A 112,500-nucleotide genomic window follows, 5' to 3' on the forward strand; every position below is an offset into this window, starting at 1 on the left:
CCAGCCACTGCTTCTGCCCGTGGGCGAGGGTGCCGGCGAGCTGGTCGGCGCGACTCGCCAGGCCGATCACGTCGAGAGCCTCGGCCACCTCGTCGGGTACGCCGTGGCGACGCCGTAGCAGCGTCGCCCAGCTCCGCCGGGCGCCAGCGGCGATGTCGAGGTTCTGCAACACCGTCAGCTCCTCGAACACCGTCGAGGTCTGGAAGGTGCGGCCGACGCCGAGCCGGCTGATCCGGTGCACCGGCCGGCCGAGCAGTTCCCGGTCACCGAAGCGCACCGAGCCGGTGGCCCGGACCAACCCGGTGACCGCGTCGACCAGAGTGGTCTTGCCGGCCCCGTTGGGTCCGATCAGGAACCGGATGTCGCCGGGCGCGACGTCGAGGGACACCCCGTCAACGGCGGTGAAGCCGTCGAAGCTGACCCGCAGGTCACGCACGTAGAGCCCGTGCAACTGCCCGGTCATGCCGACCCCTCCCGCCGCCGTAGCCGAAGTCGGCCGAATCGACCCGGGCGCGGTTCACCGTCGTCGCGGCGGCGAACCAGGCCGATCAGCGACGCCAGGCCGCCGGGCAGGAACGCCACCACCACCACGAACAGCAGGCCCTGAAGGTACGTCCAGGTGCCCGGGAAACGCTCCGACAGGGCGGTACGCGCCCACACCACGGCAACCGCGCCGAGCACCGGACCGAGCAGCGTGGCCCGGCCGCCGACGGCGACGCCGATGACGAACTCGATCGACGGCACGATCCCGATCAGCGCCGGGGAGATGATGCCCACCGCAGGAACGAACAGTGCGCCGGCCAGCCCGGCCATGCCGGCGGCGACCACGTACGCGACAAGTTTGACGGTGGCCGGGTCGTACCCGAGGAAACGGACCCGTTCCTCCGAGTCGCGGACCGCCACCAGCAGTTCGCCGTAGCGGCTCTGCATCAGGTGCCGGGCCAGGGCCAGCAGCGCCAGCAGGGTGCCGGCGATGATGAAGTAGACCATCCGCTGGTTGACCGGGTCGTCCAGGTCGTAGCCGAAGAAGCCCTGGATGTCGGTGAGTCCGTTGGTGCCGCCGGTGGTGCCCTGCTGGCCGATCAGCAGGATCACCATGGCGGCGGCGAGGGCCTGGCTGAGGATGGCGAAGTAGGCACCCCGCACCCGACGCCGGAACACAAGCGACCCGAGCACGAAGGCGACAGCCATCGGCAGCAGCACCGTGGCGGGCAGGGCGAACCAGGGGCTGGCGAACGGTCGCCACCACAGTGGCAGCTCGTCGAGTTGCCCGTACAGCAGCATGAAGTCGGGCATGTTGCCCGGACCCGCGTCGGCGAGCTTGAGGTGCATGGCCATCGCGTAGCCACCGAGGCCGAAGAAGACGCCCTGGCCCAGGGTGAGCATGCCGCCGCGCCCCCAGGCCAGGCCGATGCCGACCGCGACCATGGCCACGCAGAGGTACTTGGCCAGCAGGGAGAGCCGGAAGTCCGACAGCAGCAGCGGCGCGACGGCGAAGAGCAGGGCCGCACCGAAGGCGAACCCGGCGGCGGCCCGGTAGCGGTGCCGGGACGGTCCGGCCGCCGGCCTGGTCGGTGGTGCCGGCGCGGGGTCGGTGGCGGCGACGGGATCTCGGGCGACGGTGGTCATGCCAGGCTCCTGGTGCGCAGGGTGAACAGGCCCTGGGGTCGCCACTGGAGAAACGCGACGATGGCGATGAAGACCATCACCTTGGCGACACTGAGGGTGGTGAGGTATTCGCCGGTCGCCTGGAGCACGCCCAGGGCGAAGGCGACGATGACGGTGCCCTTGAGCTGGCCGATTCCGCCGACCACGACGACCAGGAAGGCGTCGATGATCAGGTTGGTGCCCATGGTGGGACCGATCGGACCGAGCAGGGTGAGGGCCACGCCGGCGATGCCGGCCAGGCCGGAGCCGATGAAGAAGGTCATCCGGTCGACCCGGGCGGTGGCGATGCCGGAGACTGCGGCAAGGTCCCGGTTCTGCACGACGGCCCGGATCCGGCGGCCGAGCGGGGTGACCCGCAGGGCGACTGTCAACGCGAGGACCGCGCTGCCGGCCAGGGCGAGGATGAACAGCCGGTTGTTGGCCACGGTGATGCCGCCGGGCAGCCCGATGTTGCCGGTGAGCAGTTCCGGGGCGCGGGTCTGCACGTTCGGGCTGCCGAAGATGTCCCTGGCGAGCTGTTGCAGGATCAGTGACACCCCCCAGGTGACCAGCAGGGTGTCCAGCGGGCGGGCGTAGAGACGGCGGATCAGCAGGATCTCCAGCAGCACGCCCATCGCGCCGGCCACCACGAAGGCGACCGGCAGGGCGATCAGCAGCGACCAGCCGGCCGCGGTGATGACCTGTTGCAGGACGTAGGTGGTGTAGGCCCCGGCCATGATGAACTCGCCGTGGGCCATGTTGATCACGCCCATCTGACCGAAGGTGAGGGCCAGACCGAGCGCGATGAGCAGCAGCACCGCCCCGATGCTGACGCCGGTGAAGAGTTGGCCGATGAGAACTGTCACGGTGCGTACTCCGAACTGCTTGTGGGGCGGTTCGGGCGGGACCTGAGGTCCCGCCCGAACCGGGGTGACGGCTAGCTCAGGCCGCCGGCCCACGGGTAGCTCTTGAGGTACGGGTCGGGGGTGATCGGCTGTCCGGAGTTCCAGACCTCGGTGATCAACCCGTCCGCACCGACCTTGCCGACGCGTGCCGTCTTGGCGATGTGCTGGGTGGCGCCGTCCACGGTGACAAGCCCCTCGGGCGCCTCGAAGGTGATGCCGTCGGAGGCCTCGCGGACCTTCTCCACCTCGAAGGTGCCGGCCTTCTCGACCATCGCCTTCCACAGGTAGACCGAGACGTACGCGGCCTCCATCGGGTCGCTTGTCGGCTTGTCCGCCCCGAACTTGGCCTTGTACGCCGCGACGAACTTCTCGTTCGCCGCCCCCGGCGTGGTCTGGTAGTAGTTCCAGGCGGTCAGCTGGCCCTCCAGGTACTGGGTGCCGATGCTCTTGACCTCCTCCTCGGCGATCGACACCGACACCACAGGCATGCTGGCGGCGGTCAACCCGGCGGACTTGTACTCCTTGAAGAACGCCACGTTGCTGTCGCCGTTGAGGGTGTTGAAGACCGCGTCCGCGCCGGAGGACTTCACCTTGTTGGTGATGGTGCCGAACTCGGTGGAGCCCAGCGGGGCGTAGTCCTCGCCCAGCACCTTCATCCCGTTGGCCTCGGCGTACGCCTTGATGATCTTGTTTGCGGTGCGCGGGAAGACGTAGTCGGAGCCGACCAGGTAGAGCGAGGTGGTGCCCTGGGCCTTGAGGTAGTCCAGGCCGGGGACGATCTGCTGGTTGGTCGTGGCTCCGGTGTAGAAGATGTACGGCGACTGCTCCAGGCCCTCGTACTGCACCGGGTAGAACAGCAGCGCCTTGTTCTTCTCGAACACCGGCTTGACGGCCTTGCGGCTGGCCGAGGTCCAGCAGCCGAAGACGGCCGCCACGCGGTCCTCCCGGATCAGCTTCTCGGCCTTCTCGGCGAAGGTCGGCCAGTCCGAGGCGCCGTCCTCGCCGACAGGTTCGACCTTCTTGCCGAGGACGCCCCCGGCGGCGTTGATCTCCTCGATCGCCAGCATGATCGAGTCCCGGACGGTCACCTCACTGATGGCCATCGTGCCGGAGAGGGAGTTGAGCAGGCCCACCTTGACGGTGTCGCCGGAGACATCGGCGCTGACTCCCGCAGCGGTGTTCCCGTCGGTGGTCTTGCTGCCGCACGCGGCCAGCGCGGCCGCGGCGACCAGGGTCATGGCACCCGCCAGGATGCGGCGGCCCCGGATCAGTGTCATCAATTCTCCCTGCGTCGCGCGTGTGACGTCAGTCAGTGCCCGGGAACGATCGTCGGCCCCGAGTCGAAGTGCGGATCTGGGTAACTGCGGTGCGGTCCGTCGGAACATTGAGCGCTACCGGGTGCGGCGGGTGGACACCGACCTGGCGGCGATTCGAATATCGGGCAGGGAAAGCTTCGATCCGTTTCATTGCGCGGATGTTTCCCGGTCCTCAATAGACTGTTTCCGCTGGCCCAGGCCGCCCTGATGACGGGCACGAAAAATGCCGGCACCTCACCGGGGAGAATCGGCGAAATGGCACCGGCACACAATTATCAGCGGCAGTCGGCCGCACTTTCCGTCCATCACCGGACGGTGGTCCAATCCGGCACGACCGCCGGATGCTTCACGTAGGAAGTATCTTTGCGGCCGTCCGGCGAACCTGTCAAGGCACGGTCCGGTCACGCCCTGCGGAGATCACAGTTCAGCGAGGACGGTGAAGTCCAGCCCGTCGGCCTCGGCCAGGTAGATCCGCTGGCGCACGTGCCGGCGACGCAGCCGCAACTCGCCACGCGGCCCGTCGTACGACACCACGTCCGCGGAGGCCTCCACCGCCCGTACGTCGAGCGTGCCGGCCTTGGCGATGAGCGCGGCCAGCAGCATCACGCCCTCGTAACAGGACTCCCCCAGGCTGCCCAGCGGCGGCGCCTCCAGCCCGAAGCGGCGGCCGAAGCTACCGTGGAAGTCGAGGTTCTCCTGCGTCACCAGGCCGGCGAAGAAACCCGCGGCGCTGAACAGCCCCCGGGTGTTGGCGGCACCGCTGGCGAGCAGCATGTTCTCGTCCATCAGGGTGCTCAGTCGCAGGCACCGCTGGTCCAGGCCGGACCGCGCGAACGCCCGGTTGAACCGCACCGCGTCGGCGCCCACGAGCAGCATCAGCACCCCGTCGGCGTCACTGTGCTCGATGCGGCGCAGCACCTCGGCGTAGTCGTGCGTCTCCAGCGGCAGGAAGTGCTGGCCGACCACCCGCCCGCCACTGCGCAGCGCGTACCGGTGCGCCGCCCGGGTGGTCCGGCGCGGCCAGACGTAGTCGTTGCCGACCACGAACCAGCGCCGCACCCCGAGATCACCGGCGAGCACCCGCATCGCCGGCCACAGCTGCGCGTCCGGCGTCTCGCTGGTCAGGAAGACACCCTCGGTCCGTTCTCCCCCCTCGTACAGGGCGGTGTAGACGTACGGCACCCGGTGCGCGATGCGCGGCGCCACCGCCTGGCGTACCGAGGAGATGTGCCAGCCGGTGACGCCCTGCACCGCGCCCATCGACACCAGCGCCTCCACCTCGGCGGCCACCTCGGCCGGCGGCGCCCCGCCGTCGACCGGCACCAGCCGCAGTTCCCGGCCGAGCACACCGCCGCGCCGGTTCAGTTCCTCGACCGCGAGCTGGGCGCAGAGTTCACAGCTCGGGCCGAACATGCCCGCCGGCCCGCGCATCGGGTACACGAGCGCGATACTGACCACGCCACTGTCGACGGTCAGCCAGGACGCCCCGGCGGTGATGCTCTCCCCCGCCTGCGGGCGCCCGGACCCCGGTGCCGGCGCGGACATGAACACATGGTGGCCGCCGCCGCTGGTGAAGACCAGCCCTCCCCAGCCAGCGGGACATCTCGCTACGATGACACGGCAACCGCGAGGCGGGAGTGCCATGTCAGACCTTCCCGGTTCCGCAGCCGACCTGCTACCCCTGCTCACCCGCGCCGAGCGGCTGCTCTCGCGTCGGGTCGGCGGGGTGCTCGCCGCCGAGGCGCTGAGCATCGAGGCGTGGAGGGTCCTCTGCCTGCTCGCCGACGGGCTCGGGCACCCGATGAGCGAGGTCGCCGCCGAAGCGTCGCTGCCACCGGGCACGCTGACGAAGCTGGTCGATCAACTCGTCGACCGCAACCTCGTCTTCCGCCGGGTCGATCCGATCGACAGGCGTCGCATTCGCGCCTACCTCACCGCGCGAGGTCGTCGCGAACATGAGCGGGTGGACGCGACGATCCGCGCCCACCTCGCTGGCCTCGACACGACGGACGACACCAACCTGGCTGGCCTGCTCGACGCCCTGATCGCCCGCCTGGACACCAGTCACCGCGCCCCCACCCCCGCCCAGCCACTCCCCTGACCGCCCCACACCCCCAGACACGCCGCGATCTTGCACTTTCGGTCGCCGATATGCGCTACTTGCGACTTCTGGGCGGACCGGAAGTGCAAGATCGCCGAGCTCGGGGGTGGGTCAGCCGCCGTTGACGGGGCGGAACTGCGGGACCGAGTGGCGGGCGCGGGGGGTGGGGTTGGTGGTCCGGCCGATGGTGTCGAACATCGTTCGGCCCAGTACGGCGTGGGCGCGTACGGCCGGGTGGGTGCCGCCGTAGTTGTCGAGTTCGCCGAGGGAGTCGGCGAAGAACGCGTATGTCAGGGTGGGCGCGCCGGTCGCGTCGAACATGATTCCGACCTCGTGACGGGCCGCCCCCGAGGAGTCGTAGTCCGCACCGTACTTGGTGGCGACCCGGCTGCGCTCCGCCGAGGACATGTCGCGGCGGATCCCGTCGTGGTAGCCGTTGATCCAGCGCAGGACGCCGAGCAGGAAGTCACTCGACCGGGCCGAGAGCAGGGTCTTGTTGGCCAGCCGCCACAGCAGGTCGTGAGTCTCGCGCGGGGTGGTGACGCCGAGGAAGAACCGGTTCGGGTTGGCCACCGGCTCGACCCGGGTGTGGGTGAAACCCTTGGCCGCGAGGATCTCGTTGATCTCGAGCGCCGGCACCACCCGACCGCACATCCGCACCGCCGTGTTGTCGGAGACGAGCAGCATCGCGGTGAGGAAGTTCGCCACCGTGACCTCGTCACCCCAGACCGTCTGGAGGAAGTAGATCCCGCTGCCGCCGAGGATGGTGTCGGCGGTCAGGTCGAGCCGCTGGTCCAGCTGCAGCTCACCGCGGTCGATCTTGTCCATGACGGCCACCGCGACGGCCAGCTTCTGCACGCTGTACCCGTGCGTCACCCGGTCGGCGTCGTCGGCGATCACCGTCTGGAGGGCTCCGGTGGCGTCGACCATCGCGACGTGCGAGCGCCACACCCCGCCGGCCCGGGCCTGCTGCTGCCGGTACGTCCGGCGGATCCGCTCCCGCGGCGACACCTTGCCGTCGGCCACTGTGCTGTCGTCCCCCGGCGCGGCCGCCGCACCGGACGGCGTCGCCGCCCACGTCACCGCTGCCGCACCGAACCCGATCGCGGCCCGACGACTGACCCGCTTGGTCATTGCCTCTCCCCAGGGTCTCCGTTGACACCGGCGAGCACCGGCACCTAGACACACCCTGTCATATGACCACAAAGGACAGCCGATCATTTCTCCCGCGAGCCGGCCGAGGTGGCCCGCCTACCGGAGGCCGCGGTGGGTTACCGGCAGACGATGGCCGAGGAGCCCGGGCGCGAGCAGGCCCGTTCCGGGCTGGTGGCGCAGATCAAGCGGTCAGAGTGCGCTGATTGACTCCGGGGCCCGTTCCCGGCGGGACAGTGCCCGCACCACCGCGAGGGGACCGTGCCGCCAGGCGGCGATCCGGGTGAGCAGGTCACTTGTCAGTTCGGTCGCCGCCGCCGGCATCTCGGGCGTCGGCAGGTCCAGGCTGACCGCCAGATCGTCGGCGTGCACCACCAGCTCCAGCAACCGGGTCAGCAGGAAGTCGTCGACGGTCAGTCCCCAGTCGCCGAGGTCGACGATCCGGTACGGCGGCTGTGCCGGCACCGTACGGCGCAGCTTCGCCAGAAACCCGTCGACCTCGGCGGCGAGTCGATCGGCGGTGGTCTCGGCGGCGGCCCGTTCACCCCGGTCGCGGATGTCGGTGTTGTCCGCCTCGTCGGCGCCGGTGGTGACCCAGGCGCTACCGGTGAAGTGCGTCAGGACGTCGATCGCGGTGTGCCCGGGCGGGGCGTCGAGCAGCTCCGCCGTTCGGGTGATCTGGTTGGCGAGGTGCCGGGCCAGCCCACCGGTCGAGTAGTACGGCAGGGCACTCGGCATCGTCCAGCGCTCCGCCAGCACCGGCGTACGCAGCAGTGCGGCGGCGATGTCGGCGGCGGCGAGGTAGGCGTTCCGGATGGTGACATCCAGGGGCACCAGGCCCGGATCGACGCGCAGGCCGAGGTCCGGCTGTCCCAGCCAGTCCAGTCGAGCCGAGGTCTGCTCGGCGTGTTCGGTCAGCAGCAGCCGCACCCTGTACGCGGCCAGCAGGAACGCCTGCAGGGAGTCCACCCCGAACGCGGCGTCGACCGCATCGTCGCCCAGCCCCTCGATCTGGTACGGGCAGCACCAGTCACCGCCCGGCAATGGGTCGGGGTGCGGCCTGCCGAACCGAACGACCAGCTCCGACGTGCCACCGTCAGGAAGAACCATCGCGATCCGCCGCTCGGCGACGACCTCACCCAACTCGTACAACCCCACGCTCCCGTCCCCCGCCCGACGCAGCGATGGTATCCAGCGCGGTGTCCGGTTCGAGGTACTCCCGCAGGGTGTGCGCGTCCGGCGCGATGGCGCTCCACAGGGTCGCCGGGCCACCGGCAAGCGGTAGCCGGGCCCGCGTACCGCTCACCGCGGGCGGCTCCTCCGGTCGGGCCGGGTCCACGATCAGCAGTGAGCCGGTGGCGGGCGCGCCGGCCAGCACCGCCGGTCCGGCCCAGCCGGCGGCGTTCGGCCCGACCACCAGGGACTGCCGCAGCAGCGGCCGCCCGTCCAGGTCGACCCAGGTGTTGATCTCGACGTTGCCGGGGTGCTCGCCGTGTCGGCCGCAGATCAGCTCGTCCCGCCAGTGCAGCGTGCCGCCGGCCGCGACGTCCACCCGCGCGTCGGCGACATGCGCGCAGCCGGCCGCCGCGACCAGTTGCTCAGGCAGCCAGTGCAGGGTCGCCCGGTCGGCGACGGTGGCCCGGACCAGCATCCGGGACACCGCGCCGGGGCGGCCCGGCAGCGCGATGGACGCCGCCACCGTGTGGACGCGGACCACCGCGCCCGAGCCGACCTCGACGTCCAGCCGCAGGTCGTCGCCGGCGAGCGGACCTGCCGCGCCGCCGACGACGTACACCGTGACGCCACCGCCGGGCGCCGGTACCTGGCGGAGCAGCAGCGGGCTCTCGCCGCGCAGTTCGGCCAGAACGGTGTGGCCGTGCCGGTCGGCACGGGCCACCAGCCGGGCGGTGGCCCGCATCAGGCCTGCCCGGCGGGAGCCGCCACGACCGGCGCGAGTTGGTCCGCACCGGCCGACGCGGCCCGGTGGTGGGCCAGTTCGTGGCGGATCCACGCGGCGACCCGGGTCGCCAGCGGGTCCTCGGTGATGGACTGGAACACCGTGGGCAGGTCGCCGCGGCGGGCCCGGGCGTCCCGGTCCATCACGGACAGGTCGGCACCGACCATCGGCGCCAGGTCGGTCTTGTTGATGACCAGCAGGTCGGCCGCGGTCACCCCCGGACCGCCCTTGCGGGGCACCTTGTCCCCGCCGGCCACGTCGACCACGAAGATCTGCCGGTCGACCAGCCCTCGGCTGAACGTGGCGGTCAGGTTGTCGCCGCCGCTCTCCACAAGCACCAGGTCCAGCGGCCCCAACGCCTCGGCCAACTCGTCGACCGCGTCGAGGTTGGCGCCGATGTCGTCGCGGATGGCGGTGTGCGGGCAGCAACCCGTCTCCACCGCCCGGATCCGGGCCGGGTCGAGCACCCCGGCCCGCTTGAGGAAGTCGGCGTCCTCGGTGGTGTAGATGTCGTTTGTCACCACACCCAGGCGCAACTCGTCGGCGAACGCCCGGCACAGCGCAGCCACCAGGGCGGTCTTGCCGGAGCCGACCGGTCCGCCGATGCCGACCCGCAGCGCCCGGGCGGCGGCGGGCAGCGGGGCGTGCGGGTCGACCCCCGGCTCGGGGTGGGTGTGGGGAACGGACTCGTCGTGATCGATCTCAGGACGCAAAGAGACGCACCTCCCAGGTGGCATGAGCTTCAGCGTGGATGTCGGCGAGCGGAGCGGCGGCGGCGGGCAGCCGCTCCGGTGGTTCCTCGGCGGCCCGCGCCGCCCGCGCCGCGATCGCGTCGCAGGCACCGGCGAGCCGCACCAGAAGGGCCTGCACCTGGTACGGGTCCAGGCCGAGCAGGCGTACGGCGGCACTTGCCGAGCCGGTCACCGTCGCATGGGCGGCGACCGTGGCCACCTGCCCCGGGTCGACACCGGCGGCGGCACCGACCAGCCCCAGCACGAGCGGCTGGTGTGGACCGCCAGGCCCGGCCGGTAGGTCGTCGAAGCTGGCGGTCGGCCAGATCTGCCGACCCGCCCGCAGCAGCGCCTTGCCCTGCCGGCGGGACACCGACCGCTGGGCCGGCGAGGCGGTCCGGGCGTCCAGTTCGGCGTCGAGTCGGGCCAGCACGGCGGCCCGTCCCGCCGACCACGCCGCGCCACGAGCCGCCGCCGCGAACGCTGCCGCGACAAGTCCCGCGGTGGCCAGCCGACCGCGCAGGTACTCGCCGAGCGTGGCCAGGTCGGTGACCCGCCCGGCGGCGACAGCCGCCTCCAGCCCGGCTGAGTGCGCGTGCGCACCGGCCGGAAACCGCCCGTCGGCGAGGAGCAGCAACATCGTCGAAGTGGCCATCAGAACAGGAAGTACCGCTGGGTCATGGGCAGTTCGGCCACCGGATCCGGTTCCACCACCACGCCGTCGATCCGCACCGTGAAGGTGTCCGGGTCGACCTCGATGCGGGGCAGGGCGTTGTTCTCCGGCAGGTCGGCCTTGCCGCGCGACCGTACGTCGGTCACCGGCACCACCGGACGCCGGACGTCCAACCGCAGCCCGGCCTCCAGCGCGGCAGGGGCCACGAAGGCCAGGCTGGTGGCGGCGGCCGCGCCGCCGTACGCGCCGAACATCGGCCGGGGCAGCATCGGCTGCGGGGTGGGGATCGAGGCGTTCGCGTCACCCATCTGGGCGTACGCGATCATGCCGCCCTTGATGACCAGGTGCGGGCGTACGCCGAAGAAGGCCGGCTCCCACAGCACCAGGTCGGCGAGCTTGCCCGGCTCCACCGACCCGATCTCGTGGTCGAGCCCGTTGGCCATGGCCGCGCAGATGGTGTACTTCGCGACGTACCGGCGGGCCCGGTGGTTGTCGGCGGCGCCGTCGCCGGCCAGGGCACCCACCCGGGCCTTCATCACATGCGCGCTCTGCCAGGTACGCAGCACGATCTCCCCGATCCGGCCCATCGCCTGCGAGTCGGAGCCGATGATGGAGATCGCGCCGAGGTCGTGCAGCAGGTCCTCGGCGGCCATCGTGGACGGCCGGATCCGGCTCTCGGCGAAGGCCAGGTCCTCCGGCACCGCCGGATTGAGATGGTGGCAGACCATCAGCATGTCGAGGTGCTCGGCGAGGGTGTTGCGAGTGTACGGGCGGGTCGGGTTCGTCGACGAGGGCAGCACGTTCGGCTCACCGGCGACGGTGATGATGTCCGGCGCGTGCCCGCCGCCGGCACCCTCGGTGTGGTACGAGTGGATCGCCCGACCGCCTATCGCGCGCAGCGTGTCGGCGACGAACCCGGCCTCGTTCAGGGTGTCGGTGTGGATGGAGACCTGCACGCCTGAGGCGTCGGCGACGCGCAGGCAGGCGTCGATCGCCGCCGGGGTGGTGCCCCAGTCCTCGTGCAGCTTGAACCCGCCGGCCCCGGCCCGCAACTGCTCCCACAGCGCCTCCTCCGAGACGGTGTTGCCCTTGCCGAGCAGCAGCACGTTCACCGGGAACGTGTCGAGGGCCTCGTGCATCCGGGCCAGGTGCCAGGCGTTCGGGGTGACGGTGGTGGCCCGGGTGCCCTCGGCCGGTCCGGTGCCGCCGCCGACAAGGGTGGTGACCCCGCTGGCGAGGGCCTCGGTGACGATCTGGGGGCAGATGAAGTGCACGTGGGTGTCGACGGCACCGGCGGTGAGGATCCGGCCGTTGCCGGCGATCACCTCGGTGGCCGGGCCGATCACCAGGTCCGGATGGACACCGTCCATGGTGTCCGGGTTGCCGGCCCGGCCCAGCGCGACGATCCGCCCGTCCCGCAGACCCACGTCGGCCTTCACCACCCCCCAGTGGTCGAGGACGACCGCACCGGTGATGACGGTGTCCAGGGCCCCCTCGGCGCGGGTGGCCCGCGACTGGCCCATGGACTCACGGATCACCTTGCCGCCACCGAAGACCGCCTCGTCACCACCGACGCAGTGGTCCTGCTCGATCTCGATCATCAGGTTGGTGTCGGCCAGCCGGATCCGGTCGCCGGTGCTGGGTCCGTACAGAGCGACGTAGCGCTCCCGCTCCACGCTGCTCATGCCGGCACTCCACTTCGCTCCGTGCCGCCCAGCGGCACCACCCGACTGCACCTGCTGATTCGCTCGCTCATGTGGTCCGCCGTTCGTCGAGCGCTCCGGCGCATTCCCCGCGCAGGCCCGGCACGACCCGCGCGCCGCCGAGCGGCACCAGGTCGACGCGGCGGCTCACCCCCGGCTCGAACCGCACCGAGGTGCCGGCCGGTACCGCGAGCCGGTGCCCCCAGGCGGCGTCCCGGTCGAAGTCGAGCGCCGGGTTGGCCTCGGCGAAGTGGTAGTGCGAGCCGACCTGGACCGGCCGGTCACCGGTGTTGACCACTGTCAGCACCGTCACCGGGCGCCCAACGTTGATCTCCACGGGTCCGGCCGCCGGCAGGATCTCCCCGGGGATCATGGGATCGGGTGGTGCACAGTCACCAACTTGGTGCCGTCCGGGAACGTCGCCTCCACCTGCACCTCCCTCAGCAGCTCGGGGATGCCGTCCTGCACGTCGTCGCGGCTGAGCACGGTGCGCCCGGCGGCCATCAGGTCGACCACGGAATCGCCGTCACGCGCCCCTTCGAGCAGAAATGCGGTGATCACCGCGACGGCTTCCGGATAGTTGAGACGCAGGCCGCGCTCGCGGCGCCGCCGGGCGACGTCGGCCGCCACATGGACGAGCAGGCGGTCCTGCTCGTGGGGGGTGAGATACACGGGTGCTCCCGGTGGATGTCCGCGCCCCGCACGCCGCCGGCTCGACGCCTCGACGCGCCGCCGCACGGTTCGGGGTTCGCCCGCCGGCTCGACCAGCACGCCTGGAAGACCCGGGATTCCACCGTCCCGGCCCGCGTACCGACCACCGGCGGTGGCTTCTCGGATGCGGACCGCACCGCCCACCGCTGAGCAGACCGTAAGGGATCAAGCCGTTCACGGGCAACACCCCCGACGGGTGTACGCACCCAACCCCGCCCGTCCGCCTGGCCCATCCGGCCAGCGTGAGGGTGGTCATAACGGGTGGACGGTGGGCGGTCACCGGCTGCTAGCCTCGGCGACAGGTCATGAGTGCCAGCGCCAAGCCCCGGCTCGCTGGCCGGCAACCCTCCACCGCGCAGGGGTGCCCCGGGTGAGGACCAGGCATCGGAGCAATCTCCGGTGCAAGCGTGGCCTGGGTTCCCAGGTCATCACGACCTTGAGGAGAACCATGTCGTACCGTAGTCGACCCGCTGCCGCCGTGGCCCGCCCGGGCCTGACCCGGCGTCGCCACGTCGACATGATGCGGGTGTGCAGCGCCGCGTGTAGCTGACCGCGCCGCCGGTCACCAACCCCTGGCGGGTCGGCTGGCCACTTTCCCGCTCTGTCATCGATCCCATCCCAGCGGTCCGTCCTGCGGCGGACCGTCGGTGCGGCACGTCCGTGCCCGCCGCAGCTCAACCAGGAGACACCTGTGCGATTCCTTCCTGCCCTGACCCGGGCCGCCGCCGTCGGCGTCGCCGCGATCCTCGGCGCGACCACCCTTACCGCCTGCGCCTCGGACTCCGCCGGCAGCGCGGCCGACAACCCGTACAACCTGTTGCAGCCGGGGGTGCTGCGCGCCGGCACGCTCACCGACGCCCCGCCGAACGTGTATCTCAAGGACGGCACGTTCACCGGCTTCGACAACGACCTGCTGGTCGCAGCCGCCGACAAGCTCGGCCTGACTGTGGAGTTCGTCGGCACCGACTTCTCGGGGCTGCTCGCCCAGGTCAACAACCGCAAGTTCGACGTCGGCAGCTCCTCGATCACCATCACCGAGGCGCGCAAGAAGACCGTGGACTTCGGCAACGGGTACGACTTCGGTTACTTCGGGCTCGACGTACCCGCCGGGTCGGCGTTGCGCAGCTTCGACGAGTTGCCCGGTAAGCGGGTGGTGGTCGTGCAGGGCACCGTCCAGGACGACTACGCCACGAACAACGGCCTCGACCCGGTGCGGGTGCCCGACTACAACGGCGCGATCAACCAGCTCAAGGCCGGTACCGCCGACGCGTGGATCGCTCCCGCCGAGATCGGTGAGAAGACCGCAGCGGACAGCGGCGGCAAGATCACGGTGGCGGCGAAGGAACTCAGCCCGGCCCCGACCGCGTACGCCTTCGCCAAGGGCAACGACGCGCTGCGCGAGGCGCTGAACCGGGCGCTCGACGAGGTGATCGCCGACGGCACCTGGACCCGGCTACAGGAGCAGTACTACCCGGGCCGGCCGATCCCGGCCGACTTCACCCCGGGCAGCGGGGACGTGTCGGCACCGGCCGCCTCCTGACGGTAGGACCACGAACGAGCAGGGCGGAGGTTGACCGTGGATCCGTTGCGCACCCTGTGGGAGACGTTCTTCGACTGGGAGTCGATGCGTGAGGCGCTACCCGAGATGCTCACCGTCGGGTTGCCCAACACGCTGATCCTGGCGGTCACCGCCGCCCTGCTCGGCTCGGCGATGGGCATCGTGCTGGCGGTCGCGGGCATCTCGCGGACCCGCTGGTTGCGGTGGCCGGCACGGGTCTACACCGACATCTTCCGGGGGCTGCCGGCGGCGGCGACGATCCTGCTGATCGGGGTCGGGCTGGCCCCGCTGGGCATGCAGGTGTGGGGGCCCAACCCGTACCCGCTGGGGATCCTGGCACTGTCGCTGATCGCCTCGGCGTACCTCGGGGAGATCTTCCGCTCGGGCATCCAGTCGGTGGAGGCCACCCAGTTGGAGGCGGCCCGCGCGCTGGGCTTCTCGTGGCGCGAAGCGATGCGGAGAGTGATCATCCCGCAGGGCATCCGGCGGATCCTGCCGGCCTGGGTGAACCAGCTCATCGCCCTGATCAAGGACTCCAGCCTGGTCTACTTCCTCGGCCTGCTGGCCAGCCAGCGCGAGCTGTTCCGGATCGGGCAGGACTACGCGGCGAACACCGGAAACCAGTCGGCGCTGCTGCTTGCCGGGCTCTTCTACCTGGTGCTGACGGTGCCGCTTACCCACGTCGTCAACTGGATCGACAAGCGGCTGCGACACGGCCGGCCGGCGGCCGGGCCGACCGACGACCCCGACGACCTGGACCTGGCGCTACCCGGCGCCGCCGGAGGCAACCAACGATGAACACCTCGGTCAGCCTGAGCCTGCGCGACGTGCACCTGGCCTTCGGGCATCACCAGGTGCTGCGCGGCGTGGACCTGGACGTGGCGAGCGGCGGCACCGCGTGCGTGATCGGCCCATCCGGGTCAGGAAAGTCCACCCTGCTGCGCACCGTCAACCGGCTCCTCGAACCCGACCGCGGCGACGTGCTGCTGGACGGGCGCAGCGTGCTGCGCGACGACCCGGACGCCCTGCGGCAGCGGATCGGCATGGTGTTCCAGCAATTCAACCTCTTCCCGCACATGAGCGTGGAGCGCAACATCACCTTGCCGCTGCGCCGCATCCGCAAGCTCGGCGAGGACGAGGCGGTGGCTCAGGCCCGGGCCGAACTCGACCGGGTCGGCCTGGCCGCCAAGGCCGACGCCCGGCCGGCGCAGCTGTCCGGCGGCCAGCAGCAGCGGGTCGCCATCGCCCGAGCGCTGGCCATGCAGCCGCAGGTGATGCTCTTCGACGAGGCCACCTCGGCACTGGACCCGGAGTTGGTCAAGGGGGTGCTGGCGCTGATCGCGGAGCTGGCCGACCAGGGCATGACCATGGTGGTGGTGACCCACGAGATGGGCTTCGCCCGTCAGGTCGCCGACACCGTCGCCTTCATGGACGCCGGGGTGGTGCTGGAGGCCGGCGACCCGCAGGCCGTCTTCGAGTCGCCGCAGCACCCCCGGCTACGCCGCTTCCTGTCCCAGGTGCTGTGAGGCTCTTGTCGCTCAGGAGCGGCGGCGGGCGAGGATCGCGAGGGTCTCGCGGCGCACCTCGTCGGGCTCCCGCACGAGGCGTCGCTGGCTGAACCTGACCACCAGAATGCCGACCGTGGCGAGCAGCGCGTCGCGCCGCAGGTCGATCTCACGCTGGCGGGGATCGCCGTGCGAGGTGGCACCGTCCAGCTCGATGTTGACCCGCTCCTCCTTGGCGAACAGGTCCAGGTACATGCCTGCCCGGGCCGTTCCGAGCTCGCGGCCCCCTGTGGACAGCGCGCGCCACTGCCACAACCCCTCGCGCCTGGGCCGCGGACCCATGATTGTTTGCAGTCGAGTGACCGTGGCAGCGGCGTGTCGAGTCACTCGACTGCAAACGATCAGGTTTGGGGCGGCAGCTCAGGTGGGGGTGTCGCGGCGGCGGAAGGTGGCTAGGCCGGTCGCCAGCAGGGCGGCGGCGACGGCGGTGAGGACCAGCAGGGGCAGGACCGTGACGTCGACGGCGGGCACCGACGGCACATGGGTGTACGGCGACAGGTTCAGCGCCGCCTGCGGCAGGTCCAGCGCGGCACCCAACTGCCCGAGCAGCAGGAACACGATGAGCACCGTCCAGCTCAACGCGACCGACAGGCGGGGTAGCGCCCCGAACAGGGCGGTCACCACTCCGGCCACGACGAGCAGAGCCGGCAGCCGCAGCAGCGCCGCTCCGGTCAGCTCGACGGTCCAGCCCACCGGATCACCGGCGGCCAGTCCGTACCCGAGACCTGTGGTGGCCCCGGCCAGCAGCATCAACGTCAGCGCACCGAGCACGGCCCCAGCCACCTGCGTGCTCAACCATCGGGTGCGGCTGACGGCGGTGGCGAGCAGCGGTTCGAGGATGCCGTCGGACTCGTCGCCGCGTACCCGCAGCAGGGCCTGCACCACGTACGCCCCGATGGTCAGGGCGAACAGGCCGAGCATCGCCGCCAGGAAGGCGTCGACAAGTTCCTCCCCGCCACCGAGTTGGGCGATCGCCTCGGCGGCGGCCGGATTGTCGGCGATCATGTCGTCCACCTCGTTTCCGGCCAGTCCCATGGCGAGGCCGAGCACCGCCACCGCGACCGCCCAGCCGATCAGCGCGCTCCGGTGCAGCCGCCAGGTCAGTCCGGCCGGGCTGAGCAGGCCTGCGGCGGCGCGGGCCGGGCCCCGCCGCGCGGCGAGCAGGCCGGCGCCGACGTCACGGCGCTCGGCGAGCGCGTACGCGACGGCGACCCCGACGACGAGCAGGGCCACCGGCAACGCGAGAACCCACCACCGCTCGTTGCCGAAGGCGCGGACCTGGGTGCCCCAGCCCAGTGGCGACAACCAGGTGGGCCAGGCGCTGTCCAGTCGCACCCCGTCGGCGGCGCGTCGACCGAGCACGTCACCTGTGGCGCGCAGCAGGAACGCCACCCCGACCGTGGCGGCGGCGAGCGCGTTGGCGCCCCGGGAGGTCACCGAGAGCTGGGCGGTGACGGCGGCCACGCCGGTGAAGGCGAGCCCGACGCCGGTGATCGCCGCGGCGGCGGCCACCGAGCCGGCGGCCGGTAGTCCGGCACCGACGAAGGCGACCGCGAGCAGCGCCCCGGCCAGCACGTTGGCACCGACCACGACGACCAGGGCCGCGGTGAGCAGCGCGTACCGGCCGACGGCGGCGGCACCGAGCAGTTCGGCCCGGCCGGTCTCCTCGTTCTGGCGGGTGTGCCGGACCACCGCGAAGGTGCTGAGCAGCGCGGCGAGCACGGCCAGGGTGAGGTACGTCTCGGTGACCACCACGGCACCGAGATCGGTGCTGGCGACCGGGCCGTTGAAGGCGCGGGCCACGACACTGGTGTTGGCCACCTCGGCGTACCCGACGCGGTTCTGCTCGTCGGGGTAGATGCTGGCCACGCTCTCGGCGAGGGCGTAGCCGATCAGCGGGCTGCCGAGCGTCCAGATGGCCAGGCGGACCCGGTCGCGGCGCAGGGCGAGCCGGGCGAGCCGGCCGGTGCCGGTGAAGGCGCTCATCGGGTGCCTCCGGTCGCCGCTGGCTGGTCGCCGTCGGTGGCGTCGCCGTAGTGCCGCAGGAACAGCTCCTCCAGGGTGGGCGGTGTGCTGGTCAGGGCGCGGACCTCGAAGCGGACCAGGTGGGCCAGGAGCGTGTCGAGGTGTTCGGGTTCGACCTCCAGCCGGACGCGACCGTCGACGGGGCGTACCTCGTGCACGCCCGGAAGGTCGGTCAGGCCGGTCACCGGGCGTCCGGTTTCGACGGTGACCGTGGTCCGCGCCAGGTGCCGCAGCTCGGACAGGGTGCCGGATTCGACGATCCGGCCCTCCCGGATGATGCTGACCCGGTCGCAGAGCGCCTCAACCTCGGCCAGGACGTGGCTGGACAGCAGGACGCTCGCGCCGGCCTGGGTGAGCTGGCGGACCTCCTCCTGGAACACCGCCTCCATCAGCGGGTCCAGCCCGGACGTGGGTTCGTCCAGCACGTACAGCTCGACGTCGGAGGCGAAGGCGGCGACGATGGCGACCTTCTGCCGGTTACCCTTCGAGTAGGTGCGGCACTTCTTCGTCGGGTCCAGGTCGAAGCGGTGCAGCAGTTCGTCGCGACGGCGCCGGTCCAGTCCGCCGCGCAGCGCACCGAACAGGTCGATCGCCTCTCCCCCGGAAAGGTTGGGCCAGAGGTTGACGTCGCCCGGCACGTACGCCAGGCGCCGGTGCAACGCGACCGCGTCGCGCCACGGATCGCCGTCGAGGATGCGGACCTGCCCGGAGTCACGGCGCAGCAGGCCGAGCAGGATCCGGATGGTGGTGGACTTGCCCGAGCCGTTGGGTCCCAGGAATCCGTGCACCTCCCCCGGTTCCACCCTCAGGTCCAGACCGTCGAGCGCGCGTACGCCGCCGAAGGTCTTGACGAGGTTCTCGATGGCGATCACGGACATGGGTGCCTCCCGCCGTACCGGTGTCTGCCGAACACTCTACTGACCGATGGTAAGGGATCGACGCGAGCTGTCCCGTCCGGCGGTCAGGAGGGACTACGCTGGGTGCCATGACCTGGGAGGAGACCGACGGCACCCGCAGCCGGATCCTGCGCACCGCGTTGGACCTCTTCTCCGAGCAGGGCTACCAACGCACCTCGTTGCGGCAGATCGCCGAGCGGTTGCGGCTGACCAAGGCCGCCATCCTCTACCACTTCCCCAGCAAGTCACATCTGCTCACGGCACTGGCCGAGCCCCTGGTCCGTGACCTGGAGGCCCTGCTGGACAAGGCCGGGGCGCTACCCGGCCGGCAGGCGAGATGGACGCTGCTGGAGGGCTGGGTGGACACCATGCTCGCGCACCGTGGCCCGCTCGGCATGCTCTTCCACGACCTCGCACTCGTCGACCGGGGCAGCACCTACTACCGGTTGGTGCAGATCGCGATGCGGGCCAACGAGATCGTCGCCGGGCCGGACGCCGGACGCCGGGACCGGGTCCGGGCGGTCCAGGCCATCGCCATGTGCAGCGACCCGGTGGTGTTCATGATCGACGTGCCGGCGTCGGCCCTGCGGGCCGACATGCTCGACGGCGCCCACCGCCTGCTGGGCGAGACACCACCCGGCGTGCAGGAGCCGGTCACCCGGACCGCGACGCCCGGCCGGGTGGGTCGGCGACGGCCGGGGCGACCTCCGTCCATGAGCCCGGAACAGGTGCGGGCCGCCCGTCGGATGCATCTGGCGGGCACCCACTCGGCGGACGAGATCGCCGCCGAGTTCGGTGTCTCGCGGGCCACCGTCTACCGCCACCTCGAAGCGGACGATGATAACGAGACGGTTCTAAGATAGTTTCGAGACATCGCGGGCCGCCTGCCGGCGGTGGCCCGCGACATGTCCGCAGGCCACCGCCGGCAGGTCACCGCACCAGGCCGATCCCGGCGTACGTGCGCTCGTGCGCCGGGAACTCCTCGTCGGTGTGCGGCGCGTAGATCCAGGTGCGCAACGAATTGGCCGCGGTGTCGATCTCGACCAGCCGCACCGGGTTGGTCCGGCGGGAGTGGAACGTCTGCAGGAAGGAGTAGATGCGGTTGCCGTGCACGCCGGTGTCCACCCGGGAGGCAGCCGTGCCGGTGTGGCCGGAGAAGACGAAGCGCACGTTGGGGTACCGCGCCACGAGATTGTCGAAGACGTACTGCGGGCTGGTGGAACCGTAGCCGGCCGACTGACCGATCGTGGCGTCGCTCTCCAGGTAGTGGTGGGTGACGATCACGACGTTGTGCCGGGGATGGGCGGCCACGACGGTCTGCGCCCAGGCGACGGCCGCCCGGCGCGGCCACAGTTCCAGGCTCAGCACCAGCCACCGCACCCCACCGGCGGTGTAGACGGCATAGGCGTTGTCCACCTTGCCCGCCTCGAACTGGCCACGCACCGCACCGAACCGCCCGGCCGTGAAGTACCTGTTGAACACCGTCGTGTCGCGCACCAGTTGCCCGGCGGGACTGCGCAGTTCCCCGTCCGGGCCGGCGGCCTGGGTGTCGTGGTTACCGACGGCCAGGGTGTACGGCATGCCGGCCGTCTCCAGTGGACGCAGCGCGGTGCGCGCCCGTTCGTACTGCACGTGGCCGGGAGTGTCGTAGTTGACCACATCGCCGGAGTGCGTGACGAAACGCAGGTCGAGAGCGGCACGTTGAGCGACCAGCCAGTCGACCCGCTGACGCAGCCGGGTGTCACCGGCGGTCAGCACCTCCTCCTGCGTGTCCGGGACCACGGCGAAGGTGAACGTGCTGTCGACCACCGGAGGTGGCTGCGTGCGCACGTACGCCAGGTGCGCGTTGCGATCACATACGCCCGTGTACCGATCGTTGGTCAGCTCGATCCGGACGTCGTGCCGGCCCTCCGGCAGCGGAGCACCGACCGGGTAACTTCCGTAGTCGGTGGCGCTGGTGACGGTGACCTCACCGACCAGATCGCCGCCGACCCGGACCCGCAGGGTCGGCCAGCCGTCGCAGTGGTCGCCGATCGCACCGACAACCAGCCGGCCGGCACCCTGCACCGGGATGGTGGCGTAGCTGGCGTTGTGCCACAGCGTGGCATGGGTGCCCGACGGCGGCTGGGGAGTGCCCGTCGCCGGCTGGATCGAACCGTTGACCACGGTGAACGGTGACGCCGCGTGTGCCGCGCCGGCCAGCACCCCGGCCGACAATACGACCACGACCGCCATGATCGCGCGCGTGATCCGCATGGATGCCCTCCCTGTCCACACCTCCGGTAGATGCCGGACATCGGGATGCTAAGGCCAACCGACCGGACATTCCGGTACCGCGACATTGACACGCAGTGACGTTAACCTTGACGAAACGTGATCGGCCAGGCGGTTCGATGTGTCAGCCGACGTCGACCCAGTCCAGTGTGCGCTGCACCGCCTTCCGCCAGCCGACGTAACCGGCCGCGCGCTGCTCCGGCGACCAGGACGGCTGCCAACGCCGGCTCTCGTTCCAGTTCTCCCGCAGCTCATCGGTGTCCCGCCAGAAGCCGACGGCCAGTCCGGCGGCGTAGGCCGCGCCGAGGGCGGTGGTCTCGGCGACCACCGGCCGACTGACCGGTACACCGAGAATGTCGGCCTGCAACTGCATGCACAGGTCGTTGACGGTGACGCCGCCGTCGACCTTGAGGCACTCCAGGGGGACCCCCGAGTCCTGCGCCATCGCCTCGGCCACGTCACGGCTCTGGTAACAGATGGCTTCCAAGGTCGCCCGGGCGATGTGCCCGTCGGTGTTGAAGCGGGACAGGCCGACGATCGCGCCCCGGGCGTCGGACCGCCAGTACGGGGCGAACAGGCCGGAGAAGGCCGGTACGAAGTAGACCCCGCCGTTGTCGTCGACCTGGCGGGCGAGGTCCTCGCTCTGCCCGGCGCTGCTGATGATTTTCAACTGGTCGCGGAGCCACTGCACGGCAGAACCGGTGACGGCGATGGAACCTTCCAGGGCGTAGACCGGTGGTTGGCCCGCGAACTGGTAGCACACGGTGGTGAGCAGCCCAGCCTCGGAGCGGACGATCTCCGGTCCGGTGTTCAGCAGCATGAAGTTGCCCGTACCGTAGGTGTTCTTCGCCTCGCCCGGTGCGAAGCAGACCTGACCGACGGTGGCCGCCTGCTGGTCGCCCAGGTCTCCGGTGATCGGGACGGAGCCGGCGAACGGACCACTGGGCAGCGTGACGCCGTAGGCGTCCGGATCGGACGACGGGACGATCCGCGGCAGCATGGCGCGTGGGATGTCGAAGAAGGACAGCAACTCGTCGTCCCAGTCCAGGGACTCCAGGTTCATCAGCATGGTCCGGCTGGCGTTTGTGGGGTCGGTGACGTGTGCGCCGCCGTCGGGGCCACCGGTGAGGTGCCACAGCAACCAGGTGTCCGTGTTGCCGAAGATCGCCTCACCGCGTTCGGCGGCCGTCCGCACCCCGTCGACGTTCTCCAGGATCCACTGGATCTTGCCGCCGGAGAAGTAGGTCGCCGGCGGCAATCCGGCCTTGCGGCGGATGACCTCGCCGCGCCCGTCGCGCTCCAGTGCCGAGGCGATCCGATCGGTCCGGGTGTCCTGCCAGACGATGGCGTTGTAGTACGGCCGACCGGTGCGCCGGTTCCACACCACCGTCGTCTCCCGCTGGTTGGTGATGCCGAGAGCCGCCAGGTCACTCGCGGCCAGGCTGTGCGTGTTCAACGCCGTGCGCACCACCGTCTGGGTCCGTTCCCAGATCTCCAGCGGGTTGTGCTCGACCCACCCGGCGCGCGGCAGGATCTGCTGGTGTTCGAGCTGGTGGCGGCCGACCTCGTTACCACCGTGGTCGAAGATCATGAACCGGGTGCTGGTGGTGCCCTGGTCCACGGCGCCGACGAAATCAGCCATGCGGTTCTCCTTGTCGTGGTCCTCGCTGCGGTACGACCGTCTGGGTAGATCCTTCCCGATGTCCGCGCCGCTCACCACGGACGTCTAGCTGCGCCGGCCAGGTGGGGTGGGCCGCTGGTGGGCCGGCACCGGATGGGTCGACCGGCGGATGCCCGGTACCGTCTGGCAGACGACCACTGGGTCGCCGCTGGCGGCGACCGGGACCAGGAGCGCAGCCATGCGGTTTGACCTACGCGACCGGACCGTCCTGATCACCGGAGCGGCGCGGGGTATCGGTGCGCAACTAGCCCGGGCCGCCGCGGCCCGGGGTGCCCGGGTCGCCCTGGCCGGCCTGGAACCGGCACTGTTGCGGCAGGTCGCCGCGGAGCTGGACGGGCACTGGTACGAGTGCGACGTCACCGACCAGGCGGGGGTCGACGACGCCGTCGCCTCCACCGTGCAGCGCTACGGCGGCATCGACGTGGTGGTGGCCAACGCCGGCATCGCCAACCTCGGCACCGTCTCGTCCGGCCCGGTCGACGCCCTGGCACGCACCATCGAGGTGAACCTGACAGGCGTGGTCCGCACGGTCAGCGCGGCGCTGCCGCACGTGCTCGCCGCCCGGGGCCACGTCCTGATCGTCTCGTCGGCGGCGGCCTTCGCCGCGATGCCCGGGATGGCCGCGTACTGCGCGTCGAAGGCGGGTGTCGAGCAGTTCGGCAACGTGCTGCGGCTGGAGAACCGCCGGCGTGGGCTGACCGTGGGTACCGCACATCCGATCTGGATCGACACCGACCTGGTCCGCGACATCCGCGACGACCTCGCGTCGTTCCACGCCGCGCAACGCCGGCTGCCCTGGCCGCTGAACACCGTGGTCAGCGTCGAGCGGTGCGCCGAGGCACTGCTGCGCGGCATCGAAGGTCGCCGTCGCAAGGTGTACGTGCCACGGACCATCGCCCTGGTCCAGGCGCTGCGCCCGGTGGTGCTCAGCGGCTTCGCCGACCGGCTGATCGACAGGTTCGGCGGAGCGGAACTGGTCGAGCAGATGGAGGCGGAGGTGAGCCGCCTGGGCCGGTCCTTCGGTCGGACGTCGGTGGAGGGGGGCGACTAGCCCCCCGGGATGGTTGCCCTTTGGCAAAGGTCGCGGATGTCCGTGGACGACGTACTCTGCCTGCATGAACAACCTCGGCCCGCCGGATGCCCGGGACCCCGGCGATCCGTACCCCGGCGGCGACGAGGCGACCGCGCTGCTGTCCGAGTCGTTCACCGCGCAGACCGTGACGGCGCTGCGGCACCTGCTCACCGCTCGGGTGGCCGCCGCCGGTCTCACCGGCGACGTGGCCGAGGATCTCGTCCTGGCCGTGCACGAACTGGTCACCAACGCCGTGCTGCACGGCGGGGGCCGCGGACGGCTCGACCTGTTCCGCCGGGCCGACCTGCTCATCTGCGAGGTCACCGATCATGGTCACGAACGCGGTGGGGACCTGCCGGTGAACCTGCCGGCGACGAACACCCCGGGTGGCCGCGGTCTCTGGCTCGCCCACCACCTGACCGGGGCGTTGACGCTCACCCGCCGGCCCGACGGTCTGACCGCGACAGTCACCGCAACTCTGCCCACCGAACCGTCCGGGACCACCGAGCAGCCCGAGGTGGCCACGGACCGGCCGCCGTACCCGTGAGGCCGGCGGCCGGTCCCGCGGTCAGCGGTTCTGCTTCTGCTGGCACGGCACGCAGAAGCGTGCGTGCGGCAGGATCTCCAGGCGTTCCCGCGGGATGTCCGTTCCGCACTTCTCGCAGCTGCCGTAGCCGCCCGCGGTGAGGCGCCGCAGCGCCCCGGAGATCTGTTCGAGGCTCTGCCGGGTGGCGGCGATCAGGGCGGCGTTGGTGTGCGCCTGCGCCGGATCGCCGGTATCGGCCGTCAGCTGGGTCAGCCGAGCCGTCTGGGCCTCGAACTCGTGGTTCAGCGTCAGCTCAAGGTTGGTGAGCCACTGCTGGTCGTGGGTGTCGGTCCGTTCGCTCATGTCGGTTCCTTCCCGGAAAAAGAAAAAGGGCCGAAGCTGTGCGCTTCGCCCTTGGCCGTCACGTGTCTGTGAACGGTTTCCGGAGGGCTCCGACCTGCGGGACGCGGCTGGCCGTGACCGGCTCGCGCCGGGATTCGACGCGCCCGGGGCGCCGCACCCGACGCGGGCAGCACAGCCAGCGTCGGCGCCGTGACGGCGGCGACGCGGTTGAGCAGCGCGGCGGGTTGCATCGAACCACCATAGGCGGCGGCGTGCGGAAAACCAATGCCGATCTCCACCGCACGTATCGGACCGGCCCGGTCCGCCTCGACCTGGATCGGTGTCGACGTCCTCGGTCGCGCCGAGGACTTTGACACCGCCCTGACGGGTAGACCGGGGCATGAGCGACGTCCTCGTGGTCGGGGCCGGGTTCTCCGGCCTCGCCGCCGCACTCCGCCTCGCCCGGGCCGGCGTACGGGTGCGGGTGCTGGAGGCCCGTGACCGGGTCGGTGGGCGGACGTTGACGCGGTGGCTCGACGACGGCACGCAGCTCGATCTGGGCGCGCAGTGGATCGGCCCCGGCCAGGACCGGGTGCACGACCTGGTGCGCAGGTACGCCCTGGAGACGTTCCCGTCCGCCGCCCTCGGCGCACCGGTGGTGATGTGGGACGGGGTACGACGGGACGCGCCGCCGGACGTCGCGGCCCGCGTCATCGACCTGCTCGACGGGTACGCCGATCTGCTGGACCCGGCCGCGCCGTGGACGGCGCCCGAGGCGGCCCGGTGGGACGCGACCACCCTGGGCGACTGGTTGTCGGGCACCGCCCCGGATCCGGTGACGGCCCGCTACCTCGACCGGTTGCTCGCCGGCGGCCTGCTGGCCACCTCCGCGAACCAGGTCTCCGTGCTCCAGATGGCCTGCTACCTGCGTAGCGGTGGTGGGGCCGGTTCGCTGCTGGGGATGGCCGGCGGCGCCCAGCAGGACCGGATAGTCGGCGGACCGGCGGCGCTGGCCGAGGCGATGGCCGCCGGGCTCGGCCCGGGTGTGGTGCGACTGTCCACCCCGGTGGTCGCCATCGAGCAGGACGACGGGTCGGTGGTGGTTCGCGCCGAGACCGAGCGCTTCGAGGCCGCGGCGGTGGTGGTCGCGGTGCCGCCGACCCTGGCCGGTCGCATCCGGTACGCCCCCGCGCTGCCCCCGCTGCGTGACGGGCTGGCCCAGCGGATGCCGATGGGGGCGGCGCTGAAGGTGCACGCCGTCTACCCGGAACCGTTCTGGCGGGCCGACGGCTGGTCCGGGGTCGCCACCTGCTCCGACGGTCCGATCACGGAGACCGTCGACAACGGCACGCCGACCTCACCACGCGGGGTGCTGACCATGTTCAGCTACGGGGTGGCGGCCAACGCGCTGCGGGCGATGACGCCGCCGGAACGCGCGGCGGCGCTGCTCGACGCCCTGGCCGCGATCGCCGGACCGGCCGCCCGGCGGGCCGAGGAGATCATCGACCACGACTGGTCGGCCGACCCGTGGACCCGTGGATGCTTCGGTGGCGCGCTGACGCCCGGCTCCTGGCGGGAGTACGGTCCGTCGTTGCGCCCGCCGGTGGGCCGGATCCACTGGGCGGGCACGGAGACCGCGATCCGCTGGACCGGCTATCTCGACGGGGCGATCGAGGCGGGCGAGCGGGCCGCCGCCGAGGTGCTGTCCCGGATACCCGCCGCGCCCGGGCCGGCTTGACGGTGGACCAGCCGCCACAGACCGGCACCAGAGCGGACCAAAGCCGTTAAAGTGACCATGGCGGAGGAGTTCGACCGGCGCTCCGCCGCCGGCTCGGGCCAGCCCGGCGCCAGCCCTCGGCCGGGCACGGCCCGCAGGAGGTGCCGGGATGTCGGAGGCTGTGCGCGCGTTCTTCGACGGTCTCGCCAAGGGTGGGGGGCGGATGCTGCGCCAGGTCTCCGGCACCGTGCGCTTCGACCTGCGCTATCCCGACCGGGTCGATTTCTGGCTGGTCCGCATCGACCAGGGTCGGATCACGGTCTCGCGCGGTGAGGCAGCGGACACCGACACGGTCATCTGCACCGACGAGCAACTCTTCCTCCGGATGGCACACGGCGAGATCAAGCCCGTGCCGGCGTGGCTACGCAACGACTTCACCGCCGACGGCGAGTTCCGCTTCGTGATGCTGCTGGAACGGCTGTTCGCACCGCCGCCCGACGCCCACCACCCCCGCGAGGTGGCCGGCCGACAGCATCCCCGGGCCCTGGCGGAGTGCCGACAGCCCCCACCGGGCGAGGCGGCGCCCCCGACCCGTGACGGGGAGTCACGGTGAGAAAGCTGGTCCGCATCCTCGACGGCAACATCTTCGCGCTGAGCGAGGACAACGGTGACATGGTCTTCAGCCCCACCAACCCGAGTGGGTTCTTCGCCTTCGACACCCGCTTCCTGTCCACCTGGCGGCTGAGTCTCGACGGGGAGCGGTTGCATCCGCTGGCCGTGCACGACCCGAGCTACTACAAGATCCGGTTCTTCCTGGTCCCCGGGCATCCGACCCACTACGTCGACGCGAAGGTCTCGGTGATCCGGGACCGGTGGATCGCCGACAGCGCCTTCACCGAGCGCCTGACCGTGCTCAACCACACCAGCGAGCCCGTCGAGTACGTGCTGCGCGTCGACGTGGACAGCGACTTCGCCCCGGTCTACAACGTGGTCTGGCCGCACGGTTCGGCGTTGCGTGGCTACCGGGAGGTGTCCGACGGCCGCCTGCGGCTCGGCTTCCGGCGGGAGAAGTTCCACCGGGTCGCCGACGTCTCGACGAGCGAGCCGGCCGAATTCGACGAACGTGGGCTGACCTTCCGGATCCAGGTCGACCCGCAGGGCCGGTGGACCACGACGCTGCGGGTGAAGGGGCGGGTGCTGCGTCCGGACGGGGCGGACGTTCGGGAGCGGCTGCGGCATCCGCGCGGCAAGGTCGGCACCGAGCTGCCGCACGACCTGAGTCAGTGGCTCGCCGACGCACCCCAGCTGTACTGCGACTGGGAGTCGTTGTGCATGACCTACCAGCGAGGGCTGGTGGACCTGGCCGGCCTGCGGTTCTCTCCGCTGGCGCTGCCGCACGAGACCATGCTCGCCGCCGGGTTGCCCTGGTCGGCCACCATCATCGGCCGCGACAACCTCCTCACCTGTTACCAGACGCTGCCGTTCGTCCCACGGATGGCGGCGACCACGCTGCGCCTGCTCGCCCTGGATCAGGGCACGGTGCTCGACGACTTCCGGGACGAGGAACCCGGAAAGATACTCAACGAGTTCCGGTACGGGGAGATGGCCGCCTTCGAACATCGCCCCCAGTCGCCGTACTACGGCGGAGCGGACGTGACGCCGCTGTTCATCGTGCTGCTCGACGAGTACGAGCGCTGGACCGGCGACGCCACGCTGGTGCGGGACCTTCAGGACGCCGCCCGTGCCGCCCTGCACTGGATCGACGAGTACGGCGACCTGCGCGGCGACGGATTCCTCTGGTACCAGCCGCGCAACGACAAGAGCGGGGCGCAGAACCACTGCTGGAAGGACACCCCGGAGGCGATCTGTTACCGGGACGGCCGGCTGCCCGGGCTGCCGCGCGCCACCTGTGAGTTGCAGGGTTACGCGTACGACGCGAAGCGACGCGGGGCTCGGCTGGCCCGCGAGTTCTGGGGCGACCCGGCGTACGCCGACCGCCTGGAACGGCAGGCCGAGGAGCTCAAGCAACGGTTCAACCGGGATTTCTGGGTCGACGACGGCGAGTACTATGCGCTGGCGCTCGGCCCCGACGGCGACCAGGTGGACGCACTGGCCTCGAACATGGGTCACCTGCTGTGGAGCGGCATCGTGGACCCCGCCCGGGCCGCCGCGGTCGCCGGTCACCTGCTCGGGCCTCAGCTCTTCTCCGGCTGGGGAGTGCGAACCCTGGCCACCGGGCAGGCCAGCTACAACCCGCTCGGATACCACGTGGGTACGGTGTGGCCGTTCGACAACTCGCTGATCGCCTGCGGACTACGCCACTACGGCTTCGTCGAGGAGGCGGGGATCATCGCGGAGTCCGTCATCGAGGCGTCCCAGCACTTCGCCGGACGGATGCCGGAGGCCTTCGCCGGCTACGACCGCGAGCTGACCCGCTATCCGGTGCCGTACCCGGCCGCGAACAGCCCTCAGGCCTCCGCGACCGGTGCCACGTTCCTGCTGCTGCGTAGCCTGCTCGGCCTGGAACCGTACGGTGAGCACCTGGTGGTGCATCCGGCGATCCCGGCGCGCTTCGGCCGGATCGAGCTGCTGAACATTCCGGGACGCTGGGGCCGCAAGGACGCCATCGGCAACGCCCGCGCCCCTGAGCGGGCCCGGCGCTGACCGGCCGCCGGACGGTGCGGGGTAACGTGCTGCGGCATGACCGGCGTGGCGTACTCGCATTGTTCGTACTGCGGCGCGGCCTATCCGCCGCAGGCCGGCTGGCCCCGGCTCTGCGGGTCATGTGGTCAGCAGGTCTGGCGTAACCCGTTGCCGGTGGCGGTGGCCGTGCAGCCGGTGCGGACCGCCACCGGCCTCGGTGTGGTAGTCGTCCGGCGCGACATCGAACCCGCCCGTGGGCTGCTCGCGCTGCCGGGTGGCTTCATCGAGTACGGCGAGGAGTGGCAGGACGCGCTGGTCCGCGAGCTGCGTGAGGAGACCGGGCTGCACGCCGAGGCGGCCGGTGCGACGCTGCTCGCCGTGCAGAGCGCGCCGGCCGGCGGCACCATGCTGATCTTCGGAGAGCTGCCGGTGCGACCGGCCGAGGAACTTCCGCCGTCGGCGCCGACCGCGGAGGCCACCGAATGGTTGGTACTGACCGAGCCGACCGAACTGGCCTTCTCCACCCACACCCGGGTGCTGGCTGACTTCCTCGCGCGCCGGGTGGACTGACCCGCCGGCCCCCTGTGAGCAGGCGTGGCAAGCGGCTACGCGGGTAGACGGGCGAGGCCGCACCGGGACGCCGGAGTGGCGGCCAACGCCGGGGTCGGGCCGGTTGACACGTTCCGGGGGGCCGATGACCAGTGAATCGGGGGCGTCGGACGACGTCGTGGAGCTACGGGTGCACGGGGTGTCCGGTGCCGACGCCGAGCAGATCCTCGACCGCCCGCACAGTCACCAGGTGGCCGGAGACCGCAGCGGCGGGTTCTACCGGCCACGCCCGGGCTATCCGGACACCAGAGGCCCGGCGGGCGTGACGTTGGAGGCGTACCGGTGGAGCGACCTGCCCTCCGGCACCACCATCCGGACGCTGTCGCTGATGTTCCTGCTGCCCTTCATGCTGTGCAACGTCGCGATCTGGATGCGGCCGGCACCCCGGGGCAGGTCCGGTTCCGGGGTGAAGGCCCTGTGCCGGCTGCTCGCCCTCAGCCTGACCATGCTGTACGTGCTGGCGGCGATGGGCGTGGCGCTGGACCTGATCGCCTGGCGGTGCGTGCCGAACCCGTCCTGTCTGGCCGGGCGGCCGTGGCTGTCCTGGATCAGCGACCGACCCACCGGGCTGACCCTGGCCGTCTTCGCGCTCCTGCCCTTCGGCGCGCTCATGCTGGTCTGGCTGCTCGGCGTCCGCCCCGGCCGCAACTTCGACGCCTTTCACACCCCCGTCACCACCTCAGGTGCGTACCAGCTCAGTGCGGTGGGCCAGTGGGACAGGGCGCCGACCGTGGACCGGCTCTGCTCCCTGCATGGAGCCGGCGGCCTGATGACCCTCGGTCTCGGTCTGGTCGCCGCCCGGATCAGTTCGGGCCCGTCGCTGCTCAGCATGACCCTGGCCGTCGTCAGCGGGGCGGTGCTGTTGGCCTGCATCGTGCTGGTCTGCGCGCACCCGTTCGTCGACCTGCTACCGACCGGCTCGTACGCGGACCGAATCGCGCGCGGGCTGCGCAACCTGGCCTTCGTACTGATCGCTGTGGTGCTGGTCGCGGTGTCGGTCGACCCCACCCCGTGGCGGGTCCGGGACGGGCTGCCGGGCTACGCGACCGCCGTCGGACTGGTCATCCTCTCCCAGGCGGTTCTGCTGTTCCTGCTCGGCACCGGTGCGCTGATCGCCCGGAGCCGGCAACGCCGCAGCGCCACCAGCACCGCGGGCAGCGCTGAACCGCCCGACCGCCGACGCGCCAGCCGCCATCCGGCACCCGAACCCGGTGTGGAGCCCGATGAGGCGCGTCGCGGACCTGGCCGTGACGGGCTTGGCTCCGGGCCGCTGCAAGGGCTGGGCGCACCGGTGATCGCGGCCACCGCCACCGGTCTGGCGGTGGCGATCTCCGCCGACCTCGTCTACCGGGTCGCCGATCTCCTCAACCGCCGCGCCGCCGCCGACGGTGAGCGGGAGATCAGTCCGCCGCTGGGGTACAAGTGGGCCATCTTCGTGTTCCTGGTGGCCGCCGCGGCCACCCTGGTGGCGGCCGTGATCATCGTTCTGGCCAGTCGTGCCGCCCGAACGCGTACCGCCCGGGCCACCGTCGCGCACGACTATCCCGATGCCCCACCGGCCGCCGGATTCCGGCTGCGCCAGGTCGAGCGGACGATCGCCCGGGCGCGATTCACCGAACGGGTGGAGACACTCGCGGTGGTGTACGCCTGTGTCGTCGGGGCGGGCATGCCCAGCAGTCTGCTCGGCATGCTCGGGCTGGCACCGGGCACCACGGTGCAGCGGCTGACCGGGATTCCGGAGGCGGCGACCAACTTCGGTATCCAGATGGGCAGCTTTCTCATCGCGGCGCTCGTGCTCGGGCTGCTCGTCGGCGGCGTCTTCGCCTACCGTACGTCCGAGTTCCGCAGGTACGTCGGCGTGCTGTGGGACCTGGGAACGTTCTGGCCTCGGGTGGCGCACCCTTTCGCGCCGCCCTGCTACGCCGAACGCGCGGTCCCGGAACTGAGCCGACGGATCGTGCACCTCACCGGGCAGGGGCGCGGGGTGCTGCTCACCGGGCACAGTCACGGCTCGGTGCTGCTCGCCGCCACGATCCTCCAGCTGCCACCCCAGGTCTGCGGCCGGTTGGCGCTGCTGACGTACGGTTCACCACTGCGCCGGCTCTACTCGCGGCTGTTCCCGGCCTACGTCAGCGAGCAGGTGCTCCGCGAGGTCGGCGACCGGGTCGACTGGCGGTGGATCAACCTGTGGCGGGACACCGACCCGATCGGCGGCTGGGTCTTCTCGCCGCACCGGCCGGGCCGGACACCGACCGTGACCGGCGCCGCCGGCACGGTGGACCGACGGCTGCGCGACCCGGTCGACGTCGTCCCGCCGCCCGGCGACAGCGTCCCACCTCCGATCGTCGGGCACTGGCCCGGCGAGTCCGACAGGCGTTTCGAGACCGCGGTGGCGGAGTTGGCCGGCCGGCTGCGGAACCGGCTGAGCTGAGGATCATCGACGGTGCGACTATCCTTCCCCGGATGGGCACCTCCCCCAGCGCCGAGCGGACCGTGATCGCGTCCAACCGCCGGGCCCGCCACGACTACACGGTGCTCAAGACCTACGAGGCCGGCATCGTGCTCGCCGGCACCGAGGTCAAGTCGCTGCGGGCCGGACGCGTCTCGCTTGTCGACGCCTTCGCGCAGGAACTCGACGGCGAGATCATGCTGTACGGCCTGCACATCGCCGAGTACGGCTACGGCAGCTGGACCAACCACGCGCCCCGGCGGACCCGCAAACTGCTGCTGCGCCGGGTGGAGATCGCCAGGATCCTGGACCGGACCCGCGAGGGCGGGATCACCCTGGTGCCGCTGTCGATGTACTTCTCCGGCGGCTGGGCCAAGGTCGAGCTGGCTCTGGCCCGGGGGCGCCGGAGCTTCGACAAGCGGCAGGTGCTGGCCGAACGCGACGCGAACCGGGAGATCGCCCGGGAGCTGGGCCGCCGGCTCAAGGGTCGCCCGGCGCGCGGCTGAGCCGGCGGTCGCGGCCCAGCCCCGGCCGGGGTCACCTGGTGCGCGCGTTCAGCCGGCGAGCAGCTCGGCGTGGGCCGCACGTAACCGGGTCAGCGCGGGATCGCTACCCGGAGGGAAGCGCCGATCCAGTTCGGCCCAGACCTCGGCGAGCGCCGCGGTCACCACTCGCAGCTCGGCCGCGTGCCGGCGGCCGCTCTGCTGCCGCTGCGCATCGAGACGTCGGGACCAGCCGGCGGTGACCTCGGCCAGGCGCCCGGCGTCGGCCCGGGCCTCGGCGACGGTCCGGGCGGCCGCCGCGGGCACGATCGCGGCGACCGGCCGGGGATCACCGTCGCGGGTGACCACGGTGACCGTGTCGGTCAGTTCCGCCATGGCGACGAGCTGGCTGAGTCGGGTGCGCGCCTCGCGAAGGGGCAGCGAGCGCGCCGGGGCGTTTCGCGGAGTGAGGGCGGGGACAGCCATGAATACATGGTCGGTGCCGGGTACGACACTTTCCGCAACCGCGAGCGTGACCGTCAGCGCGACGGATGGTCCCGGCGGGACGGAAACTGGGCACCGGGGCGGGCCAGGGTCGACCGGGCGCGCAGCCCCACCGGATCGGGTGCGGCGTCGGGCGGACCGCCGGCCGTGGACGGTGGCGTCCGCCGGGCATCCAGGTACGCCAGCGCGGCCCGGTCCTCGTCGTTGGGCGCGGCGAGCAGCGCGTACACCAGGCCGACCACGCCGAAGATCACCAGCAGCACGATCGGGATCAGCAACGTACCGACACCGGCCCCGGTGACCTCGGCAGGTTCCTCGTGCAGGTGCACCGACAGGGCGCTCATCCCGGTGAAGTGCATGCCGTTGACCGCCACCCCCATCACCAGCGCCGAGGCGAAGATGGCGATCCCCTTGCGCACGGTCACCGCGAGCCAGAGCGCGACGGAGGCCGCGACCACGGCGATCAACACCGACAACCCCACCCGGAGGTTGTCGTAGAGCAGCCGGCCGTCCAGGCGCATCGCCGCCATGCCCGTGTAGTGCATCGCCGCCACCCCGGCGCCGGTGAACAGGCCGCCGCCGATGATCCGTCCCGCCGAGAGCCGGCCGGTGCCCACGATCGCCAGCCCGATGCCGACCGCGGCCACCGCGATCAGCGCGCTGCCGACCGTGATCGGCACGTCGTACCGGATCCGCGACCCGGTCACGGCGAAGCCCAGCATCGCCATGAAGTGCATCGTCCAGATCGCCGTGCCGCCGAGCGCCCACGCGGCCAGGCTTCCCCACCAGAGCTTCTGACCCGTGCTGGAGGCGGTGCGGATCCGGCCGGCACAGACCAGGCCGAGGATCGAACCGAGCACCGACAGCGCGTAGCTCAACGCCGGTGTGATCCAGCCGTACTCAAAGTGATTGATGTCCGCCACGTGGGCTCCCCCCAGAGCTGCTACCGGCGCGTAGCTCACGCGCCGATGACATGATCCGGGACGCTCTCACCAGGCACAACAGGGCCCCCCGGCCACTTCGGGACGTGCCGCGGTGGTGACGCAGCGATGCGTCGGTTCGCGGTCGACCGACCGCCGTCGCCGGGCCGTCTCAGGCCGGTGAGTGGTACGCCAGCACGCCTCGGTTGACGGCGTTCATCGCCTGCCGTGCGGTGGCCCGCAGCTCTGTCGAGGCACCACCGGAGTCGGCCAGTTGTCCGAGCAGGTCCACCACCTGGCGGGCCCACCGGACGAAGTCACCGGCCGGCATCTCGCCGTCGAGCTCGTGCCCGCTGGTCAGCACCTTCGCCAGCGCCTCACCCCGGGCCCAGCGGTAGACCGGCCAGGCGAAACCCAGATCCGGCTCGCGGGTGACGGCCAGCCCACGCGACGCCTCATCGGCCTCGATCTCGCTCCACAGCTTCAGGGTCGCGTCGACCGCCTCGGCGACCGGGCCACGGGGCAGCGAGGCCCGTTCGTCGACGTCGCGGCGGGCCTCGAAGACCACCACCGACACCGCGGCGGCCAGCTCGGCCGGTGACAGGCCGTCCCAGACGCCACGCCGCAGGCACTCCGCCACGAGCAGGTCCGCCTCCGTCCAGATCCGCCCCAGCATCCGGCCGGCGTCGGTGACGGCGCCATCGGCGGCCAGGTAGCCGCGCCCGGTGAGCAGCGCGACGATCCGGTCGAAGGTACGGGCCAACGACCCGGTCCGACCGGCGACCCGGTCCCGCAGTTCCTCGGTGTCCCGCTCCAGCCGGCGGCGGCGCTCGGCCCAGCGGGCGTGCTCCTCCCGCTCCGGGCAGGCGTGGCAGGGGTGCCGGCGCAGCTCGGTACGGAGCTGGCTGAGCTGGTGGTCCTCCCCCGACTGCCGCCCCCGGGCTCCCCGGCGGGAGTGCCGGTCCAGGCCGGTGCCACTGACCTGAGCAGCCAGGTCACGCCGGGCCGCCGGATTGCGATGGTTGAAGTGCTTGGGCACCCGGATGCGGGCCAGCACCTCGGCCGGCGTGGTGAAGTCGCCGGGACTGATCCGGCCGGCCCAGCGGTCCTGGGTGAGCACCAGCGGGCGCGGCTCGCTGAACCCCCCGGCGGCCGGGTCGAGCACCACGGCCAGGCCGGCCCGGCGCCCGGACGGCACCCGGATCACGTCGCCCACCCGCAGCCGCTCCAGGGCCGTCACCGCCGCCGCCCGGCGCTGGCTCTGCCCCTGCCGGGCGATGGCCCGCTCCCGGTCGGCGATGGCGACCCGCAGGGCGAAGTACTCGTCGAAGTCGCCGTGGTGGCACTCCGCCTCGACGCCGTACGCCTCGATGGTCTCGGTGTTGCGCTGCACCTGCCGGGCCAGGCCGACCACCGACCGGTCCGCCTGGAACTGTGCGAACGACGATTCGAGCAGCGCCCGGGCCGACTCCGCGCCGACGCTGCCGACCAGGTTCACGGCCATGTTGTACGACGGCCGGAAGCTGGACCGCAGCGGATACGTCCGGGTGGAGGCCAGACCCGCCACGTGCCGGGGGTCGGTCTCCGGGGACCACACCACCACGGCGTGCCCCTCCACGTCGATGCCTCGGCGACCGGCCCGCCCGGTGAGCTGGGTGTACTCCCCCGGGGTCAGGTCGACGTGTGCTTCGCCGTTGTACTTGACCAGGCGTTCCAGCACCACGCACCGGGCCGGCATGTTGATGCCCAGGGCCAGGGTCTCGGTGGCGAAGACCGCCTTGACCAGCCCTCGGACGAACAGCTCCTCCACGACCTCCTTGAACGCCGGCAGCATCCCGGCGTGGTGGGCGGCCAGCCCACGCTCCAGGCCGTCGAGCCACTCCCAGTAGCCGAGCACCGAGAGGTCCTCGCCGGGGATCGCGGTGACCCGGGACTCCACCACACGGCGGATCTCCGCCCGTTCCTCGGGTGAGGTGAGCCGCAGCCCGGCGGCGAGACACTGCTGGACCGCCGCGTCGCAGCCGGCCCGGCTGAAGATGAACAGGATCGCCGGCAGCAGCCCCTCGCGGTCCAGCCGGTCGACGATGTCCGGGCGAATCGGCCCACGCCAGCGTGGCCCGCGCCGGCCGGCGCCGAAACCGGCGGAGCGTCCCTCACCGAGGTCGAGCCGGCGCATCGTGTCCCGCGTGTAGCGCAGCAGCTCCGGGTGCACATCGTGCTTACGTGCCGCGGCGGCGTCGTGGAACAGGTCGAACATCCGCTTACCGACAAGCATGTGCTGCCACAGCGGCACCGGCCGGTGCTCGCTGACCACCACCGTGGTCTCGCCCCGAACCGTGATCAACCAGTCGGCGAACTCCTCGGCGTTGGAGACCGTCGCCGACAGTGACACCAGGGTCACCGAGGCGGGCAGGTGGATGATGACCTCCTCCCACACCCCGCCACGGAACCGGTCAGCCAGGTAGTGGACCTCGTCCATCACCACGTACGCCAGGCCCTCCAGGGTGGCCGAGCCGGCGTACAGCATGTTGCGCAGCACCTCGGTGGTCATCACCACCACCGGAGCGTCGCCGTTTATGGCGTTGTCGCCGGTGAGCAGGCCCACCTGCTCGGCGCCGTACCTGTCGACCAGGTCGTGGTACTTCTGGTTCGACAGCGCCTTGATCGGCGTCGTGTAGAAGCACTTGCGCCGGGCGCCGTCGGCCGGTTCCGGCCGCCCGGGCGCACCCCGCAACGCCAGGTGTACGGCGAACTCGCCGACCACCGTCTTGCCGGCCCCGGTCGGCGCGCAGACCAGCACGCCGCTGCCCCGCTCCAAGGCCTGACACGACTCCCGCTGGAAGTCGTCGAGGTCGAACCCCAGGTCAGCGGTGAACTCTTCAAGCGCCGGGAACTGTGAGGCCTGGGCGGCCCGGCGGCGCGCCGCGGCGTACCGCTCGGCGGGGCTCGACATGTCCCCAAGATTAGTGCGTGCCCACGACGAGTACCCGGCAAGGCCGACCGCCGGGGCGCTCGGAGTGGGTCGGTAGGGTGCACGACGTGCCGGATCATGCCGAACCGACCAACCCCGTGCCCGACGCCGACGGCCGGGGCCCGTCCCGTCGGCAGGTGCGGGCGGTGTTGTTCGACTTCCACGGCACCCTCGCGCAGGTGGAGGAGCCCAGCCGGTGGGTGCTGGCCGCCGCGGCGGCGTGCGGTGTGGAGCTGGACCGGGTGCGGGCGACCGCCCTGGCCGATCGGCTGCTCACCGCCGGCCGCGCCGGTGGGCCGTTGCCCGCCCGGGTGCCGCCCCACCTGGCCGAGTTGTGGGCCGACCGCGATCTTTACGAACATGCCCACCGGGGCGCCTACACCGGGCTGGCCGGCACCGTCGACGCCGGCATCGACGGTTTCGCCGAGGCGCTGTACGAGCGGGTGCTGGTGCCGCAGGGGTGGGTGCCCTACCCCGACACGGGGCCGACGCTCGCCGCGCTGCGGGCCGCCGGCGTACGGGTGGCCGTGGTCAGCAACATCGGTTTCGACATCCGGCCGCTCTTCGACGCCTGGGGACTTGCCGACCTGGTCGACGCCCACGTGCTGTCGTACGAGGTGGGCCGGTGCAAGCCCGACCCGGCGATCTTCTGGCGGGCCTGCGGCATGCTCGGCGTCGACCCCGAGGAATCGCTCATGGTCGGCGACACTCCCGCCGACGCCGGCGCCGTCGCCGCCGGCTGCGCCGCGTTGATCCTCCCCGCCGCCGACCCCGGCCGCCCCAACGCCCTCGGCTCCGTCCTCAACTTCCTCCCCACCCCCTGACTTCCGCGATCTTGCAGTTCTGGCACCTGATTCGTCCAGATATACGCCTTTTGTCAGGTGCCACAACTGCATGATCGACGGGGTGGAGAGGCGCGGGCGGGGACGTCAGCGGAGGAGGCGCACCGCCTGGGGGACGGCGGTGATGGTGAGGGGGAGGGTGAGGGAGCGCTCGCCGTCGGCGTAGGTGGTGATGCCCGTCGCGGCGAGGGTGACGGTGCGGGCGCGGTAGGTCTGCACCAGCGGGTGGGCGACGTGGGTGCCGGCGTAGATGCGCGGCTTGACCCGGATCAAGGTACGCCTGTCGAACCGGCCGCCGACCACCACGTCGAGCAGGCCGTCGGTCGGGTCCGCGTCGGGGCAGATCCGCATCCCGCCGCCGTAACTGGCCCCGTTGCCGACCGCCACCAGCACCGCGTCGACCTCCACCCGCTCGCCGTCGAGGGTGAGGGCGTACCGGCGCGGCCGGAGCCGGGCAAGCTCCACCAGGATGGCCAGGTCGTAGCGGCGGGGCCCGCGCGGCCAACGCATCCGGTTGGCGCGCTCGTTGACGATCGCGTCGAAGCCGGCCGCCAGCACCGCGCCGTACCAGCGGACCGTGCCGTCGACTCCGGTCATCCGGGCCAGGTCGACCGGCCGGCTGCGCCCCTCCCGCAGGGCCGTCGCGATGACGTCGACAGCCGCCCGGGGGTCGGCCGGGAAGCCGGTCTCCACCGCGAAGTCGTTGCCGGTACCCGCCGGAACCGGCCCGAACGGCACCGACGTGCCGGCGACGGCCTGCATGGCCCGGTGGACCGTGCCGTCGCCACCCACCGCGACCAGCGCGCCGGCCCCCTCGGCCACGGCGGCTCGGCAGGCCGCCTCGGCCTCCGCCGCGCTGCCGGCCCGCAACAGCCGCACCGGCCGGTCGGCCGTCGCGAGCCGGTCCAGCAGGTCCGGCAGCAGCCCTCGGTGCCGGCCACGCCCGGCGGTCGGGTTGGCCAGCACGGCGACGGGCCCGCCGGGCACCGAAGGGTGATCGTTCGAGGTCACGGCGAGCACCGTACTGCCTGGGCCGGCGCGGGCGCGAGCGTGCCGCCCCAGCGCCCGGCGCCGCCGGGAAAAGCGGTCGGACAGTGGCATGGCCTGCGCCGCAACTGTCATTTGTCATGACCGATCGTGCGGCACGCATTCAGCTCCATGACTGAAAGCACTGGAGGCGCCATAGGCCGAACGGACAGACTCGAATCCATCAACAGGACCGCACCGCCGGACGGATGGGAGGAGCCACAGTGGACGAGCGCTACGACAGCTACTGCGCTGCCGACCCGCTGTTCTACGACTCCCTCGGCAGCGCCGTGGCGCAGCCCACCTTCGCCGCGGCGCGCCGACCGCTGCCAGCGGGCTGGCGACGGGAACCGCTCGACGACTGGCTCATCCACGCCCCGGACGGCGAACGCCTGCCGCAGCAGGGCTGGAAGGTGCACGTGTCGGCCACGGTCGCCAACGCCGACCGGGTGCTGGACACCATCTGGGACTACTGCGTCCCCCGGGGCCTGTCGTTCAAGTTCCTGCGCGGCCCCCGCACCCTGCTGCTGCGCAACTCCAAGTACGCTGCCCGCGCGGCCAGCGGCAAGTTCGTGACCATCTATCCCCGCGACGACGCCGAACTCGAACTGGTCTGCAAGGAACTCGACGAGCTGCTCACCGGCGAGGCCGGCCCGTACATCCTCAGCGACCTGCGGTACGCCGCCGGGCCGGTGTACGTCCGCTACGGCGGCTTCGCCGCCCGGTACTGCCACTCCCCGGACGGCCAGGTGGTCCCGGCTGTCGAGGACGGCACCGGCACCCTGGTGCCGGACCGTCGCGACCCGGTCTTCCACGTGCCGTCCTGGGTGGCGCTGCCCGAGTTCCTCGCCCCGCACCTGGCCGCCCGCAACGCGACAAGCACCGACGAGGTGCCGTACCGGATCGACAAGGTCATCCACTTCTCGAACGGCGGCGGCCTGTACGTCGGACGCGACAGGCGTACCGACACGCAGCTGGTGTTGAAGGAGGCCCGACCGCACGCCGGCCTGGATGCCGACGGCGCCGACGCGGTCACCCGGCTCGCCCGGGAGGCAGCCGTCCTGCGCCAACTCGCCGACCTGCCGCAGGTGCCCCGGGTGCACGACGAGTTCACCCTCGGCGACCACCGGTTCCTCGCCCTGGAGTTCATCGAGGGCCGCCCGCTGAACAAGGTCCTGGTCGACCGCTATCCGCTCATCGACGCCGACGCCACCGACGAAGACCGCGCCGCGTACGCGAGCTGGGCGCTGGACGTGCACCGCCAGGTCGACGAGGTTGTCCGGGCGATCCACGAGCGCGGTCTGGTCTACGGCGACCTGCACCTGTTCAACATCATGATCCGCCCGGACGACCGGGTCGCGCTCGTCGACTTCGAGGTGGCCGCCCCGGTCGACGGGCACCGCCGGCCGGGCCTGCGCAACCAGGGCTTCGCCGCACCCCGGGGACGGACCGGCGTGGCCGTCGACCACTACGCCCTGGCCTGCCTGCGGCTGGCCCTGTTCCTCCCGCTGACCCAGCTGGTCCGCCTCGTCCCGGCGAAGGCGGCGCACCTGGCCGAGATCATCGCCGACACGTTCCCGGTGCCGAGGGAGTTCCTCGACGCGGCGGTAGCGGAGATCACCGGCGCGGATCCGCGGTCCGGCGAGCGCATCCCGCCCACCGTCGACGTCCCGCCGGTCGACCGGGACCGGCTCACTCGCGCCATCCTCGCCAGCGCCACACCCGGACGCACCGACCGGTTGTTCCCCGGCGACATCGAACAGTTCCGCAGCGGCGGGCTCAACCTCGCCCACGGAGCGGCCGGCGTGCTGTACGCGTTGCACCAGGGCGGTGCCGGCCGGTGGCCGGACCACGAGCAGTGGCTGGTCCGTCAGGCCACCTCACCCCCGTCGGGCACCCGGTGCGGCTTCTACGACGGCCTGCACGGCGTCGCGTACGCCCTGGAACTGCTCGGGCGCCGGCAGGACGCGCTCGACGTGCTCGACATCTGCCTACGCGAGTCGACAACCGGGCTGGATCACAGCCTGGCCGGCGGACTGGCCGGAATCGCCCTCAACCTGGCCGAGCTGGGCGGGCGTACCGGAGAACCGGCGCTGCGCGAGGCGGCCTGGCGGGTCACTGATCAGCTCGTGGAGCGGCTGGCCGACGACCCCGGCGGCGAGGTCAGCGGCGGCCGGCAGCCGTACGCCGGGCTGCTGCGGGGCCGGACCGGAGCGGCGCTGCTGCTGGTGCGCCTGTACGAGCTGACCGGCGACCCGGACCTGCTCGACCACGCCGCCACCGCGCTGCGGCAGGACCTGCACCGCTGCGTCGTACGCCCCGACGGCGCGCTTGAGGTCAACGAGGGCTGGCGGACCATGCCCTACCTGGGGCAGGGCAGCGTCGGTATCGGGCTCGTCCTCGACCAGTACCTGCGCCATCGCTCCGACGAGCAGTTCGCGCAGGCGAGCGCCGGTGTGCGTCGCGCCGCCCGATCGCCGTTCTACGCGCAGTCCGGCCTCTTCGCCGGGCGGGCCGGCATCATCGTCTACCTCGCCGCCCACCCCGACGACCCGGAGCTGCGCGGCGAGCTGGACCGGCAGATCCGGCGGCTGGGCTGGCACGCGCTGCCGTACCAGGACGGCACGGCCTTCCCCGGCGAGCAGTTGCTGCGGCTGTCCATGGACCTCGCCACCGGCACCGCCGGCGTGCTGCTGGCGCTGGCCACCGCCCGGCCGGACGGCCCGACGGCCCTGCCCTTCCTCGCGCCCCTCACCGGCGCACCAGACTCCCCCGCGACGGCGGGGGCGACCCTGACCCCGACGCCCGATAGGAGGTGACACGACATGGCGCTCCTCGACCTTCAGGCACTGGAGGCGGCTCCGGCCGACCGGACCGGCGGTGGTAGCCGGGCGAGCCTGCTGCTCTGCGGCGACAGCTCGCTGTCCGTCACGACCTGCAACTGATCGGACCGCACCACGCGAGGCCCTGGACGGTGAACTGACCGTCCAGGGCCACGCCGTACGACCGGGAGGACCGATGCGAACGCTGGCCGGCGAGGACCGCCTGCTGTTCCGGGTGGTCCGCGACGGTGGTGGCTGGACCGCCATGCTCGTGGTGGTGGCGCTGGCCGGCGCGGCCGCCGAACTGGCACTGCCGGCGGTGCTGGGGCTGGCGGTGGACGCCGCCGTCGGTGGCGACGCCTCCCCCCGGTGGCCCGTGGTCGCCTGCGGCCTGGTCGTCACCCTGCTGGTCACCGACGTCCTCGGCGACCTCGCCGGTGGATACGGAGCCGCCCGGGCCACCGCCCGTCTGCGCCGACGCCTGCTGCGGCACCTGTTCGCGCTGGACGTGCGGGCCGTCCGCCGCTATCCGGTGGGTGATCTGGTCGGCCGGCTCGCCGGGCAGGCCGCCGACGCCGGGCAGGCCGGCACCGCCGTGGCGCTGGGCGGGATCGCGGTCCTGCCCCCGCTGGGCAGCGTCGTGGCACTGTTCCTGCTGGAGCCCGTCCTCGGGCTCACCCTCCTCGCCGGCCTGACCGTGTTGACAGTGCTCATGGCCACGTTCGTCACCGACGCCTCGGCGGCCGTCACCGGGTACCAGCGGGTGCTCGGGACGATCGCCGGCCGGCTCCAGGAGGCGCTCGGCGGTTCCCGCACCATCGCCGCGGCCGGTACCGCTGACCTGGAGCGCGACCGGGTGCTGGCGGCGCTACCGCAGCTGCGGAACCACGGCCGGCTCGGCTGGCAGCTGCTGGCCCGGGCGAACGCCCGCGTCGCGGCCGTGGCACCGCTGCTACAGGTCGCTGTGGTCGCCGTCGGCGGGTACGCGTTGACCGTCGGCTGGCTCACCCCCGGGCAACTGGTCGCCGCCGTCCAGTACGCCGCGCTCGGCGCCGGGCTGGGCGCGGTGCTGGCCACCCTCAACCGGCTGGTGCGCAGCCGGGCCGCGGCCCGCCGGATCGCCGAGCCGTTGTCGTTTCCGGCGCGCCCCGACGGTGACGAACCGCTGCCGCCCGGCGACGGCCACCTGCGGCTGCGCGGCGTCGGTGTCCGCGCCGACGACGACCTGCCGATCCTGGACGCGATCGACCTGGACATCCCCGCCGGCAGCACGGTGGCCGTCGTCGGGCGGTCCGGAGCCGGCAAGTCCGCCCTCGCCGCCGTGGCCGGGCGGCTGTACGACCCGGACACCGGTGAGGTGCTGCTGGACGGGGTGCCACTGACCCGCCTCGACCGGGCCGCGCTGCGTCGGGCGGTGGGCCATGCCTTCGACCGTCCGGTGCTGGTCGGCGAGACGGTGCACGCCGCGATCGGCCTCGGCCTGCCCGAACGGTCGGCCCGGCCGCCGTCGACAGACGCGCCGGCCACCGCCGCCGTGCTGGCAGCGGCCCGGGCAGCGCAGATCGACGGGGTCGTCGACCGGCTCCCCGACGGGTTCCGCACCCGGACCGTGGACGCCCCGCTGTCCGGCGGTGAGACACAACGGCTCGGGCTGGCTCGCGCGTTCCACGCCGAGCGGCTGCTCATTCTCGACGACGCGACGTCCAGCCTGGACACCGCCACCGAACACCGGATCTCCCGCGCGCTGACCGGCCCGGATGCGGGGCGTACCCGGCTGGTGGTCACCCACCGGGTGGCGACGGCGGCCACCGCCGACCTGGTCGCCTGGCTCGACGGCGGTCGGCTGCGCGCCGTGGCACCGCACCGGCGGCTCTGGGCGGACCCGGACTACCGGGCGGTGTTCGGCTGCGAGGGCGTACCCCGATGAACGGCCCCGGCGTCGCCCGGACGACGTGGCGGGCACTGCGGGCCCGCCGCCGGGCCGTCGGCCGGCTCACCGCCTGGTCGCTTGTCGAGTCCCTGCCGGCGCTGCTCGCCGGGCTGCTCGTCGCCCGCGCCGTCGACCAGGGGTTCCTGGCCGGCCGGTTCGCCGTCGGCCTGGCCTGGCTGGGCGGACTCGCGGTGGCCGTCCTGGTCGGCGCGACGGCCACCGGACGGGTGTACCGGAGCCTGGGCGCCGTGGTGGAACCGTTCCGCGACGACCTGGCCCGCCTGGTGGTCCACGGCGCGCTGCACGACGCCACCCGGGCCGGCGGCCACCCGGACAGCGCCCCGGTGGCCCGCCTGACCCACCACGTGGAGATCGTCCGGGACACCTTCGGCGGCCTGATCATGGTGGTCCGCGGTTTCCTGTTCACCGCCGGAGCGGCCCTGCTCGGCCTGCTGGCACTGGATCCGACGGTCGCGGCGCTGGTGGCGGCCCCGCTGGTCGCGGGGCTAGCCGTCTTCGCCGCCGCGCTCCCGGCGATGCTGGCGCACCAGCGGGCCCAGGTGCGGGCCGGCGAGGCGCTCGGCCGGTCGGCGGCGACCGCGCTCGCCGGTCACCGCGACGTGCTCGCCTGCGGTGCCGAGGAGCGCACCGTGGCCGAGGTCGACCGGAAGGTCAGCGACCATGCCGACGCCGAGCGGACGCTGGCCCGGATGTCCGCGCTGCGCAGCCTCAGCCTCGGGCTGGGCGGCTGGCTGCCGGTGGTGGTCCTGCTGCTCGGCGCGCCGTGGCTGGTGCGGCGCGGGCTGAGCACCGGCGCGGTGCTCGGCGCACTCGTCTACGTCACCACCAGCCTGCAACCCGCACTGCACGCCCTGGTGCAGGGGCTGGGTGGCGGGGGGCTGCGCTACGCCGTAACCCTGGAACGGATCCTGCACGCCTGCCGCACCCCTCCGCAGGGCCGCTCGCCGGCCACCCCTGCCCCGACACCTGACCGCGGCGCTCCGGCGGTCCGGTTGGCGGGCCTGACCTTCCGGTACGGCCCACGCGCCCGGCCGATCCTGGACGACTTCTCGATGACGCTGCCCGAGGGGGAGCACCTCGCGGTGGTGGGGCCCAGCGGCACCGGCAAGTCCACCCTTGCCGCGTTGGTCGCCGGGCTGGTCGTGCCGGAACGCGGCACCGTCCACCTCGCCGGTCGGCCGGTGGCGGCCGCCGCCCCCGCCGACCTGGCCGCGCTGCGGGTGCTCGTGCCGCAGGAGGCGTACGTGTTCGGTGGCTCCCTGGCCGACAACCTTCGCTACCTGCGTCCGGACGCCGACGACCCGACAGTCGACACCGCCCTCGCCACGCTCGGCGCCGACGCCCTCGCCCGGCGGCTGGGCGGCCTCGCCGCCACGGTCGACCCCACCACGCTCTCCGCCGGTGAACGGCAACTGATCGCCGCAGTACGCGCCTATCTGTCCCCGGCCCCGCTTGTCATCTTGGACGAGGCGACCTGTCACCTGGATCCGACGCTGGAGGCGACAGTCGAGTGGGCCTTCGCCCGACGACCTGGCACCCTCCTCGTCATCGCCCACCGGATCAGCTCCGCCCTCCGGGCCCGACGGGTGCTGGTCTTCGACGAGGACGCACCGCTGCTGGGCAGCCATCAGGACCTGCTCTTTCGTTCGCCCGCCTACCGCGCCCTGGTGGGGCACTGGGACGGTGTCCCGGCGGCGTCGCCCGACGACGTCGGCGCTGACCGTGCCGCCGCCGGGGTTGCCTCCCGCCACCGCTGAACCAGGCGCGGGAGCGCGCGCCGCTGGTCAGATCCACCCGGCGTCGCGGGCGACCTGGACCGCTTCCACTCTGGTGCGGGCACCCGCTTTCCGGATGATCCGGCCGAGATGATTTCGAACGGTGCCCGGGGCGAGACCTAGCGATCCGGCCACCTCCGTGACCGGTGCGCCGCCCGCCGTCAGGTCGAGGATCTGCGCCTCCCGCGGGGTGAGTGGGCTCTCCCGGTGCAGCGCCGCCATCACCAGCTCCGCGTCGACCACCGGCTCCCCACGGGACAGCCGGCGGATCCCGTCGACCACCCGGTGCGGCGGGACGTCGCTACCGAGGATGCCGACGGTCCGGGAGGGGGTGAGCATCGTGTGCAGACTCCCGGCCCGGCGCGGCTCGGCGAGCACCAGCAGCGGACAGGTGCCGGTCACCGGCAGCCCTGCGACCAGGTCGAGGTCGACAACTGCCACGTCCGGACGGCGCGTGCGGATCGTCCAGGTGACCACGTCGCCGCGATCGACCTCCGCCACCACGGTGATGTCGTCCTCCGCGGCGAGTACGAGGGACAGGGCGCCACGGACCAGGGCGCCATCGATAGCGAGCAGGGTACGGATCACCGGAGAGCTCCCCGAGCATCGTCGACTGCATCACAGAACGTCAGCATTCAAACACGCCGCTGCCGGTTCCGCCCGTCGACGGCCACCCGCCGGGAAGTCGCCGACCCCGCACGGTGGACGACGCAAGCGCACCGGCACGGCCAGCATCGCGTCGGAGGCTGCCACGAACGTCCTTCGCTGGCAGGTCGAGGTACCGCACCGCCGGGTGGGGCCGCCGCAGGGCGGCCCCACCCGGCGTCACATCCAACCGTCGCGGCGCGCGAGCAGGACCGCTTCCATCCGGTTGCGGGCACCGGTCTTGCGCATGATCGCCGACAGGTGGTTACGCACCGTGCCGTGCGCCAGGAACAGCCGGCGGGCAATCTCCTTCAGCGGCAGCCCCTCGGCGGCCATCCGCAGCACCTCGGCCTCCCGTGGCGTCAGCGGCCCGGTGGCGGGCCGCAGCGCCGTCGCTGCGGCGGACACATCGATGACCCGGTCCCCCGCTGCGAGCGCCCGTACGGCCCGGACCAGCTCGTGGAGGGGTTCGTCCTTGCCGACCAGCCCCTTCGCTCCGGCCGTCAGTGCCTCCTCCACCAGGCCCCGGCCCCACCTGTCGCTCAGCGCCAGAACCGCTGTCGCGGGTGCCGTCTCAGCGATCTCGGTGATCACCTTCACCGGCTCGGGGGCGCCCGACGCCAGATCCACGAGCACCACGTCCGGCAGGTGCCGACGCACCATCGCGGGCAGATCCCCGATACCCGTCACCCCGGCGACGACCTCGATGTCCTCCTCACCGGCCAGTGCCGCGCACAGCGCACTGCGCAGCAGACCCATACTTTCGCCAACCACAACGCGGATCACCACGTAGCTCCGATCTCAGGTACGCGCCGCGGCCGTCCCGGTCTGCTCAACGAGACCGCACCGGCCGACCGCGCGAACGGACTGGGCCCGGCCCGTGACACGTCGGTTGCGACGGTCCCGGGCACCCGTACGACCAGCCGGGCGACCAGCCGGAGCAACTCCGGCGGCGCGGGCGGATCAGGGCGGACTCAGCCAGGTCGGGCGGCCACGCCGGGGAAACGGCTCGCGTGCCCGCGAGGCGGAGAGACGTCAGCCCGGGCGTTGGCGGTCGCCGGCACCCGGCACCCGTCGAGAGCCAGCCCACGCAACGGTCCGGGACCACCGTCTGCGCTTGTGACACCGTCGCCACCGGGCATCGAAGGGCGGTGCGGGAAGCCGGTCGGTGCCGGCGTCGACCCGGACCCGGCACCTGGCGGGCCGGTCGAGGGCCGGTGCCAGCCAGGCCCTGCGCCGGTCAGGTGCGCGGCTGGCGTGACGTCCATCGGCGGCGCGGCGCGCGGTGCGGCAGCGGGCGGCGGTGTGGCAGCGGGCGGCGGATCCGGTGCCAGGGATCGGCCTGGCGACGTCACATCCGCACCGTCCGGCGAGGGAACGGTCGCCGGCACCCGGGGGGTGGGTCTCCCCACGATGGACGACCCGGTACCGGGACATCCCGATACGACGGGAAGCACCGGGGCGACCAGGTCCACCACCCGCACGACCGGCGTGATCACCACCGCCACGCCGGACGACACCGTCGCGCCGACCGTGGCCAACACCGGCCGTGCGACTGCGCTCGCCGGCCCGATGACGGTTTCGGTACCGGGCAGCGATGCCAGGCCCGCCGCGGCCCGGCTCACCACCGACAGGGGTGGCAGGTCAGCCAGCCCGTCGCGGGCCAGAGTCCCGTCACCGACGATCGGTACGGTCGACCGGATCGGCGGTTCCGCCGCCGCCCGCCGGCCCGACCCGTTGCCGTCCCACGCACGGCCAGCCGGCACACGATCACCCGACACGCGGTCCCCGGGCGCCAGTCGTGCCGGCGCACGGCCGCCTGACGCAGGATCGCCCGATGCGGGGTCGCCCGGCACGAGGTGGCCAGGCGCACGGTCTCCGGGTTCACGGACGCCCGGCGCACGGACACCAGGCGCACGGACACCGGGCGCACGGTCTTCAGGTGAACGGACGCTGGGTGAACGGACGGCCGGTGGTCCGTCGGCCGCAGGCACTCGACCGGCACGTCCGGTAGCCGGTGGCTCCGCCGGGCCGTCCCGATCCGGTCGGCCGCTGCGCGACGGGACCTTCCCGGCCCCGCGCCCGCCATCCGACCGACCGGTCACCTGGGTGCCGCGCCTCGGGTGCCGGCCCTCGTCGGGTTGCCTGGCCTCCGGGCGTTCGACAAGCCCGGCGACCAGATCGTCGAGGACCGAGGTGGGGCGGACGCGTTCCGGATCCCGCTGATCCACGCCGACCGATGGCACGTCTCCGGTGTCCGCGCTGGCCGGGTCGCTCGACAGGGCGCCGATGAGGAACCCGACACCCACGGCGGCCGCTCCCAGGAACGCGACACGGGCGACGGTGGCCCCCCAACGTGCTGCCGACGCGTCGACCCCCCGCCGGACAGCGGGTGGACGGCGGAATGTCGGACGGCGCACGGACCCTCTCTCTCGCCAAGAATGTCGACACATCGTATTGAGTCGCTTACCCCGTCGCAGACCGTGGCGCACCCGTTGACGGATTGCCGACTGTCCGGCTGACGGCGACTCCATTGGCCGCTATTGCGGCCACGTCGTGCGCCATGGCCGATCGCACAACACGCGACAAGCCTTCCAGCTCTGGAAGGCTTGTCGCGTGTGTCGACGTGGTGGTGCCGCGTCAGGTGATGTCGTCGTACCGTCGCTCGATCGACAACGGCCGGGTCACTGGCTCGGGGGCGTCGATCGGGCTGGCCGCGCCGACGGGCTGGCCCGCCTCCACCGGCTCCCGGTCGAACTCCAGCGGGGACGCCTCGTCGTCGTCGGTGTCCGCGTACAGCTCCTTGCCGCGGCCCTTCCGCCTGTCGTTGAGGAACGCCACCCCGACCGCGATGAAGTAGAGCAACGACAGGCACAGCGCCAGCAGCGTCATGCCGAACGGCCCCGGGTCGGGCGTGGCCACCGCCGCGAACGCGAAGCAGATGAACACCACGACCCGCCACCAGCTGAGCAGCCGCCGGGCGCTCACCACGCCGGTGAAGTTGAGCATCAGCAAGGTGAGGGGAAACTCGAACGCCACCCCGAAGAGCAGGATCATGGTGGTGACGAAGCTGATGTAGCGGGTGACCTCCAACTGCGAGTCGGTGCCGGTGACACCCGCCTCCAGCAGAAAGGCCAGCCCCTTGTCGACGACCAGGAAGGCGAGCACCGCTCCGGCGGCGAACAGCGGCGCCGCGATCGTCACGAAGACGTACGCCCACTTGCGCTCGTGCCGGTGCAGACCGGGGGCGATGAACGCCCACAGCTGGTAGAGCCAGACCGGGGCACCGAGGATGAGACCGATCCAGAGCGCCAGCTTCAGCTTGAGGATGAAGCCGTCGGCGGGGGCGAGCATCAGGAACTGCTGGCACTCGCCGTCGACCATCATCCCGGGGAGTCGGCAGTACGGCTGGCTCAACAGGTCGAACGCGGGCTGGGCGAGCAGGTACCCGCCGATCAGCCCGACCACGATCGCCAGCGAGGCACGGAACAGCCGGTCGCGCAGCTCGCGGACATGCTCGACGAGAGTCATCGAGCCGTCGGCGGCCCGCTCGAAGTTACTCGGTCCGCGCTTGCGGAGTCCGAAGGCCACGGTTACCGGACCCGGAGATCAGTTCTCGCGGACGCGCTGCACCGGGTCGACGACCGGCTGCTGCACGGTGCCCTGGTAGGGCTGCTGCTGCGGCGGCGCCGGCTGCTGCGGCGGGTACGGCTGGTAACCGGCCTGCGCGTCGGCCTTGCCGGCGAGGTCACGGTCGTCGTCGGCCAGGCTCTTCGTCTCGGCCTTGATGATCCGCAGCGAGCGACCGAGGGACCGGGCGGCGTCGGGGAGCCGCTTCGCGCCGAAGAGCAGGATCAGCACGACCACGAGTACGGCGATGTGCCACGGCTTGAGGGCACCCATGTGAAGCTCCAGTCGCTTGTACCAACGGGGGTGTTCCGCAGCCCATCGTACGTGCGACGAAGGCCGTTGCCACCCGCCGGGGCGGGGGTGGTTCGTCCCGGCGGGTGAAGTCTCGGCCAACCGCGAGTGTCCCGTCAACCAGACGGCTGGATCATTCTGCGCGAAGTCGGGCCGCCGCGTGCATCAGAACGCACCGTACGGGCAGGAATGCGCACCGCGCGGGGGCGACCCGCCGGTGGACGGCCCGGCTCAGTCGCCGCGGCGGGCTCTGATCAAGGTGAGTCGCTGCTGGGTCGTCTCCAGCCGACTCTGCAGCCCCCCGGCCCGCTGCTGGAGGCTCTCCGCCGCCTCGCGCAGCGCCGCCGCCTCGTCGGCTCGCCGCTGCAACGCCAGCGCCGCCCGGCGCAACCGGGGCAGTCGCGCCAGCACCGGTCGTACCGACAGCGCGAGCAGAACCAACGGCACCAGCACCAGCGCGAGCACGATCCACTTCAGCACGGGGGCCAGCCTACTGCCTGTCGCCGGCCGCCGCCGGGTCCGCGCCGGCCGGCACCGGCTGGGCGTACGCCTCCAGGGCCGCCACCGCCGACTCGTGGATCTGCCCGGCCAGCTCGGCCGGCGCGACGACCTCGACGTCCGGGCCGAGGCCGAGCACGAACCGACGGGCCCAGCCGAGGTCGCTGACGCGCAGCGACACCACCCACCGCTCGCCGTCGGACTCGACCCGCTCGCACGGGTAGTACTCGGTGATCCACCGTTCACCCCGGCCGATCCGCAACGTGATCAGCGGCAGGTCGGGCGAGGGCCGGAACGCGCCCTCGCGCAGATCCTGCGGCCGGGCCTGCGGCGGCACGACGGCGGGCTCGGCCAGCTCGGTGACCGCGTCGATCCGGTCGGCCCGGAACAGCCGCACCGCCTCGGCGCGGCGGCACCACGCCTCCACGTACGTCCGACCACCGACCATCAGCACCCGCAGCGGGTCGATCACCCGCTCGGTGGTCTCGTCGCGGGCAGCCGTGTAGTAGGTGATACGCAGCGCGCGACCACCCTCCACCGCGGCCCGCAGCTGCTCCACCCGACCGGTGTCGCCGGGCAGCCGCACCTCCACCGGCGCGGCGACGAGGTCACCGCCCGCGTCCTCGATCTTCGCGAGGGCCCGCTCGACCGCCTCCCGGTTGGCCACCCCGGGAGTCTCGGCCAGCATCCGCAAGGCCACCACGAGCGCCAGCGCCTCGTCCGGGGTGAGCCGCAGCGGCCGGTCGATGCCCGCGTCGTAGGTGATGGTGACCCGGTCGCCGTCGAACGCCATGTCGATCAGATCCCCCGGGCCGTACCCGGGCAGCCCGCAGACCCACAACAGCTCCAGGTCCTCCCGCAGCTGCCGCTCGGTGACGCCCAGGTCACCGGCCGCCTCGGCGATCTCGATCCCGGGCCGGGCGAGCAGGTACGGGACCAGGTTCAGCAGCCGGGCCAGCCGGTCCGCCGAGGCCCGGGAACCAGCGCGCGCCGCCGGACGGGTCGTGCCGCTCATGGGACCACCGCCAGGCTGTCGTGTCGGGCGGCGATCTCCTTCAGCCGCTGGATGACCGCCTCCCGGACCTCGGGCGGGTCGACCACCCGCACGTCGGGCCCGTAACCGACGAGGTGACCCGCGAGCGAGCAGGCGTCGCCGTACGGCAGGACCAGCCGGTCCGCGTCGGGCCCGGCGGTGACCTCCACCGCCCAGCGGCGCAACCCGGCGGCGCGTCCCGGGGTGACAAGCACGGTCGCCCGGCCGGGTCGCTCGACCGGGCCGGACCAGCGGGCCACGTGACTGATCAGGTCGACGCCGGTCGGGGGCTGGTAGGCGCCCGGCTCACCGGTGGCGCGCACCGGACCCACCACCCGCGACAACCGGAAGCAGCGGGTGGCGTCGCGGTCCAGGTCGTGGCCGACCACGTACCACCGGCCGCGCCAGCAGACCACACCCCACGGTTGCAGCCGGCGCCGGGCGGACGCGTCGCGATCCGGCACCCGGTAGTCGAAGCGGACCTCCCGCCGGTCGCGGGCGGCTGCGGTCAGCGGCGCGAACGCCGGATCGACAGTGACCATCGGCTCCAGTCCGAGGGTGGCCTGCGGGTCCACGTCCACGCCGGCCGCGCGCAGCTTCGCCAGACCCGACGAGGCGGCGGCGGCCAGGCCGGCGTGCTGCCACAGGCGAGCGGCGATGCCGACCGCGGCTGCCTCGTCCGGCTGGAGGGGAATGTCGGGCAGCGCGTACTCCCGGCGGGCGATCCGGTAGCCGGGCTCCGCGTCGAAGGCACTCGCCGTCCCGGTCTCCAGCGGTACGCCCAGTTCCCGCAGCTCGGCCTTGTCCCGCTCGAACTTGCGTTGGAAAGCCTCGTGCTCCCGGGCGTCGTCCGGATCGTGCTCGTAACCGGGTACGGTCGCGGCGATCTGCGCGGCGGTCAGGAACCGCCGCGTAGACAGCAGGCAGATCACCAGGTTGACCAGGCGTTCGGTGCGGCTGCGCGACACCCCGTAGACGCTAGCAGCCCTCACCCCTCACGCAGGCACCCCACGCCACCCACCTTCACCCCGTTCACCCCTTCTCGTCGATCATGCAGTTGTGGTTGTTCGATTGCCCTGGTTGGCGGCTTTTGTCTACCGCCCAAACTGCATGATCGGCGGGCCACCCGGTGGGTGGGTGGGGGTGGGTGGGGGTTAGCGTGCGGGGGTGGTGCGGTGGCGGGTGGGAACGGTGGCGGGGGTGCGTCGGCGGTGGGCCGGGGCGGTGGAGCTGGATGTCGAGGTGGACGACGGCAGCTCGATGCGGGCGCTTGCCTATCCGGCGCTCGTGGGTGAGCCGGAGCCGGGCGATCGGGTGCTGCTCAACGCCGGTGCGTTGCTGATGGGGCTGGGTACCGGCGGTTACGCCCTGGTCGTGGCGCTGCCGGAGCGGCTGCCGCCGGATCCGCCGCAGGCTCTCGACTCCCGTGACGCGGGACATCTGGTCAAGGCCCGCTACACCCCGTTGCAGCCGATCCTGCTCGGTGTCGACGAGGAGGCGTCACCGCACCGGGAGGTGCTGGCCGCCGCCGACGACCTGGCCGGCCTGCCGGTGGTGACCGCCGACCTGCACTCCGCGCTGCCGGCGATCCTGGCCGGGGTTCGCGCCGACGCACCCCGGGCGCGGGTGGCGTACCTGCTCACCGACGGCGGGGCGCTGCCCGCCTGGTTCTCCCGCACCCTCGCCGGGCTGCGGGACGAGCTGGTCGGCACGATCAGCGTCGGGCAGGCGTTCGGCGGCGACCTGGAGGCCTCGACACTGCACAGCGGCCTGCTCGCCGCCCGGCACGTGCTCGGCGCCGACGTGGCGGTGGTGGCGCAGGGCCCGGGCAACCTCGGCACCGGCACCCGCTGGGGGTTCTCCGGGGTGGCCGTCGGCGAAGCGGTGAACGCCGTCGCCGCCCTCGGCGGTCGGCCGATCGGCTCGCTGCGGATCTCCGCCGCCGACCCGCGTCCGCGGCACCGGGGGGTGTCGCACCACAGCCTCACCGCGTACGGCCGGGTGGCGCTGGCCCGCGCGGAGCTGGTGGTGCCGGCGGACCTGGACCCGACGCTCGCCGCCGAGGTCGACGCCGCGCTGAAACCGCTCGCCGAGCGGCACACGCTGGTTCGGGTGGACACCACCGGGCTGGACGCGGCGCTCCGGCACAGCCCGGTGCCGCTGTCGACGATGGGGCGTGGGCTGGACGCCGACCACGCCTACTTCGTGGCCGCCGCCGCAGCCGGTCGGCACGCCGCCCGACTCACGGCCCGATGATCGGCACGCCGCCCGACTCACGGCCCGATGATCGGCACGGCGCGCGACTCACGTGAGGGTGATCGGCACGGCACGCATCAGCCGAGGATGGGCGGTACGCCACTCAGGCGAAGATGACCAGGGCGATCCAGGCGCCCACGATCAACGCCAGGGCCAGGGCCAGCACCCAGGTCGGCACGGTGTACTCACCGCGGCGGTTGCGTTCGATCTCGGCGCGGACCTTGTCGCGGCGGCGTTCGAGCCAGCCCTGCCGCTGAGCGCCCGGGGTGGGAGGTTCGGAAGGATTCATGACCGGACCAGCCTACCCGGGGCCGGCCGGTCGGCACGGCCCCGGTCGACCTGTCACATGCTGGCGATCAGCCGTTCCACCCGCTCGTCGTACGCCCGGAACGGGTCCTTGCACAGCACGGTCCGCTGCGCCTGGTCGTTGAGCTTCAGGTGCACCCAGTCGACGGTGAAGTCCCGTCGCTTCTCCTGGGCGTGCCGGATGAACTCGCCGCGCAGCCGGGCCCGGGTGGTCTGTGGCGGTGTCTCCTTCGCCTCGAAGATCTCCGGATCAGTGGCCACCCGGTCCACGTCGCCGCGCCGCTCCAGCAACGCGTAGAGGCCCCGCCCCCGACGCAGGTCGTGGTACGCCAGATCCATCTGCGCCACCCGGGGGTGGGACAGCGGCAGGTCGTGCTTGCGCTGGTACCGCTCGATCAGGCGCAGCTTCGTCACCCAGTCGATCTCGCGGGAGACCGGTTCCAGGTCGCCGGTCTCCACCGCCCGCAGCACCCGGCCCCACAGCTCGACCACCCGCTTGGCGGTCTGGTCCCCGCCGCGACGCTCGACGAACTCGGTCGCCTTGGCGAGGTACTCCTGCTGGATCTCCAGGGCGCTTACCTCCTTGCCCGAGGCCAGCCGCACCTTCCGCCGACCGGTGATGTCGTGCGACACCTCCCGGATCGCCCGGATCGGGTTCTCCAGGGTGAGGTCGCGCATCACCACGCCGCCCTCGATCATCCGCAGCACGATGTCGGCGGTGCCGACCTTCAGCAGCGTGGTGACCTCGTTCATGTTGGAGTCGCCGACGATGACGTGCAGCCGGCGGTACCGTTCCGCGTCGGCGTGCGGCTCGTCCCGGGTGTTGATGATCGGGCGACTGCGGGTGGTCGCCGAGGACACACCCTCCCAGATGTGCTCGGCCCGCTGGGACAGGCAGTAGACCGCCCCACGCGGCGTCTGCAGCACCTTGCCGGCACCGCAGATCAACTGCCGGGTGACCAGGAACGGGATCAGTACGTCGGCGAGCCGACCGAACTCACCGTGCCGGGACACCAGGTAGTTCTCGTGGCAGCCGTACGAGTTGCCGGCCGAGTCGGTGTTGTTCTTGAACAGGTAGATCTCACCAGCGATGCCCTCGTCGTGCAGCCGCTTCTCCGCATCGATGAGCAGCCCCTCCAGGATCCGCTCGCCGGCCCGGTCGTGGGCGACCAGGTCGACCACCGAGTCGCATTCCGGGGTGGCGTACTCGGGGTGTGAGCCGACATCCAGGTAGAGCCGGGCGCCGTTGCGCAGGAACACGTTGCTCGACCGGCCCCAGGACACGACCCGGCGGAAGAGATACCGGGCCACCTCGTCAGGGGACAGCCGCCGCTGTCCGCGGTAGGTACAGGTGACGCCGTACTCGGTCTCCAGACCGAAGATTCGCCGTTCCATGATGAGACATTAGCCGTACGGAGGCCCTGTTCGTCACTGTCGGGGCACGTGCCGGCCTCAGCCGTCGGTGGAACCCGCCGTGGCGGCGAGCGTCGCGACGTACCGCTGGCAGGTGTCGTAACCCGGCAGCAGCCCCGCCGCCCGGGCCTGCGCCAGGGTGGGCGCGGCGGCGTCGCGGGCGGACAGCTGCGGCACGGTGGCCGGCCAGTCGATGCCCAGCTCCTCGTCGAGCGGATGCACCGCGTGCTCGGCCGAGGGGTTGTACGTGGTCGAGCAGAGGTAGGTCAGGGTGGCGTCGTCGGTCAACGCGCAGAACCCGTGGCCGAGCCCTTCGGCCAGGTAGACCGCGCGCCGGTCGACGTCGTCCAGGCGCACGCCCTCCCACCGACCGAAGGTGGGCGAGCCGACCCGCAGGTCGACGACCACGTCGAGCACCGCCCCCCGGACGCAGGTGACGTACTTCGCCTGCCCCGGTGGCACGTCGGCGAAGTGGATACCGCGCACCACGTCACGGGCGGACACGGACAGGTTGCCCTGGGCCAGGCGGAGCGGATGCCCGACCGCCTCGGCCAACCGGTCGAAGCGGTACCACTCCAGGAACAGCCCACGCGGGTCGCCGTGCTGCTGCGGGGTGATCTCCCAGGCACCTTCGATGCTCAGCGGCCGCAGCTTCACCGGGCCGCCCCCGCCGGGCCGAACTCGCCGGTCGGCTCCTGCCGCCCGCCGGTGAGCAGATCGAGCAGGTAGTCGCCGTAGCCGCTCTTGGTCAACGGCTCGGCCAGGGCGCGCAACTGCGCGTCGTCGATCAGCCCGGCCCGCCAGGCGGCCTCCTCCACGCAGCCGATCTTCATGCCCTGTCGTTCCTCGATCACCCGGACGAACTCGGCGGCCTGCATCAGCGAGGTGAAGGTGCCGGTGTCCAGCCAGGCGGTCCCCCGGTCGAGCACGGTGACCGACAGCTCACCCCACTGCCGGTACGCCTCGTTCACGGCGGTGATCTCCAGCTCACCCCGGGCGCTGGGGGTGAGTCCCCGGGCGATCTCCACCACCCGGTTGTCGTAGAAGTACAGGCCGGGCACCGCGTACCGGGACGTCGGCCGCTGCGGCTTCTCCTCGATCGACAGCACCCGGCCGTCGGCGTCGAAACGCACCACGCCGTACGCCTGCGGGTTGGCCACCGGGTAGGCGAAGATCCGGCCACCCACCGGATCACCCGCCGCGGCCAGCTGCCGGCCCAGGCCCACCCCGTGGAAGATGTTGTCGCCGAGGATCAGCGCCACCGACTCGTCGCCGATGAAGTCCGCGCCGAGCACGAACGCCTGCGCGATGCCCTCCGGCCGGGGCTGGGCGACGTACTCCAGCCGGAGCCCGAACTGGCCGCCGTCGCCGAGCAGCCGCTGGAACTGGCCCTGCTCCTCCGGTGTGGTGATCACCAGGATCTCGTGCACCCCGGCCATCACCAGGGTGGAGAGAGGGTAGTAGATCATCGGCTTGTCGAAGACCGGCATCAGCTGTTTCGACACCGCCCGGGTGATCGGCCACAGCCGGGACCCGGTGCCACCGGCGAGCAGGATTCCACGCACCCGGGGAGCCTACCCGGCAACCGGACGAGCGGCCGCGCCTCGCCTGCGCTGCGGAAGTGGCCGTTTCGCGTAGACTTCCGGACCCGTGAGGATTCTGGTCACCGGCGGCGCCGGCTTCATCGGTTCGGAATACGTCCGGACGCTGCTCGGCGTTCCCGGCGGCAGTGCGGCGGGCGTACCGGCCCTGAACCCGGCCCAGGTCACAGTGCTCGACGCCCTCACCTACTCCGGCAACCTGGCCAATCTCGCGCCGGTGGCCGACGACCCCCGGCTGCGGTTCGTGCAGGGTGACATCCGTCACCCCGATGTGGTCGACCAGGCTGTCGCGGGGCATGACGTGGTCGTGCACTTCGCCGCCGAGTCCCACGTCGACCGTTCCATCGCCGGCGCCGCACCCTTCGTCACCACGAACGTGCTCGGTACCCAGAACCTGCTCGACGCCGCGCTACGCCACGGCGTCGACCGCTTCGTGCACGTCTCCACCGACGAGGTCTACGGCTCCATCGCCGAAGGCTCCTGGACCGAGGACTGGCCGCTGGCCCCCAACTCTCCCTACTCGGCGTCGAAGGCCGGCTCCGACCTGCTGGCCCTGGCCTACCACCGCACCCACGGCCTCGACGTGGTGGTGACCCGCTGCTCCAACAACTACGGCCCGTACCAGTACCCGGAAAAGGTCGTCCCGCTGTTCGTCACGAACCTCCTCGATGGACACACCGTCCCGCTCTACGGCGACGGCGGCAACGTACGCGACTGGCTGCACGTGCACGACCACTGCCGCGGCATCGCCCTCGTCCAGGACAAGGGTCGGGCCGGCGAGATCTACCACATCGGCGGCGGCACCGAACTGACGAACAAGGAACTGACCGGCCGGCTCCTCGACGCCTGCGACGCCGACTGGGACCGCGTGACGCCGGTCACCGACCGCAAGGGACACGACCGCCGCTACTCCCTCGACATCACCAAAATCAGCAACGAGCTCGGATACGCCCCCAGCATCAGCCTCGACACCGGTCTGGCCGACACGGTCCGCTGGTACCGGAACAACCGCGCCTGGTGGGAACCGCTGAAGGCGGCGACCGAATGAGATTCCTGGTGACCGGAGCCGGCGGGATGCTCGGACGCGACCTGGTCGACGTCCTCAGCGCCCGGCCGGAACACCAGGTCACCCCCGCCACCCGCACCGAACTGGACATCACCGACGCCGCCGCCGTGCACGCCGCCGTCGACGGCCACGACGTGGTGATCAACACCGCCGCCTGGACCGACGTCGACGGCGCCGAGGCGCACGAGTCAGCCGCCACCGCCGTCAACGGCGACGCCGTCGTCCACCTCGCCACCGCCTGCGCCACCCACGGCGCCCGCCTGCTGCAGCTGTCCACCGACTACGTCTTCGACGGCACCGCCACCACCCCCTACCCGGAGGACGCGCCGACCGCCCCGCTCAACGCGTACGGGCGGGGCAAGCTCATCGGGGAACAGGCCGTTACCCGGCTGCTGCCCGACACCGGATACGTGGTGCGCACCGCGTGGCTCCACGGCGCCCACGGCCGCAACTTCGTCACCACGATGCTCGACCTGGCCGACCGGCGCGACACCCTCGACGTCGTCGACGACCAGCGGGGCCAGCCAACCTGGTCCCACGCCCTGGCCCGCCACCTGGTCATGCTCGCCGAGGCCGCCCACGCCGGACACGCCGCGCCCGGGATCTACCACGGCACCTGCTCCGGCGAGACCACCTGGTACGGCCTGGCCCGTGCGGTCTTCGCCCGACACGGGCTCGACCCGGACCGGATCCGACCCACCACCAGCGACCGGTTCATGCGACCCGCCCCGAGGCCGACGTACAGTGTGCTAGGGCACGGCCGGTGGGCCGAGGCCGGACTGCCGCCCCTGCCGGACTGGCACGCCGCCCTGGTTGACGCGTTCGCCCCCGCCGCTCCACCCTCCCCGTGGAAGGTCGTATGAAGCTCACCCTGGTCACCGGCCTGACCGGTCTGGTCCTGCTGGCCACGATCGTCGAGCTGCTGCGCCGCCGGCAACTGCGCGAAAAGTACGGCATGCTCTGGCTCGGCCTGCTGTTCGTGGTGATCCCGCTGTCGCTGTTCCCCCGGCTGCTCGACGGCGTCGCGGACCTGCTCGGCGTCGCCTCCGGAGTCAGTCTGGTGCTCTTCCTCGGCATCGTCTTCCTGCTGCTGGTCTGCATCCACCTCAGCTGGGAGGTCAGCGCGCTGGAGGAGGAAACCCGCACCCTCGCCGAGGAGTTCGCCCTGCTCCGCGCCGAAGTCGAAGCCGACCGGGCGGAACGGGCGGAGTGGGCCCGGCACCCGGACCGAGCGGAAATGGTGTCCCGCGATGGTTAACGGCAAACGACTCCTGATCATCATCCCGGCGCTCAACGAAGCCGCCTCCATCGGCGACGTCGTCGGCGAGATCCGCGGCGAACTGCCCGGGGTTGACGTGCTCGTCGTTGACGACGGCTCCACCGACCACACCGCCGCCGTCGCCGCCGCCGCCGGTGCCCGCGTCGCCCGACTGCCGTACAACCTCGGCGTCGGTGGCGCCATGCGGCTCGGCTACCGCTACGCCCACGAGCACGACTACGACGTCGCGGTGCAGGTCGACGCCGACGGGCAGCACGACCCCCGGTACGTGCCGAAGCTTGTCGACCTGCTCGACGACTACGACCTGGTCATCGGGGCCCGGTTCGCCGGCGAGGGCGACTACACCGTACGCGGCCCCCGCCGCTGGGCGATGGGCATGCTGTCGCTGGTGCTGTCCGGCCTGGCCGGCGCCACGCTCACCGACACCACCTCCGGCTTCCGGGCCGCCAACCGACGGATGATCGAGATGTTCGCCCGCTGGTACCCCGCCGAGTACCTCGGCGACACCGTCGAGACGCTTGTGCACGCCGCCCGCCGCGGCTACCGGATCCAGCAGGTCCCGGTCGCCATGCGCCGCCGGATGGCCGGCACTCCCAGCCACTCCCCCGCCAAGGCGATGATCTACCTGGGCCGGGCTCTGGCCGTCCTCACCCTCGCCCTCATCCGCCGGTGACCCGCCGCCTGCTCCGCCTCGTCCCACCCGGCACCCTTCCCGTCGGCATCGGCCTGGCCGTGGTCGGACTCGCCTCGTACGTCCACCTCGCCCTGGCCGGACACAACCTCGCCGCCGCCGACTACTCCTCGCTGTCGGTGCTCTGGTCCGTGGTGTTCACCCTCGGCATCGGCGTGTTCTTCCCCGTCGAGCAGGAAGTCGCCCGCCTCGTCGCGGCCCGCCGCACCCGCAGGCTGCCACCCGGGCCGGTACTGGCCCGCGGCGCCGCGATCGCCGCCGTCGTGCTCGGCCTGCTCCTGCTGCTCACCATCGGCACCGCCGACATCCTCACCGAACGGCTCTTCGACGGCGACCCCGCGATGGTGCCCGCCCTCGGAGGCGCGCTTGCCGCACTGGCCGTGGCACACACCACCCGCGGGGTGCTCTCCGGCCTGCGCCGCTTCGGCTGGTACGGCACCCAGCTCGGCCTCGACGGCGGACTGCGCATCGGCCTGGTCGCCGCCCTCGCCGTCACCGGCGTCGACTCCCCCGTGGCCTACGCGCTGGTGCTGGTGGTCGCGCCGCTGACCGCCGTCGCGCTGACCGCCGCACCTGTCGTCCGCACGATCAGCCGAGGACCCACCGTCCCCTGGCGGCCCCTGCTGCGCGGACTCACCCTGCTCACCGTCTCCAGCCTGCTCGCCCAGGTGGTGGTCAACGTCGGTGTGATCAACGTACGGCTGCTCGACCCGACCGACGTCGCCACCGCCGGCGCGCTGCTCTCCGCGCTGGTGCTGGTCCGCATACCCCTGTTCGTCTTCGGCTCCATGCAGGCCGCGCTGCTGCCCGGCCTGTCCACCGCCGCCGCCACCGGCGACGAGCCAGCCTTCCGCGCCCTGCTACACCGGTCCCTCGCCGTCGTCACCGCCCTCGGGGCCCTCGGCGGCATCCTCGCCGCCCTGTTCGGCCCGTGGCTCGTGCGGGCCCTCTTCGACACCCCCGACGTCCTCGGTCACGGCGACTTCGCCTGGCTCTCCGTGGCCACCCTGGCGTACCTGTGGGCGATGGTGCTCGGTCAGGCACTGCTGGCCCGCGACCGGCACCACGCCCAGGCCCTGGCCTGGACCGTCGGCGTGGCCGCGCTGGTCGTCGCGACCCTGCCACCGCTGCCCGTCGCGCTACGCGTCGAACTCGGCTACACCGTCGGTTCCGTGGTGGCCGCCGCCGTCATGGTCACCCTGCTGCGCCGCCACCGCAGGCCCCCGCCCGCCCCGACGGTCGCGGCCCCGATACCCGCCACCACCAGCGGAGGAACCCCGTGAGACCGCCCCGCGTCACCGCCGTGATGCTCGCCTACGGTGCCGAGCCCTGGCTTGTCGACGCCGCCCGTGCCGTGCTGGCCAGTACCGACCTCGACATCGACCTGGTCGTGGTCGACAACGGCTGCACCGGCGACGGCATCGACGTGGTCAAGGGCCTGCCCGGCGTACGGGTCCTCCGGCCGGAAGCGAACACCGGCTACTCCGGTGGCTGCAACATCGGTGCCGCCGAGGCCACCGGCGACTGGCTGGCCTTCGTCAACTCCGACGCCATCGTGACCCCCGACGCCCTCGCCAAGGTCGTCGCGGTGGCCGCCGAACCGGGCGTCGGCGCCGCGATGGCCTCCATCCGGCTCGCCCACGACCCCGATCTGATCAACACCTCGGGCAACCCGCTGCACTTCACCGGCCTGTCCTGGGCCGGCGGCAACGGCGAGCCGGCAAGCGCGCACGCTCGACGCACAGTGGTGCCGTCGCTGAGCGGTTGCTGCTTCGTCATCAGCCGCCACCGCTGGGCGGACCTCGACGGCTTTCCCGACGAGTACTTCGCCTACCACGAGGACACCGAACTCAGCCTGCGGCTGTGGCAACGCGGCCTGCGGCTGGAGTACGTGCCCGACGCCGTGGTCCTGCACCACTACGAGTTCTCCCGCAACGACCTCAAGCTCTACCTGGTCGAACGCAACCGAATGCTCACCCTGCTCACCGCGTACCAGGGCCGGACCCTGGCGCTGCTGGCACCGATGCTGCTGCTCACCGAGGCCGCCATGCTCGCCGCCGCGCTGGCCGGCGGCTGGGGACGCCAGAAGACCCGTGGCTGGGCCTGGCTGTGGCGTCACCGGGACTGGATCCGGACCCGTCGACGACGCCTGCAGGCCGAGCGGACCGTCGGCGACGGCACCCTCGCCGACCTGATGACCGCCCGCGTCGCCCCGTCCAACGTGGCCGCACCACCCGGGATGGGCGTCTTCAACTCGGTCGCCGCAGCCTGGTGGGCAGTCGTGCGGCCGCTGCTCGCCCGCCGCTGACCGCACCGGAGAACAAAGCGGCGCCCCAGCCGGCCGAAACCGCTCGGGCGCCGCCACTGCCCGGCCGCGGCCGGGCAGAAACTCAGCTACCGGACTTCTCGCCCGGCTTGTCCTCCAGGTCCGCCGAGCCGGCCGAAGTGGTCGGCTTGTGCCCCTCCTCCGTCGGCGTGCTCGGGGTCTGCGCCCGGTCACCCTCCGCCGCCGACTCGCCGGCCGCGTCGCCGTCCAACAGCGCGGTCAACGCGGCCCCGGTGATCCGCCGGAACGTCCGGCCCACCCGGTTGCGGTCCAGAACCGCGACCTCCAACTGGTTGGCGGCGATCGTGCGGGCGGCACCACCCTCGCCACCGACACTGCCCAGCGCCTGCACCGCCACCTTCACCGCCTCGCCGAGCGACATGTCCGGCCGGTGGTTCGACTTCAACACCCCGGAGATCGCCTCGGCCTGACCACCCATCGCCATCCGACCCGGCTCGTCGGTCACCGAACCGTCGTAGGTGTTCCGGTAGAGGGAGTCGTCCTCGGGGGTGGCACCCACCTCGGCCACACAGATCTCCACCTCGAACGGCTTCGACTGCTCGGTGAAGATGGCGCCGAGGATCTGCGCGTACGAGTTGGCCAGGGCCAGGCCGGTCACGTCACGGCGGTCGTAGCTCAGACCGTTCAGGTCGGCCATCCGGACACCCGCCCGACGCAGGTTCTCGAACTCGTTGTACCGGCCCACCGCGGCGAACCCGATCCGGTCGTAGATCTCACTGACCTTGTGCAGAGCGCTGGAAAGGTTCTCGGCAACGAAGAGCACCCCACCGGCGTAGCTCAGGACCACCGCGCTACGCCCCCGGGCGATGCCCTTGCGGGCCAACTCGGAACGGTCGCGCATGATCTGTTCGGGCGAGGCGTAGAACTGCATGGCCACGGCGGCGGCTCTCCTTCGGGCGCGGTACTCGGGGAAACGGGGATCAGCTGCGGGCGGGCGGCTCAGCCACCCGGATTCTCCATCCGGCCGGCGACCACGCTCTCCGCGATCGCCGAGGTCTCCACGTCGGTCAACCGGTGGGTACCCTCCGCCGTCGCGGTCATCACCACCGGGTAGATCCGCCGCGTCAGGTCGGGACCGCCGGTCGCGGTGTCGTCGTCGGCGGCGTCGTAGAGCGCCTCCACCGCCAACCGCACCGCGTCCTCGACGGACAGCCCGGTCCGGTACCGCTTCTTCAGCGCCGACTTGGCGAACAGCGAACCCGAGCCGATCGCGTCGTAGCCAGTCTCCTCGTACGGCCCGCCGGTCACGTCGAAACTGAAGATCCGCCCGGCCCGTGCCGGATCGCTTGCCGCCAGGTCGAACCCGGCGAAGAGCGGAATCACCGCCAGCCCCTGCATCGCCGCACCCAGGTTGCCGCGGATCATCGAGGCGAGGCGGTTCGCCTTGCCGTCGAGCGAGAGCATCACGCCCTCGATCTTCTCGTAGTGCTCCAGCTCCACCTGGAACAGCCGCATCAACTCGATGCCGACGCCGGCGGTACCGGCGATGCCCACCAGCGAGTACGCGTCGGCGGGGTGCACCTTCTCGATGTCCCGCTGGGCGATCAGGTTGCCCATGGTGGCCCGCCGGTCACCGGCCATCACGACACCACCGGCGGCAGCGATGGCCACGATCGTGGTGGCGTGCGGGGCCAGATCGGCGGCCATGCCCGGGGGCAGCGCCCGTCGGCCCGGCAGCATCTCGGGGGCCGCCTTGCTCAGGAATGCCGTGAAGGAGGACGTCCCCGCGTTGGTGAACACATCTGGAAGACGCCCGGATGGATCAAAACCCGCTGCCACGTGGTTCCTCTCAGGTACGTGATGGCCCTGGCCAGCCTCGTCGGACTGTCACGGAACTGGCCAAGACCACCGTTGCAGTTGAAGCAGAGTATCCCGCGCACCCACCCGGTGCGATGATCGTGGTCCACATGTTCCGGATCGGGGTCACCACAGACCGCGCAGACACCGCCCTGCTCGGCAAGCATCTCGTCGAACTCCTGCTGCCCGATGCCGTACCGCCGCCGCAGGTGGTACTCGCGGTTGCCGCCGTACAGCCGCTGAGCGGTTTCCCTGCCCCGTGCGTTATGGCAAGGCTTGCAGTAACTGTGCCGGCCGCTGGCCTTCCGCGTGGTGCTCGGAAACTCGCCCAACGGCTTGATCTGCTCGCAGTCCGGGCACCACTTCAGACCCTGGCCCACCGGAGTCGCCGACCTCCGTGCAGGGGCGATGCCACGCTTGCGACGGCTGGCCTCCGAGCGGGCTGTCGCACACACCTTGCAGTAGTAGGCACGCCCGTCCGCCCGGCGGCTGTTGCGGTGGAACTCGGTGAGGGGCAGCGTTCGTTGGCACTGTGGACACATCTTGTCCGACCCGGCGGACGAATCGGACATATGCCTCATTGACCCCCTTTCTGGACATAACCTCTCACGAATTCTTCGGCGTTCTCCTCGAGGACGGAGTCGATCTCGTCGAGCAGGTCGTCGACGTCCTCGGTGATCTCGGCGTGCCGCTCGGCGACCTCCGGGTTCGCCTCGACGGTGACGTCCTCGACCTCTTCGCCCTGACGGGACTTGCCCGACTGCGACTGACCGCCGCTGTCACGAGTGGCCATCGTTGCCTCCTCCACGATCTCCCTGCGATGAACTTACCTCGCGGGAGCGACGAATCGTCCCCCGCGCGCCGGTACCGGCGCGCGGGGGACGAACAGCTGGCGGACGTGGACCGGTGGGTCAGCCGCCGGTCAGGGTCTCCAGCAGATCCTTGGCGCTGGCACAACGGTCGAACAACTCTCCGACGTGCCGCCGGGTGCCACGTTCCGGTTCCATCATCGGCACCCGCACCAGCGACTCCCGGCCGACGTCGAAGATCACCGAGTCCCAGCTGGCGGCGACCACTTCGGAGGCGTACTGGGCCAGGCAGCGGCCCCGGAAGTAGGCGCGGGTGTCCTCGGGCGGCTCGGTCATCGCCGTGCGGCTCTCCTCGTCGGTGAGCAGGGTCCGCATCGACCCACGGGAGACCAGCCGGTGGTAGAGGCCCTTCTCCGGGCGTACGTCGGAGTACTGCAGGTCGACCAGTTGGAGCTTGTGCGAGCCCCAGCCGAGCTTCTCCCGCTCCCGGTAGCCCTCCAGCAGTCGCAGCTTCGCAACCCAGTCCAGTTCGTCGGCGCAGAGCATCACGTCGCGCCCCAGCCGGTCGAGCACGTTCTCCCACCGGTCCAGCACGTCGGCGGTCTGCTCGTCGACGTCGTTGCCGTAGCGGTCGTCGACGAAGGCGCGCACCCGCTCCAGGTAGGCCCACTGCACGTCCATGGCGGTCAGCCGGCGTCCGTCGCGCAGCCGCATCAGGTGTGACAGCGACGGGTCGTGGCTGACCGCGCGCAGTTCGCCGACCGGGTCGGCGATGCCGAGGTCGGGGCCGAGTGCCTTCTCCTCGATCATCGTGAGGATCAGCGCGGTGGTGCCCACCTTGAGGTATGTGGAGATCTCCGAGAGGTTCGCGTCGCCGATGATGACGTGCAGGCGGCGGTACTTGTCCGCGTCGGCGTGCGGTTCGTCGCGGGTGTTGATGATCGGCCGCTTGAGGGTGGTCTCCAGGCCGACCTCGACCTCGAAGAAGTCGGCTCGCTGGGAGATCTGGAAGCCGCTCTGGCCGCCGTCCTGGCCGATACCGACGCGGCCGGCGCCACAGACGATCTGTCGGGTCACGAAGAACGGCGTCAGGTACGCCACGATGTCGGCGAACGGCGTCTGCCGGCGCATGAGGTAGTTCTCGTGCGCGCCGTAGCTGGCGCCCTTGTTGTCGGTGTTGTTCTTGTAGAGGTGGATCGGTGCCGTGCCGGGGATCGTGGCGGCCCGCCGTGCCGCCTCCGCCATCACCCGCTCTCCCGCCTTGTCCCAGCGGACGACGTCGCGGGGGTTCGTCACCTCGGGGGTGGAGTACTCCGGGTGCGCGTGGTCGACGTAGAGCCGCGCCCCGTTGGTCAGGATCACGTTGGCCAGGCCGAGGTCCTCGTCGGCGAGCGCTTCGGCCGGGTCGTAGGCCGCGCCGGAGTAGGTGAAGCCGCGGGCGTCCCGCAGCGGTGACTCCTCCTCGTAGTCCCACCGGGCCCGGCCGCCACGGTTCAGCTCCGGTCGGGCGCCGTAGGCGTTCACCACCTGCGACGAGGTGACCATCGGGTTGGCGCCGGCCTGGCCGGGCACGGAGATGCCGTACTCGACCTCGGTGCCCATGATTCGTCTAACGCTCATCGACCTACCCGCTTCGTTTGCCCGACCGGTCCCCGTCATGTCGAGCGTAGTCGCCACTTCGCCAACCGGGGGCGTGGCGGTGGGGCGGGTCCGCACCCGGACCGAGGTGGCGAGCCTGGCGCGTCGCGGTCCCGGCGTACGACGGAGCCCGCGACGCATGGCGTCGCGGGCCCCGGTGGCGCGTTCCGGTCAGAGGTACTGACCGGTGTTGCTGGCGGTCTCGATGGAGCGCCCGGCCTCGGCGCCCTTGCCGCCGGAGACGAGCGTGCGGATGTAGACGATCCGCTCGCCCTTCTTGCCGGAGATGCGGGCCCAGTCGTCCGGGTTTGTGGTGTTGGGCAGGTCCTCGTTCTCGCGGAACTCGTCGACGCAGGCGTCGAGCAGGTGCTGCAGGCGCAGCCCCTTGCGACCGGAGGTGAGGAACTCCTTGATGGCCATCTTCTTGCCCCGGTCGACGATGTTCTGGATCATCGCGCCGGAGTTGAAGTCCTTGAAGTACAGGACTTCCTTGTCACCGTTGGCGTAGGTGACCTCCAGGAAGCGGTTCTCCTCGGTCTCCGAGTACATCCGCAGCACCACCGCATCGATCATCGCGGCGACGGTGGCCTGGGGGTCGCTGCCGTGTTCGGCCAGGTCGTCGGCGTGCAGCGGCAGGCCGGGGAGGATGTACTTGGAGAAGATGTCCTTGGCCGCCTCGGCGTCGGGACGCTCGATCTTGATTTTCACGTCGAGGCGTCCCGGGCGCAGGATCGCCGGGTCGATCATGTCTTCCCGGTTGGAGGCGCCGATGACAATGACGTTCTCCAGCCCTTCGACGCCATCGATCTCGCTGAGCAGCTGCGGCACGATGGTGTTCTCCACGTCGGAGGAGACACCGGAGCCGCGGGTGCGGAAGACCGAGTCCATCTCGTCGAAGAAGACGATGACCGGAGTGCCTTCGCCGGCCTTCTCCCGGGCACGCTGGAAGATCAGCCGGATGTGCCGCTCGGTCTCGCCGACGTACTTGTTGAGCAGCTCGGGGCCCTTGATGTTGAGGAAGAAGCTGGTGTGCCTCTCCTTACCCTGCCGCTCGGCGATCTTCTTGGCCAGGGAGTTGGCGACCGCCTTGGCGATGAGCGTCTTACCGCAGCCCGGGGGGCCGTAGAGCAGGATGCCCTTCGGCGGGCGCAGCTGGTGCTCCCGGAACAGGTCGGCGTGCAGGAACGGCAGCTCCACCGCGTCGCGGATCTGCTCGATCTGGGAGTGCAGGCCGCCGATGTCGCTGTAGTCGACGTCCGGCACCTCCTCCAGCACGAGTTCCTCGACCTCGCTCTTGGGAATGCGCTCGTACGCGTACGCCGAGCGGGGTTCGATCATGAGCGAGTCGCCGGCCCGGATCGCACTGCCGATCAGGGTTTCGGCCAGGTGCACGATGCGTTCCTCGTCGGAGTGCGAGACCACGAGCGCCCGGTCACCCGGCGCGCCTTCGGGACCCGCGAGGATCTCCTTGAGCATGACCACCTCGCCGACCCGCTCGTAGCCGAACGCGTCGACGATGTTGAGCGCATCGTTGAGCAGGACCTCCTGGCCGCGCTGCAGGTCGCCGACGTCGAGCGAGGGCGAGACCGCTACGCGCAGTTTGCGTCCGCCGGTGAAGACGTCAACCGTGCCGTCGTCGTGTCGGGCCAGGAAGACGCCGTAGCCACTTGGGGGTTGAGCGAGCCGGTCGATCTCCTCCTTGAGCGTCACGATCTGCGCGCGAGCTTCCTTGAGGGTGCTCACGAGCCGTTCGTTGTTCTCGGTCAGCCGCGCCAACTGCGCCTGGGTGGCGGCCAGCCGCTCTTCGAGCTGCCGGACGTGTCGGGGGCTCTCGGTCAACTTGCGCCGCACCAGAGCGAGTTCCTCTTGAAGGAACGCGACCTGCGTGGAGAGATCGTGGGCCTCCTTCTCCCACCGTGCGGCGCGCGAGTCCGCGTCGTCGCTGCGTGCCACGTCCCACCTCCCCGGGGGGCTTGAACGTTCTGACCTAACACTAGCCGCTATGAGCCCGATTCGGTCCTCCGCAACGCGCCCGTCACCGAAGCTTGATCGCCAAGGGTGGGTCGACGGGCGGGTACGGGCATTCGGGTACCGTCGAGGGGTGGGACGGGAGAACATGGGGGGTGCACCGGTGGCCGAGGTCGCGACCGACCAACTGCAGGTCTGGGTCGACCAGGATCTGTGCACGGGCGACGGGCTGTGCGTGCAGTACGCGCCGGAGGTCTTCGAGTTCGACGTCGACGGGTTGGCGTACGTCAAGGGCCCGGACGGTGAGCTGGTGCAGGCACCGGGCGGTCGGGTGGACGTGCCGGAGCATCTTCGCCTCGAGGTGATCGACTCGGCGAAGGAGTGCCCGGGCGAGTGCATTCACGTCGTACGCGGCAGCGACGGCGTCGAGGTCGCCGGCCCGGAGGCCGACGACTGACCCGGATGCCCGGCTGATCCCGGGATCACCTGCCCGGGCGACAGCGGACGGGATCGGCCGTCACAGCAGCGGCCGACCGACCACCGAGGCGACAAGCCTGGCGAACTCCTCCAACCGGGCGATCTGCCCGGCGCCACCGTCGTCGAGGGTCTTGCCGAAGCGCAGCGCGTCGTGGCGCGGACCGCCAGCGTTCTCCTCGCTCGGCGGTGACTCGTCCAGCGAGGTGAGCAGCAGGTAGACGTCGATGCTGTCGACCCGGATCTCGCCGTTGTCGTGGCGGAACAGCCGGCGCCGGCAGCCGACCTCGGTGACCGAGGAGACCGGTACCACCCGCAGCGAGGAGGTCATCGAGCCCGGCGGCCCCTCCCCCGGTGGCACGTCCTCGCCGTGCCAGAGCACCAGGCGGCTGCCGTCGCAGACGACGACCTCCTGCCACACGCCGTTCACCTCGTTGACGAAGCGTTCCAGGGTGAAGCCGAGCACCGACGCCCCGCGCAGGACGCCGCCGAGCGCCTCCAGGGCGACGTCGGGGTCGCGCAGGTAGGCCCGCGCCGCCGATTCGAGATCGGTGTAGGGCGACCAGTCGGGAAAGACCGCCGGCAGGTCACCACCACCGAAACCGGGACGGCTCATGCCGGCCCTCCGCTGCGCTGCGGGCCGGCATGAGGCACGAGGGCGCCGAGTTGATGATTCGCTCGCTGACGCTCACTCATCGGATCACCTCCGCCGTCACGACCTGTCCGTCTCCTGCGTCACGTCGGGTGGTGTCTGCTCGGTCGGCGCCTCGTGCGACACCACTGTCGCCTGCCGGGCCGCCTCCGCCTCGCGTAGCGCCTGGCGGCGTTGCGCGTACGCCTCGGTGCCCTTGCTGGGCTTGCGACGCCGTGGCGGTGCGGTGACTCCGGGGGCGAGCTTACGCGCGGAGACGAGGAACGCGGTGTGGGCGATCATCCGGTGGTCGGGGCGGACCGCCAGCCCTTCGGCGTGCCAGTCCCGGACCAGCGATTCCCAGGCCCGCGGCTCGGTCCAGCCGCCCCGCTCGCGCAGTGCCTCGACCAGCTCGGACAGCTGCGGCGTGGTGGCCACGTAGCCGATGAACACGCCGCCGGGCAGCAGCGCGCGTTCGACCATGTCGAGGTTCTCCCAGGGGGTCAGCATGTCCAGGATGATCCGGTCGAAACCGGTCTCGGTGCACTCGGCGACGTCGCCGACGTGCAGGTGCCAGGCCGGGTGCGGGGCGTGGAAGAACGACTCGACGTTGCGGCGGGCGATCTGGGCGAAGTCGTCGCGCAGTTCGTAGGAGTGCAGTTCACCGGAGGTGCCCACGGCGCGCAGCAGCGAGCAGCTCAGCGCTCCGGAGCCGGCGCCGGCCTCGAGTACCTTGGCGCCGGGGAAGATGTCACCCATGGCGACGATCTGAGCGGCGTCCTTGGGGTAGATCACCTGGGCGCCGCGGGGCATGGAGAGCACGTAGTCCGACAGCAGCGGGCGCAGGGCCAGGAACGCGGTGCCGCCACCGGAGGTGGTCACGACGCTGCCGTCGGGCAGGCCGATCAGCGTGTCGTGCGCCAGGATGCCGCGGTGGGTGTGGAACTCCTTGCCCGGCTCCAGGGTCACCGTGTGCATCCGCCCCTTGGGGTCGGTGAGCTGCACCCGGTCACCGGGTTGGAACGGCCCACGCCGCACGGCGGGCGGCTCCACCTTCTCCTCGGGGAGGTCGCTGGCCGGGTGGGCGGAGTGGGTGACGGTCACGTGTTCATCTTCCGGTGAGGTTCGAGCAGTTGAGCCAGATCCGCGATGTGCAGAACGCCGACCACATCTTCGCCTGCGGTCACGACGTACTGTGCGCCCGGGTGGGCCTGCACGGTCTCCAGCACCCGTTCTCCGTCCGTGGCCACCGGGATGGCCGGCAGGTCGGCGAGGGTACGGGCGACCGCGTCCACAGCCAGCCAGGGCCGGCGGGATTCCGGCACCGCCGCGGCGGCGGCCGGGTCGACCAGGGCCACCGGCCGGCCGGCGGAGTCGGTCACCAGCAACGCGGCCGCCTGCTGCGGCTCGGTGGCCGGGTGCGCCTGCGCGGCGCGACGCTGCGCCTCGGCCAGCGGGGTGCCGGTGGGCACGGTGTGCACCGGGCGGGCCAGGGTGGCCAGGTCGACGAGCGGAAGCCGCCGACCGATGCGGGACATCCGGATCGACTGTCCGGCGCCGTGCCAGAGGGTGAGGGCGACAAGTGCCGTCAACGGCAACGCCAGCAGGCTCAGCACGTCGATCGCGTAGAGCGCCGCCACCAGCAGTGCGGTGCCGACGGCCAGGACCCGTCCGGCCCACCCGGCCACCTCGGTGGCCCGGTGCCGGTCCCGGGTCAGCGCCCAGACCACCGCGCGCAACGCCCGCCCACCGTCCAGCGGCAACCCGGGCAGGATGTTGAACACCGCGACGATGACGTTGCTCGCCGCGAGCTGGAAGGCGAGCTGGTCGGCCACGGTGCGGTCGGGCAGGGCCAACGTCGCGGCGACGGCGGCCGCACCGAGCACGGCGGAGACGGCCGGACCGGCCAGCGACACCAGCAGGTCCACCCGCGGGGAGGGGGCGTCGCGGTCCATCTCGGTGTACCCACCGAGCAGTTCCAGGGTGATTCCCCGCACGCCGATGCCGAAGCGGCGGGCGGTGAGAGCGTGGCCGAGTTCGTGGGCCAGCACCGAGCCGAGCAGCGCGAGGACGAACCCGGCGCCGACGAGGTAGCCGCCGAGTGGGGACAGTTGCAGCCGTTGGCCGGCAAGTTCGCCGTAGAGGACCGTGATCAGGAGGGCGAGCAGCAGGATCGAGGCGTTCAGGTACAGCGGCACTCCGAGGATCCGGCCCACCCGCATGCCGGGGCGCCGGCCGGCCCGTGGTCGCCTGCGCTGTTCCATCGGGCTGATGCTACGCGGCGGGAGATCACGTACCGGAACGGCGGCGGTCGGCCTGTCATACCGGTGGCCTAACCTTCCGGGGCATGACGGCGGATCCGGTGATCACTCAGCAGGCCCCGACCCCGATGGAGGTGCCGGCGACGGTGCGGGCCTCGCTGTCACCGTCGCGGGCGGCGGATTTCAAGACCTGCCCGCTGCTCTACCGGTTCCGCAGCATCGACCGGCTGCCTGAGCGGCCCACCGTGGAGCAGGCTCGGGGCACGCTCGTGCACGCGGTGCTGGAGCGGTTGTTCGACCTGCCGCCGGCCGCCCGCACCCCGGAGGCCGCCGGTGATCTCGTGGCCGGTCAGTGGGACCGTCTGGTCACCGAGCAGCCGGAATTGTCCGGCCTCTTCGCCGACGACGACCCGGCCGCCGTGGCGGAGTTCCTCCGCTCGGCCTCGGCGCTGCTGGTGGGGTATTTCGCGGTGGAGGATCCGCGCCGGTTGGAACCGGCGGAGCGGGAGAGTCTGATCTCCGCCGTGGTCGACGACGAGCTGCTGATCCGCGGCTACCTCGACCGGCTCGACGTGGCTCCGGACGGCGCGCTGCGGGTGGTGGACTACAAGACCGGCGGTGCCCCGCGGGAGGCGTTCGAGGCGCGGGCCCTGTTCCAGCTGAAGTTCTACGCGTTGGTGCTGTGGCGTACCCGTGGTGTGGTGCCGCGGGTGCTGCGCCTGCTCTACCTCAAGGACGCCGAGGTGTGTGACTACGCTCCGGACGCGGAGGAGCTGGTGCGCTTCGAGCGGACGGTGGTGGCGTTGTGGCGGGCCATCGAGCAGGCCACCGCCGCCCGGGATTTCCGGCCCCGGCCGAGCCGGCTGTGTGACTGGTGCAGCCATCAGGCCCACTGCCCCAGCTACGGTGGCACTCCGCCGCCCTTCCCGGAGCCGGCGGCGACGCCCGATCCGCTGCGTGACGCCCGGTCCTCCCCGGTGCCACCCGGCGCCGACGAGTAGCCGCTCTCCTTCCCTGGGATGAGGGACGAGTCAGCACACAAGACGATCTTTCGGCGGCGGAGGCGGCTAGCGTCGTGGCGTGGGTAACGCGCTGAGGGAGTGGCTGCGTCGCAATCCGCTGGCCGGTGACGCGCTGCTGGCCGCCGGCCTGATCCTGGGGGAGGTCGTGTTCACCCTGCTCACCCCCCGGGAGTTCTGGCCACGGCCACTGCCTGCGGCGCTGGGGTGGAGTGTGTTGTGCGCGATGCCGGTCGTGCTGCGCCGGGTGGCGCCGTGGCCGGCGCTGGTGGCCGCGTTGGCGACGCTGCTGCTGCCCGTCGTCATGGAGGTGGCGCCGACCACGCAGAGCCTCACCTTCGTGGTGCTCACCTACACGATGGCCGCCTACCGTCCGGTGCGTCCGGCGCTGGTGGCGGCGGTGGGGCTGTGGCTCCCGGTGGCCGTCGTGAACACGCTGGTGCCGCCGGAGGGCATTCCGCAGGTCAGTTCGGCGTTCCTGATCGCGAACAACATCCTGGTGGGGATCGTGTCGTTCTCGGTGGGCCGGACGGTGCACGCGCGGCGCTCCTCCACCGAGGCGCTGCGGGAACGGGCCCGGGTCGCCGAGGCGAACCAGCGGGCGCTGGCCGAGCAGGCGGTCGCGGACGAGCGGCGACGGATCGCCCGGGAGCTGCACGACGTGGTGGCCCACCATGTCAGCGTGATGGGGGTGTTGGCGACCGGGGTGCGGCGGGTGCTGCGCCGCGACCCGGACGCCGCCGACGAGGCGATGGCCACCATCGAGGAGACCAGCCGGGCGACCCTGCGGGAGCTGCGTCGGCTGCTCGACGTGCTGCGTACCGAGGCCGAGCCGGCGGCGGAGCTGGCCCCGCAGCCGGGCATCGCCGGCATCGAGGCGCTCACCGATCAGGTCCGGGAGGCCGGGTTGCCGGTGACGTTGACGGTGGCCGGTACGCCGGGGCAGTTGGAGGAGGGGGTGGCGTTGACCGTGTACCGGATCGTGCAGGAGGCGCTGACCAACGCTCTCAAGCACGCCGGGACGGCCACCGCGCAGGTGCGTGTCGGTTTCGGTGGCGACGCGGTGGAGGTCGAGGTCACCGACACCGGTCGCGGGCCGTCACCGGACACCGATCGGGTCGGGCACGGCCTGGTCGGGATGCGGGAACGGGTCGGCCTCTACGGTGGGATCCTGCGCATCGGCGCGCGGACCGGCGGCGGCTACCGGGTGTACGCCCGGATTCCGGTCGAGCCCCTGCCGGACGCGAGCCGGCGGTGAGGTGGGCCTGGTGAGCGGTGCAGCCGACAGGGAGGACCAGATGGTCGATTCGACGGGCCGGGCCCGGCCGGTGCGGATTCTGCTCGCCGACGACCAGCCGCTGCTGCGTACCGGCTTCCGGATGGTCCTCGGCGCGGAGGCCGACCTGGACATCGTGGCGGAGGCGGGCGACGGGGTGGAGGCGGTGGAGCTGTCCCGTCGGTTGTTGCCGGACGTGGTGCTGATGGACATCCGGATGCCCCGGATGGACGGGGTGAGCGCCACCCGGGCGATCGTGGACGCCCGGCTGCCGGTACGGGTTCTCATCCTGACCACCTTCGATCTGGACGAGTACGTGGTGGGGGCGCTGCGAGCCGGGGCGAGCGGCTTTCTGGCCAAGGACGTGCCGGCGGAGGATCTGGTCACCGCGATCCACACGGTGGCCGCGGGTGACGCGGTGGTGGCGCCGCGGATCCTGCGTCGACTGCTGGACCGTTTCGCCGACGTGCTGCCGGACCCGACCGCGACGCCGCCGAAGGCGCTGGGCGCGCTCACCGAGCGGGAGCGCGAGGTGCTCGTGCAGGTCGCCCGTGGGTTGTCGAACGCGGAGATCGCCCGGGCGCTGTCGGTGAGCGAGACCACCATCAAGACGCACGTCGGGCATGTGTTGACCAAGCTCGGGCTGCGCGACCGGGTGCAGGCCGTGGTGTTGGCGTACGAATCAGGTCTGGTCCGACCTGGGGCGTAACGCGAGCGTTGCATCCGTCACCTACCGTGACGACCTGCGGTGGAATTCGGTTGACCCTCACGCGACGGCAACGTCCAGGATGACCGTGACCACCGGCTGCCCATGGCAGACAGCTGCCGGAGTCGGGGACAACCCTGACTTCGGTTGGGGGGTACCCGCAGCCGAAAATCCGCTCCGGCTCCGCCCGGAGTCGGACGGATCGGCGGTGGGCAGCACAGATGATGGACTCGCACCGGACCAGCGGGGGCGGTGCGACCAGACGCGACGGAGAGGTACGTGACGTGACCGCTACCACAGGCCAGTCGGCATCGGCCGCAGCCCGGGCGAGCGACGTGTGGAAGGTGTACGGCAGCGGCGAGGCTCAGGTCATCGCTCTGCGGGGGGTCAGCGCGGACTTTGAGCGCGGCCGGTTCACGGCGATCATGGGCCCGTCGGGTTCCGGCAAGTCGACGCTGATGCACTGCCTGGCCGGGTTGGACTCGGTCACCCGGGGGACCGTGGAGATCGGCGAGACCACCGTCACCGGGCTCGGTGACGCGGGTCTGACGAAGCTGCGCCGCGACAAGGTCGGCTTCATCTTCCAGCAGTTCAACCTGCTGCCGACGTTGACCGCCAAGGAGAACATCCTGCTCCCACTGTCGATCGCCGGGCGCAAGCCGGACCCGGCCTGGTACGACGTCGTGATCGACACGGTGGGTCTGCGGGACCGGTTGGGGCACCGGCCGGCGCAGTTGTCCGGCGGTCAGCAGCAGCGGGTGGCGTGCGCCCGCGCCCTGGTTGCCCGTCCCGAGGTGATCTTCGCGGACGAGCCGACCGGTAACCTCGACTCGCGTTCCGGCGCGGAGGTGTTGAACTTCCTGCGCAACTCGGTACGCCAGCACGGGCAGACGATCGTCATGGTCACCCACGATCCGACGGCCGCCGCGTACGCCGACCGGGTGGTGTTCCTCGCCGACGGGCAGATCGTCTCGGAGTTGATCGAGCCGACCGCCGACACGGTGCTGGACACGATGAAGAAGCTGGACACGCCCGCCGAGGTGGCCGGCTGATGTTCCGGGCAACCCTGAAGAGTCTGCTGGCCCGCAAGGTCCGGTTGATCCTGTCCGGCCTGGCCGTGGTGCTCGGCGTCATGTTCGTCTCCGGTGCCTTCGTCCTCACCGACACCCTGGGCCGCTCCTTCGATTCGCTGTTCGCCGACGCGTACGCCGAGGTCGACGTCAACGTGGCGGCCAAGCCGAGGCTGGAACTCGGTGAGATGGAGGGCGAGCAGCTCGCCACTCCGTTCCCGGCCACCGTCCTGGAGACGGTGCGCGAGGTGGACGGCGTGGCTGAGGCCACCGGTGTCGTCGCCGCCGACGGGGCCCGGCTGATCGGCAGCAACGGCAAGGCCGTCACCTCGTTCGGACCGCCGCAGTTGGGCGGGAACTGGACCGGTGAGAGCGACCTGGTGCGGCTGCGGGAGGGCCGGGAGCCGCAGGCCGACGACGAGATCGTGATCAACAAGGGGTTGGCGGACGCCGGCCGGGTGGCGCTCGGCGACCGGGTGGGGGTGCTCACCCTGGAGCCGCGCAAGGACTTCACGATCGTCGGCATCTTCGGCTACAGCGGTGACCGGGACTCCCTCGGTGGCGCCAACGAGGTCATGTTCACCACGCCCGTGGCGCAGCAGCTGATGCTCGGCGAGCCGGATGCGTTCAACAACGTCGTGGTCACCGCCGCCTCCGGAGTCTCCGACGACCAGTTGCGCGACGCGGTGGCCGCGGCGGTCGGCGAAGGCTACGTGGTCAAGACCGGCGAGCAGCTCTCCGCCGACGCCGCCGCCGGCCTGAAGGAAGGTCTGTCCTTCTTCAACCGGATCCTGCTCGGCTTCGCCGCGGTGGCTCTGCTCGTCGGTACGTTCCTGATCCTCAACACGTTCTCGATCATCGTGGCGCAGCGCACCCGGGAGCTGGCGTTGCTGCGGGCGGTCGGCGCCAGCGGCAAGCAGATCATCGGTTCGGTGGTGCTGGAGGCGATCGCCGTCGGGTTGATCGCCTCGGTGCTCGGCCTGGCCGCCGGCATCGGCGTCGGCGCGCTGCTGGCGTACCTGTTCGGCAACCTCGCCGGTGGGCTGGCGCTGGCCGGGGTCGGGGTGCCCGCGTCGGCGGTGATCGGCGCGTTCGGTGTCGGTCTGGTGATCACCGTGCTGGCGGCGCTGCTGCCGGCGCTGCGGGCCGCCCGGATCCCGCCGATCGCCGCGATGCAGGACGTGGCCACGCCGGATCGGCCGTTGACGAAGGTGACCGTCGGCGGTGCGCTTGTCACCGCGGTCGGTGCCACGTTGCTCTTCCTCGGCCTGGGCGGGCACGCGGGTGGCAGCACGCTGGCCACCATTCTCGGTGGCGTGCTGTTCTCGTTCATCGGGGTCGCCCTGCTGACGCCGCTGATCAGCCGTCCGGTGGTGGCGGCGCTGGGCACGGTCTTCTCCGGCTGGGTGCCGGGCAAGCTGGGCCGGCTCAACTCCGGTCGCAACCCGCGCCGCACCGCGATCACCGCCGCCGCGCTGATGGTGGGCATCGCGCTGGTCACCGGGATCACGGTGATCCTGGATTCGGCGAAGAGCAGCATCAGCGGCCTGGCACAGGACAGCATCAGCGCCGAGCTGGTGATCGCCGGTGCGCAGTCGGGTCCGCGCCCGCCGACGTTCGACCCGGCGGTGCTGGACGAGGCGAAGGCGATCCCCGGGGTCCGCCTCGTCGACGGCGAGTACGGCGACATGGCGATGGTCGGCGGCCAGACCACCTGGGTCGGTGCCAGCAGCGAGCCGAGCGCGCTGGTGCAGATGTTCGGACTCACCGCCACGGCCGGCGACATTGGTCGGCTCGGACCGGGCCAACTGCTCGTCAGCTCCGACGCGGCGGAGTCGCGTGGCCTTTCGGTCGGCTCCACGGTTCCGGTGCAACTGGCCCGCGGCGAGGAACGCACCTACACGGTCACCGGCATCTACCAGAGCACCCCGCTGTTCGGCGGCGTGACGCTGCCGGCCGAAGCGGCGCGTGACTTCGCCATCCCGCAGCCCATCCAGGGCTACATCCAGCTGGAGCCGGGGGTCCGGGCGGCCGACGTGCTGCCCCAGGTGGAGGCGCTGCTGGCGAACAGCCCGGAGGTGTCGGTGGCCGACCGGGACGCGTTCATCGAGCAGCAGGCCGGTCAACTCGACGGGCTGCTCCAGATGATCCAGATCCTGTTGGCGCTGGCCATCGTGATCGCGGTGCTCGGCATCATCAACACCCTCGCCCTGTCGGTGTTGGAGCGGACCCGGGAGCTGGGTCTGCTGCGCGCCATCGGTCTGCGCCGGTCGCAGACCATGGGGATGATCACCGTGGAGGCGGTGGTGATCTCGGTGTTCGGCGCGCTGCTCGGCGTCGTGGTCGGTGCCGGCCTGGGTGCCGCGGTGGTGGAGGCCCTGCGCGACGAGGGCATCACCAAGCTGGTCCTGCCGTGGGGCCAGATGGGTGTCTTCCTCGGCCTGGCCGCGATCATCGGGGTGGTCGCGGCGGTGCTACCGGCGATCCGGGCCGCCCGGATCAACGTGCTGGGCGCCATCGCGCACGACTGAGGCACCGCAGCGACGGCCCCTGTCACCGGTCGGTGGCAGGGGCCGTTCGCTGCGCGTCCAGTGGCTCAGCCGGGGCGGACCGCGCCGGTGGGCGGGGGCGGTGTCAGGCGGGGGTCCGGCGCAGCAGTCCGGCCAGCAGTTCCAGGTCCGCCGACAGCAGGCTGTCCAGCTGGTGTACGCCGTCGGCGGGCACCAGCGGCACCTCGGCGGGTACGGCAAGCACCGCGGCCCCGGCGGCGACCGCACTTGCCACCCCGGTCGCCGAGTCCTCGATCGCCACGCACCTGTCGATCGGCACCCCGAGCAGCCGGGCGGCCGTCAGGTACGGCTCCGGGTGCGGCTTGGTCGAGTCGACCTCGTCGCCGCAGACCACCACGTCGAAGCTGTCGCGACCGAGGGTGTCCAGGGCGATCTCGACAAGCGCCCGGCCGCTGGAGGTGACCAGGGCGGTGGGGATCCGCGCCTGCCGGACCGCGCCGAGCAGCGCCAGTGCCCCGGGACGCCACTGCAGCCCGGTGCGGAACAGCTCCAGGATCCGCACGTTGATCCACTCCGCGCTGGCCTGCGGATCCCGGTGCGGCTGTCCCAGGTCGTCGTGCAGGATGCGCATCGAGTCGGCCATGCCCGTGCCGACGATCGCCCGGCGGGCGTCGGCCGACAGGGTGCCGCCGTAGCGGTGGGCGAGTTCGGCCAACGCGACGTCCCACAACCGTTCGCTGTCGACCAGGGTGCCGTCCATGTCGAAGAGCACGGCGGCTGGACTCGTGCTGCTCACCGGATCCTCCTCGGGCTCGGCTAACCGGTGAATCCTGCCAGCCGGTGGTGGCCCGACGCCCGGCGCAGTGACCTTTCTCAACCGAGGTCGCAGGCGGACAGGGACCGCTCGTAGCCGCGGAAGAACGCCTCGGCCCGCTGCTCGGGGGTGCCGTGCGAGCCCTCGGCGAACCACGGTTGGCCGGGGTCGTCGCCGACGGCCAGCAACCCTTCGTTGAACTCGTCGAGGTCACCTTCCTCAAGGGTGAGCCGGCCGGCCCGTACCGAGTCGCCGAGGAAGGCCCCGGCCATGCAGTCGGCCTGCAACTCCTGCTGGATGGTGAAGTTGTAGCGGATGCCCAGCCGGGTCTGGATGCCGTGCGCGTACTCGTGGCCGAGCAGGTAGAACACGAAGGCGTCACCGATCTGCCGGAAGGCACCGAAGGACCAGTTGATGTCGTACGCGATGTAGTCGCTGACGGTGCAGTAGACGGCGTTGTTGCGGGGCACCTCCTGTCCACCGCAGGAGACCTCACCGTCGCGCTGGTACGGGATGACCCGCCGGATCGGCCGGAAGGACTGCCCCGACGCCTCGAACTGGTCGGCCCAGTACAACTCGGCGAGCCGCTGCGCGTCGGCCACGTCCTGCCGGAACTCCTCCACCGTGTCGGTGCCGTCGGCGCGGGTCACCTCGGCGGTCGGTTCGGCCGGCTCCCGCTGCCCGGTCGGGTCCGCCGGCCCACCCACCGGCTCCACCATGCAGGCGGCCGCCGCCACCAACGCCACCGCCAGGCCGGCGAGCCTCCCCCGGCGTCGCCCTCGCCCACCTGCCGCCACCGTGCTCCTCCCGCCTCGACGTCGCCGGTCCAGTACCCCGACGGTACGACCGTCACGCCCGTTGCCGTCAGGTACGCCTTACCGCCCCCTCCGGTTCAGTTGCCGGCCGAAGCCTGTGTCTCGGCTGGCTACCGGCAGGCCCGCTCGAACAGGCTCTAGGGTCGACATCGGGTCGGTGGTCCGTGTCCGGAACGGACGTCCGGCTCCGACGTCCCTGATGAACCGGCACCGGGATGGTGGCGGACGTGAGAGGGAGACACCCGTGAAATACATGATCATGTTGTACGGCTCGCAGCGGGACTACGACGCGATGGCCGGGCAGAGCTCCGACCGGCCGGCGATGTCGGCCGAGCAGGTGGCCGCGATGCACGCACACATGGGCAAGGTGCACCAGGACCTGGCCGACGCCGGTGAGCTGGTGGACGCCCAGGGCCTGACCGCGCCGGTGCACGCCCGCCGGGTCCAGCTGCGCGAGGGCGCTCCCATGGTCACCGACGGGCCGTACCCGGAGACGCAGGAGGTTCTCGCCGGGTACACGGTGGTGGAGTGCGCCAGCTTCGACCGGGCCGCCGAGATCGCCGCCACCCTGGTCAACCCCGACAATCCCGGGGAGTACGTCGATGTCCGCCCGATCGCCGAAGGTATCGACGACCTCGCCTGATGGATGAACCGACTGTCGAGGACCTGCTGCGCCGGCTGGCACCGCAGGTCCTCGGCGCGCTCGTGCGCCGCTACGGGCATTTCGACACCGCCGAGGACGCCACCCAGGAGGCGCTGATCGCCGCGGCCACCGGCTGGCCCCGCGACGGCGTGCCGGAGAACCCCCGCGGCTGGTTGACCACGGTGGCGTCCCGGCGACTGACCGACCTGCTCCGCGCCGAGCAGGCGCGACGGCACCGGGAGGACGTCGTCGGCCGGCGGGTGCTGGCCGAGTGGCGGCTACCGCCCGCCGCTGACCGGACGGCGGACTCCGACGACACGCTGATCCTGCTGTTCCTGTGCTGCCATCCGTCGCTGCCCCCGGCCACGCAGATCGCGTTGACGCTGCGGGCGGTGGGCGGGTTGAGCACGGCCGAGGTGGCCCGGGCGTTTCTGGTGCCGGAGCAGACGATGACCCGGCGGATCACCCGGGGCAAGCAGCGGATCCGGGACAGCGGTCTGCCGTTCGCGATGCCCGCGCCGGCCGAGGTTCCGGCGCGCCTCACGGCCGTGCTCCGGGTGCTCTACCTGATCTTCAACGAGGGGTACGCGAGCACCTTCGGGCCTGGGCTGCTCCGTGCCGACCTGTGCGCGGAGGCGATCCGGCTGACCCGGCTGCTGAGCCGGATGCTGCCCGACGCTGCGGAGGTGCTCGGTCTGCTGGCGTTGCTGCTGCTCACCGACGCTCGCGCGCCGGCACGCACCGGGCCGCACGGCGAACTGGTGCCGATGGGCGAGCAGGACCGTTCCCGCTGGCGTGCCGATCAGATAGCCGAGGGCACGTCGCTTGTGGTCGAGGCGCTGCACCGGGGGAAGCCCGGGCCGTACCAGGTCCAGGCCGCCATCGCCGCTCTGCACGACGAGGCACCCGGCCCCGACGAGACCGACTGGCCGCAGATCGCGGCGCTGTACGAGGTACTGACGGAGATGGACGCCAATCCCCTGGTCGCGCTGAACCATGCCGTCGCGGTGGCCATGGCCGATGGTCCCGAGGCGGGACTGGCGCTTGTCGACAAGGTGGCCGCCGACGGGCGGCTGGCCCGGGATCCGAGGTTGCCCGCGGTACGCGCGCACCTGCTGGAGCGGCGCGGCGACCCGGCGGCGGCCCGCGCCGAGTACCGGACGGCCGCCGCACAGGCCACCAACCTGGCGCAGCAGCGTTACCTCAACGCCCGTGCCGACCGCCTCACCGGCGGCTGAGCGTCAGGAGCCGTGACGGGACAGGTCAGGCGTCCGGCCGGTCGGCGGGCACCGCGACGGTGATTCGGATCTCGGTGGTCAGGCGGAGCCCGCCGCCGGGAGTGCCGGCGGCGGCCAGCGCCTCGGCGGCGTCGGCGGTCGCGGCGGGCAGCCGGTCCGTCGGCAGGTGTCGCAGCAGGGCCCGGCCGCCGTGGGACCACATCCATCGCATCCAGTGGTCGACGTCGTCGAACCGGCTCTCGACCCGGTGCTCGACGATCGAGGTGACGGCGAGGCCCGCGCCGTCCATGGTGGCGGTGATCGCCTGCTCGTCGGCGAACGGACCCGCCGGGCGGGTGGGGCGTTGCTGGTCCGTCGGCAGGTGCGCGGCGAGAGCGTCCGTGGCGGCGACGAAGGCCGGATCCTGGACGCCGAAGGTGCTGACCACCAGGCGGCCGGACGGCCGCAGCAGCCGAGCGTACGCCCGCAGTGCCTGCTGGGGCTCGGGGAGCAGGAAGACGACCAGCCCGGCCAGGACGGCGTCGAAGCTGCGGGGCGGGAAGTCCGGCTGCTGGGCGTCGTCGACCCGGACGTCGACGTGGGTCAGGCCGGCGCGGGTGACGTCCTCGGCGGTGAGGGCGACCATGGCGGGAGCGAGGTCGATGCCGGTGACGTGCCCGGTCGGCCCGGTGGCGTGCGCGGCCGGGAAGAGGACCGCGCCGCGGCCGCACCCGACGTCGAGGACGCGCTCACCCGGCTGGATGGCGGCCCGCCGGACGAGTTCGGCGCCGAACGGGCCGAAGAAGGAGACGCCGGTGCGGTCGTAGCTCGGCGCGGCCTGTTCGAACACCTCGGCGGCCCCGCTGGGCCGGGCGCTGCCGGTCATCGTTGCCGCCCTCCATCAAGTCGGAGATGAAAATCCTAACCGGCAGGGCTGCCAGCCGGGGCCCCTGTCGGTTAGGCCCTGTGTCGAAGTCCTCGGTCGAGCCGAGGCGGAGTCCAGGCGGTGATCCGGCAAGGCGGGGATTGGTCCGGATACCGGTGTTGTATCCGGACCAATCCCCAACGCGGCCGGTCATCGCGTGGGCCCGCCGTAGGCCGGCCAGGGACTTCGACACAGGGCCTAACGCTGCGCACGGTCAGGCGAACAGCGTGTGGTAGGCGTTCAGGGCGGGTTGGCCGCCCAGATGGGCGTAGAGGACGTTCGCGTCGGCGGGGATGTCCCGGGTACGGACGAGGTCGATGAGTGCCGCCATCGACTTGCCCTCGTACACCGGGTCGATGATCATGCCTTCCAGTTCGCCGGTGAGCCGGATCGCGTCCAGGGTGGACCGTACCGGGATGCCGTACCGGTCCCCCGCCCAGCCCGCCAGGACGGTGATCTCGTCGTCGCGCAGGTCCCGCCGCAGCCCGATGAGTTCGGCGGTGTTGCGGGCGATCTTCTCCACCTGGGCTCGGGTCTCGTCGAGCTTCGCCGAGGCATCGATGCCGAGCACCCGGCGGGGCCGGTCCTGGCCGGCGAAGCCGGCGATCATCCCCGCCTGGGTACTGCCGGTGACGCTGCACACCACGATGGTGTCGAAGAAGATCCCCAACTCCCGCTCCTGCTGCTGGACCTCGTCGGCCCAGTTGGCGAAGCCGAGTCCGCCCAGCGGGTGGTCGGACGCTCCGGCGGGGATCGCGTACGGCACGCCACCGCCCGCCCGGACCTCCGCCAGCGCCCGCTGCCAACTCTCCTTGACGCCGATGCCGAACCCGTCCCGTTCAAGGCGCACCTCGGCGCCCATGACGCGCGACAGCAGGATGTTGCCGACCTTGTCGTTGACCGGGTCGGGCCAGTCCACCCAGCTCTCCTGGACCAGCACTGCCTTCAGGCCGGCCCGGGCCGCGACGGCGGCCACCTGCCGGGTGTGGTTGGACTGCACGCCGCCGATGCTGACCAGGGTGTCCGCGCCGTGGGCCAGGGCGTCGGGCAGCAGGTACTCCAGCTTGCGGGTCTTGTTTCCGCCGAAGGCCAGACCGCTGTTGCAGTCCTCCCGCTTGGCCCAGATGCGGGCACCGCCCAGGTGGCGACTCAGCCGGTCCAGCGGGTGGACCGGGCTGGGGCCGAAGAGCAACGGGTAACGGTCGAACGCGTCAAGAGGCATGCGATATATTGCACGTTGCATGCCATCGGGTGTCAAGCCCTCGTCGCGTACGGGTGGGCGGCCCGACGCGGTACGGCGACAGCAACGGGGGCGTGACGTCCTTCGACGTCACGCCCCCGGTCACCGGTGCCGCCCTGGCGGGCGGGAACTCAGCAGGTGCTGAGCATGGTGTTCAGCGCCGACTTCTCCGCACTGTTGACGGTGAGGCCGTAGTACCACTTCACCTGGATCCAGGCCCGGGCGTAGGTGCAGTGGAACGCCGCGCGCGGCGGCTTCCAGGCGGCCGGGTCCTTGTCACCCTTCGACGAGTTGACGGTGCCGGTGACCGCCCACAGTTCCGGCCCGCCCAGGTCGTTGGCGTAGGTCTGACGCCGCGCCGTGGTCCAGGACCACGCACCGGACCGCCACGCCTCGGCGAGCGGCACCACGTGGTCGATGGAGATCTCGGACGGATTCGTACGGGTCACCCCGTCGTACGGGCTGTACCAGGACCCGGACGTCGGGTAGCAGCTGGCGTCGACGACGACGTTGCTGCCGTCGCGCTTGAGCACCTGCTCCCGGGTGTTGCAGGTGCCGGTGACCGTGATCCAGTGCGGGAACAGGTCGCGGCTGTAGCTGGACTGGTGGGACTCGGCCGCCACGGTGAGCGAGTTCAGCCGGCTCACCGCCGTGCTGTACGACGGGATGTTCGGCGGCGTGGCGTGCGCCGCGGACGGGACGGATACGACCGACAGGACGAGGGCGATCACCGAGACGATGGCGACCTTGCGTATGTGAGCCACGGGGGCGACTCCTGACTGTCTCCTGCAACGGCGGGTGGGGGAACCCGACTTGGGGGCGCGGCAGGGACATCAGGCATTCTCGCAAATATCACGATCAATAAATGTCATCGCGCCGGAAGCCCCGTGAACGGCGCGTGAAGACCGTCCGGCAGCTCACTCCGGCAGGTACTCGTGCTCCAGGAAATCCTTGAGACAGGCGGCCGCGTGCCCGGCGGCCAGGAAGAGGTCGGCTGCCGAGCCGGAGCGGGCCACATCCCCCGCCACCACTCCCCGGAAGACGGCCCAGAGTCGTCGCTCGTTCCAGAGGCCGAACTCGTACGATTCCGTGTCCAGCGCCGCCAGGCGCCCGTCCTGGTCGCGTAGCTCCGCCAGGGCTTCCTCGGTCATCAGCTCCGGCGGACCGCTGGCCACCGCACCGTCGAAGTCGATCTCAGGGCGAGGGGCGGTCGGCAGGACCGGTAGATCCTCGGCCCGGGCCGACTTGCGGAAGTCGGCCGCGAGATCCTGGAACCGGGTGTTGACCCGACGGTAGTAGGCCAACAGGGTCCGCACATGGTCGGGGACCCACAGCTCCGGCACCCGGGTCACCATCTCCCCCGACTCCAGCAGCTCGTAGTGGCCGACCCAGCGGGGCACCACGACGTCGCCCGGTCCGGCGCCGTCCCCCCTGGCCGTGCCGACCAGGAAGAACGCCGAGGGATTGAACCGCCGCGCGATCCTGCCGACAGTGGGTGCCCGGCCGGGCGTCAGGCGCTCCGGTGACCGGGCCAGGTAGACCGAGAGCGGCCGACCGGCCCGCTCCGCCGACACCTCGATCCATCGGCCGGTCTCCGACGCACTGCTCGTCGACACCAACTCCGGCACGAACACCTGGAGTGCCGCACGGTACTCCGCCGGGTGCGAGGTCAGCACCGCCACGTCGGCCCGTTTCGCCAACTCCGCCGATGTCGCGCCGGGTACGCCGCGACGTGTCGGTCTGGCGGTGGCACCGGTCTTGTCCTCCGTGGAGGGTTGGTGGACCGGAGGCCGCCTGGGCACCGGCGGCGCGGTCGGATCCTGTTCATGGTCGTCGCCGAGCGTGGACTGCGGCGAGAACGCCTGCATGGCCTGCACCGAGAGCCGGGCGTGCTCCGCCTCGGTCAGCAGCGGGGCCCGGGCACCGAAGTCGAGCAGGAGCAGATGGACCTGCTCCGGGGTCAGCCCACGCGGATCGCGGGCCCGCAGCACGAGATGCTGCACGATCGCCTCGCACGACTCGCGGGCCGCCTCGACCTCGTCCATCCCGACGGGGTCCGCCGGCTTCACCGTCGATGGCCGACGCAGGTCGCCGGCCGGCTGGGGCGTCCCGACGACCACCGGCGTCGCCGACTGCGACCTGGTCCGCCACAGGTACTCCTCCAGCGCGGCCGCGGCGAGGGTGAAGAACCAGCCCCGGGCCTGGTCCTCGTCGGGCATCCGCAGGTCCCGGTCGGCGAAGAGCAGTGCGCAGCCGGCCAACGACAACAGGGTCTGCAGCCGCCACCGTTCACCGAAGCCCTGGCTGGCGGCGATGGCCCGACCCGCCTCGTGGACGGCCGCGCTGACCCCCGCGTGCCCGAGCAGCTCGGGCCGGGGGCCGGTGGCTGAGGCGGTACGCAGCAGGGCACGGATCAACTCGGTGCCGGTCTCGCCCTCGATCCGGGTGGAGGTCCTGAGCCAGTGCGCCGCCATGGAGAGCAGCAGGTGCATCGGATCGCGGGTCAACGGCCCGTCGCTGTGGTAGCCGCCGAGGTCGATCAGCTGGTACCCGTTGCCGTCGAGGGTGGGTTCCGTCGGCACCAGGATGTTGCCGATGTTCAGGTCGCCGTGGGTACGGCCGGTCAGCAGCGACAGCCCCTCGCCACTTCGTGGCGCGGAGCCGGCGAGGAAGGCGAGCGGATTGGGCAGCTCCGAGCGCCACCAGTCCACCTGGACCCGCGCCGGCCCGGCGGGCACGCCCGCCCGCTTGGCCCAGGCCCGCAGGCGCGCACCGGGAGCCCCCCGACGTTCCGGCCGTCCTTCGAGGAGCTCGGTCAGGTAGCCACCGACCGTGGTGTCGCGCTGCTGGCTGGACGGTGGTGGCTGGTTCCACTCGTGCACCACGGACTGCACGATGGTCCGCAGGTGAGCGGGAAACTCCGGTTGCGCCATCACCTCGGTCAGTGGCGGGCAGGCCAGCAGGTCGCCGGCGGCGACGTCGAACACGGCGACCCAGCTGTCACCGAGCGACTCCAGCTGGGCGACCGGCAGATGGCGGCGGACGAAGGTCGGCGGTGAGTCGACGTACGCCTGTTGTGCCCGCTCGATCTCGCCGGTCTGGCTGGCATAGAAGCGCAGGAACCGTTGCCGGTCACGCTTGGCTGGCTCCCGCCACACCACGAGCGCTATGGGTGTGCCGCTGAAGCCGCCCTGCTGATAGCGCACGATCTCGACGGAGACCCGCTTGACCACGGCCCACCGTTCGAAGGCGGCCGCCTGCTCGGGCGGAACCCGGCTCCAGTCCCCGGTCAGCTCCGGCTCGTCAGGCATCAGCCGACTCCCCACTCGACGACCAGCTGGGCGATCGCGACGACGATCCCGACGACGCTCAGCACGACGCCCAGCGCCTCCCAGGGCTTCTCCCTGATCAGGACGGCGGTCGACAGACGCCGGCCCAGCATCAGCCCGGGCGCCAGCTGGCCCAGCCCGCCGGGCAGGCCCGCGACGAGCCGCCGCAGGCCGGTCGTGTTGACGCCGCTGCCCTTGACCAACCGTCCCTCGTCCAGCAGGGCCCGCTCGGTGACCCAATGCCCGTCCGGTCCGGCCTTGAGATCACGGCGGGTGGACGTCAACTGGACGAAGTGCATCTGGTACCTGGTGACGGCACCGTAGGTGCGCGACTGCTGGACCACCTCGACCTCGCCCAACTCGACAAGGCGGTCCCGCCGGGCGTCGAAGGTGAACCCGGGCAGTTCCTCCTCCAGCTCCCGGACCGCCGCGGCCAGCGGGTCACGGTCGTCGGAACGCAGGTGACCACCGGGCAGCTGGTACTGCCGGGCCGCCCGGTCGTAGATCATCAGGTAGCGCGGGCCGAGCAGTCGCAGGCGCGTCTTGATCAGCACCTGGACCACCCGCCCGGATCGCAGCGGCGACGCCTGCGGGTCGAGACCGAGCCGGCGATGCTCGATCACGTACAGGAACTGCGCACCGGCCAGCACCTGCTGCGGCTGGTACGGCGGCTCCGCGGTGCCCGGTCGCGCCCAGTTGTCGATGACCGGTGTGCCGCTGCGCAGGTAGGCGGCGAGGCTCTTGAGGAACAGGGCCGCCGCCGGGCTCGCCGCCTTCACCGTCTGCCGACCGGTGGCCGGATCCTCGGTCAACACCACGGCACCGGAGAGCCGCAGGAAACCGGCGACCACCTCCGCCGCCGCCGGCGCGCCCGCGCCGTCGAAACCGGCGGCCGCACAGAGCTGACCGGTTGCGACCGCGCCCTCGTCGTGGTCGGGTACGCCCTCCAGCACCCGGGCCAGCCGGTCGGGCAGTTCATCGGAGTTCATCGGCCACCGGCGGCGTCAGCGGCGTCCAGCACGGACAGACGCGGGGACGGTATCTCGTAGAGCGGGCGGATGGGCACCTCCGGGCCGCCGGCCAGCCGTAACGCCGAACCGGGATTGCGGTTGATCACGGGAAGATAGGCCAGCGCCGTGATCCCGAACCGGCGGAGGATCTTCAGCATCGACAGCGCCGTCGTGTTCGAGCCGTTGAACTCGTCGATGATGGCGACGGCGTACGAGTCGCGCTCGGCGAGCAGGCTGAGCTGGCGGCCCCAGCCCATGTCCTGCTCGGCGAGCCGGCTGAGCTGACGACCCCAACCCAGCTCCGCGTGCCGGTCGACCTCCGAGAAGTCGTCCCGCTCCGCCGCCCAGAGGATCCTGCGGGGGATCTTGACCGCGACCGGGCGAGCGCCTCGGCGGGCCTTGAGCTGGTCGGTGAGCGTGTTCATGGCCGGCTCCGCCGGACAGACGTAGACCGCCTCCTCGACGCCCGCACCGCCGACGCGGGTCGCCTCCAGCATCTCGTCCAGCTTGTAGGCGATCCAGTCGCCGTACTCCTCGAAGATGCGCGTGAAGTCGGGCACCAGGGAGAACCGCGGCGGCCCCGGAGAAGTCTGGTCCGGGTCGCCGGGGCCGTACTTCTCCGGCACCCACTCGTGGGTCAGCAACATCTCCCACATGTCGTAGGACCGGATCCCGGGTCGGTCCGCCAGCGGATCCGCCGGGTGGATCCCCGCCAGACACTGCTCGCACCTGGTGCGTTCGGTTTTCCGCCGGGCGATCGGGCCGGCGACACCACGGACCCGGTAGGTACGCCGGTCGACCGCCATCGGAAAGGAGTCCCGGGCCTGCCCCAACCGCTCGCGGTCGATGAAGACCGCGATGATTGTGGGTCGGACCACGAGCCCACGCGCACAGAGTCCACCGATCAGCGCCTCGGTTGTCCGTCCGGTGTTGACCACGTCCAACAGCAGCACCGCGTCGCCGGAGGTGGGCAGGTTCGCGAGATCGTCACCGGCGGACACCGGGAAGTGTCTGATCCCCAGGCGTTGCGCCACCTCCGCGCCCACCTCGACGAGCCACGGCGAATGCGCCTGGTGAGAGACGATCATCAGCGGTCCGGCGCTGCCGTTCTGCTCCTCCAGGACGATGTCCTTGGTCAGTTGGCTGACCTCCTGGATGGCGTACGACGCGTCGAAGAAGTACCGGGTGCAGTACTTCTCGCTGGAGCCGAACCGGTAGTGACCCAGTCGGCGCAGAATCTTGCCGCCCAGCCGGTCGTCGATCGGCTGGTTCAACCGCTGGAGCTGCTCGGCGTACTCGGGGTCCGGCGGCTGGATCTGCTCGTCGTCGACCTGCCCGGCCGAGACCCTGACCCGCGAGCCGTCGCCGTACTGGATGATCAGGTGCCCCGGATGATGCGCTCCGACGATGTCACGGAACGCCTGTTGCAGGCCGGTCCCCATCGCCGGCATCAGGACCAGCGCCTCCAGGCCCGGGTTGGTCAGCAACAGGGTGCCGAGCGCCTTGCCGGTGTACGCGGCGACCGTCTGGATGATGAGTTCGTGCGGGCTCAGGGTGAAGTCGACAAGGACCACCGTGCCCTCCACCGGGTCCTCGCTCGTCGGCACGTCGGCGATGATCCGGTCGTACAGCTGCCACGCGGATCGCAACTGCTCGAAGCTGAGGTAGATCGTCTGGCTCGGCTCCGCACTCACCGCGCCCTGGTGGACGTCCGCGACGAGCTCACGGTAGAAGCGCAGCCGCTCGTCGGGTACGTCCTCTGTGGTCGCGCTGCCGAGCCGGATGACCTTCGGAATGATCCGCCAACGTTCAGCCATGGGTCGGCAACCGGGCGACGACGAGGTTGCCACGGATCTTCGGGATACCCAGCCCTTCCCGGAGAGTCACCACGTACTGCGCTGAGGAGTCGGGCTCGTGCTCCGCTTCCACGGTCAACCGGATCGCCCCGACGTAGATGTCGAGTGAGCCTTGGAACACGTCGATCACATGGTGGTAGAGGAAGTAGAGCCCGCAGCCGAGCAGCCGGTCCCGCGACCGGGCGCCGCCGTCGTCCGCCTTGCTGGAGATGCCCGGCAGCAGACTGGCCATGAGCAGATCACGATCGTCGCTGGCGACGTCCGGCTTCCAGTCCGAGGTACGTAGCTCGTCGGCCACCGGCCGGTCGGTTCCCTCGCGACGGATCCGGAAGGTGTCCGTCGCCGGAGCCGCCGCGACCCGGACGTCGCCCCGACTGACCAGGCCCCTGCGCAGGGTGTCGACGATGGAGTCGCCGTCGTCCCACACCGCGATGGTCAGCGCGGCCTGCGGTACGTCGTCGCGCGGCACCACCATGTCGGAGGCGACCACTGCCGTCGACGCGTTCGGGTGTTCCTGGACGTTGGCCAGGATCTCGTGCACCACCACCCGAGCCACGTCCCACTCCGCGGTGCCCTTGAGGTGCCGGCTGAACAGGGCCAGCGCGAGCGGGTCGGTCCAGCGCCCGAGTTCCTCCCGCATCATCGCCGTGCGGGCGTCGGCGTTGTCGAGGCGGTACAGCGACAGCCCGAACACCCGCTTCCTGCGCAGGTGCTGGACGATCTGGTCGCTCGGGTCGCCCGAGGTCCAGGTGCCGGACGCGGCGGGGCCGTGTTCGTGCACCCGCTTGACGTCCTCAAGATGCAGCAGCATCGGCAGGGGCGCCTGGGCGACCTGGCAGGCCGCTTCGAAGAAGCGGTCCCGCCGCAGGACGTCAAGGGCGGCGCTGACGACGGGGAGTCGGAAGCGGGTCAACCGCTCACTTGTGATCCTGGTGCCCATCATCGCCAGCACCCAGAGCAGGGCGACCACGTCGAAGGTCCGGCTGCCACGGAAGTCGATGAGCGTCAGCGCGTCGTCGTCCGACCGGATTCCCCGCTGCCGGAACACGTCCTTGAGATGCTGAAGATCGACAGATTCGCCGAGCGGAATCTCGCGTACGACTGTGGAATTGTCGACGTCGGCTTCCGACGGTTGCATGAACGCTCCGTGAGGTTGGACCGGAATGCATTCACATCGTTGTGGCGACGTCACGTTACGAAACGATCTGGATGATGACAAGCCTGGGGTGAGACGGATTCCGGACAGGCCGGGCGAGGCGCTACGCCGTACGGTCCGGGCCGTTGCGGACGCGGTCGGTTTCGTAGGCCCACATCGCGATCTCCACCCGGTTACGGGCACCGAGCTTGACCATCAGGCTGGCGATGTGGGTCTTCACGGTGCTGAGGCTGATGTGCAGCTCGCCGGCGATCTCGGTGTTGGTGCGACCGCGGGCGACCGCCACGAGCACCTCCTCCTCGCGGAGCGTGAGCGCGTCGACCGGCTGCCGCGGCGGCGCGGCCGGGCCCGCGGCGGCGAAGGCCCGGAGCAGCCGGGTGGTGATGTTCGGCGCGATGAGCGCGTCGCCCGCGGCGGCCGCCCGCACGGCCTGGGTGAGCAGCGCCGTACCGGCATCCTTGAGCAGGAAACCGCGGGCTCCCGCGCGAAGCGCGGCGTAGACGTACTCGTCGAGGTCGAAGGTGGTGATGACGACCACCGCCAAGGGATCGGTCACGGTCGGGCCGGCGAGGCGGCGGGTGGCCTCGATGCCGTCGACGCCGGGCATCCGGATGTCGAACAGGCACACGTCCGGACGTAGCCGCCGGGCGAGTTCGACGGCCCGACGACCGTCCCCCGCCTCGCCCACCACCTCGATGTCCGGCTGAGCGTTGAGGATCATCGTCAGTCCGGTACGGACGATCTCCTGGTCGTCGGCGACGATCACGCGGGTGGCCACCCCACGATTGAACACGGCCGCCGGCCTGGCCCAAAGTACGGCCGACTCCCCCGCCCATCGGCCGAGTCGACGCCGGCCCGCACTGCGATGAGTACTGCCCGCCGCAGCGCCAGGATCGACGAAGCAGAAGCGACCGGGCCCTTCCTCGACGCCGCCACGCACCGTGTCCGGCCCAGGTGGGGCCGGCCCGCGACGGGCCGTGGTCCGGGTGCTGGTCGCCGCGAGAAGGGATACCACAGTGACGTCTTCCGCCAGGTCGACCTGGCTCATCCCCACCGGTCTGCTGGTGCTCGGCGCCGTGCCGGTGCTCGCCGGTGGTCTCCGCCTCGCCGAGCTGGCCGGCGGCGCCCAGGTGCTGCCCGACGGCGACCGGATCGCCTCGCCCCCGCTGCCCGTGGTGGCCCACATCCTCGCCGTGACCGTGTTCAGCGTCCTCGGCGCCTTCCAGTTCGCGCCCCGATTCCGTCGGCTCCACCGTGGCTGGCACCGGGCCGCCGGCCGGATTCTGATTCCCTGCGGTCTGCTCACCGCGCTGAGCGGCCTGTGGTTGACCCTGTTCCTGCCCCGGGGGCCGCTCGACAGTGACGCCTTGGTGGTCGTCCGGGTGGTGGTCAGCGTCGCCATGGCCGGTTCGCTCGTCCTCGGCTTCGTGGCGGTCCGCCGCCGCGACTTCGTCCGGCACCGGGCCTGGATGATTCACGGCTACGCCATCGGGATGGGCGCGGGCACGCAGTTCTTCACCCAGATGGCCTGGCTCGCTGCCGTCGGCCCGCTCACGACGTCGGGCCGGACCGGCACCATGACCGCCGCCTGGCTGATCAACGTCGGAGTTGCGGAATGGATCATCCGGCGGCGCGGCGGTACCGCCGGAGCCCGTCCGGCGGGCCGGGCGGACCGGGCGCGAGACGACGCGGCGGCTTCGGCTCAGGCCCGCCGGGTGGTGTCACGATCGGCGGCCGGGCGGGGTCGAAGACCTGTACCCGTCCGAACGGAGAAGTCATGAACGACGCAGCTCCTGTCCTGGTCACCGGCGGCACCGGCACGCTCGGCCGGCACGTCCTGCCCCGCCTGCTCGCGGCGGGCCACAGTCCGCGAGTGCTCAGCCGCACGGTCCGCCGCGGAGCCGACGGTGTCGAGTACCTGGCCGGTGACCTGCTCAGGGACGAGGGCATCGGGCCTGCTGTCGATGGTGTCCACACGGTGCTGCACCTCGCGGGCGGCCCGAAGGGCGATGATCGGGCCGCCGCCAACCTGATGCGGGCCGCCGCCCGGGTCGGGGTACGGCACGTCGTGCACATCTCGGTCGTCGGTGCCGGCCGGGTCCCGATCGGCTACTTCAAGGCCAAGCAGGGCGCGGAGCGGGCGGTGAGCGAATCCGGCGTGCCGTGGACGACGCTGCGGGCCGCGCAGTTCCACGACCTGGTCTTCACCGTCGTACAGAAGCTGGGTGCCTTGCCGATCGTGCCCGACCCGAAGGTGATCCGGTTCCAGCCGGTCGACTCCCGGGACGTCGCCGACCGACTTGTCGACCTGGTCCAGGGCACCCCGTCCGGCCTGGTGCCGGAGCTGGTGGGTCCGCAGGTCTACCCGATGGCCGACCTGGTTCGCGGCTACCTCACGGCCCGCGGCCGGAGCCGCCCCTTCCTGCCGGTGCCGGTGCCCGGGGCGGCCGGCCGGGCCTACCGCAACGGCGACAACCTCGCAGTCGACGGTGCCACCGTCGGGACCCGCAGCTGGGAGGCGTTCCTCGCCGAGAAGCTGCGCTGACCGGGACGCCGACTCCGGCTACCGGCACCCGGCCGGCTGACGGGCAGCGGCGTCGGCCCGGTCGTCGTGCTCCGGGCCGGCCGGGTCAACCCGCAGGTCGACGCGGATCGCCTCCAGGATCACACCGGCCGCCTGCTCGACCACGATGGGCGACCGCGAGCGCAGCGGATCACCGGAACCGGCCGCGGCGAGCGGCAGCGGCACGAACGTGCAGTCACGCACCACCACGTCCCGGTATTCCAGCACCCGGACCGAGTGGTCGATCTCGCTGCGCCCCCAGCCGGCGACCCGGACCGCGTACAGCGGACCGTTCCACGCCACGTGGGCGCCCGAGACGCTGATCCGCGCGCCGACCGGGTTGTCCCCGCTGGTGTGGAACCGGTCGGTGTTGTCGCCGGGCAGCAACCGGAACCCGATCTCGACCTCGGACAGGTGGACCCGTTCCACCGCCACGTCGTGTACGGAGCTGAGGTAGAACCCCTCGAAGGCGTCGGAGACGCGTAGGTCGCGGATGCTGAGGTGGTGCGGATGGTAGGACGGCCCGACGATCGAGTGAACTCCGTCGCCGACCGCACCCCAGTGCACGGCGATGCCGGTACAGCCGCCGACGATCGACACGTCGCTGATGGTGATGTCGCGTACCGCACCCATGACGGCGACGCAGTTGGCGGCGCGCTCGTCGCGGCGCTCGACCTGGACGCGCCGGATCTGGACGTCCTCGATCCACTCCGCCTCGGCCGGGTAGAGGTAGTTGCCGACGGTGATGGCGGTGCCCCGGTCGCCGCCGTGCTCGCCCGGCGCGCACCGCGGCGGGAGGAATCCGATGTCCTGGATCGTCACCCGCGAACCCAGCACGTGGAGGATGGGTTCGCCGTCCGACGAGGACGAGGTCAGCCACGTCGTCACCGCCCCGTCCCCGGGCGGCGCGCCGCTCAGCGTCCAGCCCGGGCCGAGCACCACTCCCCGGTCCAGCGTGAAGGTGCCCGCGGGCAACCGCAGCGTGCCGCCCGTCGCGGACGCCAGGAGTTGTTCGAGCGCCTGCCGGTCGGCCGTCGGATCACCGGTGAACGTCAGGTCGTGATGGGGCTCGCTCACCGTCGGCACTCCAGCTCGATCACCTGGCACACGGTCTCGGCGACCCGGCGCCGTACCCCCGGGGTGTCGCGCTCGGTCAGCCCGACCAGCACCGGACCCGGGGCCGCGCGCTCGATCACCACGTCGAGGGTGTCCTCGGTCTGCGTGGTGGCACTCACCCGGCACTCGGTGCCGCCGACCAGGTGCACGGCCCGGACGGCCAGCCGGTCCGGGTGCGGCGGCCGGGTGAACGGTGACGCCTCGAACAGCGCGTATCCGGCCCCACGCTGGGCCACCCGGAACGCCTTGAGCACGGTCTGGCCCTGCTGGCGGCGCAACCACTTCTGGCTCGGCTGTCGAACCGCGGCCGGCGGGGCCGTGGCGGCCGAGATCCGCACTCGGCACCGCACGGTGGTGTCGGTGGCGTTGACCACGATGAACCTCGACCTGGGATGTCCCTGGCCGCGACCTCGCGCGCCGACCAGCCCGCCAGCGCTGACGAAACCGGCGAGCTGTGCGGCGGCGCCGGCGAGTCGAGCGGAACCGCCGCGCTGCTCGCCCTCCTCGATCGCGACGATCTCGACCTGGTTGATCCGCACGCCGATCGCCGCCAGCGGGCTGAGCGCGGTTGCCGCCCAGGGCGGCGGCGTGCCGTCCACCACCTCGATGATCAGGAGGCCGTCGTCCCCCACCTCGTCGGACCGCAGGTCGAACTCCACCCAGGCGTGGGCCTCCACCATCCGCAACCGCCCTCGCTGGCGGCTGATCAGGGCGGCGGCCCGGTCCGAGCCCTGGGCCCGGACCATGACCAGGCGCGGCAGCTCGCGCATGCCCCGGGCCGGTGCCGCCGCTCGCGACCAGGCGGTCTGCGAGGCACCGTCGACGTGCAGGTCGACCCGTACGCGAACCGGTCGGCCGCCGGTGCGTACCTTGAGCACGACCGCGCCGGACTCACCCTGGACGCGACCCAGGATGGCGACGCCCCGGGCCACCTGGTCGGCGAGCAACACCTCGGGATCTCCGCCCGAGGCGAACATCGCGGGAAGCTCCCGTGCCGGGACCGGCTCGTCGAACTCGGTGGCGAACCATGCTCCGATCGCCACTACCGGACACCTCCCGGCACCTGGAGATCGGTCCGGGTCAGTACCGGCTCACGCCGGGTCCACATGCGCTCGACGGCTTCGAAGACCGGGTCCGCGTCGCTCTCGATGTGCCGGAACGAGGTCCGCACCGCGCGCAGCAGATAATCGGCGGGCCAGACCTCCCAGTGCGGCACCTGAGGGGTGAACAGGTCCGTGGCGCTGCGGTAGAACCACAACCACAGCCGGGCCCGCTCGACCTGCTCGGCTGAGATGATCTCCTCGCCGTTGAGCATGGCGCTGATCGCCGCGTCGAGTGCCTTCCAGTAGGTTTCCGGATCGTTCACCACTGTGGACAGACCGCACTCGCTCCACTCCGACCAGCCGGCCTGGATCACCGGGATGCCGTACGCCGGCAGTTCGTTGCTGACGCTGCCGCGAACGGTGACGCCCAGGTCGACGAGGCTCCACAGACCGTTCTTGCTCAGATCCTTGCTGGGCTGGAACACCATGTGGCGGTGTCGGGCGTACCGCCGGGCGACCGAGTCGAAGAAGTCGGTGCTGTCGTAGCGGAACTGACTCGGATGGTCCTGGAACAGCCACTGCACCTCGGTCGCCGTGCTGGCGAACTGGGCTGTCTCCTCGAACCAGTCGGCAAGCGTGGGGAAGGACTGGTGGTTCGTGCCCGGCGCGTCGGACACGGCGTGGTTGAACACCGCGACCACCGGACGGGCCGGGTCGAACCCCAGGCGGGCCGCGAAGTGCGTACGCAGCCGGGCCCGTTCCTCGCTGCTGGTGATGTCGACGGAGGCGCTGGCACCGCCCCGCCACCAGCTGGGCCGGCCCAGGTTGACCTTCGACCGCCAGGCGACGAGTTCGGCGTTGCGCCGCACCTCGGCGCGGCGCGACCACACCCGCTGCTCGAAGAAGGCGCCGATCTGGTGGGTGAGTTCGCCACGGAAGGTGTGCTCACCCGTGTCGTTCTCGGGAAACAGCGCGTACGCCTTGAGACACCCGGTCTGCTGGGTGTGCACGACGGACACCCCGGCCCGCCGGGCGGAGTCCACCGCGAGCCCCCAGTGGTCGTAGTCGACGTGACTGGTGACCAGCGCGACAGCGGAGCCGGTGCCGAGCAGGGCGTCGTAGGCCGAGGAGATGGCCCGGGCCAGGGCCTGTCGCCGCCGGTAGCGCGGGTCGGTGGTGGGGTTCTCCGGCGGCCGGGGCCGCTTGGTCACCCGGCAGTAGGTGGCGCTGACGAACTCGGCAAGGGTCTCCTCGCTTATCGACGCGCCGGGGGTCAACGGCCGTCCGAACAGTTCCACCGGCACCGAACTCGGAGTGGCGGAGTTCGCCGGGCCCTCGACGAGGCGGTACAGGTCGATGACCTGGCTGGCGCCGTAGGCCGCCGCGATCCGCTCGACCAGCTTCACGTCGAACTCGGTCCAGAGCGCGTCGTGCCACATCTGCTCCACGCCGGTCACCACGACCAGCTGAGCGGGGACGATCCGGCGGATCGCGTTGGCGACCGCCAGATTGCGCATCGCCACCCTGATGTCCTGGTGGAACACCTCGACGAGGAGGTAGTTCCGGGACGGCGTGGACCCCAGGTTCTTGCGCCAGTAAACATCAGCGGAATCGAGGAAGGCCTCGAACTCCTTCTTGTCAGCCCCGAGCCACACCCGAAGAACCGCCTTCCCCCGCATACACGTCTGAGCGCTGTGTCCGAATTCATTGGCGCACCGTGGAGCCTGCCGGGCATACCGGCACGACTCACGGAGACCGCAAGGTACCGGCGCCGAGAGGAATTCAGGTTGACGTCGCATGGACAACAGGTGGCCGGGACGGCAGCAGGAATGAACCTTCCTCAGGCCGACTCGGGAGGCCTCCGGGTGTCCCGGTCCGTCGACAGTGCTCGCCAGCCGTCCGCACCCGGCCGTGGGCGCAGCAGTTCGCGCAGCAGGCCGCTGCCTCCGGCCAGGCCGACGGCGACGGGGATCGCCACGCTGATCAGCACCAGTGCCGCGACCGACCAGCCGGGCATTCCGACGGCCAGCGCGACGAGACTCAGGCCGCTGAAAACGACAAGCTTGCGCCGGACCCGCGACAGCGGAACCCGGTCCGCGATGGAGATCGACATGTACTGCTCCTCCGGCCGGTTCACAGGAACACGAGCAGCGCCCCGCCGACGGCCGCCGCGGGGATGGTGGTGATGACGGTGGCCACGACCGCCGAGTGTCGGCGCAGTGCGGCGAGTGGGATCAGGGCGTCACCGTCCTGGCTGATCGCGTTGGCGACCAGGGTGGGTAGCGGCAGTCCGCCGCTGACGTAGAGGCCGGTGAAAACGATCTGCAGTGCGCAGCCGGGGACCAGGCCGATCACGGCGCCGACAAGTACGCCGACGATGCCGGTCAGGACGAGCTGTGAACCGTCGAAGCCGGTCGTGGTGCTCAGCACCTGCCAGCCCAGATAGGCCACCGCCACCCAGACCGTGACGAACGAGGCCTCGTGGGCACTGTGTCGCATCGTCGCTGCCATCGTGCTGGCTTGTGCGGTCTCCAGGGTGTCGTCGGCCAGTCGCCCCCGCCCGGCGGCGAAGATGAGCGCGGCGACCAGGGTGCCGAGCACACCGAGCGCCAGGTACGGGTCCACCCCACCGATGACGGTCAGCGCCGCCGGGTCGACGAGCTGGAACACCACAGGTACGGACACGGCGAAGGCCGGCGTGGTCAGTCCCCAGAACGCTGTCGACGCGGGCATCCGGGGCAGCAGTCCGCCGAACAGGCGACGGGACGAGGCGAGATCGGGTCCGGCGTCGGCGGCGAGGCTCACCGGCCTGGTGACGGGCGCCGGCCGCCGGCGAGCGGCGGACCGGGCCGGGTCGATGCCGAGGGCGTCGACGGCGTACCCGGTGGTCAGGCCGACGACGAACAGCAGCGCGTGCAGTTGAAGCGCGAAGAGCGGGTTCCAGGCCAGCACCACCCACGACGAATCGCCCATGGTCGCGACAAGCGCTCCCACCACGGTGCCGAAGGAGACCTTGCCGCGCGCGTACAGGGGCATGAGGATGATCGCGCCGCCGCAGCCCGGGGTGACCCCCAGCAACGCGCCGACAAGTGGGCCCACCCGGCGGCGGCGGGTCAGCCCGTCGGTGACCCGGTCCCCGTAGCGCCAGCGCAGCCAGCCGAACAGCGCCACCATCACGGCGACGTACACGCCGACCTGCATGAACGCGTCCGCGAGCGGGCGGAGCACGAGTTCGGTCACGGCACACCTCCTCGCGGGACAGCGCCGGACCGCCGCCCGGTCGGGCGGACGGCCCAGCGGAGCGACGTCAGCTGATCTTGCTCTTGACCGTGTTGACCACGCCCTGCGCCATGCCGGGGTTCGTCCCGTACAGGCGCGGGTCCCCCGGCGGCAGGACGGGTTCGGGCGCGTGGGCCCGGGGGCTGTGGTCGTAGCGGAACTCGCCCTTGCCGTCAGGTGTCGGCCCGGAGGCCCAACGTCCCTGTGCGGCGTCCTGACCGGGCGAGAAGTCCAGGTAGGTGTAGCTGAACTGCTCGGTGAAGTCCGGCGAGTCGGGGAAGGCGTCCGGCACCGGCATCTCCTCCAGGCCGTCCTCCTTGAGCTGCTCGATGGCGGCCATCCACATGTTTTGGTGCATGGTGTCGCGGGCCAGCAGGAAACGGAGCATCTGCTTGACACCCGGGTCGTCGGTCATGTTGAACAGGCGCGACACCTGGAGCCGGCCCTGAGCCTCCGCGGTGACGTTGAGCTGGAAGTCGGCCATCAGGTTGCCGCTCGCGGTGACGAAGTTGCCGTTCCAGGGCACCCCGACGCTGTCCACCGGCATCGCCCCGCCACCGCCGTGGATGAAGTGTGCCGGGTTGGAGCCGCCGTAGATTGCCCCGACCATCGGGTTGTCCTCGGCCGCCTCCTGCAACGACAGCGGCGCGTTGTCCAGCAGCCGGGTGATCATGGTGGCGATCATCTCGACGTGGCCCATCTCCTCGGTCCCGACGTCGAGCAGCAGATCCTTGTACTTGCCGGGCAGCCGGCAGTTCCAGCCCTGGAAGAGGTACTGGTTGGCGACCGTCATCTCGCCCCACTTGCCGCCCAGGATCTCCTGGAGCCGGCGGGCGAACGCGGCGTCGGGGCCGTCCGGCTTGGCTTCGAACTGCAGGTCCTTGATATGGGTGAACACGGGCCCTCCTCGATGCGACGAGCGCTGTCACCGAGGTCACTTCCCGCATCGCCGGCCCATACGGGCCAACCGGTGGCCCGGACGGGTCAACCTGTGTGACGTGCCGGGAGCAGCAGCTCCACCGCCACCCCGTCGGGCCGCAGCCGGTGCAGGCGCATCCGGCCGCCGTCGGCGGCGACGAGTTCCCTGACGATCCACAGCCCCAGGCCGGACATGCCGGTGGCCGGGGCGGGCCGACGCAGCGCCTCGACCAGGCCGTGCGCCACGCGTCCCTCGTCCAGGACGCTGATGCTCAACGCGCCCCCACGGCGCTCCGCGCGGATGCCCACCCGCCCGGCGGCCGGTCCGTGCCGCAGCGCGTTCTCGACCAGGTTGCCCAACATCTGCCGGGTGCGACGGGCCGACACCGGACACCGTGCGGCTTCCCTGGTGATCCGGACGCGCCGCCGCTCGACCGGTACGAGCATCGCGACGGCGGGCAGGACCTCCGCCAGCGGCACAGCCCGCTCGTCGGGACCGGAGACCAGGGTCAGGGCGGCCACGCTCGTGGCCGCCTCACCGAGCAGCGTCTGCAGGTACGCCGCCTGGTCGCGGGCGAGCACGGAGATCGCTCGACGGTCCTCGCCGGTCAACGGTCTCGCCTCGTCGGCGAGGGCCCGGGTCAGGGAGCTCAACGTCGTGACCGGGGTACGGAGTTCGTGACAGAGCACCCGCAGCAGCAGGTCGGCGGAGCCGGCCGCCGCCGGGGCACCGCCAGCGGAAGGGTCGGTGCGGCGTAGCGCCCGCAGCAGTCGTCCGATCCCGTACGGTCCGCGCATTCGTCCCCACTCCCCCGAGGTGGCACCGGCCGCATGATCGGTACCCGCTCGGGAAGGGAACAGGCATGTCCGAGTCGCCGGCTATCCGGGTGGCCGTCGTCGACGACCATCCGCTGTTCGCCCGTGGACTCGAACTGCTGCTGCCGGCGGCCACGGCCGGGCGGGTACGGGTGGTGGGCTCCACGGCTGACGCGGCCGCGGCTGCCTCCCTGATGTGCCGGTGTCTGCCGGACGTGGTGCTTGTCGACCTGCACATGCCCGCCCCTGGCGGCACCCGCGCCGTGGCGGCCATCCGCCGCACCACCCCCCGGGTACGGGTGGTGGCGATGTCCGGCGACGACGATCCGACTCCGGCGCTGGAGGCCCTGCGGGCCGGTGCCGAGGCGTTCCTGCCCAAGAGCGCCGAGCCCGAGGCCCTGTTGCCGCCGCTGCTGGCGGTTCTCGACGGGTGGGCCGTGTTGCCGGCGCAGCTGCTGCGCGAGCTGCTGCACTCCGGCCCGGGCGTCCGGGTCGATCTCGACCCCGACGAACGCGCCCTGCTCCGGTCGATCGCCACCGGCCGCAGCACCCTGGCCATCGCCGACCAGCTGCACGTGTCGGAACGCACCGTGAAACGGATGACCGCCGCGCTGCTGCGCAAGCTGCGGGTCACCACCCGCGCCGAGGCCGCGGCACTCGCCGGGTACGCCGGCCTGCTTGGCGACTGACCTGTTGCACCGCCCGGTCGAAGGGCGTCCGGCGGCCGGAGTGCCGCTCTCCGCTCGCCGGTGGTTTGGTAGGTCACCTGGTGGGCACCACTCAGCATGCCCGATCTGATCAGCCGCCTGGACAACACTCTCCCACTGGCCGTCCGCGGTTACGCCTGGCTGCCCAACCGGCTGCGTCGCGTCGACTCGGACGTGCTGCGTACCCGGCTGCTCGGGCAGCGAGCGGTTGCGCTACGCGGGCCGGCGGCCGCCGAGTGGTTCTACGACGAGCGGCACGTGCGGCGCCACGGAGCGATCCCGGAGCCGGTACGCGGCACCCTGTTCGGGCGCGGTGCCGTGCACACCCTCGACGGCGATGCGCATCGGGTACGCAAGGCGATGTTCATGGCGCTGTTGAACGGCGGTGGAGTCGACGACCTGGTGTCGCGGGCCGAAGGAGCCTGGGACGAGGCGGTCCCCTCGTGGGCCGGCCGGCGCGTGGTCCTCTTCGACGAGGCCGCCCAGGTGCTGACCCGCGCGGTCTGCGACTGGACAGGCATCCCGGTCCGACGCGACGAGGTGCCGGCGCTCGCCGCCGACCTGGTGGCCGCGGTGGACGGGTTCGCGACGGCCGGACCACGACACTGGCGAGCGCGTCGGGCCCGGGGACGTCGCGAGCGGTGGATCGCCGACCTGGTGCAGCGGGTGCGCGTCGGTAGCACCGAGGTTCCGTCCGGCTCGGCGGTCACCGCGGTCGCCGAACACCGGGATGTCGACGGTCGACCGCTGGACGCGCGGACCGCCGCCGTCGAACTACTCAACATCATCCGGCCGACGGTGGCGGTGACCTGGTTCCTGACCTTCGCCGGCCACGCCCTGCACCGCTGGCCGTCCCAGCGGGACCGGCTACGCGCCGACGATCCCGCTTTCGCCCGGGCGTTCGCCCACGAGATCCGCCGGTTCTATCCGTTCGCACCTTTCGTCGGTGGTCTCGCCGTGGCCGACCTGTCCTGGCGCGGCGTACCTATCCCGAAGGGCGCGATGGTACTGCTCGACCTGTACGGGCAGAACCACGACGCCCGGCTCTGGCCGGACCCGTACCGCTTCGACCCGGACCGGTTCGTCGGCCGTGAGATCGGCCCCTTCGACCTGATCCCGCAGGGCGGCGGCGATCCACGCACCGGGCACCGCTGCCCCGGCGAAGCCATCACCGTGGCCCTGCTCCAGTCGCTCGCCGTACGACTCGCGCGGCTGGACTACTCGGTGCCGGAACAGGACCTCGCCATCCCGCTGCACCGCATACCGACCCGCCTGCGCAGTGGCCTGGTCATCGAGCCGCTGCCGACCGTCTGACTCGTCGTCGGCGGTGACCTGGTCAGGCGCCCACGTAGGCGGCGAGGTGCTCGCCGGTGAGGGTGGACCGGGCGGCGACGAGATCGGCGGGGGTGCCCTCGAAGACGATCCGGCCGCCGTCGTGACCGGCGCCCGGCCCGAGGTCGATGATCCAGTCGGCGTGTGCCATGACCGCCTGGTGGTGCTCGATCACGATCACCGACTTGCCGGAGTCGACAAGCCGGTCGAGCAGGCCGAGCAGATGCTCGACGTCGGCGAGGTGCAACCCGGTGGTCGGCTCGTCGAGCACGTAGACCCCGCTCTGCTCGGCCATGTGGGTGGCCAGCTTGAGCCGCTGCCGCTCGCCGCCGGAGAGCGTGGTGAGCGGCTGACCGAGGCTGAGATAGCCGAGCCCGACCTCGGCGAGCCGGTGGAGGATCCGGTGCGCGGCCGGCGTACGTGCCTCACCGGACCCGAAGAACGCCTCCGCCTCGCTGACCGGCATCGCGAGCACCTCGGCGATGTCCTTACCGCCGAAGTGGTACTCCAACACGGATGCCTGGAACCGCTTGCCCTCGCACTCCTCGCACATGGTCGCGACGCCGGCCATCATCGCCAGGTCCGTGTAGATCACGCCGGCGCCGTTGCAGTTGGGGCACGCGCCTTCGGAGTTGGCGCTGAACAACGCCGGCTTCACCCCGTTGGCCTTCGCGAACGCCTTACGGATCGGATCGAGCAGTCCGGTGTACGTCGCCGGGTTGCTCCGCCGTGAGCCGCGGATCGCACCCTGGTCGATGGACACCACGCCGGCACCGGGTGGGATCGACCCGTGCACGAGGGAACTCTTGCCCGAACCGGCGACGCCGGTGACCACCACGAGCACCCCGAGCGGGATGTCGACGTCGACATCGCGCAGGTTGTGCGTCGAGGCCTTCCGGATCGGCAGTTGTCCGGTGGGCGTACGCACCGACTTCTTGAGGGTGGCCCGGTCGTCGAGGTGCCGGCCGGTGAGCGTGCCGCTGGTCCGCAGTCCCTCGACGGTGCCCTCGAAACAGACGGTGCCGCCCGCCGTGCCCGCTCCGGGGCCCAGGTCGACGACGTGGTCGGCGATGGCGATCGTCTCCGGTTTGTGCTCCACGACCAGCACGGTGTTGCCCTTGTCCCGCAGCCGCAGCAGCAGGCCGTTCATCTGCTGGATGTCGTGGGGGTGCAGCCCGATGGTGGGCTCGTCGAAGACGTATGTGACGTCGGTGAGCGACGAGCCGAGGTGGCGGATCATCTTCGTGCGTTGCGCCTCGCCGCCGGAGAGCGTCCCGGACGGCCGGTCCAGGCTGAGGTAGCCGAGCCCGATCTCGACGAAGGAGTCGAGGGTGTGCTGCAACGACGCCAGCAGCGGCGCCACGGAGGGCTCGCGCAGCCCGCGCACCCACTTGGCGAGATCGCTGATCTGCATCGCGCAGGCGTCGGCGATGTTGACGCCCTTGATCTTGGAAGACCGGGCCGCCTCGCTGAGCCGGGTGCCGCCGCAGTCGGGGCAGACGGTGAAGGTGACCGCCCGCTCCACGAAGGCGCGGATGTGCGGCTGCATCGCCTCGACGTCCTTGGACAGGAACGACTTCTGGATCTGCGGGATCAGCCCCGCGTACGTCAGGTTGATCCCCTCGACCTTGATCTTGGTTGGCTCCTTGTGGAGCAGGTCGTGCAGTTCCTTCTTGGTGTACCTGCGGATGGGCTTGTCCGGGTCGAAGAAGCCGCTGCCACGGTAGATCCGCCCGTACCACCCGTCCATGCTGTAACCGGGCACGGTGATCGCGCCCTCGTTGAGCGACTTGCTGTCGTCGTACAACGCGGTCAGGTCGATGTCCGTCACCCGCCCGGTGCCCTCGCAGCGCGGGCACATGCCGCCGGTGATGCTGAAGCTCCGCCGTTCCTTCGTGGTGGTGCCGCCACGTTCGATTGTCACCGCACCGGCACCGCTGATCGAGGCGACGTTGAAGGAGAACGCCTGGGGTGAGCCGATGTGCGGCTGACCGAGCCGGCTGAACAGGATCCGCAGCATGGCGTTGGCGTCGGTGGCGGTACCGACCGTGGAACGCGGGTTGGCCGCCATCCGCTCCTGGTCGACGATGATCGCAGTGGTCAGCCCGTCGAGGACGTCGACCTCCGGCCGGGCCAGCGTCGGCATGAACCCCTGGATGAACGCGCTGTACGTCTCGTTGATCAGCCGCTGCGACTCGGCGGCGATCGTGCTGAACACCAGCGAGCTCTTGCCCGAACCGGAGACGCCGGTGAAGACCGTCAGCCGACGCTTCGGCAGCTCGACGGTGACGTCCTTGAGGTTGTTCTCGCGGGCGCCCTGCACCCGGATCAGATCGTGGCTGTCGGCGGCGTGGGCTGTGGCCGACCGGTTGTCCATGCTCATCGCACTTCCTGAATACGGATCATGTTGCCGGCGGCGTCCCGGACGGCGCAGTCACGGATCCCGTACGGCTGGTCGGTGGGCTCCTGCACGATCTCGGTGTCGCTGGCCTGCAACCGCTCGAAAACACCGTCGAGGTCGGGCGTGGCCAGCAGGATCGAGGCGTAGGTGCCCTTGGCCATCATCTCGGTGATGGTACGGCGTTCCTCCTCGGTCACGCCGGGGTCGGCGGCCGGCGGATGCAGCACGATCGAGGTGCCGGGCTGACCGGGTGGGCCGACGGTGATCCAGCGCATGCCCTGGTAGCCGACGTCGTTGCGGACCTCGAAACCGAGCAGGTCCCGGTAGAAGGCCAGGGCGGCGTCCGGGTCGTTGTGCGGCAGGAAGCTGGCGTGAATGGTGATGTCCATGGCGGTCACGCTAACCGCGACGCGACGGCCGCTGCTTCTCGATTCCTGACCGGTCTGGTCACCTGTTTCACCACGCAGGAGGGCATCCCCTTCGTCGCGCGGGCCGCGTCGCGGCGGTAGACGCTCGGCGGGACGCCGACCAGTTCGGTGAAGCGGGTGCTGAAGGTGCCAAGTGACGAGCAGCCGACCGCGAAGCAGACATCGGTGACGCTGAGGTCGCCCCGGCGCAGCAGCGCCATGGCGCGTTCGATGCGCCGGGTCATCAGATAGCCGTACGGGGATTCACCGTAGGCCTGTCGGAACTGGCGGCTGAGATGCCCGGCTGACATGTTGACCCCACGGGCGAGCGCCTCGACGTCCAGCGGTTGCGCGTACTCCCGGTCGATGCGGTCGCGCACGCGGCGCAGCCGGGCGAGATCGCCGAGGCGCTGTTCGGTGGTGGATCTGCTGGTCACCTGAGCGATCGTGCCACGCCGGTCCGACACGCGGCGAGTTCGTCGGCCGCCCGGCGCGCCGCCACCCAGTCAGGACAGCAGGATGACGTGCAGGGTGCGGGGGCCGTGTACGCCCTCGACCCGGTTGAGTTCGATGTCGCTGGTGGCTGACGGCCCGCTGATCCAGGTCAGTGGTCGGTGCGGGGTGAGGCGGGTGAGCGCCTGGGGCACGTTGGCGACGACCTGGCCGGTGCGGACGACGCAGATGTGCAGGTCCGGCAGCAGGCTGAGCACCCGGCGGCCCTGGTCGGGTGAGCCGTCGAGCACGACGGTGCCGGTGTCGGCGATGGCGACAGCGGCCGCGGTGATCACGCCGTCGGCGGCGGCGATCTCGGTGTTGTCGAGGCCGTCGTCGGGCCGGGCGGTCACGGTCGCCGGTAGCCAGGCCGGCGGCAGCCCCGGTGGCACGACGACGCTCGCGCCGGCCGGGAGGATGGCGGCGATGGTGTCGGCGACGTCGGGCTCGGCGACCTGGTGCACGTGGGCGCGGTAGTCGGTCAGCCGGTCCACCAGCCGGTCGAGGTCCGCCGGGCCGTCCCGCCGGTAGTCACGTGGCACCTCGACCGGCGCCGGTGCGGCGGTGTCGAGCGCGGCCCTGCCGAGGGCGGCGGGGTCGAAAGCGGCCCTGTCGGGGGCGGTGGGGTCGAGCGCGGCGCGGAGTCGGGCGAGGATGGTTTCCCGGGCGGTCACCGCTGCGTCCACCACTGCCGGAAGGTCTGCGCCGGCGCCTCGGGCAGGTCGCGGCCGGCGGTCCAGCCGGACAGCGGCGGCGGCAGGCCCCGGCCGCGCCGGCCGGCCAGCCGGCTCAGCCGCGTCGCACGCTGCGCCGCCGCGTACAGCGCCGGGTGGTCCATGGCGTACGCGGCGGCGGCCATCGCGGCCGACTCACCGCGTGGATGCGGCGCCTGGTCGCGCAGGTGCACCAGCAGCTCCGGAATGTTGATCTTCACGGGGCAGGCGTCGTAACAGGTTCCGCAGAGCGACGACGCGTACGGCAGCGAGGCGTTGTCGGCCACTCCGGTCAGCTGCGGGGACAGCACCGCACCGATCGGCCCCGGATACACCGACCCGTACGCGTGCCCACCGGTGCGCTCGTAGACCGGGCACACGTTCAGACACGCCGAGCAGCGGATGCAGTGCAACGCCTGCCGGCCCACCTCGTCGGCGAGCACCGCGCTGCGACCGTTGTCCAGCAGCACCAGATGAAACACCTGCGGCCCGTCACCCGGGGTCACCCCGGTCCACATCGAGGTGTACGGGTTCATCCGCTCCCCGGTCGAGGCCCGGGGCAGCAGTTGCAGGAACACCTCCAGGTCCCGCCAGGTCGGCACCACCTTCTCCACACCCATCACGGTGATCAACGTCTGCGGCAGGGTCAGACACATCCGACCGTTGCCCTCGGACTCCACCACCGCGAGGGTGCCGGTCTGCGCCACCGCGAAGTTCGCCCCGGACACCGCCACCGGCGTGGCCAGGAACGTCTGCCGCAGGAAGCGACGCGCCGCCGCCGCGAGGACCGCCGGCTCGTCGGTCAACGCCGGGTCCACCCCCGGCATCGCCCGCAGGAAGATCTCCCGGATCTCGGCCCGGCTACGGTGGATCGCCGGCACCAGGATGTGACTCGGCCGATCCTCGCCGAGCTGCACGATGAGTTCGGCCAGGTCAGTCTCCACCGGCGCGATCCCGGCGGATTCGAGGGCCTCGTTGAGGCCGATCTCCTGCGTCACCATCGACTTGACCTTGATCACCCGGTCACTGCCGGTGGCCCGCACCAGGTCCACGACTATCGCGTTCGCCTCAATGGCGTCGACTGCCCAGTGCACCACTCCCCCGGCGGCCGTCACCCGATCCTCAAGCTGCTCCAGCAACTCCGGCAACCGCGCCATGACGTCGGCCTTGATCGCCGACCCGGCCGCCCGCAACTGCTCCCAGTCCGGCACCTCACCGATCACACCCGCCGACTTGGCCCGGATCGTCGCCGTGGCATGCCCGAGATTACGGCGCAGCTGCGCATCGCCCAGAGCCCGCCGGGCGGCGGCCGGGAAGGGCTCCTCGCCGCGCAGATGCCCGACACCCGCCGGGGCGGTCGCCGGCATGCCGAGGAAGGTCCGCCTCACGACCGCACCACCAGTTCATCCCGCTCGCCGGCGCTCTCGCCCTGATCGGTCGAGGCCAGGATCTCCGCCAGATGCACCGTCCGCACCCCCGCGCCCGACCGCGACAACCCGCCACCGATGTGCATCAGACACGACGCATCCCCCGCCGCGCAGACCTCCGCACCGGTGGACACCACATGACGCATCTTGTCGGCCAGCATCGCCATCGACGTGTCCGCGTTCTTCACCGCGAACGTCCCCCCGAACCCGCAACACTGCTCCGCCGCCGGCAACTCCACCAGATCCAGCCCCCGCACCGCGCGCAGCAGCCGCACCGGCCGGTCGGCCACCCGCAACATCCGCAGCGAATGACACGTCGGGTGGTACGTCACCCGATGCGGGAAGAACGCCCCCACATCGGTCACCCCCAACACGTCCACCAACAGCTCGGACAACTCGAACGTACGGGCCGCCACCGACTCCGCCCGGGACGCCAACCGGACATCACCGGCCCGCCGCGCCACCATCGCGTGCTGGTGCCGTACCGACCCGACACACGACCCCGACGGCGCCACGACCACGTCGTACGGGTCGAAGACCCGCACGTGCCGACGCACCAACGGCACCGCCTGAGCCTGATAGCCGGTGTTCACGTGCATCTGCCCACAACACGTCTGTCCCGGCGGGAACACCACCTCGTGACCCAACCGCTCCAGCAACCGCACCGTCGCCCTCGCCGCCTCGGGAAACAGGGTGTCCGCCAGACACGTCACGAACAACGCGATCCGCACGTCACACCTCCACCCGCCGACCCCGCCACGAACCCGCCACCGGGCTCGTGGCGCAGGATCCGCTGAGTCTGCCGCACCGGCCGCCGCAACACCACCGTGTCGTACCCGGGCGTCCGGGTGGCCTTCGAGGTCACCGACCGCGTGCGGTCACCAGGCCGGACTCGTAGGCGATGACCACGAGTTGGGCACGGTCGCGGACCTGGAGTTTGGTCATCGCCCGGTTGATGTGGGTCTTGGCGGTCAGTGGGCTGATCACCAGGCGTTCGGCGATCTGGTCGTTGGACAGGCCCTGCGCGAGGAGGACTACCGTCTCCCGTTCACGGTTGGTCAACTCCTTCAGTCGCGCACCGGTCTCCGTCCGCAACGGCTCGGTGACGTACGTGTCGATCAGCTTGCGGGTGATCGACGGTGCGAGCAGGGCGTCGCCGCGGGCAGCCACCCGGACGGCGTGCACGAGATCCGTCGGCTCGATGTCCTTGACGAGGAAGCCGGCGGCACCGGCACGCAGCGCGTGGAACACGTGTTCGTCCAGACCGTAGTTGGTCAGGATGACCACGTGCACGCCGGCCAGGATCGGATCCGCGGCGATGTGCCGGGTCACCTGGATGCCGTCCATGACCGGCATCTGGATGTCGACGAGCGCGATGTCCGGCAGGTGTTCCCTGGCCAGGGTCAGCGCCTGCTGGCCGTCAGCGGCTTCGGCCACCACCTCGATGTCGTCCTCGATGTCGAGCAGCGCGCGGAATCCGCTGCGCAGCAGCGGTTGGTCGTCGACCAGCAGGACACGGATCATGCTGTCGCGCCGACTGGAAGCTCGGCGTGGACGGTGAACCCGCCCTCGTCGCGTGCCTCCGCACGCAGCAGTCCACCGAGAGCGACGACGCGTTCCCGCATCCCGAGCAGTCCGACGCCGGGTGCCGCAGCGCCGTCCGGGACGGCGTCGCCGTCGTCGTCGACCTGGATCGCGAGGACGCCCGGCCGGTAGTCGATCCGGACCGAGGCCGTGGCGGCGGATGCATGACGGGCGATGTTGGTGAGGGACTCCTGCACGATGCGGTAGGCGGTGCGGTCCACGGCGACCGGCAGGTCGGGCCGTTGTCCGTCGATCGTCAGCGTCGCGTCCAGGCCGGCCATCCGGGACCGCCGTACCAGTTCCGGTAGCTGGTCGAGCCCGGGCGAGGTGGCGGTACCGTCGGCGCGCAGCGTCTCCAGGGTCGCGCGCAGTTCCCGGGTCGCCTCGCGGCTGGCCTCCCGAATGGCCACCAGAGCCTCCGGCACCGGCTCACCGCGGCGGCTGGCCAGGTGCACGGCGACCTCGGCCTGCACCTTGATGATCGAGATCTGGTGGGTGAGGGAATCATGCAGTTCCCGCGCGATGTGCAGCCGCTCCTCGTCGGCGCGGCGCAGTGCCGTCTCCTCCCGGGTGCGCTCGGCCTCCTCCGCGCGCCGCTCGGCCTGCCGGAGCGCCTCACCCGCCGCCCCGGCGGCAACCAGCCAGGCCACTTCGAGGGCGTCGCGGGCCCGCGCGAGCGCCTCGCCGACGGGCAGTCCCGGTGGTAGGGCCAGGGCTGCGAGCGGAAGGGAGACAAGCATCGCGGCAGCCGCCACGGCCGTGACCGCGCGGTGCCCCGCGCGGACGGCCGCGTACACCGCGAACAGGAACGCGACGGCGGGCACCTCGATGCCGGTCGCCTGGTGCCCCACCGCACACACCCCGGTGACGATCAGCACCGCGACCGGAGCCCGGCGGCGGGCGGCCAGCGCCAACCCGCCGGTCACCAGCCAGGCGTAGCCGAGCAGGCCCCCTCCGGTGGTGGGAGGCGCTGCGGACAGTCCGGCGACGAGCAGCACCGCCGTCACGCCGACGGCGATCGCCAAGTCCCTCACCGCAGCGAGCCTGAGAATCCGCCCGCACCGCTCGCCCATGCGCGCACCTTAACCGGCCGGCGCGGCCCGGCGACTCCTGCTCACGGACGACCGGCCGGCTACCACGGACGCGGTACCGGGACGGCGGCTACCGCGTACGCGGCAGCAGGTCGCGCCGGCCGCGGCAGCGACAAGTGCCTGCATCGGCCGGATGACCGTCGGTGCGGCCGGCGACATGATCGGGACATCCGGGCCACGCGACCGGACAGACCACAGAGGAGAGAACATGACGAACGTCAGGCTCGTGCTCGCCATCGCCGTGGCCGCCCCGTCCGGGGCGATCGGACTCGCCGCACCGGTGGTCGCGGACATCGCCGCCCACCCGATCGCCGCCGAGGGCGTGACCATGAGCGCCGGCCGACTCGGATCGACGGTGGCCGCCCTGCTGGGACTCGCGGGTGTGGTCATCGGAGGGCTGGCGCTCGCCCGTCCCCGCAGCGGCGAGGCGCGGCGAGGCGCGATCGCCCTGGCGGCGGGGGCTGCCGCGATGGCCCTCGGTGGTCTGGTCGTGGTGACCTCGGACAGTGGCATCGGCACCGGCAACGGACGGGGCGGCGGTTACGTGGCGCTGGTGGTGGGGCTGACCGCCGTGGTCGTCGGTGGAGTTGTGCTGGCCCGCTCCCGGCGTGTTGGCTGACTGGCCACGGCTGGTCCGATACGGCTGACGGTCGGCGTCGCCGCGAGGGGTCGCCGTCACTGTGGTGGAGCAGGCGCCGGGGGAGGCGTCGGTGGCGGATCCAGCCGATCGAGCCGGGCGAGGTCGGCGGTGCCGGCCCGGACCACTGCCGCGGCCAGCGCGGTGGTCGCGGGATGGTCCCCGCCCTGCCGCTCGGCGGTGGCGATCCGCACCGACTGCGTCAGAT

Annotated in this window: 109 protein-coding genes and 1 riboswitch (2 of these 110 running past the window's edge); of the genes, 39 read left to right on the forward strand and 70 right to left on the reverse strand. The window is 71.6% G+C overall.

All coding sequences use genetic code 11. From position 1 onward, the window contains the following. The 5 genes from urtD to AB0I71_RS14300 form a co-directional block, all read right to left on the reverse strand. A protein-coding gene (gene urtD, locus AB0I71_RS14280; RefSeq protein WP_357584501.1) for an urea ABC transporter ATP-binding protein UrtD crosses the window boundary here: on the reverse strand, window positions 1-463 show its 5' portion. The gene continues 311 nt to the left of window position 1, outside the view; only the first 463 of its 774 coding nucleotides appear in the window; it begins with the start codon at window positions 461-463; the stop codon falls past the left edge of the window. Then, window positions 460-1,629 carry an urea ABC transporter permease subunit UrtC gene (gene urtC, locus AB0I71_RS14285; protein WP_357584504.1) on the reverse strand — a complete coding sequence of 390 codons (1,170 nt, stop codon included), beginning with the start codon at window positions 1,627-1,629 and terminating at the stop codon, window positions 460-462. The genes urtD and urtC overlap by 4 nt, the downstream gene beginning before the upstream one ends. After that, window positions 1,626-2,513: an urea ABC transporter permease subunit UrtB gene (urtB, locus tag AB0I71_RS14290; RefSeq protein ID WP_357584506.1), complete on the reverse strand. Its 888-nt coding sequence runs from the start codon at window positions 2,511-2,513 to the stop codon at window positions 1,626-1,628. The genes urtC and urtB overlap by 4 nt, the downstream gene beginning before the upstream one ends. Window positions 2,514-2,584: 71 nt before the next feature. Further along, complete coding sequence (urtA, locus tag AB0I71_RS14295) at window positions 2,585-3,829, reverse strand: urea ABC transporter substrate-binding protein (protein WP_357584508.1); 1,245 nt, start codon at window positions 3,827-3,829, stop codon at window positions 2,585-2,587. 456 nt (window positions 3,830-4,285) lie between these two features. Beyond that, window positions 4,286-5,413 carry a substrate-binding domain-containing protein gene (locus AB0I71_RS14300; protein ID WP_357584510.1) on the reverse strand — a complete coding sequence of 376 codons (1,128 nt, stop codon included), beginning with the start codon at window positions 5,411-5,413 and terminating at the stop codon, window positions 4,286-4,288. A gap of 97 nt (window positions 5,414-5,510) precedes the next feature. On the opposite strand from AB0I71_RS14300, the gene AB0I71_RS14305 reads away from it, so the two are divergent. Continuing rightward, window positions 5,511-5,969 (forward strand): MarR family transcriptional regulator, encoded by a 459-nt coding sequence (locus tag AB0I71_RS14305; RefSeq protein WP_357584512.1) that lies wholly within the window; start codon window positions 5,511-5,513, stop codon window positions 5,967-5,969. 111 nt (window positions 5,970-6,080) lie between these two features. Here the strand turns inward: AB0I71_RS14305 and AB0I71_RS14310 are convergent, their stop codons facing one another. The 8 genes from AB0I71_RS14310 to AB0I71_RS14345 form a co-directional block, all read right to left on the reverse strand. Next, window positions 6,081-7,103, reverse strand: coding sequence for a serine hydrolase (locus AB0I71_RS14310; RefSeq protein WP_357584514.1), 1,023 nt, complete (start codon window positions 7,101-7,103; stop codon window positions 6,081-6,083). 210 nt (window positions 7,104-7,313) lie between these two features. Then, on the reverse strand, window positions 7,314-8,279 hold the full coding sequence (locus tag AB0I71_RS14315; protein ID WP_357584516.1) for a maleylpyruvate isomerase N-terminal domain-containing protein: 966 nt from the start codon (window positions 8,277-8,279) through the stop codon (window positions 7,314-7,316). Next, window positions 8,257-9,039 (reverse strand): urease accessory protein UreD, encoded by a 783-nt coding sequence (locus AB0I71_RS14320; RefSeq protein WP_357584518.1) that lies wholly within the window; start codon window positions 9,037-9,039, stop codon window positions 8,257-8,259. The genes AB0I71_RS14315 and AB0I71_RS14320 overlap by 23 nt, the downstream gene beginning before the upstream one ends. Beyond that, window positions 9,039-9,791, reverse strand: coding sequence for an urease accessory protein UreG (gene ureG / locus AB0I71_RS14325; protein WP_357584520.1), 753 nt, complete (start codon window positions 9,789-9,791; stop codon window positions 9,039-9,041). The genes AB0I71_RS14320 and ureG overlap by 1 nt, the downstream gene beginning before the upstream one ends. After that, a complete protein-coding gene (locus AB0I71_RS14330) occupies window positions 9,781-10,464 on the reverse strand; it encodes an urease accessory UreF family protein (RefSeq protein WP_357584522.1) in 684 nt (227 codons plus the stop codon). Before AB0I71_RS14330 ends, ureG begins: the two co-directional genes overlap by 11 nt. Further along, window positions 10,464-12,167, reverse strand: coding sequence for an urease subunit alpha (locus AB0I71_RS14335; RefSeq protein WP_357584524.1), 1,704 nt, complete (start codon window positions 12,165-12,167; stop codon window positions 10,464-10,466). The genes AB0I71_RS14330 and AB0I71_RS14335 overlap by 1 nt, the downstream gene beginning before the upstream one ends. Window positions 12,168-12,234: 67 nt before the next feature. Next, window positions 12,235-12,558, reverse strand: coding sequence for an urease subunit beta (locus tag AB0I71_RS14340; RefSeq protein ID WP_357584526.1), 324 nt, complete (start codon window positions 12,556-12,558; stop codon window positions 12,235-12,237). After that, window positions 12,555-12,857: an urease subunit gamma gene (locus AB0I71_RS14345; RefSeq protein WP_357584528.1), complete on the reverse strand. Its 303-nt coding sequence runs from the start codon at window positions 12,855-12,857 to the stop codon at window positions 12,555-12,557. Before AB0I71_RS14345 ends, AB0I71_RS14340 begins: the two co-directional genes overlap by 4 nt. A gap of 15 nt (window positions 12,858-12,872) precedes the next feature. On the opposite strand from AB0I71_RS14345, the gene AB0I71_RS14350 reads away from it, so the two are divergent. The 4 genes from AB0I71_RS14350 to AB0I71_RS14365 all read left to right on the forward strand — a co-directional run bounded on the left by AB0I71_RS14350 (window position 12,873) and on the right by AB0I71_RS14365 (window position 15,980). Further along, complete coding sequence (locus AB0I71_RS14350; RefSeq protein ID WP_357584530.1) at window positions 12,873-13,046, forward strand: hypothetical protein; 174 nt, start codon at window positions 12,873-12,875, stop codon at window positions 13,044-13,046. Window positions 13,047-13,197: 151 nt separating this feature from the next. Beyond that, a riboswitch (SAM riboswitch) is annotated at window positions 13,198-13,310 on the forward strand. A gap of 277 nt (window positions 13,311-13,587) precedes the next feature. Further along, window positions 13,588-14,436 carry an ABC transporter substrate-binding protein gene (locus AB0I71_RS14355; protein ID WP_357584532.1) on the forward strand — a complete coding sequence of 283 codons (849 nt, stop codon included), beginning with the start codon at window positions 13,588-13,590 and terminating at the stop codon, window positions 14,434-14,436. 36 nt (window positions 14,437-14,472) lie between these two features. Continuing rightward, a complete protein-coding gene (locus AB0I71_RS14360) occupies window positions 14,473-15,252 on the forward strand; it encodes an amino acid ABC transporter permease (protein WP_357584534.1) in 780 nt (259 codons plus the stop codon). After that, window positions 15,249-15,980, forward strand: a complete 732-nt coding sequence (locus AB0I71_RS14365; protein WP_357584536.1) for an amino acid ABC transporter ATP-binding protein — start codon at window positions 15,249-15,251, stop codon at window positions 15,978-15,980. Before AB0I71_RS14360 ends, AB0I71_RS14365 begins: the two co-directional genes overlap by 4 nt. A gap of 12 nt (window positions 15,981-15,992) precedes the next feature. On the opposite strand, the gene AB0I71_RS14370 is transcribed toward AB0I71_RS14365, so the two are convergent. From AB0I71_RS14370 to AB0I71_RS14380, 3 genes are all read right to left on the reverse strand, one after another. Beyond that, window positions 15,993-16,214 carry a DUF559 domain-containing protein gene (locus tag AB0I71_RS14370; protein WP_357584538.1) on the reverse strand — a complete coding sequence of 74 codons (222 nt, stop codon included), beginning with the start codon at window positions 16,212-16,214 and terminating at the stop codon, window positions 15,993-15,995. A 165-nt stretch (window positions 16,215-16,379) separates the two neighbouring features. After that, window positions 16,380-18,005, reverse strand: a complete 1,626-nt coding sequence (locus AB0I71_RS14375; protein ID WP_357584540.1) for an anibiotic ABC transporter — start codon at window positions 18,003-18,005, stop codon at window positions 16,380-16,382. Next, window positions 18,002-18,922 (reverse strand): ABC transporter ATP-binding protein, encoded by a 921-nt coding sequence (locus AB0I71_RS14380; protein WP_357584542.1) that lies wholly within the window; start codon window positions 18,920-18,922, stop codon window positions 18,002-18,004. Before AB0I71_RS14380 ends, AB0I71_RS14375 begins: the two co-directional genes overlap by 4 nt. Window positions 18,923-19,029: 107 nt before the next feature. On the opposite strand from AB0I71_RS14380, the gene AB0I71_RS14385 reads away from it, so the two are divergent. Next, window positions 19,030-19,803, forward strand: coding sequence for a TetR family transcriptional regulator (locus AB0I71_RS14385; protein WP_357584544.1), 774 nt, complete (start codon window positions 19,030-19,032; stop codon window positions 19,801-19,803). A gap of 67 nt (window positions 19,804-19,870) precedes the next feature. Here the strand turns inward: AB0I71_RS14385 and AB0I71_RS14390 are convergent, their stop codons facing one another. Together AB0I71_RS14390 and glpK are read right to left on the reverse strand one after the other, a co-directional pair. After that, complete coding sequence (locus tag AB0I71_RS14390; RefSeq protein WP_357584546.1) at window positions 19,871-21,196, reverse strand: carbohydrate-binding domain-containing protein; 1,326 nt, start codon at window positions 21,194-21,196, stop codon at window positions 19,871-19,873. A gap of 142 nt (window positions 21,197-21,338) precedes the next feature. Beyond that, window positions 21,339-22,856, reverse strand: a complete 1,518-nt coding sequence (glpK, locus tag AB0I71_RS14395) for a glycerol kinase GlpK (RefSeq protein WP_357584548.1) — start codon at window positions 22,854-22,856, stop codon at window positions 21,339-21,341. Window positions 22,857-23,073: 217 nt separating this feature from the next. On the opposite strand from glpK, the gene AB0I71_RS14400 reads away from it, so the two are divergent. Both AB0I71_RS14400 and AB0I71_RS14405 read left to right on the forward strand, forming a co-directional pair. Continuing rightward, window positions 23,074-23,946: an SDR family oxidoreductase gene (locus tag AB0I71_RS14400; protein ID WP_357584551.1), complete on the forward strand. Its 873-nt coding sequence runs from the start codon at window positions 23,074-23,076 to the stop codon at window positions 23,944-23,946. 64 nt (window positions 23,947-24,010) lie between these two features. After that, window positions 24,011-24,514: an ATP-binding protein gene (locus tag AB0I71_RS14405; RefSeq protein ID WP_357584553.1), complete on the forward strand. Its 504-nt coding sequence runs from the start codon at window positions 24,011-24,013 to the stop codon at window positions 24,512-24,514. A gap of 21 nt (window positions 24,515-24,535) precedes the next feature. On the opposite strand, the gene AB0I71_RS14410 is transcribed toward AB0I71_RS14405, so the two are convergent. Then, window positions 24,536-24,856: a TraR/DksA C4-type zinc finger protein gene (locus AB0I71_RS14410; protein ID WP_357584555.1), complete on the reverse strand. Its 321-nt coding sequence runs from the start codon at window positions 24,854-24,856 to the stop codon at window positions 24,536-24,538. Then, complete coding sequence (locus tag AB0I71_RS14415) at window positions 24,853-25,134, reverse strand: hypothetical protein (RefSeq protein WP_357584557.1); 282 nt, start codon at window positions 25,132-25,134, stop codon at window positions 24,853-24,855. The genes AB0I71_RS14410 and AB0I71_RS14415 overlap by 4 nt, the downstream gene beginning before the upstream one ends. Before the next feature lie 101 nt (window positions 25,135-25,235). Between AB0I71_RS14415 and AB0I71_RS14420 the strand changes: the two genes are divergently transcribed. The 6 genes from AB0I71_RS14420 to smpB all read left to right on the forward strand — a co-directional run bounded on the left by AB0I71_RS14420 (window position 25,236) and on the right by smpB (window position 32,759). After that, entirely contained in the window at window positions 25,236-26,573 is a 1,338-nt protein-coding gene (locus tag AB0I71_RS14420) for an FAD-dependent oxidoreductase (RefSeq protein ID WP_357584559.1), read from the forward strand. Between the two features lie 148 nt (window positions 26,574-26,721). Beyond that, entirely contained in the window at window positions 26,722-27,165 is a 444-nt protein-coding gene (locus AB0I71_RS14425; RefSeq protein ID WP_357584561.1) for an SCP2 sterol-binding domain-containing protein, read from the forward strand. Further along, window positions 27,162-29,216 carry a glycogen debranching N-terminal domain-containing protein gene (locus AB0I71_RS14430; protein ID WP_357584563.1) on the forward strand — a complete coding sequence of 685 codons (2,055 nt, stop codon included), beginning with the start codon at window positions 27,162-27,164 and terminating at the stop codon, window positions 29,214-29,216. The genes AB0I71_RS14425 and AB0I71_RS14430 overlap by 4 nt, the downstream gene beginning before the upstream one ends. A gap of 36 nt (window positions 29,217-29,252) precedes the next feature. Continuing rightward, window positions 29,253-29,765: an NUDIX domain-containing protein gene (locus tag AB0I71_RS14435; protein WP_357584565.1), complete on the forward strand. Its 513-nt coding sequence runs from the start codon at window positions 29,253-29,255 to the stop codon at window positions 29,763-29,765. 124 nt (window positions 29,766-29,889) lie between these two features. Continuing rightward, complete coding sequence (locus AB0I71_RS14440; RefSeq protein WP_357584567.1) at window positions 29,890-32,235, forward strand: hypothetical protein; 2,346 nt, start codon at window positions 29,890-29,892, stop codon at window positions 32,233-32,235. Window positions 32,236-32,267: 32 nt separating this feature from the next. Beyond that, window positions 32,268-32,759: an SsrA-binding protein SmpB gene (smpB, locus tag AB0I71_RS14445; protein ID WP_357584569.1), complete on the forward strand. Its 492-nt coding sequence runs from the start codon at window positions 32,268-32,270 to the stop codon at window positions 32,757-32,759. 48 nt (window positions 32,760-32,807) lie between these two features. Here the strand turns inward: smpB and AB0I71_RS14450 are convergent, their stop codons facing one another. The 3 genes from AB0I71_RS14450 to AB0I71_RS14460 form a co-directional block, all read right to left on the reverse strand. Next, on the reverse strand, window positions 32,808-33,221 hold the full coding sequence (locus AB0I71_RS14450; protein WP_357584571.1) for a type II toxin-antitoxin system Phd/YefM family antitoxin: 414 nt from the start codon (window positions 33,219-33,221) through the stop codon (window positions 32,808-32,810). A gap of 53 nt (window positions 33,222-33,274) precedes the next feature. Next, window positions 33,275-34,162, reverse strand: a complete 888-nt coding sequence (locus AB0I71_RS14455) for an MHYT domain-containing protein (RefSeq protein WP_357584573.1) — start codon at window positions 34,160-34,162, stop codon at window positions 33,275-33,277. Between the two features lie 169 nt (window positions 34,163-34,331). Beyond that, complete coding sequence (locus AB0I71_RS14460) at window positions 34,332-37,112, reverse strand: DEAD/DEAH box helicase (protein ID WP_357584575.1); 2,781 nt, start codon at window positions 37,110-37,112, stop codon at window positions 34,332-34,334. An 86-nt stretch (window positions 37,113-37,198) separates the two neighbouring features. On the opposite strand from AB0I71_RS14460, the gene AB0I71_RS14465 reads away from it, so the two are divergent. Further along, window positions 37,199-37,954: an HAD-IA family hydrolase gene (locus tag AB0I71_RS14465; RefSeq protein WP_357584577.1), complete on the forward strand. Its 756-nt coding sequence runs from the start codon at window positions 37,199-37,201 to the stop codon at window positions 37,952-37,954. Window positions 37,955-38,059: 105 nt separating this feature from the next. Here AB0I71_RS14465 and AB0I71_RS14470 read toward each other — a convergent pair whose 3' ends face one another. Beyond that, the gene (locus tag AB0I71_RS14470) at window positions 38,060-38,992 is read right to left on the reverse strand and encodes a diacylglycerol kinase (protein WP_357584716.1); all 933 of its coding nucleotides are present in this window, start codon (window positions 38,990-38,992) and stop codon (window positions 38,060-38,062) included. A gap of 230 nt (window positions 38,993-39,222) precedes the next feature. Between AB0I71_RS14470 and lanKC the strand changes: the two genes are divergently transcribed. The 4 genes from lanKC to AB0I71_RS14490 all read left to right on the forward strand — a co-directional run bounded on the left by lanKC (window position 39,223) and on the right by AB0I71_RS14490 (window position 45,528). Next, window positions 39,223-41,817 carry a class III lanthionine synthetase LanKC gene (gene lanKC / locus AB0I71_RS14475; RefSeq protein WP_357584579.1) on the forward strand — a complete coding sequence of 865 codons (2,595 nt, stop codon included), beginning with the start codon at window positions 39,223-39,225 and terminating at the stop codon, window positions 41,815-41,817. A gap of 6 nt (window positions 41,818-41,823) precedes the next feature. Continuing rightward, a complete protein-coding gene (locus tag AB0I71_RS14480) occupies window positions 41,824-41,943 on the forward strand; it encodes a SapB/AmfS family lanthipeptide (protein WP_357584581.1) in 120 nt (39 codons plus the stop codon). A gap of 73 nt (window positions 41,944-42,016) precedes the next feature. Further along, window positions 42,017-43,747, forward strand: coding sequence for an ABC transporter ATP-binding protein (locus AB0I71_RS14485; protein WP_357584583.1), 1,731 nt, complete (start codon window positions 42,017-42,019; stop codon window positions 43,745-43,747). Continuing rightward, window positions 43,744-45,528, forward strand: a complete 1,785-nt coding sequence (locus AB0I71_RS14490; protein ID WP_357584585.1) for an ABC transporter ATP-binding protein — start codon at window positions 43,744-43,746, stop codon at window positions 45,526-45,528. Before AB0I71_RS14485 ends, AB0I71_RS14490 begins: the two co-directional genes overlap by 4 nt. Before the next feature lie 27 nt (window positions 45,529-45,555). Here AB0I71_RS14490 and AB0I71_RS14495 read toward each other — a convergent pair whose 3' ends face one another. The 7 genes from AB0I71_RS14495 to AB0I71_RS14525 form a co-directional block, all read right to left on the reverse strand. Continuing rightward, window positions 45,556-46,134 carry a response regulator transcription factor gene (locus tag AB0I71_RS14495; protein ID WP_357584587.1) on the reverse strand — a complete coding sequence of 193 codons (579 nt, stop codon included), beginning with the start codon at window positions 46,132-46,134 and terminating at the stop codon, window positions 45,556-45,558. A gap of 237 nt (window positions 46,135-46,371) precedes the next feature. Continuing rightward, window positions 46,372-46,977, reverse strand: a complete 606-nt coding sequence (locus AB0I71_RS14500) for a response regulator transcription factor (protein ID WP_357584589.1) — start codon at window positions 46,975-46,977, stop codon at window positions 46,372-46,374. 1,854 nt (window positions 46,978-48,831) lie between these two features. After that, on the reverse strand, window positions 48,832-49,782 hold the full coding sequence (gene tatC, locus AB0I71_RS14505) for a twin-arginine translocase subunit TatC (RefSeq protein WP_357584591.1): 951 nt from the start codon (window positions 49,780-49,782) through the stop codon (window positions 48,832-48,834). Between the two features lie 18 nt (window positions 49,783-49,800). Further along, window positions 49,801-50,094 (reverse strand): Sec-independent protein translocase subunit TatA, encoded by a 294-nt coding sequence (tatA, locus tag AB0I71_RS14510; RefSeq protein WP_210933934.1) that lies wholly within the window; start codon window positions 50,092-50,094, stop codon window positions 49,801-49,803. Window positions 50,095-50,343: 249 nt separating this feature from the next. Continuing rightward, complete coding sequence (locus tag AB0I71_RS14515; RefSeq protein WP_357584594.1) at window positions 50,344-50,592, reverse strand: hypothetical protein; 249 nt, start codon at window positions 50,590-50,592, stop codon at window positions 50,344-50,346. A gap of 10 nt (window positions 50,593-50,602) precedes the next feature. Then, on the reverse strand, window positions 50,603-51,625 hold the full coding sequence (locus tag AB0I71_RS14520) for a YafY family protein (RefSeq protein WP_357584596.1): 1,023 nt from the start codon (window positions 51,623-51,625) through the stop codon (window positions 50,603-50,605). Then, a complete protein-coding gene (locus AB0I71_RS14525; protein WP_357584598.1) occupies window positions 51,622-52,611 on the reverse strand; it encodes a WYL domain-containing protein in 990 nt (329 codons plus the stop codon). The genes AB0I71_RS14520 and AB0I71_RS14525 overlap by 4 nt, the downstream gene beginning before the upstream one ends. Before the next feature lie 199 nt (window positions 52,612-52,810). On the opposite strand from AB0I71_RS14525, the gene AB0I71_RS14530 reads away from it, so the two are divergent. Next, a complete protein-coding gene (locus tag AB0I71_RS14530; protein WP_357584600.1) occupies window positions 52,811-53,899 on the forward strand; it encodes a DUF3866 family protein in 1,089 nt (362 codons plus the stop codon). A 103-nt stretch (window positions 53,900-54,002) separates the two neighbouring features. On the opposite strand, the gene AB0I71_RS14535 is transcribed toward AB0I71_RS14530, so the two are convergent. From AB0I71_RS14535 to rfbA, 4 genes are read right to left on the reverse strand one after another with little or no spacing between them, the layout of a single operon-like run. After that, entirely contained in the window at window positions 54,003-54,188 is a 186-nt protein-coding gene (locus AB0I71_RS14535) for a hypothetical protein (protein ID WP_357584602.1), read from the reverse strand. Between the two features lie 53 nt (window positions 54,189-54,241). Continuing rightward, window positions 54,242-55,600 (reverse strand): Pup--protein ligase, encoded by a 1,359-nt coding sequence (gene pafA, locus AB0I71_RS14540; protein WP_204011541.1) that lies wholly within the window; start codon window positions 55,598-55,600, stop codon window positions 54,242-54,244. A 57-nt stretch (window positions 55,601-55,657) separates the two neighbouring features. Then, window positions 55,658-56,275, reverse strand: coding sequence for a dTDP-4-dehydrorhamnose 3,5-epimerase (gene rfbC / locus AB0I71_RS14545; protein ID WP_357584604.1), 618 nt, complete (start codon window positions 56,273-56,275; stop codon window positions 55,658-55,660). After that, the gene (gene rfbA, locus AB0I71_RS14550; RefSeq protein WP_357584606.1) at window positions 56,272-57,183 is read right to left on the reverse strand and encodes a glucose-1-phosphate thymidylyltransferase RfbA; all 912 of its coding nucleotides are present in this window, start codon (window positions 57,181-57,183) and stop codon (window positions 56,272-56,274) included. The genes rfbC and rfbA overlap by 4 nt, the downstream gene beginning before the upstream one ends. Window positions 57,184-57,268: 85 nt before the next feature. Between rfbA and rfbB the strand changes: the two genes are divergently transcribed. The 6 genes from rfbB to AB0I71_RS14580 are packed head-to-tail and all read left to right on the forward strand — an operon-like array spanning window position 57,269 to window position 62,563. Then, window positions 57,269-58,267, forward strand: a complete 999-nt coding sequence (gene rfbB / locus AB0I71_RS14555; RefSeq protein ID WP_357584608.1) for a dTDP-glucose 4,6-dehydratase — start codon at window positions 57,269-57,271, stop codon at window positions 58,265-58,267. After that, window positions 58,264-59,148, forward strand: coding sequence for a dTDP-4-dehydrorhamnose reductase (gene rfbD, locus AB0I71_RS14560; RefSeq protein WP_357584611.1), 885 nt, complete (start codon window positions 58,264-58,266; stop codon window positions 59,146-59,148). The genes rfbB and rfbD overlap by 4 nt, the downstream gene beginning before the upstream one ends. Then, complete coding sequence (locus tag AB0I71_RS14565; protein ID WP_357584613.1) at window positions 59,145-59,543, forward strand: DUF2304 domain-containing protein; 399 nt, start codon at window positions 59,145-59,147, stop codon at window positions 59,541-59,543. Before rfbD ends, AB0I71_RS14565 begins: the two co-directional genes overlap by 4 nt. Continuing rightward, window positions 59,536-60,237, forward strand: coding sequence for a glycosyltransferase family 2 protein (locus tag AB0I71_RS14570; RefSeq protein WP_357584615.1), 702 nt, complete (start codon window positions 59,536-59,538; stop codon window positions 60,235-60,237). Before AB0I71_RS14565 ends, AB0I71_RS14570 begins: the two co-directional genes overlap by 8 nt. Further along, a complete protein-coding gene (locus tag AB0I71_RS14575; RefSeq protein WP_357584617.1) occupies window positions 60,234-61,538 on the forward strand; it encodes a polysaccharide biosynthesis protein in 1,305 nt (434 codons plus the stop codon). Before AB0I71_RS14570 ends, AB0I71_RS14575 begins: the two co-directional genes overlap by 4 nt. Further along, complete coding sequence (locus tag AB0I71_RS14580) at window positions 61,535-62,563, forward strand: glycosyltransferase family 2 protein (protein WP_357584619.1); 1,029 nt, start codon at window positions 61,535-61,537, stop codon at window positions 62,561-62,563. Before AB0I71_RS14575 ends, AB0I71_RS14580 begins: the two co-directional genes overlap by 4 nt. Before the next feature lie 82 nt (window positions 62,564-62,645). On the opposite strand, the gene prcA is transcribed toward AB0I71_RS14580, so the two are convergent. From prcA to arc, 6 genes are all read right to left on the reverse strand, one after another. After that, window positions 62,646-63,479: a proteasome subunit alpha gene (gene prcA, locus AB0I71_RS14585; protein ID WP_357584621.1), complete on the reverse strand. Its 834-nt coding sequence runs from the start codon at window positions 63,477-63,479 to the stop codon at window positions 62,646-62,648. A 62-nt stretch (window positions 63,480-63,541) separates the two neighbouring features. Beyond that, window positions 63,542-64,381 (reverse strand): proteasome subunit beta, encoded by an 840-nt coding sequence (gene prcB / locus AB0I71_RS14590; RefSeq protein WP_357584623.1) that lies wholly within the window; start codon window positions 64,379-64,381, stop codon window positions 63,542-63,544. After that, window positions 64,300-64,779: an endonuclease VII domain-containing protein gene (locus AB0I71_RS14595; protein WP_357584625.1), complete on the reverse strand. Its 480-nt coding sequence runs from the start codon at window positions 64,777-64,779 to the stop codon at window positions 64,300-64,302. Before AB0I71_RS14595 ends, prcB begins: the two co-directional genes overlap by 82 nt. 197 nt (window positions 64,780-64,976) lie before the next feature. Continuing rightward, window positions 64,977-65,192 carry a ubiquitin-like protein Pup gene (locus tag AB0I71_RS14600; protein ID WP_013734319.1) on the reverse strand — a complete coding sequence of 72 codons (216 nt, stop codon included), beginning with the start codon at window positions 65,190-65,192 and terminating at the stop codon, window positions 64,977-64,979. 118 nt (window positions 65,193-65,310) lie between these two features. Continuing rightward, window positions 65,311-66,828 carry a depupylase/deamidase Dop gene (gene dop, locus AB0I71_RS14605; RefSeq protein ID WP_357584628.1) on the reverse strand — a complete coding sequence of 506 codons (1,518 nt, stop codon included), beginning with the start codon at window positions 66,826-66,828 and terminating at the stop codon, window positions 65,311-65,313. A 189-nt stretch (window positions 66,829-67,017) separates the two neighbouring features. Further along, on the reverse strand, window positions 67,018-68,799 hold the full coding sequence (gene arc / locus AB0I71_RS14610) for a proteasome ATPase (RefSeq protein WP_357584630.1): 1,782 nt from the start codon (window positions 68,797-68,799) through the stop codon (window positions 67,018-67,020). Between the two features lie 178 nt (window positions 68,800-68,977). Between arc and AB0I71_RS14615 the strand changes: the two genes are divergently transcribed. After that, window positions 68,978-69,271: a ferredoxin gene (locus AB0I71_RS14615; protein ID WP_099851377.1), complete on the forward strand. Its 294-nt coding sequence runs from the start codon at window positions 68,978-68,980 to the stop codon at window positions 69,269-69,271. 60 nt (window positions 69,272-69,331) lie between these two features. Here AB0I71_RS14615 and AB0I71_RS14620 read toward each other — a convergent pair whose 3' ends face one another. From AB0I71_RS14620 to AB0I71_RS14630, 3 genes are all read right to left on the reverse strand, one after another. Then, window positions 69,332-69,904: a hypothetical protein gene (locus AB0I71_RS14620; protein WP_357584632.1), complete on the reverse strand. Its 573-nt coding sequence runs from the start codon at window positions 69,902-69,904 to the stop codon at window positions 69,332-69,334. A gap of 96 nt (window positions 69,905-70,000) precedes the next feature. Further along, entirely contained in the window at window positions 70,001-71,023 is a 1,023-nt protein-coding gene (locus tag AB0I71_RS14625) for a tRNA (adenine-N1)-methyltransferase (protein ID WP_357584634.1), read from the reverse strand. Then, window positions 71,020-72,183 (reverse strand): M50 family metallopeptidase, encoded by a 1,164-nt coding sequence (locus AB0I71_RS14630; protein ID WP_357584636.1) that lies wholly within the window; start codon window positions 72,181-72,183, stop codon window positions 71,020-71,022. Before AB0I71_RS14630 ends, AB0I71_RS14625 begins: the two co-directional genes overlap by 4 nt. Window positions 72,184-72,266: 83 nt before the next feature. On the opposite strand from AB0I71_RS14630, the gene AB0I71_RS14635 reads away from it, so the two are divergent. The 5 genes from AB0I71_RS14635 to AB0I71_RS14655 all read left to right on the forward strand — a co-directional run bounded on the left by AB0I71_RS14635 (window position 72,267) and on the right by AB0I71_RS14655 (window position 78,782). Beyond that, window positions 72,267-73,181 carry a PD-(D/E)XK nuclease family protein gene (locus AB0I71_RS14635; RefSeq protein WP_357584638.1) on the forward strand — a complete coding sequence of 305 codons (915 nt, stop codon included), beginning with the start codon at window positions 72,267-72,269 and terminating at the stop codon, window positions 73,179-73,181. Window positions 73,182-73,260: 79 nt separating this feature from the next. After that, window positions 73,261-74,457: a sensor histidine kinase gene (locus AB0I71_RS14640; RefSeq protein ID WP_357584640.1), complete on the forward strand. Its 1,197-nt coding sequence runs from the start codon at window positions 73,261-73,263 to the stop codon at window positions 74,455-74,457. 40 nt (window positions 74,458-74,497) lie between these two features. After that, the gene (locus AB0I71_RS14645) at window positions 74,498-75,184 is read left to right on the forward strand and encodes a response regulator transcription factor (protein ID WP_357584642.1); all 687 of its coding nucleotides are present in this window, start codon (window positions 74,498-74,500) and stop codon (window positions 75,182-75,184) included. Between the two features lie 281 nt (window positions 75,185-75,465). After that, complete coding sequence (locus AB0I71_RS14650; protein ID WP_357584644.1) at window positions 75,466-76,233, forward strand: ABC transporter ATP-binding protein; 768 nt, start codon at window positions 75,466-75,468, stop codon at window positions 76,231-76,233. Beyond that, window positions 76,233-78,782 carry an FtsX-like permease family protein gene (locus AB0I71_RS14655; protein ID WP_357584646.1) on the forward strand — a complete coding sequence of 850 codons (2,550 nt, stop codon included), beginning with the start codon at window positions 76,233-76,235 and terminating at the stop codon, window positions 78,780-78,782. The genes AB0I71_RS14650 and AB0I71_RS14655 overlap by 1 nt, the downstream gene beginning before the upstream one ends. Window positions 78,783-78,885: 103 nt before the next feature. Here AB0I71_RS14655 and AB0I71_RS14660 read toward each other — a convergent pair whose 3' ends face one another. Both AB0I71_RS14660 and AB0I71_RS14665 read right to left on the reverse strand, forming a co-directional pair. Further along, window positions 78,886-79,533 (reverse strand): HAD family phosphatase, encoded by a 648-nt coding sequence (locus AB0I71_RS14660; RefSeq protein ID WP_357584718.1) that lies wholly within the window; start codon window positions 79,531-79,533, stop codon window positions 78,886-78,888. 101 nt (window positions 79,534-79,634) lie between these two features. Then, window positions 79,635-80,405 (reverse strand): neutral zinc metallopeptidase, encoded by a 771-nt coding sequence (locus tag AB0I71_RS14665; protein WP_357584720.1) that lies wholly within the window; start codon window positions 80,403-80,405, stop codon window positions 79,635-79,637. Window positions 80,406-80,643: 238 nt separating this feature from the next. Here AB0I71_RS14665 and AB0I71_RS14670 point away from each other — a divergent pair, with 238 nt between their 5' ends. Beyond that, window positions 80,644-81,033, forward strand: a complete 390-nt coding sequence (locus tag AB0I71_RS14670; RefSeq protein WP_357584722.1) for a YciI family protein — start codon at window positions 80,644-80,646, stop codon at window positions 81,031-81,033. Then, on the forward strand, window positions 81,033-82,271 hold the full coding sequence (locus AB0I71_RS14675; RefSeq protein ID WP_357584648.1) for a sigma-70 family RNA polymerase sigma factor: 1,239 nt from the start codon (window positions 81,033-81,035) through the stop codon (window positions 82,269-82,271). Before AB0I71_RS14670 ends, AB0I71_RS14675 begins: the two co-directional genes overlap by 1 nt. A 25-nt stretch (window positions 82,272-82,296) precedes the next feature. On the opposite strand, the gene AB0I71_RS14680 is transcribed toward AB0I71_RS14675, so the two are convergent. The 8 genes from AB0I71_RS14680 to AB0I71_RS14715 all read right to left on the reverse strand — a co-directional run bounded on the left by AB0I71_RS14680 (window position 82,297) and on the right by AB0I71_RS14715 (window position 92,544). Beyond that, a complete protein-coding gene (locus AB0I71_RS14680) occupies window positions 82,297-83,136 on the reverse strand; it encodes a methyltransferase domain-containing protein (RefSeq protein ID WP_357584650.1) in 840 nt (279 codons plus the stop codon). A gap of 253 nt (window positions 83,137-83,389) precedes the next feature. Next, a complete protein-coding gene (locus tag AB0I71_RS14685) occupies window positions 83,390-84,397 on the reverse strand; it encodes a 1-aminocyclopropane-1-carboxylate deaminase (RefSeq protein WP_357584652.1) in 1,008 nt (335 codons plus the stop codon). Window positions 84,398-84,546: 149 nt separating this feature from the next. Then, window positions 84,547-85,179 (reverse strand): HNH endonuclease family protein, encoded by a 633-nt coding sequence (locus tag AB0I71_RS14690; RefSeq protein ID WP_357584654.1) that lies wholly within the window; start codon window positions 85,177-85,179, stop codon window positions 84,547-84,549. Between the two features lie 153 nt (window positions 85,180-85,332). Next, window positions 85,333-87,726 carry a hypothetical protein gene (locus tag AB0I71_RS14695; RefSeq protein ID WP_357584656.1) on the reverse strand — a complete coding sequence of 798 codons (2,394 nt, stop codon included), beginning with the start codon at window positions 87,724-87,726 and terminating at the stop codon, window positions 85,333-85,335. Continuing rightward, a complete protein-coding gene (locus AB0I71_RS14700) occupies window positions 87,726-88,733 on the reverse strand; it encodes an NUDIX hydrolase (protein WP_357584658.1) in 1,008 nt (335 codons plus the stop codon). The genes AB0I71_RS14695 and AB0I71_RS14700 overlap by 1 nt, the downstream gene beginning before the upstream one ends. Then, window positions 88,730-90,571: a hypothetical protein gene (locus tag AB0I71_RS14705; RefSeq protein ID WP_357584660.1), complete on the reverse strand. Its 1,842-nt coding sequence runs from the start codon at window positions 90,569-90,571 to the stop codon at window positions 88,730-88,732. The genes AB0I71_RS14700 and AB0I71_RS14705 overlap by 4 nt, the downstream gene beginning before the upstream one ends. Continuing rightward, window positions 90,564-91,748, reverse strand: coding sequence for a hypothetical protein (locus AB0I71_RS14710; RefSeq protein WP_357584662.1), 1,185 nt, complete (start codon window positions 91,746-91,748; stop codon window positions 90,564-90,566). Before AB0I71_RS14710 ends, AB0I71_RS14705 begins: the two co-directional genes overlap by 8 nt. 121 nt (window positions 91,749-91,869) lie before the next feature. Then, a complete protein-coding gene (locus AB0I71_RS14715) occupies window positions 91,870-92,544 on the reverse strand; it encodes a response regulator transcription factor (protein WP_357584664.1) in 675 nt (224 codons plus the stop codon). 238 nt (window positions 92,545-92,782) lie between these two features. Here AB0I71_RS14715 and AB0I71_RS14720 point away from each other — a divergent pair, with 238 nt between their 5' ends. Beyond that, window positions 92,783-93,547 (forward strand): DUF2306 domain-containing protein, encoded by a 765-nt coding sequence (locus tag AB0I71_RS14720; RefSeq protein WP_357584666.1) that lies wholly within the window; start codon window positions 92,783-92,785, stop codon window positions 93,545-93,547. After that, complete coding sequence (locus tag AB0I71_RS14725) at window positions 93,544-94,311, forward strand: SDR family oxidoreductase (protein ID WP_357584668.1); 768 nt, start codon at window positions 93,544-93,546, stop codon at window positions 94,309-94,311. Before AB0I71_RS14720 ends, AB0I71_RS14725 begins: the two co-directional genes overlap by 4 nt. An 18-nt stretch (window positions 94,312-94,329) precedes the next feature. Here AB0I71_RS14725 and AB0I71_RS14730 read toward each other — a convergent pair whose 3' ends face one another. The 7 genes from AB0I71_RS14730 to AB0I71_RS14760 form a co-directional block, all read right to left on the reverse strand. Continuing rightward, on the reverse strand, window positions 94,330-95,406 hold the full coding sequence (locus AB0I71_RS14730; RefSeq protein ID WP_357584670.1) for a hypothetical protein: 1,077 nt from the start codon (window positions 95,404-95,406) through the stop codon (window positions 94,330-94,332). Then, the gene (locus tag AB0I71_RS14735; protein ID WP_357584672.1) at window positions 95,403-96,488 is read right to left on the reverse strand and encodes a hypothetical protein; all 1,086 of its coding nucleotides are present in this window, start codon (window positions 96,486-96,488) and stop codon (window positions 95,403-95,405) included. The genes AB0I71_RS14730 and AB0I71_RS14735 overlap by 4 nt, the downstream gene beginning before the upstream one ends. Beyond that, complete coding sequence (locus AB0I71_RS14740; RefSeq protein WP_357584674.1) at window positions 96,488-98,143, reverse strand: hypothetical protein; 1,656 nt, start codon at window positions 98,141-98,143, stop codon at window positions 96,488-96,490. The genes AB0I71_RS14735 and AB0I71_RS14740 overlap by 1 nt, the downstream gene beginning before the upstream one ends. Before the next feature lie 185 nt (window positions 98,144-98,328). Continuing rightward, window positions 98,329-98,601 carry a hypothetical protein gene (locus AB0I71_RS14745; protein WP_357584676.1) on the reverse strand — a complete coding sequence of 91 codons (273 nt, stop codon included), beginning with the start codon at window positions 98,599-98,601 and terminating at the stop codon, window positions 98,329-98,331. A gap of 20 nt (window positions 98,602-98,621) precedes the next feature. Continuing rightward, on the reverse strand, window positions 98,622-99,728 hold the full coding sequence (locus AB0I71_RS14750; RefSeq protein ID WP_357584678.1) for a putative manganese transporter: 1,107 nt from the start codon (window positions 99,726-99,728) through the stop codon (window positions 98,622-98,624). Window positions 99,729-99,795: 67 nt separating this feature from the next. Beyond that, window positions 99,796-100,665 carry a manganese catalase family protein gene (locus AB0I71_RS14755; protein WP_099845562.1) on the reverse strand — a complete coding sequence of 290 codons (870 nt, stop codon included), beginning with the start codon at window positions 100,663-100,665 and terminating at the stop codon, window positions 99,796-99,798. An 86-nt stretch (window positions 100,666-100,751) separates the two neighbouring features. Continuing rightward, window positions 100,752-101,483 (reverse strand): HAMP domain-containing sensor histidine kinase, encoded by a 732-nt coding sequence (locus AB0I71_RS14760; protein ID WP_357584681.1) that lies wholly within the window; start codon window positions 101,481-101,483, stop codon window positions 100,752-100,754. A gap of 65 nt (window positions 101,484-101,548) precedes the next feature. On the opposite strand from AB0I71_RS14760, the gene AB0I71_RS14765 reads away from it, so the two are divergent. Continuing rightward, the gene (locus AB0I71_RS14765; RefSeq protein WP_357584683.1) at window positions 101,549-102,190 is read left to right on the forward strand and encodes a response regulator transcription factor; all 642 of its coding nucleotides are present in this window, start codon (window positions 101,549-101,551) and stop codon (window positions 102,188-102,190) included. A 96-nt stretch (window positions 102,191-102,286) separates the two neighbouring features. Beyond that, window positions 102,287-103,522 (forward strand): cytochrome P450, encoded by a 1,236-nt coding sequence (locus AB0I71_RS14770; protein ID WP_357584685.1) that lies wholly within the window; start codon window positions 102,287-102,289, stop codon window positions 103,520-103,522. Window positions 103,523-103,544: 22 nt separating this feature from the next. Here AB0I71_RS14770 and AB0I71_RS14775 read toward each other — a convergent pair whose 3' ends face one another. From AB0I71_RS14775 to AB0I71_RS14810, 8 genes are all read right to left on the reverse strand, one after another. Beyond that, on the reverse strand, window positions 103,545-105,917 hold the full coding sequence (locus AB0I71_RS14775; protein ID WP_357584724.1) for an excinuclease ABC subunit UvrA: 2,373 nt from the start codon (window positions 105,915-105,917) through the stop codon (window positions 103,545-103,547). A gap of 2 nt (window positions 105,918-105,919) precedes the next feature. Beyond that, window positions 105,920-106,330: a VOC family protein gene (locus tag AB0I71_RS14780; RefSeq protein ID WP_357584687.1), complete on the reverse strand. Its 411-nt coding sequence runs from the start codon at window positions 106,328-106,330 to the stop codon at window positions 105,920-105,922. Between the two features lie 5 nt (window positions 106,331-106,335). Further along, entirely contained in the window at window positions 106,336-106,785 is a 450-nt protein-coding gene (locus AB0I71_RS14785; protein ID WP_357584689.1) for a helix-turn-helix transcriptional regulator, read from the reverse strand. A 69-nt stretch (window positions 106,786-106,854) separates the two neighbouring features. Continuing rightward, window positions 106,855-107,529: an LUD domain-containing protein gene (locus tag AB0I71_RS14790; protein WP_357584691.1), complete on the reverse strand. Its 675-nt coding sequence runs from the start codon at window positions 107,527-107,529 to the stop codon at window positions 106,855-106,857. Beyond that, complete coding sequence (locus tag AB0I71_RS14795; protein WP_357584726.1) at window positions 107,511-108,920, reverse strand: lactate utilization protein B; 1,410 nt, start codon at window positions 108,918-108,920, stop codon at window positions 107,511-107,513. Before AB0I71_RS14795 ends, AB0I71_RS14790 begins: the two co-directional genes overlap by 19 nt. 17 nt (window positions 108,921-108,937) lie before the next feature. Next, a complete protein-coding gene (locus AB0I71_RS14800) occupies window positions 108,938-109,711 on the reverse strand; it encodes a (Fe-S)-binding protein (RefSeq protein ID WP_357584693.1) in 774 nt (257 codons plus the stop codon). Window positions 109,712-109,841: 130 nt separating this feature from the next. Further along, window positions 109,842-110,504 (reverse strand): response regulator transcription factor, encoded by a 663-nt coding sequence (locus AB0I71_RS14805; RefSeq protein WP_357584695.1) that lies wholly within the window; start codon window positions 110,502-110,504, stop codon window positions 109,842-109,844. After that, entirely contained in the window at window positions 110,501-111,598 is a 1,098-nt protein-coding gene (locus AB0I71_RS14810; RefSeq protein WP_357584697.1) for a histidine kinase, read from the reverse strand. The genes AB0I71_RS14805 and AB0I71_RS14810 overlap by 4 nt, the downstream gene beginning before the upstream one ends. Before the next feature lie 265 nt (window positions 111,599-111,863). On the opposite strand from AB0I71_RS14810, the gene AB0I71_RS14815 reads away from it, so the two are divergent. Beyond that, window positions 111,864-112,274, forward strand: coding sequence for a DUF6223 family protein (locus AB0I71_RS14815; RefSeq protein WP_357584699.1), 411 nt, complete (start codon window positions 111,864-111,866; stop codon window positions 112,272-112,274). Window positions 112,275-112,330: 56 nt separating this feature from the next. Here AB0I71_RS14815 and AB0I71_RS14820 read toward each other — a convergent pair whose 3' ends face one another. After that, window positions 112,331-112,500 carry the 3' end of a DUF305 domain-containing protein gene (locus tag AB0I71_RS14820; protein ID WP_357584701.1) on the reverse strand. It continues 496 nt past the right edge of the window, so only the last 170 of its 666 coding nucleotides appear in the window; its start codon lies beyond the right edge, outside the window; it ends in the stop codon at window positions 112,331-112,333.

The sequence above is a fragment of the Micromonospora sp. NPDC049891 genome (genome assembly GCF_040660295.1).
Taxonomy (GTDB): domain Bacteria; phylum Actinomycetota; class Actinomycetes; order Mycobacteriales; family Micromonosporaceae; genus Micromonospora.

Excerpts from the sequence above, each read along its gene's own strand:
- urtC (WP_357584504.1), bottom strand. The coding sequence starts at position 1,629 with ATGACCACCGTCGCCCGAGATCCCGTCGCCGCCACCGACCCCGCGCCG.
- urtA (WP_357584508.1), bottom strand. The coding sequence starts at position 3,829 with ATGACACTGATCCGGGGCCGCCGCATCCTGGCGGGTGCCATGACCCTG.
- AB0I71_RS14300 (WP_357584510.1), bottom strand. The coding sequence starts at position 5,413 with ATGTCCGCGCCGGCACCGGGGTCCGGGCGCCCGCAGGCGGGGGAGAGC.
- AB0I71_RS14305 (WP_357584512.1), top strand. The coding sequence starts at position 5,511 with ATGTCAGACCTTCCCGGTTCCGCAGCCGACCTGCTACCCCTGCTCACC.
- AB0I71_RS14310 (WP_357584514.1), bottom strand. The coding sequence starts at position 7,103 with ATGACCAAGCGGGTCAGTCGTCGGGCCGCGATCGGGTTCGGTGCGGCA.
- AB0I71_RS14320 (WP_357584518.1), bottom strand. The coding sequence starts at position 9,039 with ATGCGGGCCACCGCCCGGCTGGTGGCCCGTGCCGACCGGCACGGCCAC.
- AB0I71_RS14330 (WP_357584522.1), bottom strand. The coding sequence starts at position 10,464 with ATGGCCACTTCGACGATGTTGCTGCTCCTCGCCGACGGGCGGTTTCCG.
- AB0I71_RS14335 (WP_357584524.1), bottom strand. The coding sequence starts at position 12,167 with ATGAGCAGCGTGGAGCGGGAGCGCTACGTCGCTCTGTACGGACCCAGC.
- AB0I71_RS14340 (WP_357584526.1), bottom strand. The coding sequence starts at position 12,558 with ATGATCCCCGGGGAGATCCTGCCGGCGGCCGGACCCGTGGAGATCAAC.
- AB0I71_RS14350 (WP_357584530.1), top strand. The coding sequence starts at position 12,873 with ATGTCCGCGCCCCGCACGCCGCCGGCTCGACGCCTCGACGCGCCGCCG.
- AB0I71_RS14365 (WP_357584536.1), top strand. The coding sequence starts at position 15,249 with ATGAACACCTCGGTCAGCCTGAGCCTGCGCGACGTGCACCTGGCCTTC.
- AB0I71_RS14370 (WP_357584538.1), bottom strand. The coding sequence starts at position 16,214 with ATGTACCTGGACCTGTTCGCCAAGGAGGAGCGGGTCAACATCGAGCTG.
- AB0I71_RS14375 (WP_357584540.1), bottom strand. The coding sequence starts at position 18,005 with ATGAGCGCCTTCACCGGCACCGGCCGGCTCGCCCGGCTCGCCCTGCGC.
- AB0I71_RS14380 (WP_357584542.1), bottom strand. The coding sequence starts at position 18,922 with ATGTCCGTGATCGCCATCGAGAACCTCGTCAAGACCTTCGGCGGCGTA.
- AB0I71_RS14385 (WP_357584544.1), top strand. The coding sequence starts at position 19,030 with ATGACCTGGGAGGAGACCGACGGCACCCGCAGCCGGATCCTGCGCACC.
- AB0I71_RS14390 (WP_357584546.1), bottom strand. The coding sequence starts at position 21,196 with ATGCGGATCACGCGCGCGATCATGGCGGTCGTGGTCGTATTGTCGGCC.
- glpK (WP_357584548.1), bottom strand. The coding sequence starts at position 22,856 with ATGGCTGATTTCGTCGGCGCCGTGGACCAGGGCACCACCAGCACCCGG.
- AB0I71_RS14400 (WP_357584551.1), top strand. The coding sequence starts at position 23,074 with ATGCGGTTTGACCTACGCGACCGGACCGTCCTGATCACCGGAGCGGCG.
- AB0I71_RS14405 (WP_357584553.1), top strand. The coding sequence starts at position 24,011 with ATGAACAACCTCGGCCCGCCGGATGCCCGGGACCCCGGCGATCCGTAC.
- AB0I71_RS14410 (WP_357584555.1), bottom strand. The coding sequence starts at position 24,856 with ATGAGCGAACGGACCGACACCCACGACCAGCAGTGGCTCACCAACCTT.
- AB0I71_RS14420 (WP_357584559.1), top strand. The coding sequence starts at position 25,236 with ATGAGCGACGTCCTCGTGGTCGGGGCCGGGTTCTCCGGCCTCGCCGCC.
- AB0I71_RS14425 (WP_357584561.1), top strand. The coding sequence starts at position 26,722 with ATGTCGGAGGCTGTGCGCGCGTTCTTCGACGGTCTCGCCAAGGGTGGG.
- AB0I71_RS14435 (WP_357584565.1), top strand. The coding sequence starts at position 29,253 with ATGACCGGCGTGGCGTACTCGCATTGTTCGTACTGCGGCGCGGCCTAT.
- AB0I71_RS14440 (WP_357584567.1), top strand. The coding sequence starts at position 29,890 with ATGACCAGTGAATCGGGGGCGTCGGACGACGTCGTGGAGCTACGGGTG.
- smpB (WP_357584569.1), top strand. The coding sequence starts at position 32,268 with ATGGGCACCTCCCCCAGCGCCGAGCGGACCGTGATCGCGTCCAACCGC.
- AB0I71_RS14450 (WP_357584571.1), bottom strand. The coding sequence starts at position 33,221 with ATGGCTGTCCCCGCCCTCACTCCGCGAAACGCCCCGGCGCGCTCGCTG.
- AB0I71_RS14460 (WP_357584575.1), bottom strand. The coding sequence starts at position 37,112 with ATGTCGAGCCCCGCCGAGCGGTACGCCGCGGCGCGCCGCCGGGCCGCC.
- AB0I71_RS14480 (WP_357584581.1), top strand. The coding sequence starts at position 41,824 with ATGGCGCTCCTCGACCTTCAGGCACTGGAGGCGGCTCCGGCCGACCGG.
- AB0I71_RS14485 (WP_357584583.1), top strand. The coding sequence starts at position 42,017 with ATGCGAACGCTGGCCGGCGAGGACCGCCTGCTGTTCCGGGTGGTCCGC.
- AB0I71_RS14490 (WP_357584585.1), top strand. The coding sequence starts at position 43,744 with ATGAACGGCCCCGGCGTCGCCCGGACGACGTGGCGGGCACTGCGGGCC.
- tatA (WP_210933934.1), bottom strand. The coding sequence starts at position 50,094 with ATGGGTGCCCTCAAGCCGTGGCACATCGCCGTACTCGTGGTCGTGCTG.
- AB0I71_RS14520 (WP_357584596.1), bottom strand. The coding sequence starts at position 51,625 with ATGAGCGGCACGACCCGTCCGGCGGCGCGCGCTGGTTCCCGGGCCTCG.
- AB0I71_RS14535 (WP_357584602.1), bottom strand. The coding sequence starts at position 54,188 with ATGAATCCTTCCGAACCTCCCACCCCGGGCGCTCAGCGGCAGGGCTGG.
- pafA (WP_204011541.1), bottom strand. The coding sequence starts at position 55,600 with ATGGAACGGCGAATCTTCGGTCTGGAGACCGAGTACGGCGTCACCTGT.
- rfbD (WP_357584611.1), top strand. The coding sequence starts at position 58,264 with ATGAGATTCCTGGTGACCGGAGCCGGCGGGATGCTCGGACGCGACCTG.
- AB0I71_RS14565 (WP_357584613.1), top strand. The coding sequence starts at position 59,145 with ATGAAGCTCACCCTGGTCACCGGCCTGACCGGTCTGGTCCTGCTGGCC.
- AB0I71_RS14570 (WP_357584615.1), top strand. The coding sequence starts at position 59,536 with ATGGTTAACGGCAAACGACTCCTGATCATCATCCCGGCGCTCAACGAA.
- AB0I71_RS14600 (WP_013734319.1), bottom strand. The coding sequence starts at position 65,192 with ATGGCCACTCGTGACAGCGGCGGTCAGTCGCAGTCGGGCAAGTCCCGT.
- dop (WP_357584628.1), bottom strand. The coding sequence starts at position 66,828 with ATGAGCGTTAGACGAATCATGGGCACCGAGGTCGAGTACGGCATCTCC.
- AB0I71_RS14620 (WP_357584632.1), bottom strand. The coding sequence starts at position 69,904 with ATGAGCCGTCCCGGTTTCGGTGGTGGTGACCTGCCGGCGGTCTTTCCC.
- AB0I71_RS14630 (WP_357584636.1), bottom strand. The coding sequence starts at position 72,183 with ATGGAACAGCGCAGGCGACCACGGGCCGGCCGGCGCCCCGGCATGCGG.
- AB0I71_RS14635 (WP_357584638.1), top strand. The coding sequence starts at position 72,267 with ATGACGGCGGATCCGGTGATCACTCAGCAGGCCCCGACCCCGATGGAG.
- AB0I71_RS14645 (WP_357584642.1), top strand. The coding sequence starts at position 74,498 with ATGGTCGATTCGACGGGCCGGGCCCGGCCGGTGCGGATTCTGCTCGCC.
- AB0I71_RS14655 (WP_357584646.1), top strand. The coding sequence starts at position 76,233 with ATGTTCCGGGCAACCCTGAAGAGTCTGCTGGCCCGCAAGGTCCGGTTG.
- AB0I71_RS14670 (WP_357584722.1), top strand. The coding sequence starts at position 80,644 with ATGATCATGTTGTACGGCTCGCAGCGGGACTACGACGCGATGGCCGGG.
- AB0I71_RS14675 (WP_357584648.1), top strand. The coding sequence starts at position 81,033 with ATGGATGAACCGACTGTCGAGGACCTGCTGCGCCGGCTGGCACCGCAG.
- AB0I71_RS14680 (WP_357584650.1), bottom strand. The coding sequence starts at position 83,136 with ATGACCGGCAGCGCCCGGCCCAGCGGGGCCGCCGAGGTGTTCGAACAG.
- AB0I71_RS14685 (WP_357584652.1), bottom strand. The coding sequence starts at position 84,397 with ATGCCTCTTGACGCGTTCGACCGTTACCCGTTGCTCTTCGGCCCCAGC.
- AB0I71_RS14695 (WP_357584656.1), bottom strand. The coding sequence starts at position 87,726 with ATGCCTGACGAGCCGGAGCTGACCGGGGACTGGAGCCGGGTTCCGCCC.
- AB0I71_RS14700 (WP_357584658.1), bottom strand. The coding sequence starts at position 88,733 with ATGAACTCCGATGAACTGCCCGACCGGCTGGCCCGGGTGCTGGAGGGC.
- AB0I71_RS14705 (WP_357584660.1), bottom strand. The coding sequence starts at position 90,571 with ATGGCTGAACGTTGGCGGATCATTCCGAAGGTCATCCGGCTCGGCAGC.
- AB0I71_RS14710 (WP_357584662.1), bottom strand. The coding sequence starts at position 91,748 with ATGCAACCGTCGGAAGCCGACGTCGACAATTCCACAGTCGTACGCGAG.
- AB0I71_RS14725 (WP_357584668.1), top strand. The coding sequence starts at position 93,544 with ATGAACGACGCAGCTCCTGTCCTGGTCACCGGCGGCACCGGCACGCTC.
- AB0I71_RS14745 (WP_357584676.1), bottom strand. The coding sequence starts at position 98,601 with ATGTCGATCTCCATCGCGGACCGGGTTCCGCTGTCGCGGGTCCGGCGC.
- AB0I71_RS14760 (WP_357584681.1), bottom strand. The coding sequence starts at position 101,483 with ATGCGCGGACCGTACGGGATCGGACGACTGCTGCGGGCGCTACGCCGC.
- AB0I71_RS14765 (WP_357584683.1), top strand. The coding sequence starts at position 101,549 with ATGTCCGAGTCGCCGGCTATCCGGGTGGCCGTCGTCGACGACCATCCG.
- AB0I71_RS14770 (WP_357584685.1), top strand. The coding sequence starts at position 102,287 with ATGCCCGATCTGATCAGCCGCCTGGACAACACTCTCCCACTGGCCGTC.
- AB0I71_RS14775 (WP_357584724.1), bottom strand. The coding sequence starts at position 105,917 with ATGGACAACCGGTCGGCCACAGCCCACGCCGCCGACAGCCACGATCTG.
- AB0I71_RS14780 (WP_357584687.1), bottom strand. The coding sequence starts at position 106,330 with ATGGACATCACCATTCACGCCAGCTTCCTGCCGCACAACGACCCGGAC.
- AB0I71_RS14795 (WP_357584726.1), bottom strand. The coding sequence starts at position 108,920 with ATGCCGGCGACCGCCCCGGCGGGTGTCGGGCATCTGCGCGGCGAGGAG.
- AB0I71_RS14805 (WP_357584695.1), bottom strand. The coding sequence starts at position 110,504 with ATGATCCGTGTCCTGCTGGTCGACGACCAACCGCTGCTGCGCAGCGGA.
- AB0I71_RS14815 (WP_357584699.1), top strand. The coding sequence starts at position 111,864 with ATGACGAACGTCAGGCTCGTGCTCGCCATCGCCGTGGCCGCCCCGTCC.